This window comes from Neolewinella marina (assembly GCF_002631205.1).
In the GTDB taxonomy this organism is placed as follows: Bacteria; Bacteroidota; Bacteroidia; order Chitinophagales; family Saprospiraceae; genus Neolewinella; species Neolewinella marina.
Genome location: NZ_PDLO01000001.1, coordinates 115344 through 229328, shown reverse-complemented (window position 1 = coordinate 229328; position 113985 = coordinate 115344). Strand labels below are relative to the sequence as shown.

Genomic DNA, 113985 nt, shown 5'->3' with positions numbered 1-113985 from the left:
ACCGCCCTGCTCGGGCTGTTCCTCCTGCTTTTCCTGGGCACCTGCGGACCCGCCAACCCCAATGCAGACTCCGCGGCCACGCCGGATACGGCCGAAGCGGTGATCCAACGCGCCGTAGACGCCCACGGGGTGGCTCATTTCGACTCGGTCGAGGTAAACTTTGCTTTCCGCGATCGGCAGTATGGCATTGTCACCGACCATGGGCGGTACACCTATTCCCGCAGTTTCACCGACAGCCTCGGACGGCCCGTACGTGATGTGCTGACGAATGAAGGGCTGCAGCGGTTTCGCAACGACAGCCTGCTACAGCTGACCGCCAAGGACAGTGCGGCCTACGCGGCTTCCGTAAATTCCGTGCGCTACTTTTTCATGCTGCCCTACGGCCTTTCGGATCCCGCGGTGCAGGCCGAATTGCTCGATACGGTCAGCCTGGAGGGCAAGGTATACGACCGCGTACGCGTAACCTTTGCCGCAGAAGGCGGGGGGACCGACCACGACGATGTCTACCATTACTTCTTCAACCGGGAGACCGGCGAACTGGACTACCTCGCGTATACCTTTGAAGCAGACAAGGGGGGCATCCGTTTCCGCGAGGCCATCAACAAGCGGCGGATCGACGGGGTGCTCGTCCAGGACTACGTGAACTACGGCATCAACGGCGATGACCGGAACATCGACGACATCGCCCGGCGCTTTGCGGCCGGTGAGTTGCCGAAATTGTCGGTCATCGAAAATACCGCGGTGCAGTTCGCAGATCGGTTGGCAGGAGATCAGTAACGAAGGCGCGCTGCCGCCACCAGGGGTGGGGGAGGCTGATGCGCTCGTCTTCGTAGATCACGTCGTCGGCAAAGATGAGGTCGATATCCACGGTGCGCGGCCCCCAGTGCAGGTCGCGCTCCCGGCCCAGCTCCTCCTCAATCTGTTGGGTTTCTTTCAGCAGCCGGTGGAGTTCCGGCCGGATGGAGGTCCCCCGTAGGCGGGCGTTGGTCTCCACCACCAGGAGCTGGTTCAGAAAGGCGGGCTGGTCGGTCATCCCCCAGGGAGCGGTTTCCACCACGGGGCTTGCGTAGTGTATTAGTCCCAGGCGCCGGGACAGGGCTTCCCGGGCATTTTTGAGGTGTTCGTCGCGGTTGCCGAGGTTGGATCCGATGGATAGGGTTAGTTTTGCCACCCCTAAATGTAGTTATGTCTTTACATCCGTTCGTTGTCGTTGAGGGTAATATCGGTGCCGGGAAGACCACGCTGTCGCGCCGCCTGGCGGAGCAGTTCAACCACCGGCTGATCCTGGAAGAGTTCAGCGACAACCCCTTTCTGCCGCTGTTTTACCGGGAACCCGACCGCTATGCCTTTCCGGTGGAACTCTTTTTCATGGCCGAGCGCCACAAGCAATTGCACGGGGAGCTGTCGAGCAGCGAGCTCTTCACCGAGGGTACCGTAGCCGATTACCTCTTTATCAAGACCCTGCTCTTCGCCCGCAACAGCCTCAGCGAGCAGGAGTTCCGGCTCTTCAACCGGATTTACCGCGTGATGGATTCCGGCTTTCCTTCTCCGGACCTGATCGTCTACCTCCACCGGCCCGTAGCGGCCCTGCAGGCCAATATCCGGAAGCGGGGCCGTGATTTTGAAACGGAGATCCACGACGACTACCTCTTATCGGTACAGTCGACCTACCTGAACTACTTCCGTACCCTCCAGGATACGCCGGTGCTAATCCTGGACCTGGACGACCAGGATTTCACCCAGGATGAAGAGCTCTACCAGCGGATGGTGGCTGCCATCGTAGAAAAGTATCCCCCCGGCATTCACCGGATCGACCTTCATTCCTTGCGCTCGTCGCCGATCATTTCCTGAGGCCAACGGCGGATCTTGCTCTTGAGGCGGTAGGTGGACAGCCGGTTGTGGTAATAATGCAACAGCGAGAAGTTGTCGCTCACGATGCGACCTACCCGGTCGTAGTGCAGGGGCTTGTCGATGTGGTAATTGCCGATGCTTTCAATGCCGTGGCGGATGATGTTGCGGCCCGGCTCCCGCAGTTCCTGGCTTAGCTTGGCCCGGTCCTCCCGTTCCATGACCAGCAGCTGGTCGCGCAGTTGCTCAACCACCTGAATCAATGCCGCCTCGTTGAAGTAGAAGTCTTCCGCCGGAAGCCGCAGCAGGGCGTAAAGGTCGTCCTTGGGGAAGCTGCGCTCCAGCATCGCAAAGGCGGCATAGCTGACGAGGTGGCTGGCCAGAACGATGCCGTCGGCGTGGTAGCGCTCAACGATGCGGTTAGCCAGTAGCCGGGTGTATTCACTTTCCCGCTGTAGATCTTCGTTGATGCGGCCGTGCTGGTCGCGGAAGTACTCCCGGGTGGAGACGTGACGGCCGCTGAGGGCGTAGCTTTTTCCGGTTGCTTCCACCCGGTTGCCCAGTACGTCGAGGGGCTGGCCCAGACTGATGGTGATTTCGTTCCCCTTGCTGAAAACGCCCCAGACGAACTTCAGGATACTGCGCAGGGAGTGGAAGCTGTCCTTGGCCTTGATGTAGCGGTCCTGCCCCTCCCGCCGCAGGTGCTGTTCGATCAGGAACTGGGCTTCCAGCACAAATGGGTAGCTGAGGATGACCGGCACGATAAATACCTTGTCGTCCCTTCCCGCCTGGTAACGGGCGCGCTGGGCCTCCACGGCGGTCCCGAGCAAACCGAGTTTCAGCTTGGTTTCCAGCGCTCCGGAGCGGGAGCGGGTGCCACCGGGGAAGAACAGGGAGGGCACCCCCCGCTGGATGAGCAGCTTGCTCATCATCTTCAGGGTGGTCATGTACACCTGGTTCCGCTTGCGGCGGTCGACGCGGTAGGCGCCCAGGCGGTTCATGAAGTAGGCCGTGTAGCCGGTGTTGTAGAGGTTGAGCCCCGCCCCGAAGGACATGGCTTCCAGCCCGGCTACCTGGTCGAGGGCGTAGCCGATCAGGATGCTGTCGAGGTTGCTAAAGTGGGTGGGCACCAGCACCACGGTGCCCTTCTGGCTCAGTTCCCGTACCTGGTTGACGTATCCCCGTACCAGGAGCTTCTCTTCCAGCAGGATTTTCTTGGAAAAGAGGCTGGTGAAGGTGCGACCGCTGGCGGCGTTGAGCAGGCGGCCGAAAAAGAAGGTGAGGAACCGCCGGGCGAAGCGGAACGTGGGGATCTTGAAGGTGCCGACGATCTCTTCGGAGTAGCGGTGGACGATGCGGCGGAGGATCGACTGGGCGGCTTCCTCAGCGGTGGCGGGCTCGTCCTCGTCCAGGGAGTGGGTGGCCAGCAATTTTGCCAGCCGCTTCCAGTAGCCGCGTTCCTGGGGCGGATCCACCTTCCAGGGTTCGGTTTTGGTCCTTTCCTGCTCGCTGAAAATGGTCTTGCTCAGCAGGTCGGCCAGGTTGTCGCCGTGTTCCTGGATGATGCGTTCCTCGCTGGCCGCCTCCAGTAGCTTAATGAAGGCTTCCCGGTCCTCACTCAGCTTGTAGATCTCCCAGTCCTCAACCGAGGGAACCGTATGGGTGTACCGCTGTCCTTCCCACTCGAAGTGGGCGGGTATCGGGCGGGGGGTTTCCGGTGTCGCACTCATGGTTTCCTGTGTTGGCCAGTCCGTCTAGCGGGTGGCGGTATCAGCGTAGAACGGCCAATTTACCGTATTTAAGGCGCTTTCGACGTACGTCAGCACCTCATCGCGGCCGATTTCCTTTACGGCGCTGGTGAGGAAAGCCGGTGGCAGTTCCTCCCAGTATTCCTTGAGTCGTTCCTGGAAGGCCGCAACGTGTGCTCCGTCCTTGGCCTTGCGGCGGTCGGTTTTGGTGAAGGCGAGCACGAAGGGGATACCGTGTTCCCCCAGCCAGTTGACGAACTCCAGGTCAATCTCCTGGGGCGGAACATTGCTGTCGATGAGCACGAAGGCACTCACCAGGGTCTGCCGCTTGAGGAAGTAGTTCTCCATCCGCTTTTCCCACTTGGAACGGGTCTTCTTGCTCTGCTTGGCGTAGCCGTAGCCCGGGAGGTCCGTCAGGAACCAGCTGTCGTTGATCAGGTAGTAGTTCAGCAGCTGCGTCTTGCCGGGCTTGCCACTGGTGTGGGCCAGTTCCTTGCGCTGGGCCAACATGTTGATCAGGCTGCTCTTGCCGACGTTACTGCGCCCTATGAAGGCGAATTCCGGGCGACCGTCCTTGGGGGCCTGATCCACGCGGGCGTGGGAAGAATGGAAACTTGAGGTCTTGATCTGGGCCACTGCGGCAAGGGGTTTGCGGAGTCATAAAATAAAGGGCGTCCGCTCACCGAAGTAAGCGGACGCCCCTATGCATCGTCGATCACGATCAGTCGTTGGAATCGCTGTCGGAATCGGACTTGGATTTGGATTTCTTGGCAACCTTTTTCGGGCTGATGATGACGTTCATCCGGCGGCCTTCCATTTTCGGCATGGCCTCGGCGGCACCCAGGTCCTCGAGTTCCTTCATGAAGCGGAGCAGGAGAAGCTCGCCGCGATCCTTGAAGACGATGGAGCGGCCGCGGAAGTGTACGTAGGCCTTTACCTTGGCGCCGTCCTCCAGGAAGCCCCGTGCGTGGCGGACCTTGAATTCAAAGTCGTGGTCGTCCGTATTCGGGCCGAAGCGGACTTCCTTAATGACCGTCTTCACGGCCTTGTTGCGGATTTCTTTTTCTTTGCGCTTCTTCTCGTAGAGGAACTTCTTGTAGTCGGTCAGACGGACTACGGGAGGGGAAGCATTGGGGCTGATTTCCACCAGGTCGAGGCCCAGGTCACGTCCCCAGCCTTTTACCTGTCGGGTGTCGAAAACGGTGCCGCTTTCCAGCTTGGTTCCGATTTCACCGGAAATCTCCTCGAGGTTGTCGCCAACCAGGCGTACCTCGGGTACCCGGATCATGTCGTTGATCCGGAATTGGGGGGTAGTTTCTTCTCTACGCGTATAACGGTTGCGGCCGCCGCCTCTTCTCTTAGCCAATAGATGTTGGGTTATGTTATAAAATGTAAAAGTACGGAGGATGCTAAAGTTCATCCTAATCCCTACTGTCCCTCCAGAACATTAAATTATTTGGTACCGGAGGAAAATAAAACCGGCCGACGCGCCTGTGGGAGCCGCGCCGGCCGGTCGTAAGCTATTGCTCCTCGGAGGTGACTACTTCCTGTTGGGCGATGGTCAGGCCATCACCGCTTTCGTTCAGCTTGGCCACCAGGGCAGTGCCCCCTTCCGGGTTGTTGTTCAGAATATACTCCGCCAGCGGATCCTCGATGTACTTCTGGATCGCGCGGTGCAGCGGACGGGCCCCGAACTGGGGATCGAAGCCTTTCTCGGCGACGAACTTCTTGGCGTCCTCGGCAAGTTCCAGCTTGAACTCCATACCGCTCAGTCGCTTGTAGAGGTCCGACAGGGCAATGTCGATGATGCGGAAGATCTCGTCCTGGCCGAGGCTGTTGAAGATCACCACGTCGTCGATCCGGTTCAGGAACTCCGGCGAGAAGGTGCGCTTCAGGGCGTTGTTGATTACCGCCTTGCTGTTCGACTCGGCGTTCTCCGTCCGGGCCTTGGTAGCGAAACCTACGCCCTGGCCGAAGTCCTTCAACTGCCGTACCCCGATGTTGGAGGTCATGATGATCATGGTGTTCTTGAAGTCCACCTTGCGTCCCATACCGTCGGTGAGCTGTCCGTCATCGAGCACCTGCAGCAGGATGTTGTAGACGTCGGGGTGGGCCTTCTCGATCTCGTCGAGCAGAATCACGCTGTACGGCTTGCGGCGGACCTTCTCGGTCAGCTGACCGCCCTCTTCGTAACCGACGTAGCCGGGAGGCGCACCGATGAGACGGCTGACGCTGAACTTCTCCATGTACTCCGACATGTCGATGCGGATCAGGCTTTCCTCGCTGTCGAAGATGTACTTCGCCAGGGCCTTGGCCAGCTCGGTCTTGCCGACGCCGGTGGGGCCGAGGAAGATGAAGGTACCGATGGGCTTGCTGGGGTCCTTCAGGCCCACGCGGTTGCGCTGGATGGCCTTGGTTACCTTGGTGATGGCGTCATCCTGCCCGATGATGACGGACTGGAGGTCACCCTCCATGCCCACCAGCTTCTTGCTTTCGTTCTGGGCAACGCGGCGCACGGGGATGCCGGTCATCATGCTGACCACTTCGGCGATGTCTTCCTCGTTGACGGGGTAGCGCTTGGTCTTGGATTCCTCCTCCCACTGCTTCTTGGCGTCTTCGAGGTTGCGCTGCAGCTTGCTTTCCTGGTCGCGCAGGTCGGCGGCACGCTCGTACTGCTGGTTCTTGACCGCGGAATTTTTCTGCTCCTTTACCTCCTCGATCTTCTTCTCCACCTCCTCGATGTGCTTGGGCACGGTGATGTTCTTGAGGTGGGTGCGGGCGCCTACTTCGTCGAGTACGTCAATGGCCTTGTCCGGCAGGAAGCGGTCGGTGATGTAGCGGTCGCTCAGCTTGACACAGGCCTCGATGGCATCGTCGGAGTAGTTGACGTTGTGGAACTCCTCGTACTTCGGCTTGATGTTGTTGAGGATGTGCACGGCCTCTTCGGCGCTGGGAGGATTGACCAGTACTTTCTGGAAGCGGCGGTCCAGGGCACCGTCCTTTTCGATGTGCTGCCGGTACTCGTCCAGGGTGGAGGCACCAATGCACTGCAGTTCACCGCGGGCCAGGGCGGGCTTGAAGATGTTGCTGGCGTCCAGCGAGCCGGTGGCTCCACCGGCACCGACGATGGTGTGAATCTCGTCGATGAAGAGAATCACGTCGCGGCTCTTCTCCAGCTCCGTCATGATGGCCTTCATCCGTTCCTCGAACTGACCGCGGTACTTGGTACCGGCCACCAGGGCGGCCAGGTCCAGCATCACGATGCGCTTGTCGAAGAGGGTACGGCTCACCTTGCGGTCGCGGATGCGCAGGGCCAGACCTTCCACGATGGCGGTCTTGCCCACGCCGGGTTCGCCGATCAGGATGGGGTTGTTCTTCTTGCGGCGGCTCAGGATCTGGGACACCCGCTCGATCTCGGTTTCCCGGCCGATGATGGGGTCCAGGCGATCTTCTTCCGCCAGGGCGGTGATGTCGCGGCCGAAGTTGTCGAGCACGGGGGTGCGGGACTTGGAGTTACCCTGACCGCGTCCGCCGCGGCCCTGACCACCGCGTCCGGCGTCGTCGTCTTCGAAACTTTCGTCGCCGCTGCCGGGCGCCTGGCTCAGCGGCAGGGAGAGGTCTTCGGTAAAGTCCTTTTCGTCTTTCACGTAGTCGAGTTCAGCTTTGTAAATTTCGTATTCCACCTCGAACTGCCGCAGAATCTTGGTCGCGGGCAATTCCTTGTTGCGCAGAATAGACAGGATGAGGTGCTCGGGGCTCACCTGGGTGGTTTTCAGGGCCTTAGCTTCCAGGAAGGTAACCTTCAGGACGCGGTCGGCCTTGTCGTTCAGTGGCAGTTTCGACAGCGAGTGGCTGCTGGCCTGCCCACCGTTGCGCTGGATGTTCTCGCGCAGGGTGTCGGTGAGGGCTTCAATGTCTACGGCCAGGTTGCGCAGCACGCGGGTGGCCAGGGTGTTGCCCATGCTCAGGACACCCAGGAGCAGGTGTTCGGGGCCCACGTAGGTGTGGCCCATCTTCTCGGCCTCCTGCTTGCCGCGGGCCATGGCCTGCTTTATTTCGGGGTTAAATTCCCGCTGTGGAGGATTCATTCAATAAACTTTGGAGGGGTAATCAATAAATTAGGCGGCGGGGCGCCGGTGCCATAAAATAACGTAAAGCGTAAGGGCCCTGCCTTAAAGGTAAGGGCTAACTGAAAGAACTGTGCCATCACTCGGGTACTGACAAAAAATCCTGACAATTCGCCCGGGCTTGCCAACATAATTCGGCGGCCCCCTTGCGTTACAGTATCGAAACAAAGCTATTTGCCAATAGTTGGTTATCGGCCCCGCCGCAGGCAGGGGGACGGCGGTTTTGGGAGGCAGCCGACTTAAGAAAAGCCTAAGGAATAGGCCGGTGGGTCCGGCGTCCACTCTCTTCTGCTTACCTTTACCCACGCCCCGCCGGTGGCCCACAACCGGATCCTGTGCATTACTGCTACCATGAAGTTTTTCCCACCGAAGTTCCTGCTGAGTCTGATCTTTTGTGCCGGTTTTCTCCTGCAGAACCTGGGCGCTACCGGCGATAGCCTTTACTTCCTGTTGCCCACGGATACCGTAGTGCTGCGCTCCGATCCGGCCTCCGGCCACCTCCTCTTTGACCACTACCTGGCCCCGAAGCAGACCCTCTACGGCGCGGCCCGTTTCTACGGTTTCAGCCTCGACGACCTCTACCGCCTGAACCCCGCGTTAAGAAAAGGTTATACCCCCGGCACTAAGGTCACCGTAGCCATTCCCCGCACCGTCATCCGGCCAAGTTTCTCCCGCGACAGCGTGGCCTGGTTCGTGCCCGTGCGCTACCGCCTCTCCCCCGGGGAAACCCTTTTTGGGCTTACCCGGCGTACGCTGGGTCATCCCGACGACAGCCGAATCAAGGCCCTCAACCCCGGACTAACGGCTGAGAACCTTAAACCCGGTCAGGTAGTCAAGATCGGCTACTTGCGCATCGACGGCATCAACCCCGACGCCCAGGTCAGGGTAGAAGATCCCTACGTACTGCGCAACCGCCCCCTGCACGCCCGTTGGGATTCGCTGACGGCCAAAAAGACCCCGCTGTTCACCAACGGGAAGGCCGCCTGGACCACCCGGGGCGACCGCTCGAAATGGATGGTACTGCACCGCACCGCCCCCCTGGGCAGCCTGGTGGAGATCGAGGAGCCCCGCAGCCGCAAGACCATTTACGCCCAGGTCGTGGGGCGCATCCCCGAACAGGTCTACGACAGCCGCGTCATCCTCGTGGTGAGCCCGCTACTGGTACAGGCCTTCGGCGTGCGCGACAAGGAGTTTTACGTAAGGACGCGCCACTTTTAGTTTTGCTTATCCACTAAGGGAAAGCCAGGGCTGCGTAGTACCTTTGCGGGCCGAATGCGACTGAAGCAACTGGAGATAAAGGGATTCAAGAGTTTCGCCAGCCAGACGGTGGTGAACTTCGACGCCGACGTAATCGGCATCGTAGGCCCCAATGGTTCGGGCAAGAGCAACATCGTGGACGCCATCCGCTGGGTACTCGGCGAACAGAAAGGCTCCGAACTGCGCCTCGACAAGATGGCCTCCGTGATCTTCAACGGAACCCGCAAGAAGAAGCCCGGCAACCTGGCCTCCGTCAGCCTCACCTTCGAGAACGACAAGTCCCTGCTGGCCACCGACTACACCACGGTGACCGTCACCCGGATGCTCTACCGCAGCGGCGATTCCGAGTATCGCCTGAACGGGGTGCAGTGCCGACTCAAGGACATCCGCAACCTCTTCCTCGACACCGGTATCGGTTCCAACTCCTACGCCATCATCGCCCTGGGCATGGTGGACGACATCCTGGCCGACAAGGACAACAGCCGGCGGCGGATGTTCGAGCAGGCGGCCGGCATCAGCAAGTACAAGGACCGGAAGAAGGAGTCGCTGCGCAAACTCAAGAACACCGAGGATGACCTCGACCGTATTGAGGACGTCCTCCACGAGATCACCAATAACCTCAGCAGCCTCGAAAAGCAGGCCAAGCGCGCACGCAAGTACCGCGACCTGAAGCAACAGTACCGTGATTTCAGTCTGCTGCTGACCGGCATTCGGGTAGAGAAACTGCGGCTCGATCACGCCCGGCTCAAAGAGGAGACCGCCCAGGCGGAAGAAAGCTACAAGCATACCGAATCCCGCATCACCGAGCTGGAAACCCAGCTCGATCAGGAACGGCAGCGCCACGTCGACAAAGAGCGGCTGGTCGGAGAGCGGCAACGCAAACTGAACGCCCTGGTCGGGGAACTCCGCGGCCTTGAGAACGACCAGCGCTTGCTGCAGCAGCGCAAGACCTTCATCGACCAGCAGACCCGCAAGCTGGCCGAAGAGATCCGCGCCGCCAGCGGACAACTGGAAACCTACGCCACCGAGATCGGTCAAATGACCGAACAGCTGGGTGCCGAGCGCGAAAAGCTTACCCAGCGGGAGGCGGCCCGACAGGAAGCCGAGCAGGCCCTGCAACGGGTAAAAGAGGGCCACGCCGGCCTGAAGTCGCAACTCGATAGTGGACTACGCGAACAGCAGCAGGAGGAACGCAAGGTGTTTGAACTGGAGAAACGCCGGGCGATCAATTCCAACCAGGTCGACAACTACCGCTACCAGGTGGATCGCAACCTCGAGGAAATGGAGAACCGCACCAAGGAGCGGGCCACCCTCGAGTCGGAAATCCAGCAGCTGAACGCGGATGAATCGGCCGCCGCCGCCGCCCTGGCGGATCTCGAAACCCGGGAAGCCCAACGCCAGCAGGCCATCGAAACGGCGGTAGGAGAGTCCGAGCGGCTGCAGTCCGAACTCGGGCGCATCAACCGGGGACTAGACGCCCGCCGCAACGAATACAAGCTGACCAAGAGCATGATCGACAGCCTGGAAGGGTTTCCCGAGTCGATCCGCTACCTGAGCAAGAACCGCAGCTGGACCCCGGACCCCCAGCTGCTTTCCGACCTGCTGCTGGTAGAGCCCGATTACCGGGCGGCCATCGAGAACTTCCTCGAGCCCTACCTGAACCACTACGTCGTTTCCTCCCCCCAGGAGGCCCAGGCCGCCATCCAGTTGCTGGCCGACAAGCAGAAGGGCAAGGCACACTTTTTTATCCTGGAGGCCATCCCCGACGAAGCTACCGCCCCAACCGCTTCCCCCGCCGGAACCCGCCCCGCCGCGGAGGTGGTAACCGTGGACGCACCCTTCCGCAAGCTCACCGACCGTCTACTGCATGGCGTTTACGTGACCCCGGAGGAACAACTGCCGCCCCAGCCCGCGGATGGGGTGACCATCCTGTCGAGCGGCGGGCAGTACATCCGCCGTGCCTACTCGGTATCCGGTGGTTCCGTCGGACTGTTCGAGGGCAAGAAGATCGGCCGCAAGAAAAACCTCGAACTCCTCCACCGCGAAATCCGCGAGGCCGAGGAACGCTCCGCCGCCCTGAGCCGTGAACTGGAGCAGCAGCGCTCCACCCTGGCCGAATTGCGGGGACAGCGACTCGATCGCCAGATTCCGGAGAAGCAGCGTGAGCTGAACAAACTGCAGCAGCGGGCCGCCGGACTACAGGCCCGGGCCGAGGGCTTTCAGTCCTACTTCACCGACACCCAGGCGAAGAACGCCCAGTTGCAGGAGGAGGCCGACAAGCTGGTGCAGCTGAACCGCGAGATGGACGCCGAACTCATTGGCCTGAGGGACCGAATCAATCACCTGCGCCACAACGTAGCCGGTACCGACGAGGACTACCGCCGGCTGAGCGAGGAGCTCTCCTCGGCCAGTGCGGCCTACAACCAAGAGAACATCCTCTTCATCCAGCAGCAAAACCGGGTGGAAACCCTGGAACGGGAACTGGCCTTCCGGGGCAAACGCCGGGAAGAACTGCAGCGGCAGGAGGTGACCAACCGGGAACAGCTGAAGTCGCTGGAGCGCGAGGCCGGGCAGATCAGCCAGCAGGAAGGCACCCTGGAGCGCAACATCGGTCAGATGCGGCAGGAAAAGGAGGAATACCAGGCCACCCTGAGCTCGGCGGAAAAGGCCTACTACGACGCCCGCTCCCTGATCAACGCCCGCGAGGACGAACTTCGCCGGGAAAACCGCTTGCGGCAGGATGCCCAGGTGAAGGTGAACCAGCTGCGGGAGAAATTCACGGACGTACGCTTCAAGCTCAACGGCGTGGAGGAACGCCTCAAGATCGAGTTCAACCTCGACCTGGAGCAACTCGCAGCGGTGGAAGTGGAAGAATGGACCGGTACGGTTACCGACCTGGAAATCAAGGTGGACCGCCTCCGCAGCCGCATCGGAAATTACGGGGAGATCAATCCCATGGCCGTGGAAGCCTACGACGAGATGAAGGAGCGGCACGAAACCATCACCCAGCAGCGCGACGACATCATCGCGGCCAAGGGGACGCTGCTCAAGACCATCAAGGAAATCGAGGACACGGCTACGGTACAGTTCCTGGACGCCTTCGAGCGGGTCAGGGTATTCTTCATCGACGTGTTCCGCAGCCTGTTCACCGAAGACGACAATTGCGACCTCATCCTGCTGGATCCGGAGAATCCCCTGGAATCCGGCATTGAGATCGTGGCCAAACCCAAGGGCAAGCGACCCCAGACCATCAGCCAGCTTTCGGGGGGTGAAAAGACCCTCACGGCTACGGCCCTGCTGTTCGCCCTCTACCTGCTGAAGCCGGCCCCCTTCTGTATTTTCGATGAGGTGGACGCCCCCCTCGACGATGCCAACATTGCGAAGTTCAACCGCATCGTCAAGAAGTTCAGCCGCGACAGCCAGTTCATCATCGTCACCCACAACAAGTTGACCATGGAGGCCGTGGATTCCATCTACGGAGTGTACACCACCGAGCAGGGGGGCTCCGGCGTGGTTCCCGTGCAGTTCACCGAGCTGGAAGGAAGTACGACCTTTTCCGCCCGCTAGCCCGGACTTAACCCAGAATATTGGCGACGTTAAAGCCCAGCAGGATCAGCACGCCCACCAGGGCGAGCATGGTCGGCAGGGGGTAGCCCCCGACCTGGAGGGGCACCCGGAACCGCGGGGTGGGTGCATCGGGGTGCTGCCGGCGAAAATTGAGCAGGGCAGCGTTGACGGCCAGGAAGACCAGCATAATAAATATATTGCTGATGCTGGCCACCACCTTCAGGTTTCCGATGAGGCCAAAGGCCAGCGCGAGCAGGGTGATCAGGAGAATGGCCGGCAAGGGGGTGCCGGTTTTCCGGTTAACGCGGGTCAGCCGCTGCAACCAGGACATACCACCATCGCGGGCCACGTCGTAAAGCAGGCGGCTGGTGCCCAGGATGTTGGACAGGATCGTCTTGCTGGTCGCAAACAGGGCTACCACGACAATGGCCGTGGCCCAGCCGGCACCCGCGCTCCGCCGCAACACCGCCGCCAGTGGACCGGATTCCTGCGCCAGTTCCTCCGGTGGAAGAACGGACACCGCGCTCACCGCCACGAGCAGGTACACCAGCAGCACGACTACCCCCGAAATCAGGATGCCGCGCGGCATGGTCTTCCTGGGCTCCCGGGTTTCTTCGGCCATCTTTACCAGGTCCTCGTAGCCGATGAAGCTGAAGAAGATAAGCGCCCCGCCGGAGGCTATGGCGGTCCAGCCGACGCCCTCGGATTCCAGCAGGGGAACCGAGCCCCACTCCGGTATGGCGAAGTAAACGATGGCAGCCAGGCCGGCCAGGGTGACCACCGTGGCCAGTGTATTGAACCAGCTGGCCTGCTGTACGCCGACGGCGTTGATCAGCCCCATGACCACGATAACCCCGAGGGTAATAATCCACCGGGGAACCTCCCAGAGCCGCCCGAGGTACTCACTGAAACTGATGGCAATGGCCCCCGCTGCTACCACCCCGGTGAACAGCATCATGATGCTGAACCACAGGGCCGTGGTCTGCCCGAACCCCTGCTTGACGTATTCGAAGCTGCCACCCGCGTCGGGGAATCGGCTCACGAATTCGGCGTAGGTGGTGGCGGTCAGCAGCGCTACGGTGGCCGCCACCAGAAAGCTGGCCCACAGCAGGTTGCCGCTGATGCCGGCCGCTTCGCCGACGATGGCGTAGATACCGGCCCCGACGATGCCGCCGATGCCAAACATTAGTATGTCAAGAAGTCCTAGGTTGCGTTTCAGTTGCGCTTCTGCCAAGCCGAATGGTTTTGCTGGATGAACGGATCTACCCCGGCGTTTGCCCGCCGGTGGGGACCCGCTCCCGCAGTGCCTGCCGCAGGTCGTCGATGTCCCCGAGGTATTTTTCCACAAAAGGCAACAGGGCGGCAATCTGTTCAAGGCGTTCTGGATCAGTAGTCTCCCGGATCTGCTTCAGGAGGTAGTCACGGGCCCGGTCGCGGTAGGTAGCGGAGTGGCCAATGCGCCGCAGGGCGGTCAACACCACGAAGCGGTAGCGTGATCCAATGCTGATGCCCAGCACGGCATCCAGCATGGCCGTCCGGTCGGCCAGCGGCAGGGCACGGCGGCCGAGTACATTGAGTGCCTCCACGTACACTTTGTCGTAGCGGGAGGCCACCAGGGTGCGCAGGCGGGATTCAATGCGTTCGGGCAGTGGGTCCGCCGGTACCTCCCCGGACAGCAGCACCTTGAGTTGCAGGAGGGCGTTGCGCTGCAACCGGGGCTCCGGACGGTTCAGATATTCGCTGATGATGTCCAGCGCCTCCTTACGGGGCGTGAGCCGCACCAGCTCCGCCCACCCCGGTTCCAATTGCTGGGGCCAGTTCACCGGGGGGACGTCGGTAAAGGCGGGGGCATCCACCTTTTGGTTCATGTCAGCCAGGCTGACCGGCGCCTCGGACCCTTCCAGCCGCAGCAGCTCCCGCAACAGCCCATCGAGTACGGGGTAGTCCTGCTCCCTATCGAATCTGGTATGGATAATGCGGGATACTGAGCTTACCGACAGGTGATTGGACCGCAACACCTCAGTGATGGGCTCAACCTGCCGGGGATGGTCGTCCAACAGTTCTACCAGGTGCTCCTGCGCAAAGGGGCCGGAGAATGCCTTCAGTAGCCCGAGGTATGGGGGAAGATTCTCCTCACCGATTTTTCCCGTCCGGTACACTTCCACCAACCGCACCAGCGTAGCCGCTTCCGCATAGTTACTCAGCGCCTGCAGGATCTCCGCGGTATACGGATGCCGCCCTTCCGACTCGAGTAGTCCCAGCAGGACGTCCCGGGCCCGGCCGTGCCCCAGCGCGCCCAGCACCTTGAATAATAAACGGGTGGTGGAGTCCGTGGCCGTTGCCAGCAGGGCCTGCAGGTAGTCGATCAACGCTTCGGTATCCGTCGGGCAGTCGACTTCCGGTACAGAAAGGGTGATCCTCTCCAGCGCAGCGTTCACTTCCGCTTCGTCGAAAGCGTAGAGGGCCAGGGAACCCGTGGCGGCCGGAGTGGACAGTTGGGCTGCGTCGGGGAAGTTGTCGCGGAATGCTTCCACCAATCCCTGGAAGGGGGGCGGGGGAGAAGCCGTAGCCAGGGCTGCGGTGAGGCGGTAGGGCAGGGTGGCGGCAAGGTCCTGCAGGTAGGCGCGGACCCCTTCCCAGTTGGCACCGTAGGTGAGCTTGAGCACGCTTTCGGGCATGCCGGCCAGGGGCAAAGCCGTAATCCGGGCGGGACGGGTGTCGGAAAGTTCTATCGTGTAGGTGGCCGGACCGTAACGGGTCGGAACGGTCCATCGGTATTCAAGGATTGGCATAGGAGGATAACGCGTCAGGGACTCAGCGGATGTCCACGACCTGATCCGGTCGGAAAGGAGGCTGCGGTGGCCGTTGGGTATCCTCCGATCGCCCCACGATGGCGAAGAGGAGCGGCAAGGGGTAGGGCTGATCTGGATAGGCGGTCATGCCGTCGGTCACGACCAGCACGGTGTCGGGGCGGGGCTGCAGCTCCAGGGCGGCGCGCAAGCCCGCGCGCATATCGGTACCGCTTCCACCGGGCAGGTGGGACAGGCGGAAGGCCTCTTGCTCGGAAATGATCCGTACCGGCTCGTAGGCCTGCATGTCACAGGGGATGAGGGTCACCGGTGCATCCAGTTGGCGGACGACGGCGGCAACTTCCGCCAGGGCGTGTTGGAGGTCCACGGGTTGCATGGAGGCGGAGGTATCCACGACGATGGCCACGTTGGCGGTGCGGGCACCGGTCAGGGTAGGGGGGAGGAGGGGGTGGAATACGGATTGCCGGCGGCTGGGGCGGCCGAACTGGTAATCCGTACGCATGCCCCGGCCGCGCTGCAGGGCGATGCTGAGGCGGTGGCCCAGGCGCTGCCGCCAGTTTATCCGGCTGCCGAGTACCTCAGCGGCCCATTCCCGCCAGCTACCCGGAATGTCGCGGTCGGCCGCTTCCCGGGTGAGGCGGGCCACTTCCCGCCACAGGATGGCCTCGTCAAGCTCCGTCAGCTCCTGCCCCTCACCGGTTTCCCATGGCCGCGGCTGACCGTGGACGCCACTTCCTTCATCCGGGGGGAAGGTGGTCGGTGCGTCCGTCGTGAGTCGCTGATGGTAGGTTTCCGCCAGTTCTCCGTCGGCCCAGCCGTACGCTGCCGCCCGTTGTCCGGGGTAGGCCGCGGGCATATGCAGGCCCCGCCAGCGGGCGTCGTTGATCTCCAGGTCGCATGCCACGTTCCAGCGGCGGGTGGAAGCTTCGCTGTGTACCCCGGCCGCGGTGGCCCTTTCGCCGTGCTGCCGGAGCCGGTGACTGATCTCGTGAACCCACAGAAAGGCGAGTTCGCCGAGGGCCCGTTCCCGGTCTGTTTGGCCGTAGATCGCGTCGACGATCGCCGGGTTCCAGTACACATTGTAGTGGCGGTCCACGGCGGCAATGCCCACCTCAGTGGACAGGATGATGCGGCAGCGGAAGAGGGCGGGAGCGAACCAAGGCAGGTGTTCGGCGGCGTAAGCGCGCGCAAACCGGATCCGCTCCACCGTTCTGCTGCGCTCAGCCGAGGACATCGACGAATTCGTTGAAGGCATCGTCGCTGAAGATCGTACCCACCAGGGCCATTACCTCCTGCCATTCGGGCTGGGACGAGGCGCTGCCGGAACTCAGGTGGGGCAGCCAGCCGGCCCGGGCGAGTTCCTTGAGGTGGACGAATATGACGTCGCGGCGCCCATCCCGGAAAACGGCCGCGGCCAGCTCCAGGTACCGCCGGGAATAGGGTAGCAGCTGTTCGTCCCCAAGGTGGGGCAGCAGTCGTGCGTTCAGCCCGTAGAACAGGACGTACAGCTCCGCGTCGTCGAGTTCACCTACCTGGACATCGGCTTCACCTCGTAGAGCGGCCAGGGGGTCGGGCAGCCGAAGGTTACGCAGGTGTTCCACCAACTGGATGGCGGTAGCCTCGCCGAGGCATCCGGTGACGAGGTTCAGGACCACCGTATGCCCCCGGCCTTCCCGGTCGTCGATGCGGTAGCCCAGCAGGTCGCAGGAGGCGAGCAGGGCCGCGGTGAAGTCCCAGCTGCGGGGCGTGGCGAAGCCAAAGGCGTCCTCCTCGGGGTTGCCGTGGAGGGCGTCCGGCCGTAAGCGGAGAAAGCCTCCGATGCGGATGTTCCAGTCGGAGAGCCGTTCGCGGTGTTGTTCGGGATCGATGCGGGGCAGCCGGGCGGTATCCCAGCCCGCGGTGAGGGACCGGATGTAAAGGCTCTCGGGGATGTCCCACTGGAGGTGAACGAAGCGGTTGCGCAGGGGCGGAGACAATTCCCAGCCGCCCACCATCAGGTCGGGAGGATTGGCCGCTGCCACGATCCGTACGCCCGCCGGCAGGGCCGTGAAGCCCACCTTGCGCTCGAAGACTACCCGCAGCAGGGCCGCCTGCACCGAGGGCGGGGCCGTACTGAGTTCGTCAAGGAACAGGATGCCGTCGGTGGTGTCCCGGAAATCCTCCACCCATTCCGGAGTGGCGTACCGTACCCGGCCATTTTCCAGAAAGGGCAGTCCGCTGAAGTCGGTGGGGTCGTGGATGGAAGCAATCAGGGTAGTCACGCGCAGGTCCGAAGTGGCCAGTCCCTCGATGAAACTGGATTTACCCACTCCGGGGCGGCCCCACAGCAACACGGGTATCCCGGTCTCGCCCTGGGGGCTGGGGGTGGCCAGGGCCACGAGCAGGGCTTCGGCCCCGTGGGGAAGGTGAGCGGCGTGCGGGTCGGCCATAGAATTGCGGTGCGGTTGGCTTGCGTGGAGGATAAAGGGCTGGGGGCGGGAATTGTTTGGGGGAGGGCTTTATCAATGGTGCTGCGGAGGGGGAATCCCCTGGCCTCCAACTTGCCAAGTGAGCTTTGTCACGGGAAGGGTCTCTCCGGCTGATGGCCAACTGGGGGGCGCGGCCGCGGGTGCCGGGAAATCTGGAAAGCCCACCCCCGCCAGGAATCGTTTGGAGGGGAAAAACCGGTTCCCTGAACGGGCTATTTACTCCAATTCTGTTACCATTGCGTGAAATTGGCCGTTACGGTCAGCACTTTCCGGCCCGCGAACGTTGGCTAAACGTCTTACTTCCCGCGAGAACCCAAATTAACCAAATGATTACCCGATCCTTCCGCGTCCTACTGTTCCTCTGCACCTGCGTTCCCGCCTTCCTTGCGGCCCAGCCCGACCGCTGGCAACAACGGGCGGCCTACGATATGGACATCGAGGTGGACGCCGTTGCGAACCAGTATACCGGTACCCAGGTGCTGAAATACTTCAACAACTCGCCGGATACCCTGGACCGGGTGTTCTACCACCTCTACTTCAACGCCTTCCAGCCGGGCAGCCAGATGGACCTGCGCAACCTCAACCTGCCCGACGCCGACGAGCGGGTAGCCGACCGCATCAGCAACCTCCAGCCCGACGAGATAGGCTACATCAAGGTGAACAGCCTGCAGCAGGACGGCGCTGCCCTGACCCACGAAACCGTGGGGACCATCCTGGAAGTGACCCTGGCGGAGCCCATCCTGCCAGGCGACAGCACCACCTTCACCATGGAGTGGGACGCCCAGGTGCCCTTGCAGATTCGCCGCAGCGGCCGCGACAACGCCGAAGGCATCCGCCTGAGCATGGCCCAGTGGTACCCCAAACTCGCGGAATACGACTACCAGGGCTGGCACGCCAACCCCTACATCGGACGGGAATTCTACGGCGTCTGGGGCGACTTTGACGTCACCATCAACATCGACAAGGAGTATATCGTCGCCGGCACCGGTTACCTGCAGGGAAAGCCCGCCGCCGCCGGCAACGGCAAGGTGAGCTACCACTTCATCGCACCCAACGTCCATGACTTCGTCTGGGCGGCGGACCCCGACTACACCCACACCCAGCTGACCCGGAATGATGGCACCGACCTGAACTTCTACTACCAGCCCGGGGAGGCCACCACCGAAAACTGGGAAGCCCTGCCCGCCATCATGGACGAGGCCTTCGCCTTCATCAACGCGCACTATGGCCCTTACCCCTATGAGCAGTACAGCTTCATCCAGGGCGGCGACGGCGGCATGGAATACCCCATGGCTACCCTCATCACCGGAGAACGCTCGATGAGCAGCCTGGTGGGCGTGAGCGTCCACGAACTCATGCACACCTGGTACCAGATGCTCATGGGAACCAACGAGGCGCTCTACGCTTGGATGGACGAGGGCTTCACCAGCTGGGCTTCCAACGAAGTGATGAATCACCTGCGCGCCAAGGGCCTCATCAGCGGAGAAGTGGCCGATAACCCCCACGCCCGTACCTACGCCAGCCTGCGCGGATTCCGGCAGTCGGGACTGCAGGAACCCCTCACGGTGCACGCCGACCACTTCGCCACCAACTCCGCCTACAGCGTAGCCAGCTACGTCAACGGAGCGGTGTTCCTGGAGCAGCTCCGCTACATCATCGGCGAAGAAGCCTTCAACTGTACCCTCAAGCGCTACTACCACGACTGGCGGTTCAAGCACCCCAACCCGAATGACTTCGTACGGGTAGCCGAAAAGTGCTCGGGCTTGGAACTCGACTGGTACCGGGAATACTGGGTAAACGGAACCGACTACGCCGACTACGCTGTGACCGACGTGGAGGACCTGGATGCCACGGGTACTACCCGGGTGACCTTGCGCCGCGTGGGTCGCATGCCGATGCCCCAGGAAGTGACCGTCACCCTGCAGGACGGAACGGAAAAGTATTACTACATCGCCCCCGAGATTCTGCGCGGCGAGAAGCCGCAACCGGACTACGCCGCCGACTGGACGGTGCTGGCCGACTGGGGCTGGACCAACCCGGTCTACACCTTCGAGTTGGATTATGACAAGCAATTGATCCAGAAAGTGGAACTCAACGCCCGGGGCCGCATGTTTGAGGACGATACGGCCAACAACGCCTGGGAATAGACCGGACCCCGGACGGTTTATTTTTCCGGCGAGGCCACGAAACACCGGGGTGTGGGTATCCTCTCAGCAGAGAATACCCACACCTCAGCCCTATTCGGTATGAAACTACTTGTCTTAACCAAGAAATTTCCCTTCCCGCTCAAGGATGGCGAAAGTTTGGCCATTCACGGCCTGACCAAGAGCCTGAGCGAACTGGGGTGCGAGGTAAGCCTGCTGGCCATGAATACCACCAAGCACTTTTTCGCCGGGACTGACCTGCCGGCGGAAATGGGGCACTACCGCGAGGTGCGTACCGTGGCCGTGGACAATCAGATCAGCCCCCTGGATGCCGTTACCAATCTGGTACGGGGCACCTCCTACCACATCAGCCGTTTCCACCAGGCGAGCTACCACCAGGCGCTCGAAGCCTGGCTCACCGAGGAGCACTTCGACATCGTCCAGCTCGAAACCCTTTACCTGGCGCCCTACATCCGCACCATCCGCCTCCATTCCGAGGCCCAGGTGGTGATGCGGTCCCACAACGTGGAGCACGAAATCTGGGAGCGGTGCTGCCGCAACATCTCCTTCGCCCCGAAGCGGTGGTATTTGCGCCACATCACCCGCCAGTTGCGCGACTACGAACGCAGTCAGCTGAACCAGTACGACCTGCTGCTGCCCATCACCCAGCGGGACCAGCGCAACTTCGAACGACTCGGAAGCCGGGGCCGGACCTACGTGCTGCCCATCGGACTGGAGACCCAGTGTGGGCCGCCGCGCTACGACAGCTTTGCCGCGCCACCCAACCTCCACTTTATTGGTTCCCTGGATTGGCTTCCCAATCTGGAAGGCCTCCAGTGGTTCCTCCACCACGTCTGGCCCCTGATCCACCGCCGCTGCCCGGAGGTGGAGTTCCACATTGCCGGCCGGAACATGCCGCACAGCATCCGGCAGCTGGAAATGGCCAACGTGATCGTCCACGGCGAGGTGGAAAGCAGCTGCGAGTTCGTGGCGGCACACAGCATCAGCATCGTACCCCTGCTGAGCGGCGGGGGCATGCGGGCCAAGATCCTGGAGGCCATGTCGCTCGGCCGCGTGGTCGTGACCACCACCGTTGGGCTGGAAGGCATCACGGCCCGTAACCGCCGCGACCTGTTCATTGCGGATACGCCGGAGCAGTTCGCCCAGGTGATCGAGGAGTGCTGCCGTATGGGCCGCAAACTGGAAGGGATTGGCCGTAATGCCTACGCTTCCTTCAGCCGGCACTACGACCGCCGCGTCCTTGCCCGGGAGCTGATGGAAACCTACCACGAGATCCTGGATTCCGTAGCGGCGACCCCCTGAAAGCCATCGCCCCTGACCCGGGGCTAAATTGATATATTGCGGCACACACCAAGTGATCATGCCGAAGTATATCCTCGCCCTCGACCAGGGCACCACCTCCTCCCGGGCCATCCTCTTTTCCCGTGAGGGTACCATCGTAGCCACCGCCCAGAAGGAATTTACCCAGTACTACCCCCAGCCCGCCTGGGTGGAACACGACGCCGACGAGATCTGGACGGCCCAGGTTACGGTAGTGAGGGAACTGCTCGACCGCACGAAGGTGCCCGCCAGCGACCTGGCGGCCATCGGCATCACTAACCAGCGGGAAACCACCCTGATCTGGGACCGTACCACCGGTCGCCCCATCCACAATGCCATCGTCTGGCAGGACCGCCGCACGGCCGGCCTCTGTGACGCCCTGAAAGACCAGGGGCTGGAAGACCACGTCCGCTCGACCACGGGTCTCGTCATCGACGCCTACTTCAGTGGTACCAAAATCAAATGGCTGTTGGACAACGTGCCCGGCGCGCGACAGAAGGCCGAGGCGGGCCAACTGTGCTTTGGCACCATGGACAGCTGGCTGGTATACCAGCTCACCGGCGGGAAAGTCCACGTGACTGACGTGACAAACGCCGGCAGGACCATGCTGTTCGACATTCGCAAGCGCGACTGGGACGAAAAGCTGTTGCAGACGCTCGACGTGCCCCGCTCCCTGCTGCCTGAGGTAAAATCGAGCAGTGAGGTCTACGGTCACACCGAACTGTTCGGCGCGGCAGTGCCCATCGCGGGTATGGCCGGCGACCAGCACGCCGCCCTCTTCGGCCAGGCCTGCTTCGAGCCCGGCCAGGCCAAGAATACCTACGGCACCGGATGCTTCATGCTGCTCAACACCGGCGAAGAGGCCGTACCCAGCAAGCACGGATTATTGACCACCATCGCCTGGGAAATCGACGGCAAGACGGAGTACGCCCTGGAAGGCAGTGTCTTCATCGCCGGGGCCGCCATTCAGTGGCTTCGCGACGGGCTCAAGCTCATCGACGAGGCCCCGGACAGTGAATACTACGCTACCAAGGTCAAGGATACCGATGGCGTGTACGTGGTGCCCGCCTTCGCCGGCCTTGGCGCTCCCTACTGGGACATGTACGCCCGCGGCGCCATCTTCGGACTGACCCGCGGCACCTCAAAGGCCCACATCGTACGGGCTACGCTGCAGAGCCTGGCCTACCAGGTCAAGGACGTGCTGGAGGCCATGCAGAAGGATGCCCGCATGCCGCTGTCTACGCTGCGCGTCGATGGAGGCGCCAGCGCGAACAACTTCCTGATGCAGTTCCAGGCGGACATTCTGGGAGCCTCGGTGGAGCGACCCAGGATCGTGGAAACCACGGCCCTGGGCGCGGCCATGCTGGCCGGCCTGGCGGTGGGTTTCTGGAAGCGGGAGGACCTGGCGGCCACCTGGCAACTCGACGAAGCCTTCAAGCCGGGCATGAGCGATGAAGACCGCAATCAGCGGTATGCGGGCTGGCAGAAAGCCATCCAGCGGACCATGGCCTGGGAAGACCGCTAGGTCTCAGGAAGCAGGATCTCCGATGGCCTCGAGCAGCTCTTCCAGCTGCCAGGCATCCTCGACGCGGTACGGTCCAACGGCCGTACGCCGCAGGGCGATGAGGTGCCCCCCACTACCCACGGCTTCTCCGAGGTCGAAGGCGAGCGAGCGGATGTAGGTTCCCTTGCCGCAGGAAACGGTAAAGTCGACGGTCTCTCCGGTGAAATTGGAGAGCTCGAAGCGATCCACCCGCACGCTGCGGGGCTTCACGGCGATCTTTTCACCGCGGCGGGCCCGCTTGTAGAGGGGCTGGCCGTCCACCTTGATGGCCGAGTACACCGGGGGAAGCTGCTCGATTTCCCCCAGGAAGCCGGCGGCGGCGCGCTGGAGCAGGGCAAGGTCAAGGTGATCCGTGGGATAGGTCTCGTCGATTTCCGTTTCGGCGTCGTAGGAGGGGGTGGTGGCTCCCAGCCGGATGGTGCCGGTGTACTCCTTGTCGAGCCCCTCAAGTTCCTGTAGCCGTTTGGTCCACTTGCCCACGCAGAGGCTGAGCAGTCCCGTAGCCATGGGGTCGAGGGTGCCGGCGTGGCCGACCTTGTATTTCTTGATCCCCAGATGCTTGCGAATTTTCCAGCGCAGTTTATTGACCACGTCGAAGCTGGTCCAGCCCTGGGGCTTGTCGATCAGGAACAGGGCGCCCTCCACGAAAGGAAAGGGTGGGGTGGTGGCGGCGGGTAGCATAGGGGGTGATTAGGCGAAGAACCTGATCAGCAACACGACCAGGGCAACGGTGAAACAGTAATAGGCGAAGTACTTCAGCTTGGCGCGCTTGACGAGTTTGATCATCCACACACAAGCCAGAATGCCCGTAAAGAAGGCCGCCAGGAAGCCCGCGATCAGTTCCGGGGCGGAGGAGGTGGCGGTGAATTCCCCGTCCAAAAGGTCCTTAGCCATTTTGCCCAGGATGAGGGGTACCACCATCAGGAAGGAGAAGCGGGCCGATTTTTCGCGGTCGATCCCCAGCAGGACACTGGTGGAAATGGTAGCCCCCGAGCGGCTGATGCCGGGCAGGATGGCCACGGCCTGGGAAAGTCCGATCAGGATGGCATCCGACCAGCCGACGGCCTTATCGGTGCGGCGGGCGCGGTCGGCCAGGAAAAGCAACAGTCCGGTCACCACCAGCATCAGAGCAACCAGCACGATCTGCCGGTCGAACAGGGTGGTGAGCAAATCGTCATAGAGCACGCCCACGATGGCGGCGGGGACCATACTGACCACGATGAGGGCGGAGAACCTGGTGCCCCCGTTCCACTCGAAACGGAACAGGTCGCGGAGGATCTCCGCCACGTCCTTGCGGAAGACCACAAGGGTGGCCAGGGCGGTGGCCGCGTGCAGGGTGACGGTCATCAGCATGCTCTCGCCGGCGAGGCTTTCGTCGCCGAAGATCCACTTGGTCAGTTCGAGGTGTCCGCTGCTGCTGACGGGCAAAAATTCGGTGAGCCCCTGGACGATGCCCAGGACGATGGCGCGAAACAGTTCTAGCACTGGCTACTTTTTAAAGATCGCGTAGGTCACCACGCCGAGACCGGAAAGGATGATGATCGGGGCAAGGGTGATTTTGCGCCAGCTGTAGATGACGCTTTCGTCGAAGACGGTGGGGTCGTCGCCCCGGCCGCCGGTCATGAGCAGAAAGCCGATGACAATCAGGAGGAAGCCCCCTCCGAGCCACAGGTAGGTATCGCGTCCGAAGACGAGGGCGTTGTCAGGGCGGGCCGCACTGCGGGGTACCGCGTTGGTCTTGGGCTTGGCCACTACCCGAACGGATTCGGCCGCCGGCGCGGGGGCGCTGTCGGAGCGGCTTTTTTGCTTCTTCCGTTTACTCATGGTTCGCTCATTCATTAGGCCCCGCGAAGGTAATAGAATTCGGGGGCTCCTTGGTCGCGTACCGGCCATCAATAGTACATTAGCAGCCAACGGGTGGCGGAAGCGGCCCGGTTTAACCCCCTCGCAACTCCGACAACTCCCCCTATGACGCGCCTCCTGACCCTGCTCTTTCTGGTATTCCTCTGCACCCGCGGCCGCGCCCAGATGTCGGACGCCGAAGACCGGGGAGACCGCTTCGGGACCGGACCGTACGAGCAACTCATCATCCGGGGCGTCACCCTGATCAACGGCAACCTGGCTCCCCCCGCCGGGCCGGTAGACATCGTCATCGAAGGCAACCGGATCACTTCCGTCCAGACCGTGGGGTTTCCCGGAGTACCCATTGATTCAGCCGGTCGTCCGACCCTGAAACCGGGTGGGCGGGAGATCGACGCGGCGGGGATGTACGCCCTGCCCGGTTTCGTGGATATGCACGGCCACACCGGAGGGCGCGCCCAGGGTACGACGCCGGATTACGTCTACAAGCTGTGGCTCGGTCACGGCATCACCACCGTGCGGGAGCCGGGCAGCTTCAACGGACTGGAATGGACGCTTGACCACCGCCGCCGCTCCGCGGCCAACGAAATTGCCGCCCCCCGGATCCGGGCCTACACCGGCTTCGGCATGGGGCGCAGGGAACCCTTCACCACCACCGAGGAAGTCCGCACCTGGGTGAGGATGAACAAGGAGAAAGGCAGCGACGGCATCAAGTTCTTCGGGGCCCGCCCCGACCTGATGGAGGCCGCCCTGGACGAAAACCGCAAGCTGGGGCTGCGCAGCGCCATGCACCACGCCCAGATGGACGTGGGCCGCTGGAACGTCCTGCATTCCGCCCGGGCCGGACTGACGACCATGGAACACTGGTACGGACTGCCCGAGGCCCTGTTCGAGGACCGGCGGGTACAGGACTACCCCGTCGACTACAACTACCAGAACGAAGCCCACCGTTTCGGCGAGGCCGGCAACCTCTGGCAGCAGGCCGCCGCACCCTACAGCGACCACTGGAATGCGGTGATGGACGAACTGCTCGAGCTTGACTTCACCCTGAACCCCACCTTCAACATCTACGATGCCAACCGCGACGTGATGCGGGCCCGGAACGCCGACTGGCACGCCGAGTATACCCTGCCCAGCCTGATGCGCTTCTACGCTCCCAGCCGGGTAAGCCACGGCAGTTATTGGCACCACTGGGGCACCGAGCAGGAGGTGAACTGGAAGGAGAACTACCGCCTCTGGATGACCTTCGTCAACGAATACAAAAACCGGGGCGGGCGCGTCACCGCGGGCTCGGACTCCGGCTACATCTACCAACTGTACGGCTTCGGCTACATCCGCGAACTGGAGCTGCTGCGGGAAGCCGGCTTCCACCCCCTGGAAGTCATCCAGGCGGCTACCCTCAACGGGGCCGAGGGGCTTGGTATGGAAGACCAGATCGGTACGATCGAAGCCGGCAAACTGGCCGATATCGTGCTGGTCGCCGACAACCCGCTGGCGGACCTGAAGGTGCTCTACGGAACGGGGGCGACCCGGCTGACGGACGACAACGAGGTGACCACCACCGAAGGCATCCGTTACACCGTCAAGGACGGCATCGTCTACGACGCGATCAAACTGCGGGAAGCGGTTAAGGCCATGGTAAGGGAAGCCAAAGCCGAGTAGGCAATCCCCCTACTTGGCGGTCAGGGTCGCTTCGATCCCGGCGACGGTTTCCTGCAGGTGGTACTTCACGATGCCGTCGCGGTAGCGGGGGGCGGCGGTCCGCGCGAGGCGGGCGATGGCATTGAGTTCAGCACGCGCCAGGGCGGCTACGTCGGTGGAGCGGCCGCTGTCCTCACTCAGCAATTCCATCAGCCGGGCCACGTGGGCGCGTTGCAGATTGCGGCGGAAGACGTCGATCGGGCGACCGGCGGCGGCCTCGGACCACAGTCCGCGGCGCAGCTGGGCCAGCATCTCCGGGGCGGTGTAGGCCTCCTTGCCGTTCAGGGCTTCGTTCTCGATCATGCGCAGCAGCCGTCCCTCGTCCAGCAGAATATCGAGCTGACGGGACTGCAGCCGGCGCATACGTTCGACGATGGTCCCGGAGCCGATGTTGGCGATGATGCGGCGCGGCATCAGCCAGTCCAGGGTAGTGAATACCCGTTCGTTGAGGAAGGCTACCGCCTCCCGCTGTTGGTCCGTGGGCAGGTGGGTGTACACTACGCCGTTTTCACCGGCGGTGCGCGGTTGCTCGTAGATCCCACCCACGAGGGCGGTGACGTGGGCGGCGTAGCGCGACCACACGCCCAGCAATTCTCCGTAGAGTTCCTCGAGGTCGGTGTAGTCCTCCCCGGAGCGCGTTGTCCAGTCGGCGAGGTTTTCGGCCACGATGTTGAGGTTGTCCATGCCGTAGCTGCTGGCCTTCACGGGGTCATCGCCCACGGCCTCGGTCTGGGCGCTGGGGTCGGAGGAGCTGTAGCCCCCGAAGAGGTAGACGGGATCGTCCTGCTTGGCCGCGATCCAGGCGTTCAGGCTGTCCTTCTCCGCGGTGGGCGAATCCGCGTCCGCCAGGTAGCGATACCCCCAGTTGATGGCGTATTCGTCGTAGGGACCCAGCATTCGTACCCAACGGACGCCTTCGTCGCCCGGCTGGGCCACGTAGTTGTAGCGGGTGTAGTCCATGATGGTGGAGGCCAGGCCCCAGGTCTGGGTGAAGTTGGCAGACCGCAGGCTGTCGGTGGGGTAGGCGTAGCTGGCCTTCATGTTGTGGGGCAGACCGAGGGCGTGCCCGACCTCGTGGCTGATCACCCGCCGCATCATTTCGCCGATTTCCTCATCCGGAGTATCGAGGGTACGGGCCGAGGGGTTGGCCGCCCCGGTTTCCAGCAGGTAGCGGTTGCGGTAGCTGCGCAGGTGGTTGTGGTACCAGATGATGTCACTCTCGATGATCTGTCCCGACCGGGGGTCGACCACGCTGGGTCCGGTGGCGTTGCGGGTAGTGGAGGCCACGTAGCGGACCACCGAATAGCGGGCGTCCTCGGGACTCCAGTCCGGATCCTCGGCCGGGGTAGGCGCGTCGCGGGCTACGATGGCGTTCTTGAAGCCCGCGGTTTCGAAGGCCTGCTGCCAGTCTTCGATGCCCTGGCGGAAGTAGGGACGGAATTTTTCCGGAGTAGCGGGGTCCAAATAGTAAACGATGGGTTCCCGGGGTTCGACCAGCTCTCCCCGGGCGTAGGCTTCCAGATCCTTTGGAACCAGCTTCCAGCGCTTGATGTACCGCTTTTCGTCTGCCTTTAGGGCTTCGGACCCGTAGTCTACCTGTGCCACGGTGAACCAGCCCACCCGCTCGTCGTACAAGCGGGGCTGCATGGGCTGCTCGGGGAGGAGGTACATCGACTGGCTGAGCTGCATGCTGATGGTGCCGGTACGGGCGTTCGAGGGCGGGTCGTTGGCTACGTAGGTCATGTCGTGGCGCACCTCCACATTCTCCGGGTAGCTGGCCATGCGGCTGATAAAACTGCGGTCCTTGTCCAGGCTCCGCACCTCGTATTCCTTGCGCAACCGCTTGCTGAGGCCGGAAATGGCCTGTACGTCACTGACGAAGAGGTCGTTCACCTTGACGACGGCCGCGGTGGAGTCCGCATTGAAGGTGGAAATGTCGAACGACATCACCACCGGCGCGTAGTTGTTGTTCTGCACCGACAGGCTGATGGGCAGGGAAGTGTCGGCTACGCTGCTGTAGGAAACGGAGGTGAGGTGGACGTCGTCGCCGACGCGGTTCCAGCGGACGAGCTGTTCGTTGGTCTTGGAACCGGCGTTCAGGTAGCCGCCCCCGAGCTCGGCCGGAATCTTGGCGATGCGGGTCACGAGCAGCAGGTCGCGATTGAACAGCGCGAAGGGGATTTCGAAAAAGTAATCCTCCTCGACCCGGTGCACCGTGAAGAGCCCTTCGTCGCTTACCGCTTCCGGGGTGATAACCTCGGCGTAGGGTTTGAATTTGGCCTTTTTCTTCGGAGGGGTAGGCATGGTTGCTTCCGGGGCCGGAGCCTGGGTGGTTTCCGAAGCAGAGGGTGCGGTTGCCCGGGGAGAGAAACAGGCGGTCAGTCCCAGCAGAAGCAGGGGCGAAAGAAAGCGCATGGTCAGGATTTAGTCTTCGTAGTCAAACTCTTCGCTCAGCTCGCCTACCGTGATGCGGAAGGTGCCGGGCTCGGTAACGGGGCGGTTGTCGCGGCCGATAAAGGAGAGGTCTTCGGGGGTGAGGGTAAAAGTGATGTCGCGGTATTCGCCGGGCTCCAGGTGGAGCTTTGTGAACTTGCGCAGTCGGTTTACGCTGGGCGTCACGCTGGCCACGAGGTCGGAGGTGAACAGCAGTACGGCGTGTTTCCCCGCCCGGTCGCCTTCGTTGGTGACCCGCAGGCTCACCTCCAGGCTGTCGTCGGGGTTCATCACCCGGCTGCTCAGTTCGAGTTCGCTGTAGCGGAAGTCGGTATAGCTCAGGCCGGCGCCGAATTCAAAGAGGGGATTGAAGCCCCCGTTGCGGGCCTCGGTGGCCTTGTGGTCGTAGCTCAGCAGGGCGTTGGGGTGGCGGGGGTAGGTGAGGGGCAGGCGGCCACTGGGGTTGACCCGCCCGGAGAGGATGCCGGCAATGGCGTCGCCCCCGCGGGGGCCGGGGTAGGGGGCAAAAAGGACGGCCCGCGACCGGTTGGCCATTCCGCTCATCAGGCGGGGACGGCCCGCGGCCATGACCAGCACGATGGGCTTGCCAGTGGCGTGCAGCTGTTGGAAGAGGTTGCGCTGGGCTTCCGGCAGGATCAGGCTGTTGAGGTTGCCGGGGTCTTCGGTGTAGGACAGCTCTCCGAGGCAGACGACCAGGATGTCCACCTCCTCGGCCGCGGTCACGGCGGCGTCCACGTTCTTCAGGGTATCAAAGCTGGCCCCTTCCAGGTAGGTGACCCGGTCCGGAAATTCAATTTCGAGGGCTTCCCGGATGGTGTGGTAGTCCGCCAGGTAATCGTCCGCTTTCTCACCTTGCCAGCTGTAGGTCCAACCGCCATTGAGGCTCCGCATGTTGTCGGCCGTGGGGCCAACTACGAGGATGCGCTTTTCGGGGGAAATCGGCAGGGGCAGGCCGTCATTCTTCAGCAATACGATGGCTTCCTCGGCCGACTGCAGGGCCTTGCGGCCAAACTTCTCGCTGCCGAAATCCGGAAACTCCGCGGGGTCCCAGAGGTGCTTTTCGTAAAGTCCCAGCGCCACCTTTACCGCCAGGATGCGGGCTACGGAGGTGTCGATGCGGCTCTCACTGAGATCGCCTTCCTGCACCAGTTCCACCACCATCTCCGGAAAATCGGTCGTTACGGCGGTCATACTCATGTCGAGTCCGGCGTCGATGGCCATCTTCACGGCCTCCTTCAGGTTGGTTGCCACCTTGTGGCGCTCGTAGAGATAGCGCACGTCCTGCCAGTCGGAAACGAGCAGTCCCTCGAAACCGAGCTCGCCGCGGAGGATGTCCGTGAGCAGCTCCTTGCTGGTGTGCACCGGTACTCCGTTGATCTCTCCGGAATTGACCATGACGGTCAGGGCGCCGGAATCGATCGCGGTGCGAAATTGCGGGAGGTAGTACTCCCGCAACTGACGTTCGGGCAGGTAGGCGGGGGTACGGTCGTGACCCGATCGGGGGGCGCCGTACCCCGTGAAGTGTTTCAGGCAGGCCACCACGCTGTGGCGGTCGGCGACGTCGTTCTGCTGGTAGCCCTGCAGCATCGCCAGGCCGAATTGCTGGTTCAGGTAGGGGTCTTCGCCGAAGCTCTCCCAGGTGCGGGGCCAGGCGGGGTGGCGCCCCACGTCCATGGCCGGACTGAAGTTCCAGGGGATGCTGGCGGCCTTCAGTTCGTAGGCGGTGATGCGGGCCAGCTCGCGGGCCAGTTCCGTATTGAAGGAAGCCGCCACGCCGAGGGGTTGGGCGAAGAGGGTGGAGCCCCGTACGTAGTTGGCCCCGTGGACGGCGTCCTGACCGTAAAGGATGGGGATGCCGGTGGTTTCCATCGCCTTGGCTTGCAGGCGGCCGATGTAATCGTGGTATTCCTCCGGGGTAGGGATGGACCGGCTGGGTACGTTGAGCAGCGAGCCGATTTCGAGTTCCCCCACGATCCGGTTCAGCCGCTCTTCACTGAACACCGGTGGTACGGTCAGCACGTAGGTTGGTCCCTCAAACACCAGGTCCACGGCCACTTGGGTCATCTGCCCGGCCTTCTGCCGCAGCGTGAGCCGCTGAAGTTCCGACCGCACGAAGGCGTTTTCTTCGTCGGTGAGGAAGGAAAAGTCGGGCTGGGCGCGGACGCAGGTGCAAAGGATCAGGGCAAGAAGCAGGGTCAACTGGGTGCGCATAGGAGGCGGATGGTTCGCCGCTAAGCTAAACAATCACCCGTAATGCCCCGGGCTACGTGCCCAGTCGATCCGCGATCTTGCGGTCGTTCGATAGCCGGGGGACCTTGTTCTGCCCCCCCAGCTTGCCGCTCTCTTTCATACACCGACGGAAGGCCCCGGCGGGGAGGGACGTTAGCACCAGCGGGCGCAGGATCTTGCCCTCGATCAGGTCGCGGTAGTAGAGGTTCTGCTCCACCATGGCGCGGTCCAGGTCCGCGGCGAAGCGCTCGGCGTCCTCCGGTGGGCGGCCGAATTCCACCAGCCATTCGTGGTAGGGCAGCCCGGTGGGGGGCGCCACCTGGGGGGCAACGGTAAACTCAGTCACTTCCACCCGGTGGCGGTCGGCCACGGCCCGCAGGGCGGCTTCCACCTCCTTACCGATGACATGCTCTCCGAAGGCGGATATGAAGTGTTTGGTGCGCCCGGTGACCCGGATGCGGTAGGGAGACAGGCTGACGAACTCGACGGTGTCGCCAATATCGTAAGCCCATAGCCCCGCCGTCGACGACAGAATGAGGGCGTAGTTCACGCCAGTTTCCACTTCCCCCAGCGTTAGGCGGCGGGGGCGGTCGCTCCCCATGTCCTCCGTGGGAACGAACTCAAAGAAGATGCCGCTGGCCGTATTCAGCAACAGGCCGGGTTCGGTCTGGCTGTCCTGGAAGGCAATGAAGCCTTCGCTGGCCGGATAGGTTTCCACGCTGGGAATGCGTGCCCCGACCAGCCTTTCGAGGCTTTCGCGGTAGGGCTCGAAGTTGACCCCGCCGTAGACGAACATCTCCAGGTTAGGGAACAACTCCTTGATGGTGGACTTGCCGCTGCGGGCCAGTAGCCGTTCGTAGTACATCTGCACCCAGGGCGGTATCCCGCTGATGAGTCGCATGTCCGCATGGAGGGTTTCATCGACGATGGCCTCTAGTTTGGTTTCCCAGTCCTCGATGCAGTTGGTCGCATAACTCGGCAGCTGGTTGGTCCTCAGCCAGGCCGGAACCTCGTGGTTTACGATGCCGGAGAGCCGCCCGGTCGGGATACCGTTCGTGTTATCCATTTCGGGGCTGCCGCTCAGGAAGATCATCTTGCCGTTGAGCCAGCGGGCGTGCCCCGTTTCGGCTACGTAGTTAAACAGGGCATTGCGGGCCGAACCGAAGTGGTTGGGCAGGCTCTCCCGGGTCAGGGGTATGTACTTCACCCCACTGGTGGTGCCGCTGGTTTTGGCCAGGTAGCGGGGCCGTCCGGGCCAGCTCACGTCGGCATCGCCGGCCTTGATGCGGTCGGCGTAGGGCCGGAAGGCCTCGTAGTCCCCGATGGGGATCCGCTCGGCGAAATCCTGGTGGGAACGGATGGCCCCGAAATCGTGGTCCTGCCCGAAGCGGGTGTCGCGGGCGGTACGCACCAGGTCCTGGCGGATTTCCTCCTGGAACTCGATGGCCAGGGCTGCGCGGTGGCGCAGGCGGCGGCGGACGATGGTGGCGTAGGGGCGGAGCAGGACGGATTTCATGGCGGCTGGGTTGGGGCTTTAGCTGTTGGGGATGCGCAGGGTGTAGGACTGGCCGGGTTTTACCGTCAGGCTTCCGGAAATGAGCCACGGATTGTACAGCTTCAGCATCCGGTAGGTAGTGCCCTGTTCCCGGGCGAAATCACCCAGGTTGCTTTGGGTAGTATTCACGGTAACGGTGCGGTAGTTGTCCAGGGCGGGGTAGTGGTCAGTCGCCGGAACGTGGTAGCCGAATTTTTCGGGTTCCTGCATGATGTACTTCAGCGCCACGATGCGGAAGACGTACTGCATGGTCTCGTTGTTGATGTCGAGGTCGAAGATCTCCTCGGCCCGCTGCCGTTCCAGCCACTTCTTCAGGTTGGGGCCCCCCATGTTGTAGGCCGCGGCTACTTTGCTCCAGCGGCCAAACTGCTGGTGGTAGTCCTTCAGGTAGGCCGCCGCCGCGCGGGTGGCCTTGTCCAGGTGGTAGCGCTCGTCGACCTCATCGTTCACCTCCAGTCCGTAGGCGCGGGCGGTGGGTGCCATCATCTGCCAGACGCCCCGGGCGCCGGCCGGACTGACCACTTCGTCGAGGGTACTCTCGGCCGCGGCCAGGTACTTTAGATCCTCCGGCACCCCTTCTTCCCGCAGGATACGCTCCAGGGTGGGGAAGTAGCGCCCCTGCCGCTTGAGCAGCAGTAGGGTGTTGCGGTGGAAGTAGGCGTTGCGCATCAGCTCCAGATCAAGGCGCTCGCGCACGTCGAAGTTGTCCAGCGGCAGTTCTTCCCCGGCAAAGGAAAAGGGGCCCGTAAGGTCCATAGGATGCACCTGTTGCGGCAACCCACCGGCCGTCAGGCTGTCGACGCTGCGGGGGGCAACCAGCCGGCTCCCGGAGCCGTCCGTACTGAGCAGGATCAACCAGCCTACGAGGAAAACTATTCCCACTCCGATTCCGCTGAATAACGCTTTCATATTTTGATTACTTTGTGGGCGTTAAGGACCGCCACGTCCGATGCCCAAAGGTATTAACGTGTCGGCTGCCCTACCTAACTGGTTACCCAACAAGATTAATTGCCACGGGGGCCGGATGTTTTTTCATCCGCACGGCACCTGCGCTTGGCCGCCCAAATTACTATGCCTTAATGTCCGCCACGGCTGGAAACGACAGACAGGACGTTCTGCTGGAGCTCTTGCGCAAGCGCGACGAGGCCGGCATGCGCTATCTGTTTGACCACTACGGCGGGGCGCTCAACAACATAATCGGGCAGATCATCCCCGAAAGGCAGGTGGCGGAGGAAGTGCTTCAGGACGTACTGATGCGCATCTGGGGCAACATCCACCAGTACGAGGAGGGGAAAAGCCGGCTGTTCACCTGGATGGCCCGCATCGCCCGCAACGCGGCTATCGACCGGGTCAGGTCCAAGGCCTATCGCAAGTCGGGGAAAACCGATGAGCTCGATGTTGTCGTAATTAATCGTAGCAACAGCGAGACGATGTCCGTGGAGCACATCGGCCTGAGCAAGCTGATCACCAAACTGGACGAGAACTACCGGTCCATCATCGACCTGCTTTACTTCAAGGATTACACCCAGGCCGAAGCCGCGGAGGCCCTTGACCTGCCCCTGGGCACGGTGAAGACCCGCTCACGGCGTGCCCTGCAGAAACTGCGGGAGATCCTGAAAAGCGAATTGATCACCCTGTTAATCTGTCTCTTTAATTTTTTACGCTAAATATCGCCTTACCGAACTGTGGACCTTACAGCATACATAAACTCCGGCGTTCTGGAACTCTACGTTCTCGACCGTCTTTCCCCCGACGAACGTCGGCGGGTGGAGGCGTATGCCGAACAGTTCCCCGAGGTGCGGCGGGAGATCGAGCAGATTGAACTGGACCTGGAGCAGTACGCCCTCCTGCACGGGCAGGCCACCCCGCCGTCGCCGGAGGTGCTCACCTCGGTGATGGACCGCATCCGCGCCGGAAATTCCGCCGGGAGTACGGGGGCTACCCCCGTGCCCCCTGCCACCGCGGGCAACTGGGCTACCTGGCTACTGGTGGCCTTACTGGCCGTCGCGGTTGCGGGGCTTTCCTATTTCTACCTGGATTCTCAGCAGCGCCGGGAGGATTTGCTTGCCACCCAATCCGAGCTTTCGACCTTACAGGCGGATTGTGCCCAAATCGCCAGCGATTACTCGGCCGACCGCGAGCAACTGGCGTTGCTGACCGACGTGGACACCCGCGGCATTGTGCTGACCGGCTCGGAGAACGCCCCCGAGAGTCGCGCCCTGGTCTTTTATAATCCCACCGAGGCGGCCGTCCTCTTCACCGCCGCCAACCTGCCCGCCCCCCCGGCCGGCAAGCAGTACCAGCTCTGGGCCATTGACGCCGGCGGACCCCGGGACCTGGGAGTACTGGATCGCGACCTTGGTAGCGATGAACTGCTTTCGGTTCCCTTCATCCCCGATGCGGCGGCATTTGCCATCACCCTGGAAGACGAGGGAGGGAAGCCCTCACCCGACCTTACCCAACTACAAGTGATCGGAGAGGTGGGCTCATAAAAAAAACTGCCCCGAATAACCGAAAGGCTACCGGGACAGTCCACACACTATGAGAACACCCATTAATTCTTGCGGCTTTGAGCGGGCCGCTCCGCGGTGGTTCTGTATATAAGACAACCAAAAACCGAAAAAGTATGCATCTACTAAGGTCGGATTCGGTTAAAATGTTCTTAAACGTGTTGTAAACCAGGGTATTAGGCTGGTCGTAATGCCATTTACTGACAAATGGCCGACGAATTAAAATTGTACCTTTACGGCATGATTACGGAGGAGAGCGTACGGGAAGTTATCGACACCGCGCGGGTGGAAGACGTGGTCGGAGACTTCGTCAACCTGCGCCGTCGCGGCAACAATTTCACCGGTCTTTGCCCCTTCCACAATGAGAAAACGCCGTCGTTCAACGTCAATCCCGCCCGCAACATCTACAAGTGTTTCGGGTGTGGGGTAGGGGGCGACCCGGTAAAGTTCCTGATGGAACTGGAACAACTTTCCTTTCCGGATGCCATCCGCTGGATTGCGCAAAAGTACAACATTAAGCTGGAGGAAACCGAAGTCAGTGAGGAAGTTCGTGCCGAATTGCAGGAGAAGGACAGCCTCATCATCACCAACGACTTCGCCCGGCAGTACTACGAAGACCAGCTCCACCAGACCGACGAAGGCAAGAGTGTTGGACTGAGCTACTTCCGCAGCCGGGGCTTCCGCAAGGAAACCCTGCAGACCTTCGGCCTCGGCTACGCTCCGGCCGCTTCCGACGGGCTGCTGCAGGCGGCCAGGGCCGCGGGCTACAAGGAGGAGCAACTCGAAAAGCTGGGGCTCGTCAGGAACGGGCGGGATTTTTTCCGCGACCGGGTGATGTTTACCATCCACAACCTGGGGGGGAAGCCCATCGCCTTCGCGGGCCGCATCCTGCGCAAGGACGCCAGGGCGCCCAAGTACATCAACAGTCCGGAGACGGAAATCTACCACAAGTCGGACGTCCTCTACGGGATGTACCAGGCACGGCAGGCGATCCGCAAGCTGGACAACATCTACCTCGTGGAGGGGTACACCGACGTCATCAGCCTCCACCAGAACGGCATCCGCAACGTCGCGGCTACCTCCGGGACCAGCCTGACTACCGGCCAGGCGAACCTGGTGAAGCGGTTTACCGAAAACGTGACGCTGCTGTACGATGGCGACAAGGCCGGCGTGAAGGCGGCCCTCAGGGGAGTGGACGTGCTGCTGATGGCCGACCTGAACGTGAAGGTGGTGGTGCTGCCCGACGGAGAGGATCCTGACGGCTACATGCAGAAAGTGGGCGCCACCGCCTTCGAAAAATACCTGGAGGAGACCCGCAAGGACTTCCTTTTCTTCAAGGCCGATATCCTCCTGGAAGAAGCAGGCTCCGACGTTGCCGCCCGCACCACCGCCATCCGCGACATCGGCGCCACCCTGGCGCTGGTGACCGACCCCCTGAAGCGGGCCGGCTATCTTCAGCAATTCAGCGGCAAGCTGGGGCTGGACGAATCCCTTCTCGTGCAGCTGGTCAACAAGGCCATCGCCGACCGGCGGACGGAGTCGCGCAAGACCCAGGAACGGGAAGAGCGGCGGCGACAACGGGAACGACGTTCCCCGGACCGGGCCACGCCTACTGCTCCGCCCACGGACGACCCCGACGAGTGGGGAGGCATGGATGAGCCCGCCTGGCTGGCCGGAGCCGAGGACGAGGATTTGCCGCCGGAGGGACCCGTAGGAATGCCCACCGCCCCCGCGGCACCTACCACCCCGGCGGAAGTCCCCCTGGAGATCGGACACGGTTTTCAGGAGAAATACTTCGTGCAACTGCTGATCCGGGACGGACACAAGCCGTACGATGAAGCCTCCAACACCAGCGTTGCCCAATTCCTGACCGCCAACGTCGCCGACGTGCTGGGCGACTTTGACGTGGAGCGCTACCGCAAGATCGTAGAGCTCGTCATGCACTACCTACAAAGCAACGGTGCCCCGCCTCCGGTCGACTGGTATTCCCGCCACACCGAGGAAGGGGTGCGGAAGCTGGCCGTGGAGGCCCTGAACTCACCCTATACCTACAGCCCGAACTGGAAGGACAAATACGGTCTGCGCCTCAGCCAAAAGATGCCGGAGGAGAATCACCGCCTGACCGCGGAGATTTTTCTGCGCATTTTCCGCATGGAAAAGATTGAGCGAAAGGGCCGGGAAAACTCACGTCTCGTGGCTCAGTACGAGCGGGAGGGCAATTATGACAAGCTGCGAACCCACCTGAAAGTGCAGATGAAGCTGGATGAGATGCGTCTTGCGCTGGCAAAGGAATTGGGTACCGTAGTTTTGAGCCGGTAAACCCTAACCCGCATCCGTGTGACTTCACAAGCAATCCAGGACCTTCCCGACCCGACAACGGTTCCCACCGCCGGCTTTCTGCCCCGGCTGGCGGCGGCCATCGTCGACTTTTTCGTGCTCTCGCCCCTGCTCTACGGCATCTACTACTTCATGGTGGAGCGCCCCCTGCTGCTGGGCATGGTCGGACTGTGGGCCCTGCAGTTCATCTACAAACCCCTGACGGAAGCCTACTTTGGCTGTACCGTAGGCAAGGCGCTGCTGCGGCTGCGCGTAGTCAACCAGGGGACGAACCGGAACATCTCGCTGAACCAGAGCCTGATGCGCTATTTGCCCTGGGCCGTGTCGGGATTTGTCACCCTCTTCGTTTACATCCGCGTGTTTCAGTCGCCGGGGTTCTCCGACGTGGAGGACGTGTGGCAGTACAGTGACTTTCTCAACGACTTCCCCCTCACGGAGAATTTCCTGGTGAGCCTCGGTAACAACCTGCCGACCTTCTCCGCCGTGTGGATGTTCATGGACCCCTGGAATCGCGCCCTCCACGATCGGTGGGCCCAGACTTTCGTCATCGTGGCGGTACCTCCCAAGGAAGAGTAGGGCTCAGTCCTGAACGGGGGAGAAGTCCTGCTGCACGGAGTTGTAACCCGCGAACACCCCCAGTCCACTGTTCACATTGTTGTAGTAGATCACCGGTTCCTCGAGTCCGGTGCCGGACAGTTCGCCGGGCTGCACCAGGCTGCGCTGGTAGAAATAGTACTCGGGACTTACCGTCCGCAGTTCGGCGACTATGCGGTCGAAGAGCTCAGTCCGGGGGTGGATCATACTCTGAAGGTGCACCTCCAGCACTGAATCTTCCGCTTTGTCCTGGAGGAGGATGCTTACCGATTCACCGTCCGCGGCTAACCGGCGGGGGGTAGTTACCGCTTTGGGCACCGGATCCATACGCAGGGTATCTCCAGCGGCGGTGACCTTGAAGGGGATGACCAGCTGGCTGATCCGCAGGTCGTAGTAGTTGGTTTCGGACGTGGGATCGGCGTAATCGATCTGGAGGAAATAATCATATACCACCTGATCGCCTTCCACCATCCGGGTGAGGTTGGTGACCGCGAGGGAATTGATGGCTACCGGTTCCGGGATGGAGGAAATGGCGGTCACCGGATCAAAACCGGGGACGGAAACGTGGATGGTATACTGCTGCCCCTCAACGGGCGTAAAATCCAGGGTGCGGTAGTAGCCGGGCATGGTGTGTTCCAGGCCGGGGGAATAGGTCAGAACCTCCCTGGCTCATCGTGGGTGCCGCCATCTTCACGGTGTATATGGGGTTCATCAACATTACGGCCTTCAAGCATGCCCTGGACGTGGTCCGCGGCAAGTTTGACGATCCGGACGATGAAGGTGAGGTTTCCCACTTCCAGGCGCTGACGGCCGCCCTTTCCGGTACGGTTGGCGTGGGCAACATCGCCGGCGTCGCCTTCGCCGTAGCCCTGGGTGGCCCCGGCGCAACCTTCTGGATGATCATCGCCGGCTTGCTGGGCATGACCTCCAAGTTTGTCGAATGTACCCTGGGTCTGATGTACCGCGACGTACACGCCGACGGCTCCGTTTCGGGTGGTCCGATGTATTACCTGGACAAGGGACTGAAAGAAAAGGGGCCGGGCTGGGCGGTGCTCGGCAAGGTGCTCGCCGTCATGTTCTCTATCGCCTGCATTGGCGGCAGCTTTGGTGGTGGAAACATGGTTCAGATCAATCAGGCTACCCAGCAGCTCACCGAGGTGACTGGCGGGGTAGACAGCTTCTTCTACGGCCGCGGCTGGATCTTCGGCGTGGCCATGGCCATCACGGTGGGCCTGATCATCATCGGCGGCATCAAGAGTATCGCCAAGGTGACCGACAAGGTCGTTCCATTCATGGTAGGGGTATACGTACTGGGCGCCCTCATCGTCCTCGGCTACCACATCACGGATATTCCCGCGGCGTTTGCCACCATCTTTAATGGTGCGTTCAACGCGGATGCCCTCTACGGCGGCATCGTCGGGGTACTTATCCAGGGTTTCCGCCGCGCGGCCTTCAGCAACGAGGCCGGCGTAGGCTCGGCCTCCATCGCACACTCCGCGGCCAAGACCGACGAGCCCGTCAGTGAGGGCGTAGTGGCCCTGCTGGAACCCTTCATCGATACCGTGGTCATCTGTACCATGACCGCCCTGGTAATAATTATTACCAACTACGGCGGTTACGGCGCCGAAGCCGCCTTCAACAATAAGGTAGCGGGTACGGTAGGCGACATCACCCTGACCTCCGCCGCCTTCGAGACCGTCATCAGCTGGTTCCCGGTAGTGCTCAGCATCGCCGTAATCCTCTTTGCCCTGTCCACCATGATCAGCTGGTCGTACTACGGACTGAAGTGCTGGACCTACCTGTTCGGGGAATCCAAGACCAACGAAGCGATCTACAAGATCATCTTCTGCATCTTCGTCGTTATCGGTTCGGCCATCTCGGCCTCCGCGGTATTCGACTTCGGCGACGCGATGATCTTCGCCATGGCCTTCCCGAACGTCATGGGCCTCTACATCCTGATGCCCAACGTACGTCGTGCCCTGCGCAGCTACCGCGCCCGGGTAGCCAGCGGAGAGATCACCCGCTACGACTAGGATCCCCGGTTGCATCTTCTAAAACGAAAGAAGCCCCGGTCGCTCACGCGCGGCCGGGGCTTCTTCATTGGTGGAAGTGCTGCGGGTTACCGGTTGGCTTCCTCCATCGGGTCGGCCTCCAGGGTGAAGGTGCGGCGCACGGGATTCAGCGGGGTATCCACGGTCTCGCCGTTGCGCATCAGGGTCAGGGTGACGGTGTTTTCACCCATGGGCAGGTTCTTCAGGTAGTAGGGCTTCCACTCGTCGATGGTGAATTCCTTGCCGTTCACGTTGGCCAGTACGGTGTACTCCGAACCCAAAGTAACGTTGACGGGGTAGAAGTCGAGCATCACGTTCTCGGTTTGCTCACGGCCCACGTAGGTGCCCTTGGGGCGGCTGTAGAACAGCATGGGCTCGGTGATTTCCTCGGAGCTGGTGAATCCACCGTTCGCCACGTTGGCCTTCACCGCGCGGTGGGCTGCGGGGGTCTTGATGGACTCATGGTAGCTGCGGCTGAGGAAGGTCAGAATATAGTGCTCACCGTCGGCGATGGGGTGGTCGAAGGTAGGCTCGTACTTGGCGATGTAGGGCTCATTGTCAATGATGAGGTGGGCGTGCTGCCCTTCGGCGGAGTTGGCACACATCAGCTGGTCGGCGTCCTCGGTGATCTTGCCGAAGGTGTAGCCGCTGACCGTGTAGTTAAAGGTGCCGTTCTCGTACTTCCAGTCGTCGATGCTGGCGTCCGGAAAGCCCTCGGTGGGTGGCATGTCCGTCAGTTCGATGTTTTCATTGCCGGGGTTGCCGTCACCGATCATATCGGTGCCCTCTTCGGTCACTCCCCCCTGGTCCATATTATTTTCCTGGGTGTCTCCGCCGCAGGCGAAGGTGAAGAGCAGGCTGAGTAGCAGAATGGTGTTTAAGCGTTTCATAAGCTGTGGTTTGGTTAACAGTTTCGCCCGCTTGGGCGTTATCCTAAGAAGTTTATTATCAACATTTAGTTCGTGACGAAACGATCAGACATTATCGAATTGCGGGTGGAAGGTATGGACTGCAACAATTGCGCCATGTCCATACAGCGATTTCTCGAGCGCAAGGGACTGGAGGACGTAATGGTCAATTTCCAGACCCGGGAGGTGCGCTACCGTCGTGACGATGCGGCGCTGGACGCGGGTGCCGTGAAGGCTGGAATCGAAAAGCTGGGCTATACAGTAGTCGACGATACCGCCGAAACCAGGGCTGATGCCGCCCGGGGATTTACCCCGCAGCAGCGACTGCTCATCTGTGCCGCACTCACCCTTCCGCTCCTGCTGAACCACTTCCTCATGATGGCCGGGGTACATACCCCCCTGGACAACGGCTGGGTACAGCTGGCACTCGCCGGGCCGGTCTACTGGATCGGCGGCCTCCACTTCGGACGCTCCGCCCTGTCCGGTTTGCGCGCCCGGATGCTCAATATGGACGTGCTGATCTTCCTGGGCGCTACCGCAGCCTTCGTGTACAGCCTCATCGGCCTGTACTGGCAGGATCCCCACTACTATTTCTTTGAAACCGCTGCCACCATCATCACCCTGGTGCTGGTGGGCAACTGGCTCGAAGCCCGCGCCGTAGAGCGGACCACCACCGCCATCGGCGCCCTGACCGCCCTTAAGGAAGAGCGTGCCCGGGTAGTCATGCCCAGTGGTACCCTGGTCAGCTTGCCGGTAGAGGAGGTATCGCCCGGCAGCCTGGTGCGGGTGAACACCGGCGACAAGGTACCTCTGGACGGTATCGTCCGCCAGGGAGACTTGACGGTCAACGAAGCCATGCTGACGGGCGAGAGCCTGCCGGTGAACAAGGGGGAAGGCGACCGGGTGCTGGGGGGCAGTATCGTCGTCTCTGGCCAAACGACCGTAGAAGTCACCGAGGCCTACCAGGATGGCACCCTGGCCCGGATCATTGAGCTGGTAAAGACGGCCCAGAGCGACAAGCCCCGGCTCCAGCGCCTCGCCGACCGCATCAGCGCCATCTTCGTGCCGGTGGTGATCGTGATCAGCTTGCTCACCTTCCTGATCGGCTGGGGAACTGGTTATGCTACCTCCACCCAGGCCTTCATGAACGCGGTGGCCGTTCTGCTGATCTCCTGCCCCTGCGCCATGGGATTGGCCACGCCGACGGCCGTCATGGTCGGGGTAGGGCGGCTGGCACGGACCGGCCTACTCATCCGCGGCGGCAGCACCGTTGAGTCCTTCGCGGGCATCAAGCAGATGGTTTTCGACAAGACCGGTACCCTCACCACCGGCGACCTGGAAGTGGGTGAATTCAACATCCTTCCCGGTCACGACCCGGCCTTTGTCCACCGCCTCGTCTATGAGCTGGAGGGCTACAGCAGCCACCCGATCGCCCAGGCCGTGAGGGATCACCTCAGCCGCCAGCCGATGGCGGAGGTCGACGACCCGGCGTACACCGCCTGGGCCGGATCATTCGACGTTGAGGAGACCCCTGGCCTCGGCCTTACCGCGGGACCATTTTACCTGGGAGCCGCCAAGGATGAGACGGTGGATGCCGACGTGGTCCTGCGCCGCGACGGAGCGGTAGTGGCCACCCTTACCCTGGTAGATTCCGTTCGCCCCGGGGCTGCCGAAATGGTCCAGCGGTTGCACGACCGGGGGGTAAGGACCGTATTGCTCACGGGCGACCGGGAGGCCAAGGCACGACAGGTAGCCGCCCAGGTCGGTATCGACGAAGTACACGCCGGACAGCTGCCGGCCCAAAAACTGGAAATGATCAGCCGGCTCAGCGACGGCCTGCCCACCGCCATGGTAGGCGATGGCATCAACGACGCGGCCGCCCTCAGCCGGGCCGACCTGGGCGTCAGCCTGGGTGGAGCCAGCGCCGTTGCCCTAGACGCGGCCCAGGTGGTACTGATGCGCGACGACCTTTCCATTCTCGTGGAAGGTAAACGGATCGCGGACCTGACGGTAAAAACCATCCGGGAGAGTCTCTTCTGGGCCTTCAGCTACAACATCGTGGCCATACCAATGGCAGCCCTGGGGTACCTGAATCCCATGTGGGCGGCCCTGTTCATGGCCTTCTCCGACGTGGTGGTCATCGGCAACGCCATCCGCCTCAAACGCCGCTAGGGTGGGAGAGGAGAGAGACCCCACCCCCCGGGCCGGACGCGGGGCCCAGATCAATCCGGACAACCCCTACCACCGGTTGAGCTACGACGAACTGCCCGACCCGGAGGACGCCCTCGCCACCGAGTTCATCCCCACCCACCCGAAGACTATCCTCAACAAGATCACCAGTCCCGACCTCGGGGAAGGTTACGGACTGAATGCCTACCAGGGCTGCGAGCACGGATGCGTATACTGCTTCGCCCGCACCACCCACACCTACTGGGGGTACAGCGCCGGCCTGGATTTCGAGACGAAGGTGCTCTATAAGGCCGAGGCGCCGGCCCTCCTCCGCCGCGCCCTGCTGAAGCCCTCCTACGTCCCGATGCCCATCATGATGTCGGGCAATACCGATAGTTACCAGCCGGCGGAGCGCAGGTTCCGGCTGACCCGCCAGTGCCTGGAAGTCCTGAACGACCTGCGCCATCCGGTGGGCCTCATCACCAAGAACAGCCTGATTGAACGCGACCTGGACATGCTGCGGGAACTGGCCGCCGACGACCTGGTGCACGTCTGCTTCAGCATCACCACCCTGGATGAGGACGTCCGGCGGGTACTCGAGCCCCGGACCGCCACCATTGCCCAGCGCTTCCGGGCCCTGGCTACCCTGAGTGAGGCTGGAATTCCCACCATGGTCAACATCGCCCCCGTGATCCCGGGGCTCACCGATCACGAAATACTGGCCATTGCCCGACGGTCGGCCGAGGCCGGCGCCCGCCGCATCGGGTACAGCCTCGTACGACTGAACGATCAGGTAGCGGACATCTTTACCGACTGGGTGACCAAGACGTTCCCTGACCGCGCCGAGCGGGTGCTGAACCGCATCCGGGATACCCGGGACGGCGCCCTGGGAGAAAAGCGCTTCGGCATCCGCCACCGGGGCGCCGGCCCCCTGGCCGATCTGGTGGAACAGCAGTACCGCCTGGCGCGCAGAAAGTACTTCAGCGACGCCCCACCGGTACCCGCCTACAATTTTGCACCCTTCGAACTGCGCCGCCGGCCGCCGCAGTTGACGCTGTGGTAGCGCGGGTACAATAAGCGGACGGGTTTCGCATTCTTATACCAGCCGAAATTATTCCGGAACCGTATGCTGATTTCCCGCCTTGGGCTGGCACTGCTGGCCTCCCTGACATTGCTTCCCGTATCCTCCGAAGCCCAGCGCCGTAGCAAAACGGAAACCGAATCCTGGCCGCCGCAACGGGCCTACAGCCGCCTGTTCCTCGGCGGCGCCCTGCAACAGGTCTTCGAGCGGCACTATGATTTCTGCGGATTTGCCCGGGCGGAAGGGCGGCGCGATTACACACCCCCGACCCTGGAACGCTTCCTGGGCAAGCGTACCCTCCGGACCAGGGTGGAAAAGGCCGACATCAACGGGGGTAATTTGCTGAGTTACGTGTTTTCCGGTGCCGAAATATCTGCCGGACTGGACGACATCCGCTACAGTCCGGACCGGCTGCTGTTTACCCAGGCGGAGGGGGTCAACCTGCTACCCCAGCCCCGGGACGGATTCGATTCCTTCGTGCTGACCAAAAACTGCGGTGGCTACCTGAAGGCCGCCCTCGACGCCGGCTGGAAACCGCCTTACGCCGCCTTTGCCGCCGCCCTGGACACCGACGCCCGGCGCAGCAGCAGCGTACTGGCCATGGCGGGCAGCTTCGAGAGCCCGCTCTCCGAAGTCCTCGGCGCCAACGACGAACGGACTACCGAGCTGATGGCCTACCTCTGGCAGTTCTATCAATTTCATCCCGAGTACCGGGGAGAGGCCTATTACCTGCGGCAGTTTGACGGCATCGTCATCAAGCACCTGACCGACAGCAAGGAGGTCACCGCGGCCGAGCAGTCGGTGGGGCTGAACGTAGCCCTTCCCTTTTCCGCCAAGCTGAACAGCGAGTTGTCCCACCGCCGCGAAAACGAGAACACCTTCAGCGGCAGCGACTGGGAAACCATCGTCTACACGGACTTCGACGGTCCATATACCCGCGAGAGCATGTACCACCGGCTGCCCGACCCCGAGGAGATCGCGGATTACTTCGCCACCCTAGGAACGGTAGCTGGAAGCGCGTCCCCCCTGCGCGAAGGTGCCGCCCACCGGCATACGGTAGCCGTTCCCGGTTTGCCCGCCAGCCTGGCCGGCGCGCCCTGGGAGATTCACTATCTCGCGGAAGGCATCTACAACGGCATGCCGGGGCTGGCCGTCGCCCCCACCGATTCCGGACTGTCCTTCAGTCTGACGGGGCAGGCCGCCCCCGGTCTGTTTCAACCCCAACCCCGGGAGGGGGTGGCGATCCACAGTACGCCCTCGTCCTGCCGGGACGTAACGGGGTTCCTGCCTTGCGCATTCCCGTCCACCAGGGGCTGCGCACCTCGGCCCACCCGATCCTGGACCTGGCCGGTACCCGCTTTGAATTGCGCCGCCGCAATAACGGAGAATACGCCTTTCAGTGGCACCTTACCCTGAACGTCGAGGACGGGGAAAACCCCCTGGATGCCGGAGGGCGATTCCTGGTAAAAAAGCTTGCGACTGATGATCCCGCCGCGGATACGCTGAGTGTACGGGTCGTGGAAGCGAACTACAACGCCCGCCGCGCGGCGGTCAACGTGGTGTTGGAAAGCGAGCGCAGCTGGCCACTGAACCTCATCGACGACCGCACGATGCGCACCTTCCCGGTGAGGGCCGAGATCAACCTGCCGGTGAAGGATGGATACAGCGCCTGTCGCCGCCCCCTATCGGCACGGCTGGCGGTGCCGCGGATACTGTCACCCGCGCCACCGCCGGAGCCCGTTAGCCCGCCGTTCCCGGATCCCGGGCAAGGTTAAAGAATTCGTCGAGGTTGGGGGTGATCACGATTTCCGTACGACGGTTGCGCGCCCGGCCGCTGGGAGTGGCGTTGTCGCCCCGCGGATCATTGTCGGCCCGTCCGGCCGCGGTCAGGCGGAAGGGGTCTACGCCGAAATCCTGAACCAGCTTCCGCACCACGGCGGCGGCCCGCATGGTGCTCAGTTCCCAGTTGTCCTTGATGGTACTGCTGCGGATGGGCACGTTGTCGGTGTGGCCCTCCACGATGATGTTCAGGTCGTTGTGGTCGTTCAGCACCTGACTCACCTTGTCGAGCACCCGCTCGGAGGCCGGGTTCAGGCGCGAGGAACCACTGGCGAAGAGCAGGTTGTCGCTGATGCTCACGTGTACCTTGCCGCCCCTTACTTCCACCTTCACGTCATCGTCGTTGATGTTGTCCAGGCTGCGCTTCAGGTTCATGACCAGGGCCAGGTTCAGGCTGTCCTTGCGCTGGATGCTGCGGTTCAGCTCATTGATGCGCGAGGTTTGTCCGCTGATCGACTGCAGGCTTTCCCGGATACTGGTAGCCCCTTCCTTGCTGATGACCGAGAGGTCTTCCATGCGGTTGAGCAGGTCGCCGTTGGTGCGTTGCACGGTTTCCAGCTGCCCCTTCAGGAGGGCATTTTCACTCTGGACGCTGGAGAGCTTGGTTTCCAGTTCGGTAATCTTGGACTTGTTGCAGCCCAGCAGCAGGACGAGCAGGAGGGCTGAAGTCAGGTATTTCATTTGGTATACGTTTTGGAGTTGCAATAACGGGAGTATTTGCCGTAGCGTATCCGTGATCATCCGGCCTCGAAGACTACTTCCGTGGCCCCGTAGCCGTATTTCGGGTGGTAGTCGTTGGAAAACTTTTGCACGAAGGGCACATGCTGCAGCTTGGTGTGGATCTCAGTTTTGAGGATTCCGTTGCCGAGGCCGTGCACGATGTATACCCGCTCGATGTCCAGCCGCAGGGCCTGGTCGATGAAGTGGTCGAAGTGCTCCATCTGGGTAGACAACACCTTGTCTTTTGGCACGGCGGCCGGGTCTTCCACCAAGGCTTCGAGGTGGAGGTCCAGGACGGGGTTGAAATCGCTGCGCGCCTGTAGCGGGCTGGCCGGCGGGCGGGCGGGGGCTTTCTTTTCGGGTTGCTTTTTCAGCTGGGCGCGGGTGAGTTCCCGCAGGGTGGGGCCGGAACTGCTTTTCTCGGCTACCGAGGTGGCGGCGAGGCGCGGGAACACCGTGAAGAGGTGGGCGCCCCGGCTGAGTTCGGGTACTTCCCGGAAGCTGCCGAAGAATTGCTTGGGCCGGATACGCAGTTGGTGGTAGTGCCGCGGGCCCGTACCGCCCTCCACCTTGGCGCGCACGTCGAGGTCGACGCCGAGGCGCTCGTTCAGCCAGCCATAGGGGATCACGTCGAGGCGCTTCTTGCCGTAGGCTTCCAGGGGGCCAAACTTGGAGCTGCGTTGGTGATCTCCGGTTTTGACCTTGATTTCGTAGAGGATCTGGCTACCGGTCCCATTGATGAGGTAGAGCTGATAACTTTCCGGTTCACCCTCCCCGCCGTACAGCGGGTCGAATGCGAGCTGAATGCCCGTATCGTGCTGGTCTTTCTGGCTGGGTTCTGGGCGGCGGTCGCTCGGTGGGTCGGGCGCGGGCTGGGCGGCCGATCCCGCGGCTCCGGCGGGGGCAATGGCGTGGCTGGGCGCGGGCAGGTGGCCCAGTCCGCCATCCAGTCTAACCTGGTACATATCGCCCTTGAGGAGGGCGGAGATGGTCCCGGTCTTGCCGGTGCGGAGCATGGTGACGCGGTCGCCGATTTTGAAGGTCATAACTATAAATTTGGGTTGCTGATAGAAAGGATTGCCAGCCCGCGAAGTTGTACCCGTTGGTGGAATTGGCCCGCCACTGCCTACCTTTCGGCCATGGCAGGCGTGAATTCCCTTCGGTGGCGGGTGGCCCAGTTTCTCGAACTGCGTTGGTGGCGGCGCTATCTCCGTCAACAATCCCCCCAGGAATACCTGGCCGCCAAGCGGGCTTACTGGCAACGGGTCCTCAACCGCCTGGAGTGGACGGTTGACGCCGACGCGCGGGCGCTGGACGCCGGCTGCGGACCGGCGGGCATCTTCACGCTACTCTACGACCGACAGCGTATCACGGCCGTCGACCCCCTGCTGCGCCGCTACGAATCCCTGCCGGTCTTCTCCCGCGCCCATTACCCCTGGGTCCGCTTCATTCCCCAGCCCCTGGAAGAGCTTACCCCCCTGGAGCCCTTCGATTGCATCTACTGCTTCAACGCCATCAACCACGTCAGCGACTGGTCGCGAAGCCTCGATCAACTCACGGCCATGGCCCGCCCGGGCACCCGGATGATCCTGAGCAGCGACGTCCACCGCCACGACTGGTTGCTGCCCGTCTTCCGGGCACTGCCCGGGGATGCCCTCCACCCCCAGCAGCACGGGGCAGCGGAGTACCGGGCGGCCCTGCGGCAGCGCGGCTGGCAAATCGTGCGGGAGGAGCGGCTGCGGAGAACGGCAATCTTCGACTACCGGGCCTGGGTCTGTGAGCTGGATTCCGCCGAATGATTCGAGGTATAGCGGCGGAACCGCTCTCCGAAGCGGGGACTCTCTGTTCCCATCCATTTATCCCAAAAGGTGAAGTAAAGTCCGAAATTGTAGCGGGCCTGCTTGTGGTGGACGTCGTGGTGGGTAGCGCCGATCAGCCCCCGCAGCAACGGCAGCCGGCCCCAGCGCGCCGGGAAAACCTCGATGCCCGCGTGGTTGATGGTGGCCGACAGGGTCATCAGGGCCAGCAACGTCAGGAAGGCCAGCACGTGCATCGGAATCAATAATACGCTCAGGGGAAGGAAGGCCGCCTGCAGGATGGCCTCCAGAGGGTGGAAGCTGAAGGCTGTCCAGGCGGTGGTTTCTATGCTTTCGTGGTGCCAGCGGTGTACCCGCTCGTAGATGCCGGGCCGGTGCATCCACCGGTGAATCCAGTAGTAGTAGGTTTCCTGGGCCAGCAGAAATACCACTGGCCCGACCAGCAACCAGAACCTGTCGGCCGGCGCGGACAGGGAGGTGTAGAGGCGGGTGGAATCATTTTGCCACAGGTAGAGGACCAGTATTCCGAAGGCGGCGAAGATCAGGGACACGACGGCAGACCGGCGGATTTCTCTCGGCACCTGCGCCCCCGCCCCGATCTCGTAATGAAAGATGCGGTGGCGCAGCCGATCGCGCAGCCGCAACCGCAGCAGGTAGTGGTACAATCCGCTGAAGGCCAGGTAGCGCAAAAAGATGATCACGAACAGGGCCCCGATCCAGAAAAGCCAGTGGGTGAGCATGGGTAGCAAGTTAGGGTCGAGAACAGAATGCTGGGATGCCTACCTTGTTCAACCCGAAAGTTCTCGTGCGTGAAGGCAGGTGAGCGCCCTGGCCGGCCACGGGGTGCTATCTTTCCTTCTCCGGGTGAACCGACATCGCCGCGGACCGTAGTAACCCATAAGCCCTCCCCGTGCCCAAACGCGCCTATTTTATCATCCTTTTCCTGCCGCTGCTGGCGGCCTGTGGTACTTCACGCATGACGCAAAACGATTCACCCGCCTTCGACTGGCAGGGCCACCGGGGCGCCCGGGGGTTGCTGCCCGAAAACTCAATCCCCGCTTTCCTGCGGGCCCTCAGCTATCCGGAAGTGACCACCCTTGAACTGGACGTGGTGATTTCCGCGGACGACCGGGTAATTGTCAGCCACGACCCCTTCATGGAGCCCGAAATCTGTCAGTTGCCGGGTGGCGGCGCGATTACCGACACAATCAGCCTGCGGAAACTGACCGCCCGGGAGATCGACGCCTACGATTGTGGGCAGCTGCCACACCCCCGCTTCCCGGAACAGGCCCAGCGCCCGGTGCATAAACCGACTCTGGCGGCGGTATTCGCCGCGGTCGACCGCTACTGCGTGCAGCAGGAACGGCCCTTGCCCCGCTACAACATCGAACTGAAGTATCAGCCGGAATGGGAGCCGGAACTGGTGCCGGCCCGCGCCACCTTCGTCCGGTTGGTACTGGAAGACATTGCCGCCTGGGGCCACCCGGAGCTGGTCAACCTGCAGTGCTTTGACCCACCCACCCTGAGCGAGATCCACCGCCAGAATCCACGCATCTCCCTGGCCTACCTGGATGAATCGCCGGGACAGGTAGCGGAAAAGGTGGCCGCCCTGGGTTTCAAACCGGAAATCTACAGTCCGTGGGAGCGCAAGCTGACGGCGGAAATCATTGCGGAGGCCCATGATCTTGGCCTGAGGGTAATCCCCTGGACCGTAAACGAGGTAATCCGGATGCGCGAACTCATCGGACTGGGCGTGGACGGCATCATCACGGATTATCCCAATCGCATTGCCGAAGTCCAACAACCATGAGAACCTGGCTGCTGCTTTTCCTGCCCGTTATGGGAGCCCTGGTGCTCGCCGGCTGTACCCACAGTTCCGGCGCGTCCGCCCAGCCGCTGCCCCGCCATCTGGACCCGGAATTCCTGCGGGGCATGACTTTCGCTCACGAAGGGTACCGGGGAAACAATGGCTACGGGGGAGCCACTACGGGGCCTTCCCTGGACAGCTTAAAGGGGTTGAACGTCAATGCCGTAGCCATTGTGCCCTATACTTTCATGCGGGAGATGCGGCCGCTGGATTCACTGCCCATTCCGGACCGCGTGGGCTCGGAGACGGACGAAGCCGTGATCCACTGTATCCGGCAGGCGCGGGAGCAGGGCTTCACGGTCATGCTGAAACCCCAGATCTGGGTGAGGGGGTCGTGGCCGGGAGAAATCAGATTCGAGGATGAGGAGGGGTGGAACCGATTCTTTGCCGCTTACCGGAACTGGATGCTGCACTACGGCAAAATGGCTGCGGCCGAAGGGGTTGAGGCGCTGTGCATCGGTACGGAAATGGTGCAGGCTACCCTGGGGTATCCCGAGCAGTGGCGGAGCCTGATCGCCTCCCTCCGGGAAGTTTACCCTGGCAAGTTGACCTACGCCGCGAACTGGGGGGAGGAGTTCGAGAACATCACCTTCTGGTCGGATCTCGACGCCATAGGCCTGAACAGTTATTACCCCCTGTCTATGGAGGAGCAGCCCACCGACGCCCAGCTGCGGGCGGGTGCCCTGCGGTGGATGCGGCTGGCGGACAGCATCAGCGTAGCCTACGACCGCCCCCTGTGGCTGACGGAAGTGGGTTACCGCTCAGTAGCTTCAGCCTGGCAGAACCCCCACGCTGAGGCGGGAGACCGGCCGGTCAGCCTGGAAGCCCAGGAACGCTGCTACGCCGCCCTGGCTGAAGCGGTTCGCAGTTCTAGCCGTCTGGAAGGGATGTTTATCTGGAAGTGGCCCTCCTATCTGGGGCACCGGGAAGGCCGGGACGACCGGAATACGGGATTCGTCCCCGGCGGCAAACCGGCGGGGGAGGTCCTCACGCGCCTGTACGCCCCTGCTCCCCGGGCAGCCTCCGTTACTCCATCGTTGTAACCACGAGGTTGTCCATAAGAATGGGCGGCTGATCCGGACCACCGTTCCACAACAGCACGGATGCGGCCTCGGCGCCACCTTCCGGAGCCCGCGCTTCGATGTACACGCTGCGGTCGAAATTATAGTTGAGTACCCGGTGCAACCTGATCACCCGTTCCTTCACGCGTTCGCCGTTGCGGTAAAAGCGCAGCACCAGCTGAGCGTAGGTGTGCACGCTTCCGGTTCGTAGTTGGGGGATACGGAAATCCGCCGTAGCCCGCAGCCACTGGCCGGCGGAGAAGGGGCCGTGTAGCCAGTACTCCTCGGTATTCTGCTTTTCCCCTGCGAGACAGTAGGATCCCTGCCCGTCGATGGGGGGCATTCCGCAGGCGTCATTAGGCTGGTCCTCAAAATCATTGGTATAGAGGGTATCTGTCCCCCGGGGCGGGTGCCTTAGGAACTCAGGATTGTCCAGCAACAGTTTATCGTCTTCGTTGACCTCGAAGGTGAACAGGGTTCGCCAGTAGTAGGAGCGATTCATCCATTCCGACACCAGCAGCCCGCCCCGGTGGGCCTGGTGGGTGAACCAGAGGTTGTGTGCGGTGAGGAGCAGGCAAAGCCCTGCGAAGGCCCAGCGGATTCCTTGTGGGCGTCGCGAGATGAAGGTTAGGGCTGCCGCCAGGGGAAAGGCCAGCACCGCGTAGGCCTGCACCATGGTCCGCTGTCCAAGGCTGCCCCCGTACCACCAGACGCTCCAGGAGAAGGCTACGTAAACGAAGATGATGAAGTGGCTGAGGGTAGCCGCCAGCAGATGGCGGTGGTAGCGGAAAAGGGCCACGAAGCCCAGAATGGCAATCCACATAGCCGGCGTGTAGGTCAGCCAACCAGCCTTGTAGCTGAACAATCCATTGACCAGATGCGGCTCAAACCAGTCGAAGCCCTGGTCCTGGTAACTATACTCAATCCATTGGCCAGTAACGTACTTCCAGTAGATGAGCTGCAAACTTCCTACGGACAGGCACACTGCGGCAGCGGCGGCGATGGGCCGGGCATGACGGCGAATAAAAGCCAGGCGGTCGCGCCACCCCGCCCGGGTCAGGGGCATGTCCCACAGCAGTGGGATCAATACCGCGATGATTTCGGTGGGGCGGGTCAGGGCCATCAGACCGATGATTCCCCCGATACCGAGACATTGCAGGGTAGTGGGGCCGCCGGGTCGCCGGTACAGCCGATCGGTGATGTGCAGGAGCAGGGCGTAGAGGGTGAACTCGTAATTGTGGGTCAGGGCTCCGTCGATGGCCGCGTAGTTCAGGTAGTTCGTGGCGGCAACGATGAGGAGCAGGGTAGCGGCGGTGACCCCTTCGGAGAAATAGGCGCGCAGGACCTGCATCAGTACGAAGAGACCGAGAAAAGCCACCAGCAAGCTCCAGAGGGAAATGGCTAACTGATACGGGAAGGAGAAGCCATCGGCGGGAAAGGCGTCGCTGGCCAGGGCGTACGCATGCGCCACGGCAAAGGCCGGAGAATACAGCAGGGCCAGGCCCAGGCTGTACTTCAAAACGAAATTTCCGCTGGAGTGAGGGTAGGCCTGGTAAGGCGTATCCGTGGGGCGGTACTCCTCGATGATTTCCGGCAGAAAGGCCACCTCCCGCAGGTCGTTGTATATAAAGACGGCGGGCAAGTAGAGATAGTAGCCGGATACGTCGTAGCTGAGCGTGGCTTCGGAACCCGGCTGCTGCCACTTGGGGTAGTACAGATGGGTGGCTACTAGAACAAGGTAGCAAACGAACAGGGCAACCGGCGCGGATAGCTTCACGGTAACGAAGGTAAGCAAGCGGCCGGCGTATTACTTTAGCCCACCCGTAACCAAACGCCCAACGCATGCGCTCACCCCTCCTGTTTCTGTTGTTGATCCTTTCCTTCACCGCCGTGGCCCAGTCGGCCATGCCGGTGATCCTTACCCTCAAGCAACAGGGGGAATTACAGGACCGCTGGCTGAAGGAGCGCTTCGAAACCGTAGTCCCCCAGATCATGCGGGAGGAGGGGATCGACATGTGGGTCATGATCACCCGGGAGTACAACGAGGATGCCGTGGTGAAGACCATGCTGCCCAGTACCTGGATGGGTGCCCGCCGCACGACCATGCTGGTAGTATACGATCCAGGAGCGGGCAAACCCCTTGAAACGCTGGCCTGTGCCCGCTACGACGTAGGTGAGGTATTCAAGAAAGCCTGGGACCCCGAACAGCAGCCGGACCAGTGGCAGCGGCTGGCGGAAATCATTCGGGAGCGATCGCCCCGCAAGATTGCCGTGAACCGCAGTGAGGAATTCGGTCTGGCCGATGGCATCAGCAGCTACCACTACGACCGCCTGTTGGAAGTGTTGCCCGCGAACCTGACCAGCCGGGTAGTCAGCGGTGAGCGGCTGGCGATTCGCTGGCTGGAAACCCGTACGCCTTCGGAAATGGTGGTGTACCGCCAGATCATGCAAGTGGCTCACCAGATTATTCGCGAAGCCTTCAGTGAGCAGGTCATCCAACCCGGGGTGACCACCACCGAGGAGGTGGTATGGTACCTGCGGGAGCGCGTCCGGGAACTGGGGCTCGACAGCTGGTTCCATCCGACGGTCGACGTGCAGCGGGCTGATAACCAGGAGCTGTACGGCTTCAGCGGCCGGCCGGGTGCAGACGTCATCCAGCCGGGTGACCTGCTGCACTGCGATTTCGGCATCACTTACTGCGGACTAAATACCGACACCCAGGAAAACGCCTACGTCCTGAAACCCGGGGAGACCGAAGCCCCTGCCTATCTCGTGGCCGCCCACCGGCGGGGACTGCGCCTGATGGATATCCTGACGGGCGAATACGCCACGGGCAAAACGGGCAACGAATTGTTGTTAAATACCATCCGCACGGCGGAGGCGGAAGGACTGCGCCCCAGCATCTACAGCCACCCGATTGGGTACCACGGCCACGGCGCGGGACCCACGATTGGTCTGTGGGATCAGCAGGAGGGCGTTCCGATCCGGGGGGATTACCCAGTCTTTCCCCATACGGCCTACAGTATTGAACTGAACAACAAGGTGTTCCTGCCGGAATGGAACAAGGACGTAAGAATCATGCTGGAGGAAGACGGCTACTGGGACGGAGAGTCGTTCCGCTACCTCAACGGTCGGCAGGAAGAGCTGTACCTGGTACCCCGGCAAGCGGGGAAGTAAAGGAGCAATCAGGGCTTGGCAGCCATACCGCCGCCGGATAACTTGTCCAGGCTCGCCTGCCGGTCAGAGGCGAAGCGGATCAGGCTGTGGGTAGAGCTGTTGCCGGACAGGCGCTGTAACATGTGAGCCGTCGTGAAACTGGGTGTCGTGCGCTGCATAATGGATGGTTTGTACCGTAAATATACAAACTGTTTGTTGTTTAGCGAACTTAAAAACAAAAAAGTTAATCCTTTTTGTTTGGCCTTGATTTCCACTTCATTTCCGGGCGATGGGTACATTTACCCCAAACTATAAGGTATGCTCCAGCGATTCATGGCACTTGTCTTTCTTTTCCTTGGCACCTGCTGGGGGAGCCCCCTCCTCGGTCAGGGTGAAAAAGGAAAATGGACGGTTGACGACGTCATCCATACTGAATACATGTCCAACGTTGAGTTTTCTCCCGATGGCACTATGGTGCTGTGGAGCAAGAGTCGAGCCGCGGAGGACAAAAAGAAGGACAAATTTGTACGCGACCTATACCTCACTCGGCTGCGGGACCGCACCAAGGACGGTTTCCGTACGGTGCGCCTGACCACCGGTGACGACAGTGACCATACCGCCCTGTTCTCCCGCGATAGTGAAGACATTTACTTCCTCAGCGGCCGAGACGGGGGCAAGAAACTGTGGAAGATGAGCGTGTTCGGGGGGGAACCCCAGGAGGTGCACGAATTCAAGAACGGCATCAGTAACCTGGAGTGGCTGAATGATTCCACCCTGGTGTACGTAAGCAATGAAGGCAAGACCCTGCAGGAGCAGGAGCTGGAAGAGAAGAAGGACGACGTAGTGGTTGTAGAGGATACCAGCAGCTGGAAGGCCGACCGCCTCTACGCCTTCAACGTAAAGGAGAAGCACATACGCCGACTCACCGACAACGAAAAACCCGTCCAGGGCTACGCCGTGAGCCGCGACGGGAAATACCTGGCCTACGTGGAAGCCGGAAGTCCCCACCAGCCCTCCGACGCCCAACCCAAGAGCAAGTACTACCTGAAAAACCTGGAAACTGGATCGGTTAAGCAAATCCTCCAGGGACTGCAGACGCCCCGCGAACTGGCCTTTACCCAGGACGGCAAGGGAATGTACTTCACCGCCCAGCTGAGCAGTGATCCGGAATGGGACGGAGCGGGGATCGGACAGTTGTACTACCTCCCGGTGGATGGGGAGCCGCGCAAGGTCGAACTGAACTGGGAGAACGGGGTCGGTGGCATCACCGTGGTGGGCAACGACGTGGTGGCCGACCTGGCCAACCGCGCCACCATGCGGGAAGCCTTCTACCCGCGGGGTGGACGCGGAAAGGAGATCGCCCTCGACAGCCTGAAGGACCACGTCAGCTTCCTTGCTTTTTCCGAAGATGGCAAGCAAACCGTGCTGCGGTACTCTACCGCCAGTAAACTGCCCCGCTACTACCTGGCCGACTTCTCGGGGACGGCGGTGACCAACCTGCGGGAAATCGTCACCCTCAATGAAAAACTTCGTAAAAAGGACATCGCGCGCAGCGAGGTGATCGAGTGGAAAGGCTACCAGGGAGAAATGGTATCGGGAATTCTGTACTACCCGGCCGACTACACCCCCGGGCGCCGCTACCCACTGATGCTGAGCATCCACGGGGGACCATCGAGTATGGACCTCGACCAGTGGAGCGAACGCTGGAGTACCTATCCCCAGATCCTGAGCCAGCGGGGTGCCTTCGTGCTGAAACCGAACTACCACGGGTCGGCCAACCACGGGCTCGCTTACGTGGAAAGCATCAAGCGCAACTACTACGAGCCGGAAATGGAAGACATAACGGCGGGCATCGACCGGCTGATCGCTGAGGGCAAGGTGCACCCCGACAGCATCGGCAGTATGGGCTGGAGCAATGGTGCCATTCTGACGACCATGCTGACCGTCCGCTACCCCGAACGCTTTAAAGTGGCCTGTCCGGGAGCCGGCGACGTGAACTGGACGAGCGATTTCGGCACCTGCAGCTTCGGCGTCAGCTTCGACCAAAGCTACTTCGGCGGTGCACCCTGGGACGACACCAACGGTAAGAACTACAACGAGGCCTACCTCGTCAAGTCCCCCCTCTTCGACCTGGAAAAGGTCCGGACCCCGACCATCATCTTCCACGGCAGCGAGGACCGGGCCGTGCCCCGCGATCAGGGTTGGGAATACTACCGCGCGCTGCAGCAGATTGCCCAGGCCCCGGTACGCTTCCTGTGGTTTCCGGGCCAGCCCCACGGCCTCCAGAAGATCACCCACCAGAAGCGGAAGATGGAAGAGGAACTGGCCTGGATCGACACCTACCTTTTTGGGAAAGAACGCAAGGACAACCCCGCCTTCAAGGAGGATAGTCCGCTGGCCCAACTACTCACCAAGGATACGGTGGCCCGTCATGGCTCCCTGTTTGGCGTAATGACCGACGGGGTGCTGCTGCCCGAGATGGTGAGCCTCGGAAAGGATACCATCTCCATTGCTCGCTTTGAATTGACGAACGCCCAATACGCCGCGTACAAACCGAATCACTCCGTACCGGAAGGATCAGAAAACGATCCGGTAGACCTCAGCCGGGAGGAGGCCCGTACCTACCTGGACTGGCTCACCGATCGGCTCTCGCGGCCGGCCCGCTTCCCCAGCACGAAGGAAGCCGACGCCCTGCAAAAGAAGGCGCACGACAGTGGCGCCAAGGAGAATACCCTGAATTACTGGGCGGGCTACGCCATCACCCGCGATGAAGTGGCGGACCTGCGCAAAAAGGTGGATGAGTTGACGACCACGCTTGTCAAGCCCGTGGGCAGCTTTGCCCCGGTTAAGGTTAACGGCCGCATGATCTACGACCTGGGCGGTAACCTGGCCGAGTACGCAGAACAGGGACACTACGGTTACAGCGCCTACGATTTCGTGGATCCGGCTACTACGGAAGCCCCCGCCGAGACCGAGCACCTCGGCCTGCGCGTGGTCGTAGAAGCCGTGAAGTAGTGGTTACCGCTTGATGGCCTTGACGGACTGCAGTAATTGTCCCCCCGATGAAGTGATGCGGACAACGTAAAGCCCCGGCGCCCATCCCTGCCCAAACTGCAGGCTTCCCTGTTGGTGATTCAGCCGCTGCCGGTGTACCAGTTGTCCGGTGGTCGAGAATACATCCACCTGACCCCCGCCGTAGCCCTGCAGGTTGTAGGCTAACTGGAATGCGCCAGCGGTGGGGTTAGGAAACAGTTGGGCCACGTTCCTTTGGGCAGCCACCGGACGGGTGGGGGAGAGCATAAGGGAGTCCAGGACCCGGAAGTTGTCAAAGGCGGCTTCCACCAGGTTGTCGCTGCCCCTTTCGTCACTCGTAGTCACGATCAGCTGCATGGTGGCGGTGAAAGGCAGCAACCCGTCCAGGACTACCGTATCCCGCTGCCATTCGGTGACCGCGCCACGGTAAACGGCCAGCGTATGGGTGGTGTCGCCGTTGGACAAGGCTACCGTGAGGCTGTCGTTTGGTGGAGCATTGCCGGAAAGGTTACTGAACCAGTAGTCGTAGGTCAGCAGCACGCCGCTGCCATAATCCGTCAGGTCAAAAAGGGGCGACCGCAATTGCGTTTCACCCTGGTCAACGTCCCGGGAGTTGGAATTGCCACCTACGGGATCAGTGAAGTATCCCTGGTTTCCGAAGTCCCAGGGGGAATCTTCCCCGGGCTGCCCCGGTCCTTCAATATTATAGGTGGCCTCGGGAACGCCGCGTTCCCATACGCCGCGGGTAGCATTGCCGCTGACCGTCCAGCCAAGGTCGCTGACAAAGGTGTCCTCGTAGCCCCGATCCAGAAAGATCGTGTCGTTGGCGGCTTCAATTGGGTGAACGTCTTCGAGGATGGTCAGCTGATACCCCCAGGCTGTCGCCACCAGGGTGTAGCGGTAGTCGTAGACCTCGTCGTAAGCGACCAGACCGGCGCTGTCAGACAACCCGCTGTAGTTTGCGTCCGGGTGGAGTAGGTCCACTATGGCCCCGGGAACCGCCTGTCCGGTCTGCCGGTCGGCTACAATAAGGTTCAGGGAAGCCGTTTGCCGGCTGGAGAGGGTAAAGTCCTGGCTTACTTCCTCGCCGTTCACCAGGGTGAGGGTCACGGTGTCGGGGTAAAAACCTTCGGCGGAGGCCACCACCCGATAAGTTCCGGCGGTAGCAATACCCGTGGCATAGTTCCCGGTGGCGTCGGCCGTGGTCAGGTTGGCCTGCTCGGCCAGGATTTCCACCCGGGCCCCGTTCAGGGCACCGCCGGTATTGCCGTTGGTGACCGTTCCGCGCAGGCGGGCGGCCCGCTGATAGTCAACTTCTACCACGAAAAGTCCACTCTGGCGGTCGGAGACAAGGGTGAGACCGCTCGGCAGGTAGGGGTAGGCCCCCCAGGCACCGTTGAACCCGCCATCGGGCCCGTCGTAGGTGTCGTAATTGGCCACCTCCACCAGGTTGGTCGGCTCGCTGGCGTCCACCACCCGCAGCCCGTCGCTGTAGTAGCTGATCGATAGGTAGTCGTCGATGAAGTGGACGTTGTGGGGGATGGTCCGGGTATTCAGGCTGGTAAGGGGGCGGTACTCATCCAGCAGCTTGATGTCATTGTAGTCGGACAGGTCGAAGGCGGCTACGCTGGCGTTGGCCACCTCATCAGTGGTGTACACCACGGTGCCGTCCTGGTTGCTCCAGGCGTTGTGGGCAAACCGGTAGGGCGTCTGGGTAGCTCCCAACTTACGGATGTTGCCCAGATCGCTGATGTCGTAGACCGCCATTTCCCCCTTGTAGATTTCGGAGGTGTACATGAGGTTGTCCTGCACGTAGACGTCGTGGGCGTAAACGGCAGGGCCCTGGGCGATGAGGCGGGGAACGCCGGGGTCCTCCTTCAGATCAAAGATGAGGACGCCGCCGTCGTTAATGCTGCGGTCACCTCCGGCGGTGAAGAGTAGCCCCTGAAGGGTATCGATGTAGAGGTTGTGGGCGCGGGCGAAGGTGCCGGTGTAACCGGGCACCTCGTAGGTAAAGGGCTGGTAGGATATCCGTTCGGGCAGTTCCCGCAGGTCGATCACCGTGAGGCCGTAGGAGCCCTGGTCGGCGGTGGCGTAGGCGAATTCACGGTAGCTTTTCACGTCCCGCCAGATGCTGGTGGGTTGGCTGGTCACGTCGACGACGGTGGCGGCGTCGGGGTCGGCCAGGGAGATGACGGCGATGCCGGTATCCAACCCCATCAGGGCGTATTCCGTACCGTCGGGGGCGGCGTACCCCCAGATGTCGTTAACGGCCACTCCAAAGTCGACGTTTGAGCGTAGGGTGGCATTCAATTGTGCGGGCAGGCGGCCCAGGCAGAGGAATAAAAGGAAAAAGAGTAAGGCTTGCTTCATGAGTAAATGGCTGTCCACGGAATACCGCGGCAGTTGAGATATTGGTGCGCTGGCTTACTCCGCCCGCCGATACACGACGGTTTCGGTACTGATGCCAAGCAACTGGAGTTCCAGCAGGTCTTCGGTGAGGCGGACGATGCCGTAACAATCGGTCTGCGCCGGCCCGCTGATGGTAAAGCAGGGTTTACCCGTAGGCGTCCCGCCGCTGCAGGCGGCCGGGCACTTGCCGTGAAAGGTCATGTCCTCCTCCACCAGAAGCTCGTTCTGGTAATAGGTCTTGTAGTGGGTCGGCGTGAACTGCACGGTCTCCTGTTCGTCGGCCAGGTTGGTCCAACGGCCGGTGAGGAGGCGCTGGGCGGCGAGCGCGGGTACAGTAGAATTCGACGGATCGGCCACACCCTTGGCGCCGCTGCCCCCGGTAGGTTCAATGACCATACCGTACGGAGTGGGGGCCGATTCCGGGCCGGTTGCCGGGGGGTGGGTATCGGGTCGGGTCTCCTGGGTGGCCGGACGGGTGTAGGTCGAATCTACCAGGGTGTCTTCGACGGGCATATCGGCGGCACAGTCGACCACCAACAATCCGGAAAGCAAGGCAATAAGGAGGCGCATAGGAGGAACTTGGGTTCCGTCTTAACGCCGGGCAGTCAATTTTGGTGCGGCACCGCTACGGAAGATTCGGTCCAGACCCAATACCTGGGGCAGGATGAGGTGACGCCCGTCGTTGATAATCACGTGGTCAGCGGCGGCCCTTTTCCGGTCGTCGGACCACTGCTGAGCGGCACGGGCGGCAAAGGCTTCCGGTGAAATACCGTCGCGGGCCACCACGCGCGCCAACCGGACGGGGTAGGGGCAATCGACGACAACCATGGCCTCATACTTCTGCTGCGCCCCGATCTCGAGCAGAATGGCGGCCTCGTGGAGGGTGTAGGGCCCCCTCTGCTCGGCGTGCCACCGGGTAGCGTCCCGGGCTACGGCCGGGTGCACCAGGGCATTCAGCTCCGCCAGGGCCGCGGGGTCTCCGAAGACCCGCTGGGCGAGGTAGGGGCGATTGACCGTACCGTCGACCCGGTAACTTTCTGCGCCAAAGCGCTCTAGGATGGCCCCCCGGAGTTCTTGGTCGGTGACCATGAGTTGCTTGGCGCGCTCGTCGGCGTAGTACACCGGCACGCCCAGCCGCTCGAATTCACCGCAAACCGTGGTCTTGCCCGCTCCGATGTTGCCCGTTATGCCGATCCGCTTGGCCATGATATGCTGGTTTGCGGCAAGGTACGGTTGCTCAGGCCGACTGGTCGACGGCCACCTTGTAGGTAGGGTCATCCACCACGTTCACCTCAATGATGGCCCCGGCCTTGTTCAGCAGCCGGCGGCAGTCGGGGCTCAGGTGCTTGAGGTGTACGGTTTTACCGACCTTGTTGTAGCGTTCCGTGAGCTTGTTCAGGGCCTCGATGGCGGACATATCCACCACCCGGCTCTCCGCGAAATCAATCACGATCTCCTGAGGGTCTCCAAGGACATCAAATTTCTCGTTGAATACGGCCACCGAACCAAAGAACAGCGGGCCGTAGATCTCGTAGTGCTTCACGCCGTGCTCATCGATGTGCTTGCGGGCCCGGATCCGCTTGGCACTCTCCCAGGCAAAACGCAGGGCGGCGATGATCACGCCGACGATGACGGCCAGGGCCAGGTTGTGCAGGAAGATGGTAACCAGGGTCACGAGAACCATGACCAGCAGGTCCGACTTGGGCATCTTGCCGAAAGTGCGCAGGCTGGCCCACTCAAAAGTGCCTACCGCCACCATGATCATCAGTCCCGTTAGGGCGGCCATCGGGACGAGCTCGATGAGGCTGCTGCCAAACATGATGAAGACCAGCAGCATCACCGCCGCAACGATGCCCGACAACCGCGCGCGGGCACCGGCGCTGATGTTGATCAGGCTCTGGCCCAGCATGGCGCAGCCGCCCATCCCGGAGAAAAAGCCCGAGAGGATGTTGGCCGTACCCTGAGCTACGGCTTCCTTGTTGCCGCGCCCGCGGGTTTCTGTGATCTCGTCGATGATGTTCAGGGTAAGCAGGCTCTCGATCAGTCCCACGCCGGCTACGATGAGGGCGTAGGGGAAGATGATCTGGAGGGTCTCGAAGGAAACCGGGATCTGGGGGATGTGGAAGGGCGGGAACCCACCCGAGATGCTGGCCAGGTCGCCCACCGTCTTGGTGTCAATGCCGAAGGCGGCCACGATACCGAAGACGGTCAGGATAGCCACCAGAGAAGCCGGAACGGCCTTGGTGAGTTTGGGCAGGCCCCAAATGATGAGCATCGTAAGCAATACTAAACCGCCGAAGAGGTAAAGCGGGGTACCGGAAAGCCAGGCGCCGGTTTCTCCGTTGCGGAACTGGTCGAGTTGCGACATGAAGATGATGATCGCCAGGCCGTTTACGAAGCCGAAAATGGCGGGGTGGGGAACCAGCCGCATGAGCTTGCCCAACCGCAATACGCCGGCGGCTACCTGAATCAGTCCCGCCAGGATCACCGTGGCAAAAATGTACTCGATGCCGTGGCTCTGGGCCAGGGACACGATCACCACCGCCACGGCACCCGTCGCGCCACTGATCATTCCCGGGCGGCCACCGAGGATGGCCGTCACAATGCCCATCACGAAGGCGGCGTAGAGGCCGGTCAGCGGAGGCAGCCCCGCAAGGAAAGCGAAGGCTACGGCTTCCGGCACGAGTGCCAGGGCAACCGTAAGGCCCGACAGGATCTCGATCCGGTAGTTTACCTTCTGGTTGAAGTCAAAGAGGTTGATGATCTTTTCCATGAGGAGAATGGTGGCTTGTCCCACGACCCGCGGTCATGAGGTAGTGGAATTTTCATGTTTGATCGACAGCCCCCCGGCTAAGAAGCCGCAAAGATAACGGAAAATCGCTGCCGGAGGGCCGGTTTCGCTACGGCTGTTGCTTTTTCGGACCGTCCCCCCCGGGCGTTCTTATCTTCGCGCCGCAAAAGCGTACCCCATGCCCGACAACGGAAACATCATCATCACCGTCATCGACCGCCACGGCGAAGCCCACGAACTGGAGGCTCCGACGGATATGAACATGAACGTGATGGAAGTCTGCAAAGCCTACGAACTGCCGGTCAAAGGCACCTGCGGCGGCATGGCCCTGTGCAGCACCTGCCACTGTTACATCCTTTCGGATACGGAGCTCCCGGAAATGAAGGACGACGAAGAGGATATGCTCGACCAGGCCTTCTTCGTGGAAGACAACTCCCGACTGGGATGTCAGCTGCGCATCACCGAGGAAATCGACGGCCTGCGCATCCAGCTGGCCCCCGAAGCGGAAGAATAATTTGAAAAACTTTCAGCGAACTTTTGTGTTTTCAAAAGTGCTTGTATATTTGCAGCCCGTTACGATGGTAACGTGGTAAAAATTAACATCGCGGGGTGGAGCAGTTGGTAGCTCGTCGGGCTCATAACCCGAAGGTCGCAAGTTCGAGTCTTGCCCCCGCTACAAGGTGAAAGCCGTTACGAACCCCGGTTCGTGACGGCTTTTTTTATGCCCCAAACCCAGTGGTCACTGCCGCCGGGACGGCTGCGTGGGCGGTCCCAACCGCCCACGCAGCCGCTGCCCTCCTCGCAGTAGGGGAGCCACCGATCATCCGCGGGTTATTGGCCCCCGCCCCCAGATTTCTTGCGCTTGAAGGGATTGAACTTCTCCAGCTCCTTTTTCACTTCGTCCACGGCATCCTTGCCCACGTTTGGCAGCTTGAGGCTGTCGGCGGCCGTCGCCGTGGAATCCCGTTTGATGCCCAGTGCGCCTTTGAGTCGTTCGGCGGCCTGGGCCTCCAGTTGCCGGGCCTGGGTATTGGCCTGGGCCGCCAGGCTGTCGCGGAAGGTCTGGGCGCGGGTCTCGGCCATGCCCCGCAGGGAATCGGTCCGGGAGCTAAGTTCCTCGTTGAGGCGGTCGCGGACGGCGTTCACCGCGGTTTCGCCAAGGGTGGGCTGTCCAGATCCCCCCGCTGTGCCGAGCAGGTCGATGCCGGCGCGGGGATTGGACATGGTGCCGGTCAGGGCGATGTTCAGGTTCAGGGTGTCGGAGGGCGACAGGTTAAGGCCCAATTTGCTCGCCTGCCCGGCCAGTTTGTCCAGGGCGCCCAGAGCGGTGCCCGCCACCAGGTTGCCTGCGATCAGGGCGCGGGGGACGGCCGCCCGCAGCCGGTAATCCATGTCAGAGTCCAGCCCGTGGGTTCCACCCAGGGTCATATTGATGCCCGCCAACTGGAAGGAGAACGGATCTACCGTCACTTTGCCGTCATTGACGGAGAAGGCGGCGATGATGTCCTTCAGGGTGGCGTTGTTCTTCAGTTCATTTACGTTCAGGGCGGTGCCGATAACCTGCAGGGGCTTGAAGGACGCAATGCGGGCCTGGGCGGTGCGCAGCAATCCCTTGGCGTCGATGGTGGATAGCTGTGGCAGGAGGTCATCCCCCAGTCGCCCTTCCATGACCAGCTCTGAGCTGAAGTTGCCCGAAATGAATTTGCCCACCGGAGCCAGGATCGAAAAGGTGTTCAGGGCGCTGAAGGCCTGGCTGAAGTCAAGGTTCTTCAGGTCGTAGGCGAAGCGGAAAATGGGTTGATCCCCCTCCGCGGTATCGTAGGCGCCATTGAAGCCCATGGCGCCGCCCAGGAGGTTGGCGCGGCCGTCCTGGAACACGATGGCCCCGTCGCGGACGACCAGTTTGCCGGCCACGTCGTTCATGGTCAGGTCGGTGTACTGCACCCGGTCGGCGGCGACGTTCACCGCCAGGTTGATGTTGCGGGGGACGGGGATCGCCGCGGAAGCTTCGGAGCTGGCCTGGGCGGTTGCCGTGGATGCATCCTCGCTCATGAAGTCGTTTACGTTGAAGAAGCCGGACCGCAGGTCGAGGTTGCCGGTCAGGACGCCCTCCCCAAAGGTGTAGTCGAAGAGGTTGTTGATCGTACCCGAGGCGGTGAAGGAACTCTCGTCCAGGGTGGCGGCCGCGGTACGAATGTCGAGGCGGTTGGGTTTTACGTTGCCCACGACGCGCAGGTCGGTAGGGCGGTAGGTGCCGTAGTCGAGGGCTGCGATCTCGGCATCGATGTCGAAGTCAAAGCGATCGAAGACCTCGGCCTGCCGGGTGGTGTCCTGGCCAGCGTGTAGCTCCGCGGGACTGGTGGCCGTGGTTTCAGCGGTGGCCGGGGTCCATTCTTCGGCGTCAAAGTAGTTGGAGCGGACCGTGAGCGTGCCACGCATGGTTTGCTCCGGGCTGAAATAGGCCAGGATATTGTCGATCCGCCCGGAAGCCGAAAAGTCGCTGCGACCAAAAGTGGCGGTAAACTGCTGGAGGTCTACGAATTGGGGACTGAATTCCGCCCGCGCCTGGGCAATCCGCACGGGCGGCGAATCTTCGGCGTCGTAAACCAGGTTGCTGATGAGGAGGTTGCCGGCCAGTTTTACCTCCGCGTAGCGTCCGGCGTCCAGGGCGCTCTGCCGCACGCCGTCGGCGGTAATGTCGGCTACGATGCGCCCGGCGAGTTCGCTCACGCCTTCCAGGGGGATGGCCGACGCCCACTTGTCCAGGTCCAGGGTGCCCTGCAGCCGGGCATCCACGTTGGGGTCGGAGAGGGGAGTAGCCAGGCGGAAGCTGCCGCGGAAGGGGTCGCCGCCCAGGGTGAAGTTGAACCGCGGCAGGGCCACCACCAGCCGGTCGAGGTCGGCGGCGGGACTGTTTACCTCCAGGGCGGCGTCGATGCCGGTGATGCCCACGGGGCGACCCGGGTACTGGACGCTGCCGTTGGATACTTCGCTGTTGACGGTGAAGGCGGGGTAGGTTTCCGTTTCGCCGTTGTAGGCACCATTCACCGTGCCCTGAAGGGTAAAGGTTCCGGAAGTTTGGACGCGTTCGTAGCCCTCAGTGTAGGCGCTGGGGATGAGGCTCCACAGTTGGCGGAAGTCGTTGGCCGGGGCGCGGTAGGCGAGGTCGAAGAGTATGTCATCGTTATCCTCCAGGTCGATGCTGCCCTCCATGACCAGCGCCAGTTCGTTCAGGGTAACGTTGGCGTCGGTGAAGGTGTAGCGGAAATTATCGGCGTCAACGTTGACCGTACCGCCGGCGGTCATTTTGACTTCATCCAGGTAAGTCATGCCCCCCTGCTGCAGGGTAAAGGCATCGGCCCGGGCCTGGGTGATCACGTCAAACACGGAGGCGGTAAAGTCCCCCTCTCCGGTGGCGTTGAGGCCGGTTAGCTTTACGTAAGTTTCCGTGGTACGATCGTCGTAGACCAGCCTACCGTCGTTTATCTCGAAGTAATCCAGGGTAATCAGCGCCTGGCTTTCCTCCCCGGTTTCGGCACCCGCGGTTTCCGCCTCCGGAACGATAAGGTAATTGGCCAGCTCGGGCGTAAGCACCAGCAGGTTGACGTCGGGGCGGTCAAGCTGAACGGCGTCGATGTTGTAGTTGCCGTCGCCGGCGATGACCGACCAGAAACCCAGATCGATCCGCGCCTGCTCACCGCTGACGAGGGGGAGGCCCGCAAAGGTGTCGATGCCCACAATGTGGTACTGGTCGACGGTCAGGGCGATATCGGGGAAGCTGCGCAAGAAACTCACGTTCGCGTCCGCGAAATCTACTTCCGCCTCGAGGGACTCGTTCAGGGCCGACTTCACGTTGGCCACGATTTCATCTTTAAAAATGACGGGAGCCAGGAAGAGCACGCCTATCACAACTACGAGAAAGATGGCTAGGCCGATGAGGATACGCTTGGCGAGGGTCATAATGCTGGGTTTAAACGAAAACGCTTCAGGACCGGGCCGGTTGGCCCGCTGTTGTGGTAATGCCTTACCTTACGCCACCATTTTTGTTCAGAAAACACCAGATCACGCCCATGACCGTTGCCGGTATCGACTACACCCTCATTGATTCCCAGGATGGCCTGGATTCTTTCTTCGAACAGTGCGCAGGCATCCAGTGGATGGGCTTCGACACCGAATTCATCGGCGAAAAGCGCTACCAGACCCTGCTGTGCCTGATCCAGATCAGTACCCGCGACGGATACTTCCTCCTGGATCCGATCAAGGTCACCGACCTGACGCCCTTCCTGCGACTGCTCGAGAACCCCGACATCGTCAAGATCACCCACGCGGGCGACAACGACTACCGGCTGCTGTACCGGGCCTACGGCACGATTCCGGCCAATGTCTTCGATACCCAGGTCGCGGCCGCCTTCTGTGGCCACCGGTACCCAACGAGCTTCGCCAAGCTGGTGGAGGCCGAAGTAGGGGAGAAGGTGGGCAAGGGCTACGCCGTCACCGACTGGGCCAAGCGGCCGATGAGCGAAAAGCAGATCAAGTACGCCCTGACCGACGTCCTTTACCTGCGGGAACTCTACGATACCATCACCGGCAAATTGAAGGCCAACGGACGCCTGGACTGGGCCCTGGAGGAATGCGCCCTCATGACCGAAGAAGACTACTACTACCGCGACCCGAACCACGAGCTGCTCAACAGCAACATCGCCCGCTCCAGCCGTACCCAGGAACGGGTATTCCTGCTCCGGTTATTTGAGTGGCGGCGCGCCCAGGCCGAAAAGAAGAATTACAGCAAGGAGATGATCCTCTCCAGCAAGATCATCGGACAGCTCGTCCGCGGCGTCAAGGGCGGCAAGCAGAGCATGCAGGAGAATCGCCGCCTGCCCGGCAAGACGGTGAGCCGCTACGGCGACCTCTTCGTGGAGATGTACGAAAAGCCCGCCACCCCCGAGGAGCTCAAAATCGTGAAGGGCATCCAGCGCAGTACCCAGGACGACGAGGAGGACGACATGATCGTCGAACTGCTCTACCTGCTGATGAAGTATCGCGCCAACGAGGCTGACATCAGCCATGCCCTGGTGATGCCCCGCAACGCCATCCGACGGATGAAGCAGGACGAATCCGTCCGCAAGTCCATCCTCGGTTCCGGCTGGCGGCGGGAATTGCTGGGTGAAGACTTCGTCGACTGGCTCAAGAACTTCGATAACCTACAGCTCCGGATCGAGGGCGGCAAGATCAGCCTGACGCACTAGCCGCGCTCCTCCAGGGCCGCGTAAATCGCCAGGAGACGGGCTTCTTCCCGTTCCCAGCACAGTTCCCGGGCGGCCGCACGGCAGTTCTCCCGCAGTTGGTCATAGGCTGCAGGAGCATCCCATAGTTGGCGTATTCGGGCGGCGAGCGCGGGTGCCGTGAGTTCCTCCAGCAGCACAAAGCAGTGGTACCGTTCGTGCAGCGCCCGGTATTCCGGGTAGTCCATTTGCACACTTGGCAAACCAGCCTGTAGGTAATCCAGGCTCTTGTTCGCCAGACTGTAATAATAACTGGGACTGCTGCCCTCCAACAGGTTGAGGCCCAGCCAGGACTGCTTTGTCAATTCGGGCAACTCCTCCGGGGGGCGGAAACCTGCAAACCAGACTCGATCGGCCACGCCCTCGCGCTCAGCGAGGGCTTCCAGCCGCCCCCGCTCGGGCCCCGAACCCACGATCCACAACCGGCAGTCGGGCAGCAGGGGAAGGGCACCGATGGCCTGTTCCAGTCCCCGTCCGGGATTCAGCATGCCTTGGTAAAGGATTACTCCTCCAGTATTTTCCGAAAACGAATCCGCTTGCTTTTGTGGCAGGTTCCGGATCACCTCGAAGGGCCGCCCGTAGTCTTTTTCCAGGGCTTCCGCCAGTTTGGGCCCGACGGTGTAGCGGGCGTCGGTGAATGGGACCAGGGCCCGCCCCAGACCGCGCCAGAATCCGCGTACCAGGGGGCGGTGGTATACTTCCGGGGTCTCGCTGAACCACTCGTGGGCATCATAGACCAGCTTGCGGCTGATGCCCGCCAGGATTACGCCGGCCGGGAGGGTGTCCAGGTCCGCTGCGCAGATGACGTCGAAGTCCCACCGGCGCAGCTGCCCCCACAGGCGGAGGTTGTATTCGACATAGAATCGTTTGCCGCGCAGGGTGCGACAACTGATCCGGTGCTGTTGGTAGGGACGGGGGGTGAGGGGGGGGCTGTTGGGCAGTACCCGTCCGACCAGGGTAACGGTATGCCCGGCGGCCTGCAGACTGCCGCAGATGCGGTGCATCCGCTGGTCGTGGGAGAGGTCGTTGGTGACGGTGCAGATGATCCTCAAGGCAGGCGTAGGCTATCGGCCTGCTTGACGAGCAGTCCTTCATTGATGAGATCCTGCAGGATGCCGGAGATTTCCGGCTGGGCCAGGGTGGGGAAGGCCTTCAGCAGTTCGGGAACGGACAAGTTGCCCCGGGCGGTCAGCAGTTCGGTGACCCTGGAGAGGACCTGCCGGCAGTCCGGCGGCGGAATTTTGCGGCGGCGGCACACGTCGCACAGTCCGCATTCGGGGGCTTCGGATTCCCCGAAGTAGTGCAGCAGCCGCTGCGACCGACACTGGTCGTCCCTTTCGCAGTAGCCGATCATGGTGTCGATGCGGTGGCGGGCGCGGTCCCTCAGAAAGCGGTACTGCCGCTCGTCGATGCGGAGGTTGTCGGGGTCGATGCGCTCCTCGACGAATACGAGCTGGGGCCCGGAGCGCTCGGGGGTGTAGTCAATGATGCCTTCCCCCTTCATCTTCAGGAAGGTACGCCGCAGTTCCTCCAGGCTTATTTTAAGGAAGTTCGCCAGGGCGCCCTCCCGCAGCTGGACGGGATTTAGAAAGGCGCCCTGGGTGGTCCGCAGGATGGACTTGACCAGTTTGTTGGTCTGGGGGTGCTTGATCTGGTAGTCGTAGAGTCTTTCCTTGCCGATGAGGAACTGCAACTGCGCCGGCTGCTCAATATCGTCGGTGAGCATTACGTAGCCCGCCTGTTCCAGGGCCTTCAGTCCGCTGTAGGCCTGGCGGACGTCGAAGCCGAAGCGCTTGCCGAAGCTGCCGAGATCGAAATCGTACACCTCTCCCTTGCCACCGCCAACGGCCAGCTGGAGGTAACTGCCCAGGGCCCGGTACAGGCGTTTGATCTCAGGAATAGGTGGGTAGCTCGCCTCCCAGTGCTGGATCAGCCGCTCCCCGTCGGAGGAGTGGTAGAGCATGACGCCGTAGGCTGGCTTACCATCGCGGCCGCCGCGGCCGGCCTCCTGGAAGTAGGCTTCCGGACTGTCCGGCGGGCCGTAGTGGATGACCGTCCGGACGTCGGGCTTGTCGATCCCCATCCCGAAGGCGTTGGTGGCCACCATGACCCTCAGCCGCCCCTCTAGCCAGGCCTCCTGTCGCTTGTCCTTCTCCTCTCCTTCAAGGCCCGCGTGGTAGGCCGCCGCCGGAATGCCCCGGCGGGTGAGCTTGTGGGCGATTTCCTTGGTGAGGCCACGACTGCGTACGTAGACGATGGCCGTCCCCTTTACACCGTTCAGCACCTCCAGGAGTTGCTGCTCCTTGCTGGCGGGCCGGCGGACCACGTAGGCGAGGTTCTCCCGGGAAAAGCTCTGCTGGAACAGGTCGCGTCGGGCCCGGAACTCGAGCTTTTCCTGGATGTCCTCCACCACGGTGGGGGTGGCCGTAGCCGTGACGGCAATGAAGGGGACGGTGGGGTGGAGTTCCCTCAGCTCGGCGATGCGCAGGTAGGGGGGGCGGAAGTCGTAGCCCCACTGGCTGATGCAGTGCGCCTCATCCACGGCTACCAGGGCCAGCGGCATCCGCCGGATCCGTTCGCGGGCCAGGTCGGTGAGCAACCGCTCGGGGCTAAGGTACAGGAACTTCGTGTTGCCGTACACCGCATTGTCGAGGACGCGATCGATGTCGGCGTTGCGCATGCCGCTGTAGACGGCGTCCGCCACAATGCCCCGCTTCCGCAACTGCCGCACCTGGTCCTTCATCAGGGCAATGAGGGGAGAAACGACCAGGGTAACTCCTTCCAGCATCAATCCCGGCACCTGGAAACAGATGCTTTTCCCCCCGCCGGTGGGCAGGAGCGCCAGGGTGTCCTGCCCCTGGAGCACACTGTCGATGATGTCCGCCTGCAGGGGGCGGAAGGCGGGGTAGCCCCAGTATTGTTGCAGAATGTCGGTGGGCGTGGGCATGGCGGGTGTTCCTCCGCCGGAAGCGGGGACTGTGGTGGTAAAAATAGGAAACCGCGGGGCGGCAGGGCCGGCGGCCTTCCGCTACCTTGTGTCCATGAAAATTCTGCTCCCCCTCCTGGCCCTGGCCTCCTGCCTCTTCGGTTGTGGCCCCGTGCCCTCTGAGTCGTCGGTCCCCCAGGCCCATGGTTACGTAACGACCGCCGACAGCGCGCGGCTGCTGTCCTTCGAGCCACTGTCATCGACCGAGTCGGGAAGTGACGAAGGGCACCGGATCGTCCTGGAGCCCGACCGCAGCTTCCAGGCGATGCAGGGCTTCGGCTTTACCCTTACCGGGGGCAGCGCCGAACTCATCCACGCCCTACCCACCGACCAACGCCGGGAGTTGCTGCAGGAATTGTTCGGCCGTACCGGAGCGGCCATCGGCATCAGCTACCTCCGCCTCAGCCTGGGCGCTTCCGACCTGGACGCGGAGGTTTTCTCTTACAATGACCTTCCCGCCGGACAGACGGATCCGGAGATGGTACATTTTTCGCTGGACCCCGATCGCCGCCACCTCATTCCTGTACTTAAAGAGATTCTGGAGGTCAATCCAGCTATCCGGTTGATGGCCTCACCCTGGTCGCCGCCGGTGTGGATGAAGGATAACGGCAGCTCGAAGGGCGGGAGCTTGTTGCCCCGGCATTATCCGGCTTACGCCCGCTACTTCGTGCGCTACGTTCGGGAGATGGCGGCGGAGGGAATAACCATCGACGCCGTCACCGTGCAGAATGAACCCCTTCATCCCGGCAACAACCCAAGCCTGCTGATGGAGGCCGAAGCCCAGGCGACCTTCGTCGGGGAACACCTGGGACCCGCCTTCGCCGCCGCCGGTCTCGACACCCGTATCGTGATCTACGACCACAACGCCGACCGGCCGGATTATCCCCTGACGGTGCTGGCCGACGATCGGGCCCGCCCCTACGTGGACGGATCCGCCTTCCACCTCTAAGGCGGGGAGATCGGGAACCTGACCCAGGTGCACGAGGCCTATCCCGACAAACACCTGTACTTTACCGAGCAGTGGATCGGTGCCCCCGGCGACTTCGCGGGCGACCTGAAATGGCACGTACGAGAACTCCTCATCGGTGCCCCCCGCAACTGGTGCGAAACGGTACTGGAATGGAACCTCGCCGCCGACGCCAACCAGGATCCCCACACCGAGGGCGGCTGCACCCGCTGCCTGGGTGCCCTGACCATCGACGGGCAGCGCGTCCACCGGAATACGGCCTACTACGTCATTGCCCACGCCAGCCGCTTCGTGCCGCCGGCATCGGTACGGATCGCCTCCTCGGAACCGGAAATCCTGCCCAACGTAGCCTACCGTACCCCGTCGGGGGAGGTGGTGGTGATCGTCCTGAACAACGGGGAAGGGGAGGAGGAATTCACCCTGGATCTCGGCGACCGGCAGCTGGCCACCCGGTTGCCGGCCGGCGCAGTAGCTACCTACGTATTACCCGGAACTGGCGGCTGATCCGGCACCCGCGCTCCGCCGCCGGACCTACCATTTGCGGCGCTCCAGACTGATGACGGTCAGCAGGATGAAGAAGGCGGTAAGGCTGAGAAAATAGATGACGTCGCGGCTGTCGATGAGCCCACGGCCCAGGCTGCGGAAGTGCTCCTGCATACCGAGGCTGGCGATGAAGACGTCACCGTTGCCGTAAAAAACCGGGAGGGAAGCCAGATAGTCAAACCCGAAGTAGAACCAGAAGGTCAGGGCCAGCGCCAGTAGAAATCCCACGATCTGGTTGCGGGTGAGCGAACTGGCCAGGAGCCCGATCGCCACGAAAGCCATGCTGAGGAACAGCAGTCCCAGGTAGCTGCCGATGGTGCCCCCGGCGTCGATGTTTCCCGCCGGTGCGCCGAGTTGGTAGATGGTATAGTAGTACAGCGCGGTGGGCAACAGGGCGATAACCACCAGGGTGAGGCAGGCCAGGAACTTGCCCATGACGATCTCGACGTCGCGCAGGGGGCGGGTGACCAGCAACTCGATGGCCCCGGTCTGCCGCTCCTCGGCGAAGGCGCGCATACAAATGGCCGGAATGAGGAAGAGGAGGATGTTGGGGGCCAGGGTGAAGAAGGGACCCAGAGTGGCGTAGCCGTAGTTGAGCAGGCTCGTGTCCGGGAAAACGAACAGAAACAGCCCGGTGACGACCAGGAAGACCGCAATGACGACGTAGCCGATCAGGCTGGAAAAAAAGGCGTTGATCTCCTTGCGGAAAATGGCGGTCATGCTAGCGGTTGGCTTGGGGTGGGGGGAGCAATAACGGATGTCGCTTGTTATAAATTTCCAGGGCCCGCCGCAGTTTGGCGTCCGAGTCGTCGGCCAGTTGTTCCAGGGCACTTTCCAGGTCGGATTCCCCGGTCACCAGTCGCTGCACGGTAGCCCGGTCCAGGGGAAGCCGTTCGCCGGTGGTCATGTCGACCACCCGGTGGACGGTCCGCCGCTGGTCGCGCTCCACCCAGCCTTCGCGGAAGGGTGTCCCCGTGGCCGGGTTGTAGGCTTTCATCAAGCGGCGCAGGTGGACGGTGGTGTCGTAGGTAACGGTACTGAAGCGGCCCACGACCTGCAGGCCGGCAAATTCGTGAAACCCCCGGCGGGCATCGTGCTCCACGAAGAGGTAGGCTTCCCCTTCAAGGGCTACGGCGTAGGGAGTTTCGGATGGTTTATCGGCGCCGGCTGAGCGCAGGTGGAAGCCGTCGATCTGCAGCCGGTGGTCCTCGGGGAGCTGTACCATTTCACCCCCGACGTCGGCCCAGCCGATTTCCGGTGCGTTGGCCAGCAGGGTGGCGTGCGACAGGTAGACGCCATCCGCAAACCGGAAGGCGGCGTCGAGCGGTCTTTCAGACTGACCGGCCAGGAAACAGGGGAGCAGCAGCAGTATCCACCTCATGGGGCAAAGGTAAGATTATCCCGCGGCGGTCAGGGCGCGGAACACTTCCTCCACACTCAGCGCCTCCACGTTGAGCCCCAGCAGCACGAGGTTATTGTCCACCGCAAAGTGGAATACCTCCGGGCGGGGATCGCTGCCGGCGCTCAGCAGCAGGCGGTAGCTGTGGAGTTCCTTGGTGGGAACTACCTGGTCCACTCCCTTGATGCGCAGCAGCTTGTCGGCTTCCACCTGACGGTCGAACTGAACCAGCAGCGACCGGCTGCCGCTCAATCGGCGCTGGAGCCGGTCGATGGGGTCGTCGGCCACCACCTTGCCCCGATCGATAATGATTACCCGGTCGCAGATGGCCTGGACCTCCTGCATGATGTGGGTGCTGAAGACCACGGTCTTTTCCTTGCCCAGTTCCTGGATCAGCCGCCGGATCTCGGCGAGCTGGTTGGGGTCCAGTCCGCTGGTGGGCTCGTCGAGGATCAGCACCTGGGGGTCGTGGAGCAGGGCCTGGGCCAGGCCTACCCGCTGGCGGTAGCCCTTGGAGAGGGCGCTAATCTGCTTGTTGGCTTCCCGCCCCAGACCGGTAAGCTCGATGAGCTCCGCAATGCGTTCCCGGGGTCGGGAAATCCGGTGGGTGGCCGCCGCGAAGGCGAGGTATTCCCTGACGTACATGTCCGGGTAGAGGGGATTGTGTTCCGGCAGGTAACCCACCCGCTTGCGTACCTCCAGGCTGTCGGTCTCGACGTTGTACCCGCAGACTTCCGCCGTGCCGCTCGACTGACTCAGGTAGCAGGTCAGGATCTTCATCGTCGTGGTCTTGCCCGCGCCGTTGGGGCCCAGGAAGCCCAACACCTCCCCGGGCCGGGCCGTGAAGCTGAGGTCGTCTACCGCCCGCTGTTCACCGTATAGCTTGGTCAGGTTGGAAACGGTTATGGACATGGGTAGGAAGATTTGAATTGGGGAGCGCTTAACGTCCGTCGGAGGTAGCGAAGCGGGGCAAAATAACGAAAGTTGGTCGGCACGCCCGGGCTGTCGCTCAGTATCCGATGTGAAACAGGGCGTCGCCCTGGCTCACCACCGCGGAGTTGGTATGGCCGATGATGAACCCGGTGCGGGGGGAAAGGATCCGCTTGTTGGGGCGCACGCCGTGGGGGTCGTGGATGACGCCGATGGGCTCTCCCTTGCGCACGGGGTAGCCGCTGCGCTTGCTCCACTGGAAAAGCCCGGCGCGGCCAGCGCGGACCCAGCTGCTGGCGGACAGCCCGATGGGCTCCCGGTCGGTGAGGCTGTTCACCGGCCGCTTCAGCATATCGCGGGCGTACAGCAACCGCTTGATTCCGGCCAAGCCCTCCTGGATGCTGGGGCCGTCGTAGCGCAGGTTTTCTCCGCCTTCGTAGGTCAGTACGCTCAGCCCCAGGGTTTTGAAGGCGGATCTCCGCAGTGATTTCGAGGGGGCCTTGGCCGACAGGATCACCGGTGGGTTGAACTGGCGGGCGGCGGCCTCCGCGGTGGGATCGTCGGGGGAGTAGCGAATCTGGGGGTAGTTGAAGAGGCCCCGCCCCCCGGTGTGGAAGTCCACCGCCAGGTCGCAGTGGGCCAGCAGGTTCTTGCTCAATCCGGCGGCGATGCGGCTGGCCAGTGATCCGGTGTTACTGCCCGGGAAACTCCGGTTGACGTCCTTTCCGTCGGGGACGTCGCGGCTGAAGTTGTTGAAGCCGTAGACGTTCAGCAGGGGGACCACCACCACCGTGCCCGCGATCAGGTGTTCAAACAGCTTGACGCGGAGGCCGCGGCGCAGGATCTCCACCCCGTTGATCTCGTCGCCGTGGACCCCCGCCAGAAAGAGGATGGTGGGGCCGGGCCGGAAGCTCCGGAATACGTGGGCCCTGATGGAGACGGGGTTACCGCTGGGCAACTGGCCCGCTACCAGTTCAACGGTGCCCGATTGACCGGGATAGAATTCGCCGTTGGCCAGCGAGAGGGGAGAGATCGTACTCATACTTTTTGTTCTGCATACCGGATGATGGCCGCGGCAATATCCACCTTGGTGGCCCCCTCGATGCCTTCCAGACCGGGGCTGGCGTTAACCTCCATGACCAGGGGGCCCCGGTGACTGCGGATGAGGTCCACCCCGGCTACTTCCACGCCGATGGTACGGGCAGTAAGTAGCACAAGCTCCCTTTCGGACTCGCTGAGGTCAATCCGCTCCGCGGAGGCGCCCCGGTGAATATTGGCCCGGAACTCCCCCGGTGCCGCCCGCCGCTCCATGGCCGCCACGATGGTATCGCCCACCACGAAGGCCCGCTGGTCGGCCCCCTTGCTTTCGCGGATGTACTCCTGCAGCACGACACGGTCCTGCAGTTGCAGGAAGCCCTCCACCAGCCGGTCGAGTTGGTGGAGGTTGTGGGCCAGGGCCACGCCTACGCCGTGGGTACTCTCGAGCAGCTTGACGACAATGGGGAAGGGCCCCATTTTAGGAGCAATCCGCCGGGCTTCCCAGGTGGAGAAACACAGCACCGTGCGGGGCACGTCGATACCCGCCCCGGCCAGCCGCTGCAGGCAGCTCATCTTGTCGCGGGCGAGCAGGAGGCCGTCCGCCGAAAGGATGTGGGGAACGCCGAGGGCGTCCAGTTGGCGGATCAGGGATACCCCCCGGGAAGTGATGTTGGCCCCAATGCGGGGAATGGCCACTTCCGGCAGCCGGAGCGGGCTGCCATTGTGCAGGATGCTGGTTTTCTTGCCCGCCAGGATGGGGCTGCAGAGGGCGTGATCCACTACCTCCATATCGTGACCGAGGCCCTCGCCGGCCTCCATCAGTCGTCGGGTGCTGTACAGGCCGGGGCCGCGAGAGAATACCGTCATCCGCATGCGGCAAAGGTAATCGGTTGTTTGGGCTTTGCTTTTCTATCCAATAATGAGCCAGGGTGTGCCCGGGCCAGGCGCTCAAGGCAGATCGTTACCCTGCAATAAAGCCCAAGCCGTTTTAGGGAACGAAGCACTGGAAAACAGCGCCAATTGCGGGTCACACGGGTAAGTGCTAATCAGCGCTAAGTTCCCTTTTTTTCTATCTTTCGGTCTATCCGACCTTTCTCCCTCACATGACCTTTCAGGTAATTTCTCCCCGCCGCTTCCGCAACCTCGGGGCGTCGGGCGCGGGTGCCCGGGGGCGCAGGAAGGCCGAATAGCATGACCAATCAACCCTTGATGCAGACCCTGACCGCGGAAACTTTCTTTGCCGGTGAAGCCGACCGCGTTCTGCTCGATGTCCGCAGTCCCGGCGAATACGCCAGGGGGCACGCCCCGGGGGCCGTCAACCTTCCCCTGTTCTCCGACGCGGAGCGGGCCGAGGTGGGCACCCTGTACAAGCAGGAAAGCCCCGATGCGGCCCTGCTGCGCGGCCTGGAGATCGCCGGTGGGAAGATGCGGCAACTGGTAGAATCGGCCCGCGCCGCAGCTCCCCAGGGGCGGGTGGTGGTGCAGTGCTGGCGCGGCGGACAGCGGAGCGGCAGCGTAGCCTGGCTGCTCGAAAAGGCCGGCATGGACGTACGCCAACTGGCCGGCGGGTACAAGGCCTACCGCGCCTTTGTCCGCTCGTGGCTCGCCACCGAACGCCACCCCCTCCGGGTAATCAGCGGACCCACCGGGTCGGGCAAGACACGGGTCCTCCACGCCCTGGCGGCGGCTGGCGAATCCATCATCGACCTGGAAGGGCTGGCCAATCACAAGGGGTCTTCCTTCGGGGCGCTCGGAGAAGCTCCCCAACCAACTACTGAATCCTTCGAAAATCTCCTCTTCGCGGCCCTGCGGCGCATCCCCCCGGGGCGCACCGTGTGGGTGGAGGATGAGAGTCGGATGATCGGTATCGTTTGCCAGCCCGACGCCTTCTACGACCGGCTGGTGGCCGCGCCGGTCATTGAATTGGAACAACCCGAGGAATGGCGGGTAGCCAACCTGGTCCGCGACTACGCGGGCTACCAACCCGAGGACCTGGCCGCCGCCTTCACCCGGCTGCGCAAAAGATTGGGTGGCCAACACCTGCAAGCCGCCCTGAAGGCCCTGGAGCAACAGGACTTTCCTACCGCCGCCCGCATCGCCCTGGTGTACTACGACAAGACCTACGCCCACTACGCCGCCCGCAAGGGCGCCGGGGAAGTAACCCGCCTCACCCTCCAGGATCCCGATCCCGCAGTGACGGCCCGCCAAATCCTCAACCTCGCATGAAGCAGCTCGTCCGCGGCATCGACGCCCTGGTGGCCGGCATCGGGCGGGCGGCCTCCCTGCTGAACATCCTGCTCATCATTCTGGTGGTGGTGGACGTCCTCCTGCGGTGGTTCTTTTCCCTCACCGCCGCCTGGGTAATCGAACTGGAGTGGCACCTCTTCTCCCTCATTTTCCTGCTCGGCATACCCTATGCCCTGCAGCAGGATCGCCACGTGCGGGTGGACCTCTTCTACGAGAAGTTCAGTCCCGCCGACAAGCGGCTGGTCAACCTGGTGGGCGGACTGATCTTTCTCCTGCCGTGGGCCGTGGTTCTGCTGTATTTCAGTACACAGTACGCCTACGAATCCTGGCTGTCGGCCGAGGGCAGCCCCAACCCCAACGGCATTCCCCGCTACTTTCCCATCAAGGCGGTGGTTCCCTTTTCCGCGGCCCTGCTTATTCTGCAGGGACTGGCCGAATGCTACCGGGCGGCCACGGACACCACCCCCCAACCCGAGGAATCGTGAGCCTGGCGGTACTGGCACTCATCCTCTTCGTCAGCATTTTCCTGCTGGTGCTCTACGGTTACCCGGTGGCCTTTACCCTCGGGGGACTGAGCCTGCTCTATGCCCTCTGTTTCCTCGACTTTAACGTGCTGAGCCTGCTGCCGAACCGGATCATGGGGGTGATGGATAACTCCGTCCTGCTGGCGGTGCCCCTCTTCGTCTTCATGGGCATCATGCTGGAAAAGAGCGGACTGGCGGAGCGGATGCTCAACAGCATGGCCAGCCTGTTCGGACGGGTCAGGGGCGGCATGGCCGTTTCCGTGGTCATCGTAGGCGCGCTGCTTGCGGCCTCAACGGGGATCGTCGGGGCCACCGTCATCACCATGGGGCTCATCAGCCTGCCGCCAATGCTCCGGAAGGGCTATCCACCCACGGTGGCTACCGGGGTCATCGCGGCCTCGGGGACCCTCGGACAGATCATTCCTCCCTCGGTGGTGCTGGTATTGCTGGGCAGCGTCCTCCAGGTGAGCGTCGGGGGGCTTTTCCGCGCCGCCCTCTATCCCAGTCTGCTGCTGGTGGCGGCCTACATCGTGTATTTGCTTGGCCTGGGCGTGTTGCGTCCCCGCTCTTTCCCGCGCACCGAATCCGGCCCCGCCTGGGACCGCGCGCTGGTCATCAAGGTGCTGCAGAGCCTGTTCCTGCCCCTGCTGCTCATCGTGGCCGTGCTGGGGAGCATTTTGGTGGGGCTGGCCAGTCCGACCGAAGCGGCGGGGGTCGGGGCCGCGGGTGCCGTACTGCTGACGTGGAGCCAGGGTCGGCTGGACTGGCCCGTTACCCGCGCCGTGTGCCGCGATACTTCCCACCTGACCAGCATGGTGTTCATGATCCTGTTGGGGGCGACCACCTTTTCGCTGGTGTTCCGAGAATTGGGGGGCGACCGTTTCCTGGTCAGCCTGATCGAACGCAGCGACCTGCCGGAGTATCAGTTCCTGGCCCTGGTCATGGTGGTGGTTTTCGTGGCGGGTTTCTTCATCGATTTCATTGAGATCGTCTTCATCATCGTACCCGTGGTCACTCCGGTATTCGTGGCCTACGGCACAGACCTCATCTGGCTGGGTATCCTCCTGGGCATCAACCTGCAGACGAGCTTCCTGTCGCCGCCTTTCGGCTTTGCCCTGTTTTACCTGAAGGGGGTAGCGCCCCCGGAGGTGACCACCGGCCACCTGTACCGGGGCATTGTGCCCTTTCTAATCATTCAGATTATTCTGCTGGCGGTAGTAGTCTTTTTCCCGGAGTGGCTGGGGGTACGGTAGCCGATCAGGTGATGGGCTCGATGGGGTTCTTGGGCAGGGCGAAGTCCACGTCTACCTCGTTGTCGTCCACGATGAGGCACAGCATTCCGGAAAGGGCAAAGGACACGGCTCCGATGAGCAGGGCGTAGATGGCCACGTTGCCGAAGAAGGTGCTCAGAATGAAGCCCAGCAGGCCGGCCGCCACGATCTGGGGAATCACGATGAAGAAGTTGAAGACCCCCATGTAGTAGCCCATCTTGTCGGCGGGCAGGATGCTGCTGATGATGGCGTAGGGCATGCTCAGGATACTGGCCCAGGCAATACCGACCCCCACCATGGAAAGCAGCAGCATATTCGGATCCTCCATAAAGTAGACGCTGGCCAGGCCGAGCGCCCCGCAGAAAAGCGCCAGCAGGTGGGTGAGCCGCCGGTTGAGCAGCCGGGCGATCACGGGAAGGAGAAAGGCCGCCAGGGCTGCGACGCCGTTGTATACGGCAAAACAGATGCCCACCCAGTCGGCACCGGCGTTGTAGGCCTCCGAATTGGTGTCCGTGGTGCCGTAAATGTGACTGGTGACGGCCGAGGTCATATAAATCCACATGGCAAACAGGGCGAACCAGGAAAAAAACTGGACGGCCGAGAGCTGCACCATGGTTTTCGGCATACGGAAGATGCCCAGGAAAGATTCCTTGATGCCGTCGTATATCCCTTTCGCGGCGTTCTCCCGCCGCAGCTCCTCCAGGTCGTCGGGCGGGTACTCCCTGCTCTTGAAGACCGTCCACATTACGGCCGTGAAATAGGCGATTCCGCCCAGGTAGAAAGACCAGCGCACGGAATCCGGAATGGCCCCTTCGGGGGCCGTATTGGTCAGTCCGAACCAGTTCGTGAAGATGTAGGGCAGGGCGGAGGCGATGACCGCGCCGGTGCCAATGAAGAAGCTTTGCATGGCGAAACCCCGGGTGCGCTGCTCGTTAGGGAGCATATCGCCCACGAAGGCTCGGAAGGGCTCCATGCTGATGTTGATGGAGGCGTCGAGCACCCACAGCATCAGGACGGCCATCCACAGGGCGGTGGAGTTGGGCATCAGGAACAGGGCTACGGTAGCCAGGATGGCCCCTACGGCAAAGAAGGGGCGGCGACGGCCCCAGCGCTCACTCCAGGTGCGGTCGCTGTAGTAGCCGACGATGGGTTGGACCAGTAGTCCGGTCACCGGGGCGGCCAGCCACAGGATCGGCAGCTCGTCGGGGGAGGCCCCCAGGGTTTCGAAGATGCGGCTGACGTTGGCGTTCTGCAGGGCGAAGCCGAACTGGATCCCGAGGAAGCCGAAACTCATGTTCCAGATTTCCCAGAAACTTAATCGGGGCTTGAAGGAACCGATGGAGATGGTTGACATGATCGAAGGGGTAAATGCGGAGGGCTGAAAAAAGTAGGTCGCCCAGGCCGGGCAAGGCCCGAAGATAGGGTTGGGTATTCCACTATGCGGTAAATTTGGTAGCCGCGTCCCCGGATATTCTGCCGCCACCCCCGTCGCCGGCCCTTATCTTCGCGTTCCCAAAAAACAGTTTCCGACCATGGCTTCAACTACTGCTACTTCTCCGCTTTCCGACCGCGTGCTGACGATGGAAGAATCCGCCACCCTGCGTATGGCCCAGCTCGGCCGCGAGGTTATGGCCCAGGGACACGACGTCATCAGCCTGAGCCTCGGTGAACCGGATTTCGACACCCCGGACCACATCAAGGAGGCCGCCAAGCGCGCCCTCGACGCCGGACATACGAAGTACACCCCCGTACCCGGCACCGCCGAGCTGCGCAAGGCCATTTCGGACAAGTTCAAGCGGGAAAACAACCTGGACTACGCTCCCTCCCAGATCGTGGTGAGCACCGGTGCCAAGCAGAGCATTGCCAACGTCTGCTTCGCCATGTTGAACGAGGGCGACGAGGTGGTCATTCTGGCCCCCTTCTGGGTAAGCTACTCGGCCATGGTCGAAGTGGCGGGCGGCAAGGCGGTGATCGTAGGTGCCGGCATTGAGGAGGACTACAAGGTGACCCCCGAAGCCATCGCCGAGGCCATCACCGATCGCACGAAGTTCATCCTGTTCTCCTCCCCGTGTAACCCCACCGGCTCGGTGTACACCGCCGACGAGCTGGCCGCCATCAGCAAGATGCTGGCGGACTACCCGAACGTCTACGTGGTCTCCGACGAAATCTACGAGCACATCAACTTTACCGGGGAGCACGCCAGCATCGGCACCTTTCCCGAAGTGAAAGACCGGACCATTACGGTCAACGGATTCAGCAAGGGGTTTGCCATGACCGGCTGGCGCCTGGGCTACCTCGGTGCCCCCCAGGTCATCGCCGACGCCTGCAACAAGCTGCAGGGACAGAACACCAGCGGGGCCAACAGCATCGCCCAGCACGCCGGCGCCCACGCCCTGAACAGCGACCTGGGGCCCACCATTGCCATGAAGGAGGCCTTCGCCCGCCGCCGCGAACTCATCATCGACGGACTGGAAAAGATCGACGGCATGAAGGTGAACCGCCCCCAGGGTGCGTTCTACATTTTTCCCGACGTAAGCGCCTTCTTCGGCATGAGCGACGGGGAAACCACCATCAACGACGCCGATGACCTGGCCGCCTATCTGCTGGTGAAGGCCCACGTGGCTACCGTAACCGGAGGAGCCTTCGGTGCCCCCGACTGCCTCCGCATCAGCTACGCCGCCAGCGAGGAGCAGCTCCGCCAGGCCGTGGACCGCATCGCCGCGGCCCTGAAGGAACTGAACTAGTAACCCGCTACATCATCGTCCGGATTCCGGGGGTCGGCGGCCGCCTGCAGGCGACCGTCGGGTAGGGACTGTATCGCCTTGATGACCGCCATGCTGTTGACTTCCCGGAAGCGGTAGCCCAGTGCCTCGAGGCTGTCCTTTACCCCGCCAGACAGGGCCTCGGACTCGTACAGGATTTCGTCCGGGAGCCACTGGTGGTGGAAGCGGGGGGCCGCCACGGCCTCCGGGAGGTCCATGCCGTACGCCACCACGTTGAGGAAAGTCTGTAGGACGGCCGTAATGATGGTCGATCCGCCGGGCGCACCGAGGACCATAAACAGCTGGCCGTCCTTTTCCACGATGGTGGGGGTCATGCTGGAGAGCATCCGCTTGCCGGGCTGAATGGCGTTGGCCTCCTTGCCGACCAGCCCGAACATATTGGGCACCCCGGGCTTGGCGCTGAAGTCGTCCATTTCGTTGTTGAGGAAGAAACCTCCGCCGTCGACCATCACCTTGCTGCCGAAGTTGCCGTTCAGGGTAGTAGTGATGGAAACGGCATTGCCCAGGCTGTCGACGATGCTGATGTGGGTGGTCTCGAAGGTTTCCTTCATCGGCAGGTCGCCCGCCAGGATGGCGGTGCTGGTGCCCGCGGTATCGAAGGTAAAATCAGCCATCCGCTCCCGCAGGTAGCCGTCATTCAGCAGGGAATCCACCGGTACGGGATAAAAATCGGCATCCCCGAGGTATTCGGCCCGGTCGGCGTAGGCCCGCCGCATGGCCTCGGCGATGACCTGGACCGATGATACACTCTGGAAGCCGTATTCTGCCAGGGGGTAAGGCTCCACCATTTTCGCCATCTGCCCCAGGGCGATGCCGCCGCTGCTGCTGGGGGGCATGGAGATGAGGCGGTAACCCTGGTATTCCTGGGTGATCGGGGCCTTCCACTTGGGCTGGTAGTCGCTCAGGTCCTGGTTGGTGATCAGCCCGCCACCGCTCTCCATCTCGGCTACGATGAGGTCGGCCGTCTCGCCGCGGTAGAAGCCGTCGCGTCCCTCCGCCTGGATCCGGGTCAGGGTGGCGGCCAGGTCCGGCTGCTGCACCCGCGTCCCCGCCACCAGCGAACTGTCGCTAAAGGGGGTGGCGTCGTTGAATTCGGCGAAGTCGTCGTGGTAGCGCTTCAACCGCCCGATCTCCGCTTCGCTGAGCCGGTAGCCGTCCGCCGCCAGGTCAATGGCCGGCTGCACCAGTTCCGCCCAGGGCAGGCTGCCGAACCGCTCGTGCATGGCCGCAATGCCCGCTACCGTTCCCGGTACGCCTACGGCCAGATGGCCGCGGGTGCTGAGGCCGTCCGTTACTTCCCCATTCCCGTCCAGGTACATGTCGCGGTGAGCGGCGGCCGGCGCCACCTCGCGGTAATCCAAAGTGATGGCCTCCCCGTCGGCCGCCCGGTAGACCAGGAAGCCGCCCCCGCCGATGTTGCCGGCCCGGGGATAGACCACGGCCATGGCCAGTTGCATGGTCACCGCCGCATCAATGGCGTTGCCGCCGCGCCGCAGGATTTCCAGCCCCGCCTGGGTGGCCAGGGGGTGAGGCCCGGCAATGGCGGCGGTGGTATAAGTGGCCGCTTTTTCAGCCTGATAATCTACCCGGGGCGTTTCCCGGCAGCCCAGAACAAGTAACAGAAGGAAGGGCAGGTACTTCATGCAGGGGGTTTTCCCACAATGTACATAATGCCGGCCCACCCCATTTCCGGATTGACGGAATTCGTCGCACCTTCACAGGGCCTAACCAAGTCCTTCATGCAAACCACCAACCACCTGTTGCTCGTTCGGCCGGCCAACTTCGCCCGCGCCAGCGAGACGGTCGCCGACAATTCCTTCCAGGAAGCCGTATCCGACGAAACCTACTCCGCCGTGGCGGCCCGGGCCGTGGAGGAGTTCGACAACTTCGCCGACTTGCTCCGCCGCGCCGGAGTCACCGTCCACGTGATCGAAGACACCCCCGCTCCGGTCAAGCCCGATGCCGTGTTCCCCAACAACTGGTTTTCCACCCACGAGGGGGGCACCCTGGTGACCTATCCCACCTTCTGGCCGCAGCGGCGGCAGGAGCGGCGGGCCGACATCATCGATTACATCAGCGAGCAATTTGCGGTACAGCAGCACCTGGACCTGTCCCCCTGGGAAGACCGCGAGTGGTATCTGGAAAGCACGGGCTGCCTGCTGCTCGACCGCAAGGCCCGCATTGCCTACGCCTGCCTCTCCCAGCGCTGCAGCCTGGCGGCCGTGCACGAATGGTGTGAACTGATGGGCTACCAGCCGATCACCTTTCACGGCTACGACGCCCGTGGCGAGGTGATCTACCACACCAACGTGATGATGGCCATCGGAACCCGCGACGTGCTGGTGTGTCTGGATGCGGTACGGGATCCAGCCGAAAAATCAAAGCTGACGGAAAGCATCGCCCTGTCCGGCAAGCGCATCATCGGACTGTCGCTGGAGCAGATCGACCAGTTCGCCGGCAACGCCCTCGAAGCCGTTACCCCCGACGGGCCGGTATGGATCATGTCGTCCGCCGCCTTCCATTCCCTGTCCGAGGAACAGCGCGACGCCCTGTTGGAGCCGGAGGGAATGCGCATCCTCCACGCCGACCTGGAAACCATCGAGCAGTACGGAGGCGGTAGTGCCCGCTGTATGCTGGCCGAGATTTTCCTTAACAAACCTTAAGGCGGATTAACCAATCCGTAGAGATTCCGGTGGGGTAGGGGGAATAGCTTTGTCGTAAACGAAACGACATGAAAGCCCCGCTTCCCTACCTCTGGCTGCTGCTGGGCGCGCTGGTCCTGGCAGCCCCCGCCTGTACCTCGGTGCAGTCGCTCGTCGAGGCGGGCGACTACGAGGCCACCATCGAACTGGCCCAGCGCCGGCTGACGGGCAAGCAAAAGAAGAACCCCCGCCTGGTGGCGGCTCTGGAAACGGCCGTCAACCGCGCCAACGAGGAAGACGTCAACCGGGCGGCCTTTCTGCGGCAGGCCAGCCAGCCCGACTGGGTACGCATCCACGCCATCTACGATAACCTGAAGCGGCGGCAGGATGCCCTCCGCCCGCTGCTTCCCCTTTACGACAAGGACGGCCGTAAGGCTACCTTCCGCTTCGTCCACGTCGAGGACCTCGTGGTGGAAAGCCAGGAGCGGGCCGCCGCTCAGTTGTACGATCAGGCCCTGGCCGAACTCGCCGCCGGGCGCCGGGGCGACAAGTCCGCCGCCCGCGACGCCTACCATACCCTGGAACGAATCGACCGCTACGCACCCAACTACCGCGACACGCGGCGGCTGGTGAGCGAAGCGGAAACCCTCGGACGGGTCTACATTACCGTGGAGGTAGCCAACGAAAGCCGCGCCTTCCTCCCGGCCGGCTTCGAGGAGGAACTGCTGCGACTGCGTACCGCGGAGATGGACGACCGCTGGCGCAGCTACGACCTCGGCACCCCCCGCCGGAACGTGAGCTACGACTACCGGGCGCGCATCGCGATCCGCGACCTCCAGGTCAGCCCGGAGCGCATCAGTGAGCGCAGTTACCTGGACGAACGCAAGGTCGTCGACGGGGAAGAATACGTCCTCGACGGCAACGGCAACGTGGCCAAGGATTCCCTGGGCAATGACCTGACCCGCCCCCGGGAAATCATCGTGCAGGCCGAGGTGCTGGAGGTTCTGCAGCAAAAGACCGCCCTGGTGACGGGCAGCGTTGAACTTTACGACCTCCGCGACGGACGGCTGATCGATGCCGAGGACCTGACCGCCGAGGCCCACTTCGAAAATTACGCCAGCACCTACCGCGGCGACCCCCGGGCCCTCAGCCCCGAATCCCGCCGCCGCATCGGCAACCAGCCCCGGCGCTTCCCCTCCGACGCCGACCTCATCCTGGATGCGGTGGCCGTCCTGAAACCCCAATTACAGCACCGGCTCGTGGAGAGTAACCGGCTGATATAATCCCAAAAAACCTTTTTGTCGTTTCCCGTATGTGTGGGCCCCGCCCCGGTAAACAGTACCGGCGGCGGGGCCATCTTTTGCCTAAAGCAGTCCGGGCCGGTCGAGGATCCAGGCGTAGTCCCGCGCCACCTCCCGGATCTGTTCGAAGCGACCGGAGGCCCCACCGTGGCCGGCTTCCATGTTCACGTGGAAGAGGATTTCGTTGTCGTCGGTCTTGAGCTCCCGCAGCCTGGCCACCCACTTGGCGGGCTCCCAGTACTGCACCTGGCTGTCGTGGAGGCCGGTGGTGACCAGCATCGGCGGATAATCCTGGGCCTTCACCTGGTCCAGGGGGCTGTAGCTCTTGATGTAGTGGTAGTACTCCGGGTCGTTGGGGTTGCCCCACTCGTCGTACTCCCCGGTGGTGAGCGGGATGGAATCGTCGAGCATGGTCGTGACCACGTCCACGAAGGGGACCTGGGAGACCATACCGGCGAACAGGTCGGGCCGCAGGTTGGCCACCGCGCCCATCAGCAGGCCGCCCGCGCTGCCGCCCATGGCGTAGAGGCGGTCGGGACTGGTGTATTGCTGCTTCACCAGCCACTCCGCGGCGTCAATAAAGTCGTAGAAGGTGTTCTTCTTCTTCAGCAACTTCCCGTCCTCGTACCAGTGACGGCCCATCTCTTCGCCACCGCGGATGTGGGCGATGACGAAGATCATGCCCCGGTTCAGCAGGCTGAGACGGGTGATGCTGAAGCTGGGGTCGAGGCTGTGGCCGTAGCTGCCGTAGGCGTAGAGCAGCAGGGGGGCTTTCCCGTCTTTTTTGGTGCCCTTCCGGTAGACGATGCTCAGGGGCACGCGGGTACCGTCGCGGGATTCGGAAAATACCCGCTCGCTTTCGTAATCGTCCGGAGAGAAGTCGCCCAGGACGGGCTGCTGCTTCAGCAACACCTGTTCGCGGGTACGCATGTCGTAGTCGTAGGTGCTGGGGGGCGTGGTCATGCTCTGGTAGCCGTAGCGTAGCACGTCGGTCTCGATTTCCGGGTTGGCCGTGGTGTAGGCCATATAGGCCGCGTCCTGGAACTCGATGTAGTGCTCCTCCCCGTCAAAGGGGCGTACCCGCAGCTTGGTCAGTCCGTTCTGTCGCTCGCTCAATACCAGGAAGTTGCGGAAGATATCGAGTCCCTCCAGCAGCACGTCGTCACGGTGGGGGATAACCGTACTCCAGTGCTCCTTCTCCGTCTTCTCCTCGGGGGTCACCATCAGCTGGAAGTTCCGCGCCTGGTAGTTGGTCAGCACGTAGAAACGGTCGTCAATGTGCTCGATGGCGTACTCCAGGTTCCGTTCCCGGGCCTGAAACAGCCGGGGCATACCCGTGGGATCATCGGCCGGCAGCAGGCGGTATTCCGTACTGACGGTCTGGGCGGAGCCGATGACGATGTATTTCCGCGACTTGCTGCGGAAGACGTAGGCGCGGAAGGTTTCGTCCTTCTCTTCAAAAACCACGACGTCGTCCTGGGGGGCGGTGCCCAGTTCGTGGCGCATGATCTTGTAGGGCCGCAGGGCCTCGTCCTTGACGGAGTAGAACAGGTATTTACCATCGGCGCTCCAGACGCTGCCGCCGGTGGTGTTCGGGATCTGGTCCGGCAGGTGCTGTCCCGTGAGCAGGTCCTTGATGTGGATGGTGTAGATGCGCCGGCTGATGGTATCCTCTCCGTAGCTCACGTAGCGGTTGTCGTCGCTCACCGCCATCCCTCCGACGTGGTAGTAGTCGAAGGGTTTGGCCATCTCATTAACGTCAAACATCAGCGTCTCGTCGGCCTGCTCGTGCAGGGGGCGCCGGAAGTAGCGGGGGTACTGGTCGCCGGTTTCGTAGCGGGTCTGGTACACGTATCCCCTCAGGGCGTAGGGCACGCTGCTGTCGTCCTCCTTGATCCGGCTTTTGATTTCCTGGAAGAGGGCTTCCCGCGCCTCCTGCTGGTGAGCGGTCCTGGCCTCGAAGTAGGCGTTTTCGGCTTCCAGGTGGGCGATCACTTCGGGGTCTTCCCGCTGGTTCATCCAGTAGTAGTCGTCGCGGCGGGTATCGCCGTGGAGGGTGAGTTCGTGGGGTACTTTCTTGGGCTTCGGGGGGAGCATAGGGCTTATTTAAATCGGAAGGTTGCGGCGGCGGAGCGCGGGTGCAAGGTAATAGGGAAGGACCGCAAAGTGGAATGGTTCAGCGCAGGGCGAGTGCCCGAGGGGGTGGTGTTCCGTTGGTGGGCGGTTCAGCCGGATACGGCACCCGCGGCCGCGCCCTGATGAACGTCAGCCGAATACCGCGAAGATGCCGTACTCCAGGAAAAACAGCAGCCAGACCCCCTGGTAGAAGCGGGCGATGGAGGCCTGTTCCCTGAGGTCGAGCCGCCGGCTGAGCCACTCGAAGCCCGCCAGGAGCAGGAGCTGACCGACGACCAGTCCGGGGTAACCGATGCGGTAGGCAACCGCCGCCACGCCCAGCAGGGTGAGCCGGAAAACCCAGGCCCCGACGCGGAAGACCCAGTCGCGGTTCTTCACCAGCGAGAGGGTGCGGATGCCGTGGGCCGCGTCGCCTTCGGTATCCGGCAGGTCCTTGAACCAGGCGATGACGATGCCGAAGGTGAAGACGGCCGCCGTGAGCAGCCACACCGTGTCGGGGATGACCGGATTCTCGCCCAGCCACCAGCGGAAGTGGAGGTAGAGCAGCAGGTTGACGATGAGCCCCCGGACCACGATGATACAGATGGCGGCCCAGAAGTGAAACCGCTTCAGCCGTACGGGCGGCACGCTGTAGGCAGTTCCGAGGAGCATGCTGGCGATCACGGTGGCCGGCAGAAAGGGGGGATAAACGAAGCAGGTGATCAGGGCCAGCAGGCCGGACAGTCCCACGATGAGGTAGCCCGTGGTGAGGGAATACGCCCCGCTGGCCAGGGGGAGGTAGGGCTTATTGATGCGGTCGATCTCCACGTCGGTCAGCTGGTTGAGTCCCGTGATGTAGACATTGGCCGCCAGGCAGCTCAGCAGGCTGACGGCGAACATCCCCCAGTCGGAGGTGTGCAGGTGGCGGCTGGCCATCAGGTAGAGGGCCAGCAGGGAGGCGGTGGTCCCGACGATGGTGTGGGCGCGGGCGAAGCGGAGAAGGGTGAGCATGGCGGGGGGATTACTCGACCACCGCGATACAGCTGATCTCTACGTTGACGTACTTGGGCAGGTTGGCTACCTGTACCAGGGCGCGGGCCGGGGCGGTGTCCTCGTTGAAGTAGCGGGCGTAGACGGTATTGATGCGGCCGAAATTCTCCATGTCGCTGACGAAAACCTCGCACTTCAGGATCTGCTCCATGCTGCTGCCGGCGGCTTCCACGATGGCCTTCAGGTTCTCCATCACCTGTTCGGTTTCCGCTTCAATGTCGGTGGTGATCAGATCGCCGCTTTCGGGGTGGAGGGCGATTTGTCCGCTGACGTAAAGCACCCCGTTGGCGAGGGTGGCCTGGTTGTAGGCGCCGACGGGGGCGGGGGCCTGGTCGGTAGAGACAATCTGCTTGGGCATATACTCGGGTTTTGCCCGCAAGATAGCCGCATTTATAAAACACGAATAGCCCGCCGGCGGGGCCGGCGGGCTAGTAAAGGTGGATAAACCAGGGGGCGGGGCCGCCTAGTTGTCCTCCTCGGTATCTTCGGTGGTGTCGGCTACGATTACCTCCGGCGCCTTCACGATCAGGTTGCCGTTGTAGAAGAGGTTGCCTTCACTGTCCTTGTAGGCACGGTGCGGCTGGTGCAGCTCGCCGGTGGTCTGGCAGGTCGTGAGGGTAGGAGCTGTTGCCTTATAGTGGGTCCGACGCTTGCGCTTGCGCTGCTTCGAAATCCGGGACTTGGGATGTGCCATGGCGTAAAACTATTTTAAGCTAATTTTTATTCAGGTCTTTAAGTACGTCCCAGGGACTCGACTTGTTTCCGTCGCCCGCCTGGGGGGTAGGTGCCTCCGACGGACTGTCGTAGGAAGCATCGATCCGCTCAAGCATGTCTTCGTCGCAGGGGTAGGGCGGCTCGCCGGTCTGACAATCGTAGGTACGGATCATCGGTACGGAAAGCACCACCATCTCATAGACGAAGGGGGCCAGGTTGAAGTCGTTGGTGTCCGGGTGCAAATACACGATGTCGCCTTCGTCTTGCTGGGCGTCGGCCTCCACGGAGAACTTGACGATCAGCTGCCGGCGATCCTGGATGGGCAGGTCGATGTCGGCCAGACAACGATCGCAAGCCGTGGCGATCGTTCCGCCAAAGTCGAAATCAACCACCATCTCGCGGCTCTGCTTGTCGACGATCAGGTGCAGACCAACGGAGGCGCGCCGGATCGGCGATTCGGGAAAGGCAGCGAAAAAAGCATCGTCCACCTCAAGGTCGTACTCGTAAAACCCCTTTCCGAGCCCCTTAAGGGGTAAGATAAAAGCAGATGGAGTAGACATAAGGCAGAGATTTGAACCGGAACGGTACCCATTGGCACCCTAGGGACGTTTCAAAGTGGGCGCAAAGGTACGGCGATGGTGTGGATAAAACAAAACGTTTGTCCCGCTAAAAATAGTAGAACGGAAGGGAGGCCACCCGGGGTTCACCCGTTTCTTCGTGGGGATAGCCCGTCGTTACCCGCAGCAGGTTCTTCCCCGCCTCCAGGGGCGGGTCGGGCAGGAAGGCACGCATTCCGTATTGGTCCCCCGCCGCATTGCTGCGGTACTGACGCTCCAGGCTGAAATTCAGTTGGGGCTGGCCGTTCAGTTCGATGCTCATGTACTGCCGTCCACAGTTCACCGTCCGCTGACGCGTCAGGTGGCGGCGTTCTTCTCTGGGCAGGCTTTCCTCCACTTCCGGAAGGGAGCAGTCGCCCAGGAGGTAAGCCATTTCCCGCTCGGGCAGCGGAATCCAGACCATCATACCCTCCGTAGACAGCCCCTGCTCCCGGTCGAGAACCGGGCGGTAGTAGATGCCTTCAAATGAGGCTTCGGCGGCGTAATCCGTTGCCAACATCAGGGAGTCGGCGGCAATGCGGTGGTACACCCGGTCCACAAACAGCCGCGTATTATCGTTGAATAAGACACTGCTGAGTGCCATAACCGTGAGGCCCACCATACCTACCAGGTAGTACCAGATAAATGATTTGCGATCCGCGTAGTAGGAGGTGACCAGGTTGGTAGCGGTGACGATGAAGCGGCGGCCCAGGGGATAGGTGGCCCGGGAAATAATTTTGGTAATCGGCCACTGGAAGCGCCGTACGATGTCCGTGTCGCGCCAACGTTCCACGTGGCTGAGCATCGAAAGCAGGGAAAGCAGCAGCAGCGGGGCCAGGCAGACTCCGATGATCAGCAGCACCCGGTCGGCGGGTAAGCCCTGGCCCATCAGCCAGGAGTGAAGCACGATGAACACCAGCCCGATGAGGCCAAAATTGAGAAATACTCCCGATACGGCGAACGCTACGCCGAAGATGCCGCTGCCCAGGCGGTCGAGGCGGGCGATGAGTCCATCCACGTTGCCGTATTCCTCCCGCAATTTGTCCTGGTAGTGAGCGCTGAACCGTTGGTTTACCCGGAAGCCGCCGGGATATACCGAGTTGAGCCCCGCCAGTCCGATCCAGAGCGCCCGCACGATGAAGTGGAAGATAAAAGTGAGGATGAGGCCGTTGGCCAGGATACGCCAGTAGATGCTGGCGATGTAGCAGATGAAGAGGGTGTCGCGGTCGTAATGGAGCAGGAAGTAGTGCTCCATCTGGGTGATGAGGTCCGGCAGCTGCAGGCTGCCGAAGATGGCGGCCCCGGAAATGATCAGTTCCGGCTGCCAGCTTTCCCGCTCCAGTTTACGGAGCCACTTCGGCTTTTCCTTGGTTGTCGTCGCTATTCCCGGCTGCTCCATCCCTTACCGTACAAGGCTCACCTGTCCTTCCTCCTGCAGTTCCACGCCGTCCTGGCGGAACTTCGCGAGGTAGAGGTAAACATCGGCGGGTTGGGGGGTGCCGTTTTTGGTGCCGTCCCAGCCCTCCAGGGGGTCATCGCTGGAAAAGACCTTCTGCCCCCAGCGGTCGTACACCAGCATGGTGTAGTCGGTGATGGTGCCGTTAAAGAAGAGGCGGAAGCGGTCGTTGCGGCCGTCGGCGTTGGGGCTGAAAAAGTCGGGAATCTCCACCCGCGACTGCTGCACTTCGAGGAAGATGGTAGCGTCAAACGTACACTGTGCGTCCTGGCTGGTTACGGTAACCGTGTAGACCAGCGGCTGGGGGTTGCCGTTCGGAGTGCGGGGCACGGTGACCGAGATCGTCTGCCCGGTTTCGGTACCGGCGCTGTAGCTGCCCACCCAGGAGTAGGTGAAGCTCTGGCCGCCGGGCAGATTAGTAGCGCTCAGCTGGAGCTCATTGCCGGCGAAGAAGACGTCGCCGCTGCCCAGGGTGGTCCCGTCGGGCAGGGTAGCGATGATGATGGGGTTGATGTCTTCGCCAAGGATTTCCACGGTGATGTCGTCCGTAGCGGTGCTACAGCCGGCCTCATCCCGGAAAGTGACGGTGTAGGTGCCGCTGACGGGGTCGGTGATGGAGATGTCCTGACCGGTACGGGTGGTGCCATTCGGCAGCCGCCAGGTGTAGATGCCGGGGAGGGGGGGGGAGCTCGCGGCGCTGAGCTGGAGCGGTTCGCCGGCGCAGGCGGTCGAGGGTCCGCTGGCTTCCACGGTGTAGCCGTCCGCCACCACCAGGGTGATGGTCTGGGTGGTGGTGCCGCAGTCGCCCGTGGTTTCTATAGTATAGGTGGTGGTTTCCGTGGGCGACACCTGTACGTTGGGGTTGGTCGAATTGACCCCGCCCCCGGTGATGCGGTAGGAATAGCCAGGTACTAGGTTGCCTACGATCAGCTGGCGGGTATCGCCGGGGCAAAGCAGGGTAGCGGTGGTCAACGAGGGTTCCACATTGGGTATGACCTGGATGGTGTAGGTAAGGTCGGTGGTACACTCGTCACCTTCCGTCACCAGTTCCACGGTGTACTCCGTGGTTGACCCAACGGTGGCCACCGGGTCCAGGCAGTCCGTACAACTCAGGGTGCCGGTCGGGTCGATCCACTTCAGGGTGCCGGCACCGGTCTGGAAGGTCGCGTTGATTTGCAGGGGTTCATCCGGGCAGACGATCGGGTTCGGCGGGTCGAAGGTGACGATGGGGGGCTCTACCACGTTCACCTCGATGCTGCTCGTATCAGCGCAGCCACCGTTGCGGGTAATGCGCTGGAGCACGGCGGTGTCTTGCCCTACGAATACAGCGTTGTAGAGGTCTCGAGGACTCTGGAGTCCGGGAGCGGCTATCCAGTCGTGTTCAATGAGGGGGAAGTCGCCGGCGTCGTACACTGGCGAGCGGACGTAGAAGGTGTCGCCCTGGCAATAAGGATCCTTTTCCGGTTCCAGGCTCAGGCTCAGGTCATCGGGGAGGCTGTCCAGGCGCACGGCCACCGAGTCGATATAGTAGCAACCGTTGATGGTCGCTTCGGCGTAGTAGGTAATGTCGGCTACCGGCCGGACGGTATAGGTCCTGCCGCGGGGCGGGCTCAGGTTGAAGCGGGCCGGGGACCACACGATTTCCCGATTGGCCGCGAAGGGGGTGTCAACTACGGTCAGGACAATGGAGTCGAGGACGCCCAGGCAGGCGAAGACCGTATCCTGGGGAATGTCGAGGTAGCCATCGATGACCCTTACGCGTACGCGCTGCCGTTCCTCACAGGCTCCGTTCTCCGAGCGGGAGACGAGGGTGAAGGTGGTTTCCGCCTCTACCTTCACGGTGAAATCATTGCCGGGGGTCGCGGTTTCCACCGTGGCGTTGCCGGCCAGGACGACGTAGGTGGTATTGCCAGTATCGTCGACCGGCTGCTGGATCAGGGATAGTTCCGACCCCTGGCACACCGTAGTGTCGCGGATGATGTCGGGAACCACCAGCACGTCCACGTCAATGTAGATGCTGTCGCTGACGGTACAACCTCTTGCGTCGGTAGCCGTCACGCGGACGTAGCCGCTGACCTGGGGGCGGATGCGGGGCGTGGGGTCGGTGATGGGGTCGAGCAGGCCTCCGACCGGCGACCAGCGGAAGATGGCGCCCGTCAGGGTGTTGGTTTGCCGGAGCTCGATCTGGTCGCCGAGGCAGACGCTGATGGAATCCGGGTTGGAGATGGTGATCGTACCGCAGGGGTTGGTCTGGGCGTGGGCGGAGGCCACCGCCAGGAACAAAGCCAGCAGGGTAATCAGTAAACGTGGAATCATAGCGCGGCGGCAGGTGATGGAAGGGGGTGGCAAAGTACAAATTTTGCCAATGTCACCGCCGTGGCCTTCGTCCGTTACCCGCTATTCCCGGGCCAGCCACTCCCGCGCCTCGTTCACCGTGATGGTGCCATAGTCGTTGCCCCAGGCCTGGTTGACGTAGTTGACGATGTTGACGATCTGGAATTCCGTCAGATCGATGTTCCCCGGCATCGGATGGTTGTACACCTCGCCGTTTACTTCCATGGGGCCTTCCATGCCATAGCGGATCCCACGGACCACGCCCGCCGGATCATCGCGGAGGTAGTCCGCACCGGCCAAGGGGGGGATGAGCTGCCGCAGGCCCTGTCCTTCGTCCAGGTGGCAATTGCTGCAGTGCTCCAGGTAGAGGTTGCGGCCTTGCAGGTGTTCGGTTTGCCCGCAGGCCGTGACCAGCAGCAGCAAGGTGGAGGATAGAAACAGTAGGGCAAGCAGGGGCCGGAGCATTCGATCAGGTTTGCCTAGCAAACGGCGGCCTTACCACTTGGTTGAGGTGGCGTTTCCCTGGCCGGCCCGGATTTTACGCTCGAGTTCCTCCAGGGCCTTCTTGATGTCGTCGTTGGTTTCCATCAGGTCGCGGACCGTGCGGATGGAGTAGATCACTGTGGCGTGGTCCCGCCCCCCGAACATGCGGCCGATGGCCTTCAGGCTCTGGTCGGTGAACTGCTTGACCAGGAACATGCTGATCTGCCGCGCCAGTACCACGTGGCGGCGGCGGGTGGCGCTGGCCAGTTTCTCCACGTCGAGGTTGTAGTATTCGGCAACCGTACGCTGGATCACCTCGGGCGTCACCTCGCGGTTGATCTCGGTAACGAAGTTCTTCAGTACCTGCCGGGCCAGTTCCAGGTCGATCTCCCGCCCCTGGTTGACGCCGCGGTGGAGTACGAGGTTGTTCAGTACGCCCTCCAGCTGGCGGATGTTGTTCTGGATGTGGTAGCAGATGAACTCCATCACCTGGGGCGGAATGCTCACCTCGTTGGCGCTCGCCTTGGCCGCCAGGATCGCCATGCGGGTTTCCAGGGCGGGGGCGCTCAGGTCGGCGGTAAGTCCCCACTGGAAGCGGCTGCGGAGCCGCTCCTCGATGTCTAGTTCGATGATCGGCCGGTCACAGGTCATGACGATGGCCTTGTTGTTCTGCCGCAGGACGTTGAAGAGGTTGAAGAAGACGTCCTGGGTCTTCTTGCGGTTGATGAGCTGCTGGATGTCGTCGACCAGCAGTACGTCCACATTTTGGTACCAGTTGACCAGGTCGTTGGTCGTGTTGTTGCCGATGCTGGAGACCAGCTGGTTGGTGAAGGTGTCGGTGGTGACGTAGAGTACCGACTTGTTCGGAAATTTTTCGGCGATGCGGTTGCCCACGGCCTTCAGCAGGTGGGTCTTGCCCAGGCCCACGGGGCCGTGGATGACCAGGGGGTTGAAGGCGGTATTGGCCGGATTGTCGGCTACGGCCTTGGCGGCGTTGCGGGCCAGGCTGTTGCAGTCGCCCTCGATGAAGTTGTCGAAGGTATACTTGCCGTTCAGGTTGCTCTCGATCCGCGGGCGCGTCATGCCGGGGATCACGAAGGGGTTGGATGGGGTGGGGGCGGGCTTGCCCGCGGTGGCCTTCGGTGCGTGGGGGAAGCCGGCGGGTTCCGGCTGCCGCGAGGGCTTGATGCGGTACTGCAACCGGCCGGCGGTGCCGAGGGCCTGGTTCAGGCTCAGCTTCAGCACGTCGATGTAGTGCTCCTCGAGGAACTCGTAGAACAGCCGGTGGGGTACCTGGATGGTCAGCTCGTTGCTGTTGAGCGCCACCGGGCGAATGGGCACAAACCAGGTCTGATAACTCTGCGGGTCAACGCTGTGGCGGATGGTTTGCAGACAGTTATCCCAGACGACGGTGTGATCCATTTGTGTTGCCAGTTGCACAGTATACGTTCTGCCCGGCGGTGGGTATGTGCGCCGCGGGTTGGTTAGGTAAGCGTGTTGAATATCAGTAAGCTATGGTAAAACGGGTGCTACGATGACTAGGCCACGGAGTGTCCTGCTCGTTCTGGGCGGCCCGGAAAGGGCCATTTTCAGGCGGTAGCGAGTTGCCCGGGACCATCCGGGCGGAAGGCAAAGATGAGGTACGGACGGGCAGTTGGACAAAAGATTGGGAGACTTTTCTCGCAAAATCTTCTTTGGCGTGGATTATCTCCGCGACCGGCAATTTTGTCATAAGCAGCCTGCGTGTACCCCGCCGTTTATACCCGCAAATTGCTACAAGAGACGCATCCCCGTCCGCCTTTGGCCCCGAACTGGATGTCGAGCCGCCCGAGGCGCAGTCCTGCGAAACCAGCCTGGTTGATGATGACGGGGTCGCCGTCCACATTGGCCACTTCCGTTGGTTGGTCCAGGAAGGTGTGGGTGTGGCCGCCCAGGATCAGGTCGATGTCGCGGGAAGCGGCCGCGAGCTTCACGTCGTCCACCTTCGCGTCGCGGTAGCGGTAGCCGAGGTGACTGAGGCAGACCACCAGGTCGCACTTCAGGCGGGAGCGCAGGTGCCGGGCCGTCTCGTTGCCCCGCTCCACGGGATCCTGGTAGGTCGTCTTCCCGTACAGGTCCGGCGGCACCAGCCCGTCCAGCTCGATGCCCAGTCCGAAGACGCCCACCCGGATGCCTCCCTTCTCGAAGACCCGGTAGGGCGCCACGAGTTCCGCCAGCGGGGTGCCGGTGACGTCGTAGTTCGCGCTCAGCATCGGGAAGCTGGCGTGGCTGAGCTGGGTAGCCAGGTTCTCAATGCCCCCGTCGAAATCGTGGTTGCCGATGGTGGCCGCGTCGTAGCCCATTTGCGACATAAGCTTCATCTCCGGTTCCCCGAGGAAGAAGTTGAAGTAGGGGGTGCCCTGGAAAATATCCCCGCTGTCCAGCAGCAGCACGTTGGGTTCCGCCCGGCGGATCCGTTCGATCAGCGTGGCCCGGCGCAGCACCCCGCCCTGGTTGGCGTTGCGGCCCCCGTTGTCCGGGAAAGGGTCGATCTGGCTGTGCCAGTCGTTGGTGTGCAATATGGTCAGCCGGCGGCCCGGTCGGGCGGTAGCGGCAGCCGTGGCCCAGGTGGGCAGAAGCATCAGCCCCCCTCCGAGGGCGGCCTGGCGGATGAAGAACCTGCGATTCATCGGTCGTTAATTTGGATGCGGCTGCCGTCGGGCACCACGTGGATGGGCAATTGGTCCTTTCCGGCGTAATCAATGAGCAGGTCCCGGACCAGCCGCCCACTAGGGTACTGCCGTTTGCCCACGAGCATGGCCGAGTCGCTGCCGCCGTTGGCTACGTAATCGGGGGCGGCGATGTAGTACCGTCCGGCGGGGTCCAGGGGGCTGCCCTTGATCCGGACAGTCACCGTGCCATTCTGCCGTACGGCCGAAAGTCCCCGGGAAACCGGCCACCCGCCGTCGGCGAGGGTATGGGCGACGAACTCCTCCAGTTCCGCGCCGGTCACCTCGACCAGCACCAGTTCGTTGTCGAAGGGCATGAGTTCGTAAAGTTCGGAAACCAGCAGGGGGCCGGTACCGATTTCGGAGACCCGCAAACCACCGTAGTTCTGCACGGCGAAGGCAATGTCGTAATCGGGAAAGAGGTCTTCGGCGGCCTCCAGCATCAGGTCCGCGGTCCAGTTGCCCAGGCTGCTTTCCGGCTGCTGCTTGGTGAGGGGCTCGGCGACTTCGGCCAGCACCCGGTTCATCACCTGTTCCAGTTGGGCAGAGTAGGGTGCGATGGTGGCCGCCATTTCCCGGATGGTCCGGCTGCTGTCAACGGGGGTAAACGGGGTGATCTCGTAGACCTGCGGCTGGGCCAGCGGGTCTACGAGCGGGCGACCGCAGCCCACCAGGGTCAGGGCACCGGCGAGCAACAGGGCGGAGAGGGTTCGACCAATCACGGATCAGGATTTTTGGGGAGACAATAATAAGGCTATCCATCCTCCGATCAGGAGCAGGCCACCCAGGGGCGTAATCGGCCCCAGGAACGCCACCGGCCAGCCGTGGACTTCCCGCAGACTGAGGGCGTAGAGCGATCCCGAGAACAGCAACAGCCCGACCGCCCAGAGCAATACGGCGAGGGTTATCCGGCCGGGACGTACGCCGGCCTTGCCCCTCAGCAGGGCCGCCAGGCCAATGGCGAAGGAGTGGTAAAACTGGTAGCGGACGCCGGTTTCGTAGACCGCCAACTGGTCGGGACCCACGAGCTGCCGCAGGCCGTGGGCGCCGAAGGCCCCCAGTACCACGGCCGAGGCCCCGAGCAGGGCCGTAAGCCGGATCAACTGTGTCTGATTCATGCGGCAAAGCTATCGCCCCCGGTGAGGTGGGCGCCTACATTTTGGCCTTTCTGACCGGATTATGGCAGTTTGTGCAGTAGATTGGCGCCTCGACTGACAAAACCCGAAAATCACCACCACATGACCGCCTACGTTTTTCCCGGACAAGGAGCCCAGTTCACCGGTATGGGCAAGGATTCCTTCGACCTGAGTGAGCTGGCCAAATCCCTCTACAAGCAAGCCGATGACGTGCTGGGATACTCCCTCTCCCGCGTCATGTTCGAGGGAAGCGAGGAAGAACTGCGGCAGACCAAGATCACCCAGCCGGCCATTTTCGTCCACTCCACCATCGCCTACCTTACCGCCGAGGAGGAGCCCCAGCCGGACGCCGTGGCAGGGCACAGCCTGGGGGAATTTTCCGCCCTCGTGGCCGCCGGTGCCATGGCCTTCCCCGACGCCCTGCGGCTGGTCAGCAAACGAGCCGAGGCCATGCAGGAGGCCGCCGACGGACAGGCCGGAACGATGGCCGCCGTCCTCGGTTTGTCCGACGACGTTATCGAGGATGTATGCGCTGAGTTGAAGGAGGTAGTCGTGCCCGCCAACTACAACAGTCCCGGACAATTGGTCATTTCCGGTACCGAGGAAGGAGTAGCCAAGGCTTCAAAGATCCTCACTGACCTAGGTGCCCGGCGGGTAGTCCCCCTGGTGGTCGGCGGGGCCTTCCATAGCCCCCTCATGGAACCCGCGCGCGAAGCCCTGCGCGAAGCCATCGAACAGACCCACATCCGCCCTCCCGGTTGCGAGGTGTACCAGAACGTCGACGGCCGCCCCAGCTTGGCTCCCGAAGAGATCAAGCGCAAGCTGATCGATCAGCTCACCGCTCCCGTCCGGTGGACGCAGACCATCCAGGCCATGCAGGCCGCCGGCATTCAGCAGTTTGTCGAAGTAGGGGGTAAGGGCAAGGTATTGGCCGGCCTCATCAAGAAGGTGGACCGCAGCCTGCAGGTGGACCAGCTGGGCTAGCTGGCCTTGCGCTGCTTTATTTCGTCGCGGATCTGGGCGGCACGCTCGTAGTTCTCCTCGCTGAGGACGTCTTCCAGCATGGTGTTGAGCTCACCCACGGTGTAGCTCGAAAGGTTGTCGCCGCGACTGCCGCCGGGACCTTCTGAGATGTCCTGCATCTGCAGGTCTTCTTCCTCTCCTTCCCCTTCCAGCACGATACCTGCGTTCTGGAGAATGAGCTCGTAGGTGTAAATGGGGCAGTCGAAGCGGGTGGCCAGGGCCAGGGCGTCGCTGGTGCGGCTGTCCACCTCGATGATCTCACCGTCGCGGTCCAGCACCAGGCGGGCAAAGAAGATGCCTTCCTTGATGTCGCTGATGATCACTTCCCGCAGGTCGGTCCGCAGGGTTTCCAGCGTATTCTTGAACAGGTCGTGGGTCATGGGGCGGGGACCACTCATGCCCTCAATGGCGATGGCAATGGCCTGGGCCTCGGTACTGCCGATGATGACGGGCAGCCGGCGGGGGCCGTTCAGCTCCCCGAGCACAACGGCGTAGTTGAGCGACTGGGTGACGCTGCGGCTGATGGCCATGACTCTTAGCTCGATCTTATCCATTCTGACTACGGTAAATCCTTCAAATAATTCCTAACGAATGAGGGCCCGCCAAGGTTTATGTCCGGGCGTCCCGTCTAAGGGGGGGCGAAGATAATCAAACCACCCGGACGGCTCAGTGGCCATCCTCGCCGGGCAGGGATTTGGCCTCCTGCCACCGCTGTTCCATCTCCGCCAGCGGCATACCGGCGAGCCCACTCTCTCCGGCGCTGGCTTCCACGTGCTCGAAGCGGCGGCGGAATTTCTTGTTCGTCCGTTCCAGGGCCGTCTCCGGGTCGATGCCCCGCCAGCGGGCGTAGTTGATGAGACTGAACAGCAGGTCCCCGAACTCCGCCTCGGCGTCGGCGGGGTTGTCGGCTTCGCGGAATTCCTCCATCTCCTCCCGCACCTTGTCCCAGACCTGGTCCACGTTGTCCCAGTCGAAACCGAACTGGGCGGTCTTTTCCTGCATGCGCATCGCCTTCACCATGGCGGGCAGGGCGGTGGGTACTCCGGACAAGACGGTCTTTTTGCCGCCGCCGCGGGCCAGTTTGATCTGCTCCCAGTTGCGCTTCACGGCTTCCTCGTCCTCCGCCACCACGTCACCATAGATGTGGGGGTGGCGCTCGATCAGCTTGTCGCAGACCGAATTGAGGGCGTCGGCAATGTCCCAGGCCCCCTGCTCCGAAGCGATACGGGCGTAGAAGACCATGTGCAGCAGCAGATCGCCTACCTCTTCCTTGATGCCGTCAAGGTTCTCGGACAGCAGCTCGTCGGCCAGCTCGTAGGTTTCCTCGATGGTGAGTTTGCGCAGGCTCAGGAAAGTCTGCTTGCGGTCCCAGGGGCAACGCTCGCGCAGCTCGTCCATTATGGTCAGCAAACGTTGAAAGGCGGAAAGTTGGGGCGTCATGCCGCAAAGGTACTTTATGGCCCCGGGCGTCCGGTGGTGAGGGGGAAGACTTTTGCCGAGATTGCTGTATATTAGGAAAAACTTACGCTTTTGCGCCTGATTTTGCTGCCGTTGCTATTGCTTCCGGCCCTGCTCACCGCCCAATCGATCCTCCTTGCCCCCCGGGACGCCCGCAGTCAGGCCGCGGCCGGGACTGGAGTTGCCAATCGCGGCGTGGCGGCGGTGGGCGTTAACCCGGCCGGCGCAGGATATGGGCTGGAGGCGGCGGCCGGATACGAGCGTCGGTATGGGCTCGGGGAAATGGGCATTGCCTCCGCGGCAGTGGCTTACCGTGGCGGGGCACTGCTCCTGGCCAGCCTGAACGTAGACGGTTACGCCGAGACGCTCGTAGCGCTATCCTACAGACGGGATTTGTCCACACGGCTACGATTGGGCGGACGGTTTGGGTTTCTCCAGCGGACCACCCGGGGCTACGGTAGCCAACTGGATATGGCTACTGGGCTCGGGCTGCAGTACGATCTGTCCACCCACCTTACGGTCGGGCTCTCCGCGCTGGCGATCTCCACTGGGCCGCCGCGGCTGGACCGCTTGCAATTGGGGCTTAGCTACCAACTGAATGAAGGCGTGACCTTCTCCGCCGAGGGTAGTCATGCTGCCGGTGAGGGTTACCTGACGCGGCTGGGGGTGACCTATCAGCCGGTCCGTCCCCTGACCCTGTACCTGGGGGTGATCACCGGTCTTCCGGAGCTGAGCTTCGGGGTAGGGTGGGGGCTGTCCGAAGAAATCCAGGCAACAATAGCGGCTGGTGTACACCAATATCTGGGCGTAAGTCCTTTCTTTGGCTTGGCTTACACGCCCCGGGCCCACCCGGAAGGCGCAAAACCCGGACGGCTAACCAACCGTTTGATGTATACCCCTGCAGCCCTGCAGTAAAACCTAACCAAAATGAAGAATACCGGAGGTCCGGTTAAGGAGTTCCCCGTTGCGGAAAAAGCGCTGCAGGACTTCAATGAGCTCACGGCATCACCACTGCCTGACTTTTCCAATACGGCCCTGACGTTCAGTCACCTCTCCGACCAGCGCCTGCTGGGCACCCGCCGCCTGTTCCGCCTGATGGGCAACCGCTACCTGACCCGGCTGATGGGCTCACTGGGCGTGAAAGCCGTCGGCTGGTCCCTGCCCGGCGCGGAATGGATGGTACGCAATACCGTGTACAAGCAATTCGTCGGCGGTACCCACCTGGAGGACGCCTACAATACCATTGCCCAGCTCGCAGAGCGGGGGGTGTACAGCATCCTCGACTTTGGCGCGGAGGGTAAAGCCACCGAAGAAGGAATGGACGAATCCCTGGCGGAGGCCATGCGGGGTACGGCCTTCGCCAGCAACACCGAAGCCGTCATCGGTTCGGTGGTAAAGCTGACGAGTCTGTTCCCCTTCGCCCTGCTGGAGGAGTACAACGACCGAAAAATTGACTTCAACAACCTGCCGGAGGGTGCCTTCAAGCGGGGGGTAGACCGGCTGGACCGCATCTGCCGTCTGGGGCGGGAACGCGGGTGCGAGATCTACCTGGATGCCGAGGAAAGCTGGATCCAGTCGGCCATCGACCAACTGGCTGAGGAGATGATGGACCGTTACAACCGCGAGAACGCCATCATCTTCACCACCTGTCAGTTTTACCGTCACGACCGCCTGGCTTACATGAAAGCCCTGCACCAGCGTGCCCGCCAGAAGGGGTTCAAGCTGGCCCTGAAACTGGTCCGCGGCGCCTACATGGTCAAGGAGCGCAAGCGGGCGGAAAAGACCGGCAAACCCTCGCCCATCCAGCCCGATATTGAAGCTACCCACCGCGACTTCAACGCCGGTGCGGCGTACTGTCTCGAGCACCGCGACGAGATCGCCCACTGCATTGCCAGCCACAACGAAGCGAGCACGGTGCGCCACATTACCGAAATGAAGCGGCTGGGCGTACCCCGCAACCACCCCAATATTCGCTTTTCCCAGCTACTGGGCATGAGCGACAACCTCACCTTCAACCTGGCCGAAGGGGGGTACAACGTGAGCAAGTATATGGTGTACGGTCCGGTGAAGGAGGTGTTGCCCTACCTGGTGCGCCGCGCCCAGGAGAATACCTCCGTGACCGGCGAGGCCGGCCGGGAACTGCGGATGCTGGACGAGGAGGTGCAGCGCCGCGGACTTTAGCAACGAGTCAGTTAGCGGACACGGCCACCGTAGTCGCGGCCCATCATTTCCCAGACGGTGATGAAGAGGGCCGCCACGGTAGGCCCGATGACGAAGCCGCTGAGCCCGAACATGGCGATGCCACCGAGGGTGGAGATCAGTACGACATAGTCAGGCATCTGGGTGTCCCGCCCCACAAGCAGGGGCCGCAGCAGGTTGTCGACCAGTCCGATGATGAGGGTGCCGACCACGACTATGATGATGCCGCTGGCTACGTGGCCCTGGATGAACATGATGATGGCCGCCGGAACCCAGACGATGGCGCTGCCCCCCACGGGCAGCAGGGCCAGGAGCATCATAGCTACGGCCCAGAGCAGGGCAGCCGGAATGCCGAGCACCGCGAACAGCACTCCACCAATAGCACCCTGGACGAAAGCAACGATCAAAGTGCCCTTCAGGGTGGCCCGGGCCACCTGGGCAAAGCGGCGGAAGAGCACTCGCTCCCGGATGTCGCCCATCGGGATGGTATTGACCAGGGCGCGTTCGATCTTCCAGCCGTCGACCAGGAAGAAGTAGAGCAGGTAAATGACCAGGGTAAATTGGATAAAGGTGTTCAATAAGCTCCCCCCGAAGCCGATGGCCCAGTTGGCGGCATACTGCCCCGCTTCGGTGACGGCTGTGTTCAGGCTTTCCCGGAGCTCTGTCAAACTAATACCGACATCGCTCAGCCAAACAACCAGCCTTGGATGATTGCTGTCGATGTAATCGAAAATCATGTTGGGACTTATGGTTCCTGCTTCGATGCTACCGTAAAAAGTAATGATCTGGTTAACCAGAGCAATCCCGAGTAGACCGATCGGTACGATTACAAATAGCACGACAATTAGCGTTGTAATTGCCGCAGCCAATGAGTCGTTTCCCCGCAATTGGATGCGGTACCGGCGATAGACGTTGAAAAAAATGATCGCCAATACCGCTGCCCAAAAGCAGGTCAATAAGAATGGCGCAATGAGTTTGAAGAACGCAAGCGTGGTCAGTGCAACGACAATAAAGAACAGGTTGCTGTTAACCTGGCTGATTATACTACGGTCCCTTTCCATTCGCTGAAATTACGTGCCAAGGAGAAGAAACTACACTGCCCTGCTCCCAGCCATAGTACCTGTTCGCGGCTGTAGTGTTCGGTCGGCGACCCTTGGCGTATAGATTACCTATCATTGCCATGAAATTAGCCCAGAGAAAGACGGAGCCACGGGTTTTTTCGTTACTTCCCTGTTTAGCTTCCCTCGCCTATGTCCCACTGTCTACTCCGCTGCGCAGCCCTATTGCTTTTTCTAACGACTAGTATGGCACTCGGAGCCCAGAAGTACAGCAATGAGTTCCTGACCATCGGGGTCAGCGCCCGGGCCCACGGCATGGGCACGGCCGTGGTGGCCAGTCAGCAGGACGTTTACGCCGCCGCCTGGAACCCCGCCGGACTCGCCGGACTGGCACCGGAAGCGGGCCTGGAGGTTGGGGCCATGCACGCCGAGTGGTTCGGTGGCGTGGGCAACTACGACTACCTGGGCGTCACCCTGCCGCTGTCGAGCAAGAACCAGCGGCTGGGCCTGAGCCTCATCCGCTTCGGCATCGACCAGATCCCCAATACCCTGTCGCTCTACGAAGCCGACGGTACCATCAACTTCGACAACGTCACGGAATTCTCCGCGGCCGACTACGCCTTCCTCGGCTCCTACGCCCGCGCCTATATCCGGAGCAACGGCGTACTGCGGGTGGGCGGCAACGTGAAGGTCATCCACCGCAATATTGGCTCCTTCGCCAGCAGCTGGGGATTCGGGCTCGACCTGGGCGCTCAACTGATGCGCAACGATTGGACCTTCGCCCTCCTGGCCCGCGACGTAACCACCACCTTTAACGCCTGGTCGTTCTCCTTCACCGAGGCCGAACGCGAACAACTGGAACTTACCGATAACCTGGTGCCCATCAACAGCGTGGAGACCACGAATCCCACCGTCGTACTGGGCGTGGCCCGGGCCCTGCAGCTTACGCCACAGATCGGACTGACCGCGGAGTTCGACCTGATCGCCACCACCGACGGTAAACGCAATACCCTGGTGAGCGCCGACCCCGTCAGCCTGGATCCCGCCTTCGGCCTGGAAGCCGACTACGGAGACTTCGTATTCCTGCGGGCGGGGGTGAGTCAGTTGCAGCGTATCCGGGACTTTGGCGATTCTGAAGCCATCAATTCCCGGCCGGCCCTGGGCCTCGGCCTGAAAGTCGGACAGCTCTTCGTCGATTACGCCTACACCGACTTGGGAGACAATTCCGGGCGCTCTACCTACAGCCACATCGTGAGCCTGCGCCTCGGCATTAAACCGCGCTTAGTGCAGTAGGGAAGATGAATGAGGGTAGTACTGTTTAATCCGAGAGGGGGTGGCAGGTGTTACTCAGGGTGAAAATTGAAAGTATGATAGGCAAGGAAGTAATCTGCATCGACGCAAGTAACATCAGCCCGGAAATCCCCAACCACCCGGCGGAGGGCAAACTCTACACCGTCCGTAAGACCTTCAAGAACGAGAACGGCAAATGGGGCATCTACCTCCAGGAGGTGATCAACCCCCCGATCCGCTGTGCCGCCGTATGGGGTAAGTACAAGTTCGAGCCCAATTTTGCCGAGCGGCGGTTCACCGACCTGCTCGGCCAACCCCTTAACATCGAGGCCAAATTGCGTGAACTGGTGACCGCGGATCAAACGCCCTCCGTGACCAACAACTAGGAAAAGTCAGAGCGCACTTTAGTGGCCGCAATGATAAAAAAAGCCGCCCTTCAATCCGGAAGATCGAAGGGCGGCTTTTGTATGGGTGGAAGACCGGGTTCGAACCGGCGACCTCTGGAATCACAATCCAGCGCTCTAACCAACTGAGCTACAACCACCAGGTGGGACGGCTTTTTATCAAAGCGACGCAAAGGTAAAGCGTGCAAATTTATTGGAAAAGTCCCGGGGCATATTTATTCAGCAGCCGACCCATTTCTTCCTGCAGTTCCCGGGCGGCGCTTCCCGGGTCGTCGGCGTAGATGATGCCGCGGCTGCTGTTGACCAGCAGTCCTGCCTCATCGGTCATACCATGGCGGCAAACACCTTCCAGGTCGCCTCCCTGGGCACCGATGCCGGGAACCAGGAAGAAATGCTGGGGGGCGTGGCGCCGGAGTTCCGTAAACCGTTCGGCCTGGGTGGCGCCACAGACGAACATGAGCTGATCGGGGGTGCCCCATTCGGCTGCGCGGCGCATCACCTTGGCGAAGAGGGGGGGGCCGTCTTCCTGGGGGGTGTGCTGAAAGTCATGGCTGCCCGGATTGCTGGTCAGGGCCAGCAGAATGGTCCACTTGCCGGTATATTCCAGGAAGGGTTGAACAGAATCGGCGCCCATGTACGGGGCCACCGTGATGGCGTCGGCACCGAGGGTTTCAAAGGCAAAACGGGCGTAGTAGCGGCTGGTGTTGCCGATGTCGCCGCGCTTGGCGTCGGCGATGACCAGGTGTTGATCCCCGATGTAGGCAATGGTGTCGCGGAGGAGGTTGATCCCCTCCAGGCCCAGCGCTTCGTAAAAGGCCGTATTGGGCTTGTAGGCCACGCAGCTGTCCCGGGTAGCATCGATGATGTCCTGATTGAAGCGGAGAAGGTCTCCGCCGTAACTGGCCGGGATGCGGGCGGGGTCGGGGTCGAGGCCGACGCACAGAAAACTCTCTTTTTCCCGTATGTGGTGGACCAGCTGCTGTCTTGTCATTTTCGTGGTTTATCGGGCCACGAAGCTAAGTAATCTACTTGACGAACGAATAGTGGAGCGGTCGGAAGGCAGGTTCCACCCTGCGAAACGGATGGTGGGCCTGGATCTTGAACCGGATGCAGACATCCGGATAGGCCGATTTGAGCAATTCCTCCCAGAGGGAAGGCGTCACGTTGCGGTAGGCAATGGTGGTTGGGCCACTGTGGTAGGTCAGGTAAAGTACGTGTTTATCCCGGTCGTATCCTGCGTGGGACACCATCTCGCTGGTGTTCCCGAATGTGTGTTGTTGCATGATCTGAAAGTTAGGCGTGAAAGTATAACACAAGACTTGGAAGGCGCGTTCGCTCAGAAGATACAAAAAACAAAATAAAATATCGAAAAAGAGTATAATTACGCATAATATAATGTTTCGACATATATCCTTAACGGATGTCCGTAGGAATTTAACAGATGCGGGAATACGCTTCTCAATACAACCTGGCTAGGTTGGAATAAAACCGCGGGACAACAGTAAAATCAAGTAGTTCGGGACCCCGGGTAGTAGTAGCGGCCGACCTGGAAATAGGGCGGGCGCATGACCCGTTCGTTCCAGCGGGCATGCGGCGCGGGTCTTCTATCTTTAGGCCAAAATAAAATCTGAATGCAAGTATTAGACGGCAAGGCACTGGCCCAGACGATCAAGGAAGAACTTAAAGCAGAGGTAGATGCCATCCGCCAGGCCGGTGGAAAGATCCCGCATCTCGCGGCGGTGCTGGTGGGCGACGATCCGGCCAGCCAGGTGTACGTCCGCAACAAGGTGCGCAGCTGCGAAGAAGTTGGCTTCCGCAGCACCCTGATCCGCCGCCCCGCCACCATTACGCAGGAGGAATTATTATCCGTAGTGGAGGAGTTGAATGCGGACCCCGACGTGGACGGGTTTATCGTCCAGCTGCCCCTGCCGGGCCACCTGGATGAGGAGGCCATCAATCTGGCCATTCACCCCCGCAAGGACGTGGACGGGTTCACCCCCGTGAACGTGGGTCGGATGACCCTCGGATTGGAAGCCTACCTGCCGGCTACTCCGAATGGCATCATGGTATTGCTGGAGCGCTACGGGATTGAAACCAGTGGCAAGGAGGTCGTCGTGCTGGGGCGCTCCAACATCGTTGGCACCCCGATGACGATCCTGCTGAGCCGGAAAAGCAATCCTGGCAATGCCACGGTCACCCTCTGCCACAGCCGTACGAAAGACCTCGCTGAGCATTGCCGGCGGGCGGATATACTGGTAGCGGCCATCGGTATTCCGGAAATGGTCACCGCCGATATGGTCAAGGAAGGAGCGGTAATCGTGGACGTCGGAATCAACCGGGTGGAAGACGCCAGCCGCAAGCGCGGCTACCGCCTGGCGGGCGACGTCAACTACGACGACGTCAAGGGGAAGGTAAGCGCGATTACCCCCGTACCCGGTGGGGTAGGCCCCATGACGATCGTCAGTCTGATGATGAATACCCTGAAGGCGAGTAAGGTTAAATAATGCCTTTCTCGCCCAGGTAGCGTTCGGCGTCGAGGGCGGCCATACAGCCGGTCCCGGCCGCCGTGATGGCCTGGCGGTACACGTGGTCGGCGGCGTCACCGCTGACGAATACCCCTTCCACGTTGGTGTGGGTAGAATCCGGGCGGTGCCGCAGGTAGCCGGTATCGTCCATGTCCAGTACGCCCTTGAAGAGCTGGGTGTTGGGGATGTGGCCGATGGCGACGAAAAATCCCGCGATGGGAATTTCCGAGATCTCTCCGGTGACGTTGTTACGAACCCGCACGCCGGTCACTTCATCGGTACCCAGGATTTCTTCCGTTTCAGTGTTCCAGTAGACCTTGATGTTCTTTTGCTTCATCACCCGGTCCTGCATGATCTTGGAGGCACGCATTTCATCGCGGCGCACGAGCATGTGGACGGTAGGGCAGAGGTTGCTGAGGTAGAGCGCCTCTTCGCAGGCCGAGTCGCCGGCCCCCACGATGGCTACTTCCTTACCGCGGTAGAAGAATCCGTCACATACCGCACAGGCGCTCACGCCTTTGTTGGCCAGGCGCTGCTCGCTTTCCAGGCCGAGCCAGCGGGCACTGGCCCCGGTGGAAATGATGACGGAGTGGGCGGCAATCTCTTCGCCGCTTTCGGTATAGATCTTTTTGACGTCGCCGAGCAGGTCAACCCGTTGGATGAGCTCATACTTGATGGTGGTTCCAAACCGCTCGGCCTGTTTCTTCAGGTCTTCCATCATCTGGGGGCCCATGATGCCGTCGGGGTAGCCGGGAAAGTTCTCGACATCCGTAGTGATCATAAGCTGACCACCGGGTTCCTTGCCCGTGTACAATACGGGGCTGAGGTTGGCCCGTGCGGCGTAAATAGCCGCGGTATAGCCGGCCGGTCCGGAGCCAATGATGACGGTCTTCAGGGGTTCAGTTCCCATTATGTAACGGTTTTTTGGGGGGCAAAAGTAAAGGATTAAGCTAACACCCGTATCCCGCCGAGGTTGCATGCCTTTCTTCCTGGAACATGGCCGACCGGGCTAGGCGGGGTCCAGGAAAGATCCCATTTCGCGATACTGGCCCACGGGCAGGTCGCCGAGCTCGATGTGCATGATCCGTATGCGCTTCAGGGTAAGGACCCGGTACCCCAGCAACTCACACATCCGGCGAATTTGCCGGTTCAGGCCCTGGGTGAGCACGATGCGAAAGGCGCGCGGCCCGATGCGTTCCACCTCACAGGGGTTGGTCCGCGTGCCGAGGATGGGCAGCCCGCCGGCCATCTTGCGGACGAAGCGGTCCGTCACTGGCTGGTCGACCGTGACAATGTACTCCTTCTCGTGGTTGTTCTCCACCCTCAGTACCTCATTGACGATGTCCCCGTCATTGGTCAGCAGCAGCAGGCCGGTAGAGGCCTTGTCGAGCCGGCCGACCGGGAAGATGCGCTCCGGGTAATTGATGAAGTCGATGAGGTTATCCGGATCCTTCGGATCAGTGGTGCTCGTCACGCCGGCGGGCTTGTGAAAAGCCAGGTACACCGGGGGCGGGCGCCGACCAATGGGTTGGCCGTCCAGCGTTACCCGGTCACCTTCCTCCACCCGGTTGCCCTTCACGGCGATGGTGCCGTTGATGGCCAGCCGGCCCGCTTCAATCCAGCGATCGGCTTCCCGGCGCGAGCAGATTCCCGTTTCGGCTACGTACTTGTTGAGTGAAATAGAGTCCGGCATAGCCGCGAAATTACTCTCTGTCGTGAATACCTCCCGAATAGGTAGCGCAGTGTTCGCCGGGCGCTATCTTTGCGGCCGTAAAACCAGTACCCGTATGTCTTCCCACCTCGATTCCCTCGCGCCAGAAAGCCGCATCTGGATATACGGTGCCGAACGTGCCCTTACCAAAGCCGAAACCGACCGCGTAAGGACCCGCGCCCAGGAATTTGTCGCCCAGTGGGTAAGCCACAACCGCTCCCTTGCCGCCGCCGCCGATGTCCTCCACAACCGCTTCCTGGTATTGGCCGTCGACGAGTCCCAGGCCGAAGCCAGTGGTTGCAGCATCGACGGCAGCGTGCACTTCGTCAAGGAGCTCGGCGCGGAAATTGGCGTCGATTTCTTTAACCGCATGCGCTTTAGCTACCGCGACGAAGCCGGCAAGATCCATACCGTAGGGCGGGAGGAATTCAAGCTGCTTTACTCCCAGGGTCAGTTGTCCAACGATACCATTGTGTTTGACCCGCTGGTCAAGGAACTCGGGGAACTGCGGCAGATCTTCGAGCGGCCCCTGGAAGACAGCTGGCACAGCCGGATGGTATAGCGACGCAGCAGGGCGACGGGGATCAACAAGCGTCTGTAACCGTATATAATCGATTATATACGGATAATTGACGAGTAAACGATTCGGAGGCGCGCAACTTGGCAGGGTCAACAAAAACAGACCCATGCACGCTTTTCACAACCACGTACAACTCGTCGGCCGCTGCGGCCACGAGCCCGAACTTAAGGTTCTCACCGACGGTACCCACCTCCTTCAGTTACGCCTTTACCAGGATTCCCGCAACGAGGGCTACCCGCCAAACTCCTTTCGCCTCAAGGCCTGGAAGGGGGTAGCCCGCGCCATGCACCGACAAATTGGCCGGGGTGACCGACTGCTTGTCCAGGGCAAGTTGGTCAACCGTAGCTGGGAACAGCTGGGGCAGACGGTGTCCCGAACCGAAATCCACGTCAGCTACTTCTCGGTACTGGCCAACCGGGGACCACACAACGAAGGGCGGGAGCTACCTTTTTCTGACCTGATAACCGGCTGAGATGAATACCGTAACCCTGGTAGGCCGGGTGCCCACCGATCCGGTCTACCACTGCACCGAAAGGGGCATGGACCTTACCCGGATCCAGCTGCTGACCCGCGATAGGCGTGGACAAGCCCACTGCCACCACTGTCTGGCTTACGGTCCGGCGGCCCTGGCCCTCCACGAACACCTCGACGCCGGCAACCACTTGCTGATCCGGGGAGAACTGCTTTACAGGCCCCACCGAATCGGAGAGCGCACCGTCAGCCGACCCTACATCCTGGTACGGGGCTACAGCTTTCTCGACGTTGCCGTGAGGCACTCAATCAGTCGCGGGCGGCCAACCGCCGCGAGCGGAGGCGGGTAACCATGCTGATGAGCAGGCCGATCATCATGGACGTAGTGCCGAACCAGAACAGGGAAATTCCGGGGAACTCGATCGCCTGGAGGGTGATGTAGTCGGTGCGGTAGCTGCGGGGTGCCACCGCCACGGGAATGGTCGGAGCGGATTTCGGTTGGGCGTTCGCTACCCGCAGCGTGGCTTCATTGGTTTCCGGATTGAGGCTGACGAGGTGGGCGTACAGCCCCAGTTCGGTGATCTCATCCCGGACGCCGCTGGGCTGGTTGCCCCGGATCAGAAAGACCGGCTGCATGGTGAGCCCGGCGGACTCCAGCAGGGCACTGACGTAAATATCGCCGTCCTGGGGCTGGAAATGATTCACCTCAGGCTGGGAAATGAAGCGTTGGAAGGTCACTTCCCGGTCGCCTACGCGGAACCGTGAGCCGGGCTCGACGACGAATTCCCGGTACTCCAGGTCAGCGTCCTTGACCAGCAACTGATCGAAGATGCTTTCGTCGATCTTGACCCGCAGGGACATATCGTTGAGCTGGGCGGGGTAGTGGTACAGCAGGCCTTCGCGCAGGACAATGGCTACGTCCGCAATGGTATCGTGGTTGGCAATTCCGCCGGTCCGTACGGCCCGCACCTTGGCTCCCATGCCGATGTCACCGGGTTCGGGGGTATACTCCGGATGGGAGGGGTGGCGGCTGAAGTCCTCCAGCCCGATGGTGTAGGTATAGATGATGGAACGGTCGCGCTGGGGAATGTCGACGGTGTCCTGGAACTGGGATTGTTGTCCCCGTACCAGGGGCAAAACGCGGTACTGGAGGCTGTCCTCAGTCTGCTGGCGCACGGTGACGCTCTGCTCTTCTGGGGGCAGTCCCATGATGACGGTGAAGACGTCCCGGTTCCAGTAGTGCTTGGTGCTGGGATTGGTGATCGCGATCTTTTCGAATCCCTTGTCGTAGAGCACGTTGGGCTCCAGTTGGAATTCTTCCACCACCTCGCCGGCCTCGTTCATGCGCTGGTAGTCCATGAAGTAGCGGCGATTCATTCCCTCGATCGTATCTCCGGTGAATGTAACGATGTAGTCCTCCATCCCCAGGGGAATCCCTTCGTAGAGGCGGACCGTACTGCGGGCGAGCTGTTCGTCCTCCGTCAGTCCTTCCATCAGAAACTGGTTCTGGCTGATGATGCGCTTGTTGCCGGAGCTGGCCATGATGCCGATCAGCATGATGCCGAAACCCAGGTGGCTGACGACGCTGCCGGCAATCTTCGGGTCCTTGCGAACGAAGAAGAAGAGGTAGTCGATGTTTGCCCAGACGGCGAACCAGCCGGCGAACAACATCGCCTTGTAGGGCAGGGTGGGGGCCTCGATCCACAGCAAGGTGAGGTAAGTGAGCAGTCCGGCGCCGACCA

General features: G+C 62.0%; 97 protein-coding genes, 2 tRNA genes and 1 pseudogene (2 of these 100 running past the window's edge). 42 read left to right on the top strand and 58 right to left on the bottom strand.

What is annotated here, in order from left to right:
- Positions 1–777, top strand: partial view of a DUF6503 family protein gene (locus CGL56_RS00890; protein WP_099104615.1) — the 3' portion only. 60 nt of this gene lie to the left of the window's left edge; 777 of the gene's 837 nt are visible here — the last part of the coding sequence; its start codon lies beyond the left edge, outside the window; it ends in the stop codon at positions 775–777.
- Here CGL56_RS00890 and folK read toward each other — a convergent pair.
- Positions 725–1171, bottom strand: a complete 447-nt coding sequence (gene folK, locus CGL56_RS00885) for a 2-amino-4-hydroxy-6-hydroxymethyldihydropteridine diphosphokinase (protein WP_099104614.1) — start codon at positions 1169–1171, stop codon at positions 725–727. The genes CGL56_RS00890 and folK overlap by 53 nt on opposite strands.
- A 14-nt stretch (positions 1172–1185) precedes the next feature.
- Between folK and CGL56_RS00880 the strand changes: the two genes are divergently transcribed.
- Positions 1186–1851, top strand: coding sequence for a deoxynucleoside kinase (locus CGL56_RS00880; RefSeq protein ID WP_099104613.1), 666 nt, complete (start codon positions 1186–1188; stop codon positions 1849–1851).
- On the opposite strand, the gene CGL56_RS00875 is transcribed toward CGL56_RS00880, so the two are convergent.
- The 4 genes from CGL56_RS00875 to CGL56_RS00860 all read right to left on the bottom strand — a co-directional run bounded on the left by CGL56_RS00875 (position 1818) and on the right by CGL56_RS00860 (position 7684).
- Entirely contained in the window at positions 1818–3578 is a 1761-nt protein-coding gene (locus tag CGL56_RS00875; protein ID WP_099104612.1) for a 1-acyl-sn-glycerol-3-phosphate acyltransferase, read from the bottom strand. The genes CGL56_RS00880 and CGL56_RS00875 overlap by 34 nt on opposite strands.
- Before the next feature lie 24 nt (positions 3579–3602).
- On the bottom strand, positions 3603–4232 hold the full coding sequence (yihA, locus tag CGL56_RS00870; RefSeq protein WP_187305559.1) for a ribosome biogenesis GTP-binding protein YihA/YsxC: 630 nt from the start codon (positions 4230–4232) through the stop codon (positions 3603–3605).
- A gap of 85 nt (positions 4233–4317) precedes the next feature.
- On the bottom strand, positions 4318–4962 hold the full coding sequence (infC, locus tag CGL56_RS00865) for a translation initiation factor IF-3 (RefSeq protein ID WP_209280266.1): 645 nt from the start codon (positions 4960–4962) through the stop codon (positions 4318–4320).
- Between the two features lie 154 nt (positions 4963–5116).
- Entirely contained in the window at positions 5117–7684 is a 2568-nt protein-coding gene (locus tag CGL56_RS00860; RefSeq protein WP_099104610.1) for an ATP-dependent Clp protease ATP-binding subunit, read from the bottom strand.
- 390 nt (positions 7685–8074) lie between these two features.
- Between CGL56_RS00860 and CGL56_RS00855 the strand changes: the two genes are divergently transcribed.
- Both CGL56_RS00855 and smc read left to right on the top strand, forming a co-directional pair.
- Positions 8075–8941, top strand: coding sequence for a LysM peptidoglycan-binding domain-containing protein (locus tag CGL56_RS00855; RefSeq protein ID WP_143470565.1), 867 nt, complete (start codon positions 8075–8077; stop codon positions 8939–8941).
- A 54-nt stretch (positions 8942–8995) separates the two neighbouring features.
- Positions 8996–12547, top strand: coding sequence for a chromosome segregation protein SMC (gene smc / locus CGL56_RS00850; RefSeq protein WP_099104608.1), 3552 nt, complete (start codon positions 8996–8998; stop codon positions 12545–12547).
- Between the two features lie 7 nt (positions 12548–12554).
- Here the strand turns inward: smc and CGL56_RS00845 are convergent, their stop codons facing one another.
- Genes CGL56_RS00845 through CGL56_RS00830 form a run of 4 tightly spaced genes read right to left on the bottom strand, consistent with a single transcriptional unit; the run spans position 12555 to position 17786 of the window.
- Positions 12555–13781, bottom strand: coding sequence for an APC family permease (locus CGL56_RS00845; protein WP_143470564.1), 1227 nt, complete (start codon positions 13779–13781; stop codon positions 12555–12557).
- A gap of 28 nt (positions 13782–13809) precedes the next feature.
- Positions 13810–15339 carry a hypothetical protein gene (locus CGL56_RS00840; RefSeq protein WP_099104606.1) on the bottom strand — a complete coding sequence of 510 codons (1530 nt, stop codon included), beginning with the start codon at positions 15337–15339 and terminating at the stop codon, positions 13810–13812.
- 22 nt (positions 15340–15361) lie between these two features.
- Positions 15362–16612, bottom strand: coding sequence for a vWA domain-containing protein (locus tag CGL56_RS00835; protein WP_099104605.1), 1251 nt, complete (start codon positions 16610–16612; stop codon positions 15362–15364).
- The gene (locus tag CGL56_RS00830; protein WP_099104604.1) at positions 16578–17786 is read right to left on the bottom strand and encodes an AAA family ATPase; all 1209 of its coding nucleotides are present in this window, start codon (positions 17784–17786) and stop codon (positions 16578–16580) included. The genes CGL56_RS00835 and CGL56_RS00830 overlap by 35 nt, the downstream gene beginning before the upstream one ends.
- 365 nt (positions 17787–18151) lie before the next feature.
- Here CGL56_RS00830 and CGL56_RS00825 point away from each other — a divergent pair, with 365 nt between their 5' ends.
- From CGL56_RS00825 to glpK, 3 genes are all read left to right on the top strand, one after another.
- Complete coding sequence (locus CGL56_RS00825) at positions 18152–19972, top strand: M1 family metallopeptidase (protein ID WP_099104603.1); 1821 nt, start codon at positions 18152–18154, stop codon at positions 19970–19972.
- 99 nt (positions 19973–20071) lie between these two features.
- Positions 20072–21292, top strand: coding sequence for a glycosyltransferase family 4 protein (locus tag CGL56_RS00820; RefSeq protein ID WP_099104602.1), 1221 nt, complete (start codon positions 20072–20074; stop codon positions 21290–21292).
- Positions 21293–21347: 55 nt separating this feature from the next.
- A complete protein-coding gene (gene glpK / locus CGL56_RS00815) occupies positions 21348–22835 on the top strand; it encodes a glycerol kinase GlpK (RefSeq protein ID WP_099105487.1) in 1488 nt (495 codons plus the stop codon).
- A 3-nt stretch (positions 22836–22838) separates the two neighbouring features.
- On the opposite strand, the gene truB is transcribed toward glpK, so the two are convergent.
- The 3 genes from truB to CGL56_RS00800 are packed head-to-tail and all read right to left on the bottom strand — an operon-like array spanning position 22839 to position 24698.
- Complete coding sequence (gene truB / locus CGL56_RS00810; RefSeq protein WP_099104601.1) at positions 22839–23555, bottom strand: tRNA pseudouridine(55) synthase TruB; 717 nt, start codon at positions 23553–23555, stop codon at positions 22839–22841.
- Positions 23556–23564: 9 nt separating this feature from the next.
- Entirely contained in the window at positions 23565–24359 is a 795-nt protein-coding gene (locus CGL56_RS00805) for an undecaprenyl-diphosphate phosphatase (RefSeq protein WP_099104600.1), read from the bottom strand.
- Positions 24360–24362: 3 nt separating this feature from the next.
- Positions 24363–24698 carry a DUF3098 domain-containing protein gene (locus CGL56_RS00800; RefSeq protein WP_099104599.1) on the bottom strand — a complete coding sequence of 112 codons (336 nt, stop codon included), beginning with the start codon at positions 24696–24698 and terminating at the stop codon, positions 24363–24365.
- Positions 24699–24842: 144 nt separating this feature from the next.
- Here CGL56_RS00800 and CGL56_RS00795 point away from each other — a divergent pair, with 144 nt between their 5' ends.
- Complete coding sequence (locus tag CGL56_RS00795) at positions 24843–26396, top strand: amidohydrolase family protein (RefSeq protein WP_099104598.1); 1554 nt, start codon at positions 24843–24845, stop codon at positions 26394–26396.
- A gap of 9 nt (positions 26397–26405) precedes the next feature.
- On the opposite strand, the gene CGL56_RS00790 is transcribed toward CGL56_RS00795, so the two are convergent.
- From CGL56_RS00790 to CGL56_RS00775, 4 genes are read right to left on the bottom strand one after another with little or no spacing between them, the layout of a single operon-like run.
- On the bottom strand, positions 26406–28850 hold the full coding sequence (locus CGL56_RS00790; protein WP_167641530.1) for a zinc-dependent metalloprotease: 2445 nt from the start codon (positions 28848–28850) through the stop codon (positions 26406–26408).
- A 9-nt stretch (positions 28851–28859) separates the two neighbouring features.
- Positions 28860–31100, bottom strand: coding sequence for a glycoside hydrolase family 3 N-terminal domain-containing protein (locus CGL56_RS00785; protein ID WP_099104597.1), 2241 nt, complete (start codon positions 31098–31100; stop codon positions 28860–28862).
- A 52-nt stretch (positions 31101–31152) separates the two neighbouring features.
- Positions 31153–32634 carry a GH3 auxin-responsive promoter family protein gene (locus CGL56_RS00780; RefSeq protein WP_099104596.1) on the bottom strand — a complete coding sequence of 494 codons (1482 nt, stop codon included), beginning with the start codon at positions 32632–32634 and terminating at the stop codon, positions 31153–31155.
- Between the two features lie 18 nt (positions 32635–32652).
- Positions 32653–33582, bottom strand: a complete 930-nt coding sequence (locus CGL56_RS00775) for a lytic transglycosylase domain-containing protein (protein ID WP_099104595.1) — start codon at positions 33580–33582, stop codon at positions 32653–32655.
- 170 nt (positions 33583–33752) lie between these two features.
- Between CGL56_RS00775 and CGL56_RS00770 the strand changes: the two genes are divergently transcribed.
- The 4 genes from CGL56_RS00770 (at position 33753) to CGL56_RS00755 (ending at position 38096) form a co-directional block, all read left to right on the top strand.
- The gene (locus tag CGL56_RS00770; RefSeq protein WP_099104594.1) at positions 33753–34340 is read left to right on the top strand and encodes an RNA polymerase sigma factor; all 588 of its coding nucleotides are present in this window, start codon (positions 33753–33755) and stop codon (positions 34338–34340) included.
- Between the two features lie 18 nt (positions 34341–34358).
- Positions 34359–35165, top strand: a complete 807-nt coding sequence (locus CGL56_RS00765) for an anti-sigma factor (protein WP_099104593.1) — start codon at positions 34359–34361, stop codon at positions 35163–35165.
- A gap of 225 nt (positions 35166–35390) precedes the next feature.
- Positions 35391–37502, top strand: coding sequence for a DNA primase (dnaG, locus tag CGL56_RS00760; RefSeq protein ID WP_245851893.1), 2112 nt, complete (start codon positions 35391–35393; stop codon positions 37500–37502).
- An 18-nt stretch (positions 37503–37520) separates the two neighbouring features.
- Positions 37521–38096, top strand: coding sequence for an RDD family protein (locus CGL56_RS00755; protein ID WP_167641531.1), 576 nt, complete (start codon positions 37521–37523; stop codon positions 38094–38096).
- 3 nt (positions 38097–38099) lie between these two features.
- Here the strand turns inward: CGL56_RS00755 and CGL56_RS00750 are convergent, their stop codons facing one another.
- On the bottom strand, positions 38100–38741 hold the full coding sequence (locus CGL56_RS00750) for a DUF4249 family protein (RefSeq protein WP_099104590.1): 642 nt from the start codon (positions 38739–38741) through the stop codon (positions 38100–38102).
- Between the two features lie 38 nt (positions 38742–38779).
- On the opposite strand from CGL56_RS00750, the pseudogene CGL56_RS00745 reads away from it, so the two are divergent.
- Positions 38780–40147: pseudogene (locus tag CGL56_RS00745) on the top strand (alanine/glycine:cation symporter family protein); the annotation flags it as partial.
- Positions 40148–40233: 86 nt separating this feature from the next.
- Here CGL56_RS00745 and CGL56_RS00740 read toward each other — a convergent pair.
- Positions 40234–41055 carry a phosphopeptide-binding protein gene (locus CGL56_RS00740; protein ID WP_099104589.1) on the bottom strand — a complete coding sequence of 274 codons (822 nt, stop codon included), beginning with the start codon at positions 41053–41055 and terminating at the stop codon, positions 40234–40236.
- A gap of 72 nt (positions 41056–41127) precedes the next feature.
- On the opposite strand from CGL56_RS00740, the gene CGL56_RS00735 reads away from it, so the two are divergent.
- The 4 genes from CGL56_RS00735 to CGL56_RS18170 all read left to right on the top strand — a co-directional run bounded on the left by CGL56_RS00735 (position 41128) and on the right by CGL56_RS18170 (position 46098).
- Positions 41128–43245 carry a heavy metal translocating P-type ATPase gene (locus CGL56_RS00735; protein WP_099104588.1) on the top strand — a complete coding sequence of 706 codons (2118 nt, stop codon included), beginning with the start codon at positions 41128–41130 and terminating at the stop codon, positions 43243–43245.
- Position 43246: 1 nt separating this feature from the next.
- On the top strand, positions 43247–44305 hold the full coding sequence (locus CGL56_RS00730; protein ID WP_099104587.1) for a PA0069 family radical SAM protein: 1059 nt from the start codon (positions 43247–43249) through the stop codon (positions 44303–44305).
- 63 nt (positions 44306–44368) lie between these two features.
- Entirely contained in the window at positions 44369–45739 is a 1371-nt protein-coding gene (locus CGL56_RS00725; protein WP_099104586.1) for a hypothetical protein, read from the top strand.
- On the top strand, positions 45688–46098 hold the full coding sequence (locus CGL56_RS18170) for a hypothetical protein (protein WP_167641537.1): 411 nt from the start codon (positions 45688–45690) through the stop codon (positions 46096–46098). The genes CGL56_RS00725 and CGL56_RS18170 overlap by 52 nt, the downstream gene beginning before the upstream one ends.
- On the opposite strand, the gene CGL56_RS00720 is transcribed toward CGL56_RS18170, so the two are convergent.
- Positions 46064–46843 (bottom strand): OmpA/MotB family protein, encoded by a 780-nt coding sequence (locus CGL56_RS00720; RefSeq protein WP_099104585.1) that lies wholly within the window; start codon positions 46841–46843, stop codon positions 46064–46066. The two genes, CGL56_RS18170 and CGL56_RS00720, sit on opposite strands and share 35 nt — an antisense overlap.
- A gap of 56 nt (positions 46844–46899) precedes the next feature.
- Complete coding sequence (locus CGL56_RS00715; protein ID WP_099104584.1) at positions 46900–47928, bottom strand: Smr/MutS family protein; 1029 nt, start codon at positions 47926–47928, stop codon at positions 46900–46902.
- Positions 47929–48021: 93 nt separating this feature from the next.
- Between CGL56_RS00715 and CGL56_RS00710 the strand changes: the two genes are divergently transcribed.
- Positions 48022–48681: a class I SAM-dependent methyltransferase gene (locus CGL56_RS00710; protein ID WP_099104583.1), complete on the top strand. Its 660-nt coding sequence runs from the start codon at positions 48022–48024 to the stop codon at positions 48679–48681.
- On the opposite strand, the gene CGL56_RS00705 is transcribed toward CGL56_RS00710, so the two are convergent.
- Positions 48642–49439, bottom strand: a complete 798-nt coding sequence (locus CGL56_RS00705; RefSeq protein WP_099104582.1) for a sterol desaturase family protein — start codon at positions 49437–49439, stop codon at positions 48642–48644. The genes CGL56_RS00710 and CGL56_RS00705 overlap by 40 nt on opposite strands.
- A gap of 170 nt (positions 49440–49609) precedes the next feature.
- On the opposite strand from CGL56_RS00705, the gene CGL56_RS00700 reads away from it, so the two are divergent.
- Positions 49610–50509, top strand: a complete 900-nt coding sequence (locus tag CGL56_RS00700; RefSeq protein WP_099104581.1) for a glycerophosphodiester phosphodiesterase family protein — start codon at positions 49610–49612, stop codon at positions 50507–50509.
- Complete coding sequence (locus tag CGL56_RS00695; RefSeq protein ID WP_099104580.1) at positions 50506–51609, top strand: glycoside hydrolase family 113; 1104 nt, start codon at positions 50506–50508, stop codon at positions 51607–51609. The genes CGL56_RS00700 and CGL56_RS00695 overlap by 4 nt, the downstream gene beginning before the upstream one ends.
- On the opposite strand, the gene CGL56_RS00690 is transcribed toward CGL56_RS00695, so the two are convergent.
- A complete protein-coding gene (locus CGL56_RS00690) occupies positions 51593–53404 on the bottom strand; it encodes a hypothetical protein (RefSeq protein WP_099104579.1) in 1812 nt (603 codons plus the stop codon). The genes CGL56_RS00695 and CGL56_RS00690 overlap by 17 nt on opposite strands.
- Positions 53405–53469: 65 nt before the next feature.
- On the opposite strand from CGL56_RS00690, the gene CGL56_RS00685 reads away from it, so the two are divergent.
- Positions 53470–54804, top strand: a complete 1335-nt coding sequence (locus tag CGL56_RS00685; RefSeq protein ID WP_099104578.1) for a M24 family metallopeptidase — start codon at positions 53470–53472, stop codon at positions 54802–54804.
- Positions 54805–54812: 8 nt separating this feature from the next.
- Here CGL56_RS00685 and CGL56_RS17995 read toward each other — a convergent pair whose 3' ends face one another.
- On the bottom strand, positions 54813–55082 hold the full coding sequence (locus CGL56_RS17995; protein ID WP_143470563.1) for a hypothetical protein: 270 nt from the start codon (positions 55080–55082) through the stop codon (positions 54813–54815).
- Between the two features lie 19 nt (positions 55083–55101).
- Between CGL56_RS17995 and CGL56_RS00680 the strand changes: the two genes are divergently transcribed.
- The gene (locus CGL56_RS00680) at positions 55102–57798 is read left to right on the top strand and encodes an alpha/beta hydrolase family protein (protein WP_209280268.1); all 2697 of its coding nucleotides are present in this window, start codon (positions 55102–55104) and stop codon (positions 57796–57798) included.
- Positions 57799–57801: 3 nt separating this feature from the next.
- Here CGL56_RS00680 and CGL56_RS00675 read toward each other — a convergent pair whose 3' ends face one another.
- The 4 genes from CGL56_RS00675 to CGL56_RS00660 are packed head-to-tail and all read right to left on the bottom strand — an operon-like array spanning position 57802 to position 63001.
- Positions 57802–60189, bottom strand: coding sequence for a choice-of-anchor B family protein (locus CGL56_RS00675; protein ID WP_099104577.1), 2388 nt, complete (start codon positions 60187–60189; stop codon positions 57802–57804).
- Positions 60190–60243: 54 nt separating this feature from the next.
- On the bottom strand, positions 60244–60798 hold the full coding sequence (locus CGL56_RS00670) for a hypothetical protein (protein ID WP_143470562.1): 555 nt from the start codon (positions 60796–60798) through the stop codon (positions 60244–60246).
- Between the two features lie 21 nt (positions 60799–60819).
- Positions 60820–61434 carry a dephospho-CoA kinase gene (gene coaE, locus CGL56_RS00665; RefSeq protein ID WP_099104575.1) on the bottom strand — a complete coding sequence of 205 codons (615 nt, stop codon included), beginning with the start codon at positions 61432–61434 and terminating at the stop codon, positions 60820–60822.
- A gap of 31 nt (positions 61435–61465) precedes the next feature.
- Entirely contained in the window at positions 61466–63001 is a 1536-nt protein-coding gene (locus tag CGL56_RS00660) for a SulP family inorganic anion transporter (protein ID WP_099105483.1), read from the bottom strand.
- Positions 63002–63197: 196 nt separating this feature from the next.
- Here CGL56_RS00660 and CGL56_RS00655 point away from each other — a divergent pair, with 196 nt between their 5' ends.
- Complete coding sequence (locus CGL56_RS00655) at positions 63198–63533, top strand: 2Fe-2S iron-sulfur cluster-binding protein (RefSeq protein ID WP_099104574.1); 336 nt, start codon at positions 63198–63200, stop codon at positions 63531–63533.
- 89 nt (positions 63534–63622) lie between these two features.
- Positions 63623–63695: transfer RNA gene (locus CGL56_RS00650), tRNA-Met, on the top strand.
- 155 nt (positions 63696–63850) lie between these two features.
- Here the strand turns inward: CGL56_RS00650 and CGL56_RS00645 are convergent.
- Entirely contained in the window at positions 63851–66979 is a 3129-nt protein-coding gene (locus CGL56_RS00645; protein WP_099104573.1) for an AsmA family protein, read from the bottom strand.
- Positions 66980–67062: 83 nt separating this feature from the next.
- Here CGL56_RS00645 and CGL56_RS00640 point away from each other — a divergent pair, with 83 nt between their 5' ends.
- Positions 67063–68265 (top strand): ribonuclease D, encoded by a 1203-nt coding sequence (locus tag CGL56_RS00640; RefSeq protein WP_245183950.1) that lies wholly within the window; start codon positions 67063–67065, stop codon positions 68263–68265.
- On the opposite strand, the gene CGL56_RS00635 is transcribed toward CGL56_RS00640, so the two are convergent.
- Together CGL56_RS00635 and CGL56_RS00630 are read right to left on the bottom strand one after the other, a co-directional pair.
- Positions 68262–69353 carry a glycosyltransferase family 4 protein gene (locus CGL56_RS00635; protein WP_099104572.1) on the bottom strand — a complete coding sequence of 364 codons (1092 nt, stop codon included), beginning with the start codon at positions 69351–69353 and terminating at the stop codon, positions 68262–68264. The genes CGL56_RS00640 and CGL56_RS00635 overlap by 4 nt on opposite strands.
- On the bottom strand, positions 69350–71248 hold the full coding sequence (locus CGL56_RS00630; protein ID WP_099104571.1) for a RecQ family ATP-dependent DNA helicase: 1899 nt from the start codon (positions 71246–71248) through the stop codon (positions 69350–69352). Before CGL56_RS00630 ends, CGL56_RS00635 begins: the two co-directional genes overlap by 4 nt.
- A 94-nt stretch (positions 71249–71342) precedes the next feature.
- Between CGL56_RS00630 and CGL56_RS18320 the strand changes: the two genes are divergently transcribed.
- Positions 71343–72236 (top strand): glycoside hydrolase family 30 protein, encoded by an 894-nt coding sequence (locus CGL56_RS18320; protein ID WP_209280269.1) that lies wholly within the window; start codon positions 71343–71345, stop codon positions 72234–72236.
- A 27-nt stretch (positions 72237–72263) separates the two neighbouring features.
- Positions 72264–72758, top strand: a complete 495-nt coding sequence (locus CGL56_RS18315; protein WP_209280270.1) for a glycoside hydrolase family 30 beta sandwich domain-containing protein — start codon at positions 72264–72266, stop codon at positions 72756–72758.
- A 27-nt stretch (positions 72759–72785) separates the two neighbouring features.
- On the opposite strand, the gene gldF is transcribed toward CGL56_RS18315, so the two are convergent.
- From gldF to CGL56_RS00600, 5 genes are all read right to left on the bottom strand, one after another.
- Positions 72786–73517, bottom strand: a complete 732-nt coding sequence (gene gldF / locus CGL56_RS00620) for a gliding motility-associated ABC transporter permease subunit GldF (protein ID WP_099104570.1) — start codon at positions 73515–73517, stop codon at positions 72786–72788.
- 1 nt (position 73518) lies between these two features.
- Positions 73519–74178, bottom strand: a complete 660-nt coding sequence (locus CGL56_RS00615) for a hypothetical protein (protein WP_099104569.1) — start codon at positions 74176–74178, stop codon at positions 73519–73521.
- 15 nt (positions 74179–74193) lie between these two features.
- Positions 74194–75108, bottom strand: coding sequence for a gliding motility-associated ABC transporter ATP-binding subunit GldA (gene gldA, locus CGL56_RS00610; RefSeq protein ID WP_099104568.1), 915 nt, complete (start codon positions 75106–75108; stop codon positions 74194–74196).
- A 97-nt stretch (positions 75109–75205) separates the two neighbouring features.
- Positions 75206–76168: a succinylglutamate desuccinylase/aspartoacylase family protein gene (locus tag CGL56_RS00605; protein WP_099104567.1), complete on the bottom strand. Its 963-nt coding sequence runs from the start codon at positions 76166–76168 to the stop codon at positions 75206–75208.
- Positions 76165–77031, bottom strand: a complete 867-nt coding sequence (locus CGL56_RS00600) for an ATP-grasp domain-containing protein (protein ID WP_167641538.1) — start codon at positions 77029–77031, stop codon at positions 76165–76167. The genes CGL56_RS00605 and CGL56_RS00600 overlap by 4 nt, the downstream gene beginning before the upstream one ends.
- Positions 77032–77373: 342 nt before the next feature.
- On the opposite strand from CGL56_RS00600, the gene mnmH reads away from it, so the two are divergent.
- From mnmH to CGL56_RS00585, 3 genes are read left to right on the top strand one after another with little or no spacing between them, the layout of a single operon-like run.
- Entirely contained in the window at positions 77374–78390 is a 1017-nt protein-coding gene (gene mnmH / locus CGL56_RS00595) for a tRNA 2-selenouridine(34) synthase MnmH (RefSeq protein ID WP_099104565.1), read from the top strand.
- The gene (locus CGL56_RS00590; protein WP_245183951.1) at positions 78387–78896 is read left to right on the top strand and encodes a TRAP transporter small permease subunit; all 510 of its coding nucleotides are present in this window, start codon (positions 78387–78389) and stop codon (positions 78894–78896) included. The genes mnmH and CGL56_RS00590 overlap by 4 nt, the downstream gene beginning before the upstream one ends.
- Positions 78893–80188, top strand: a complete 1296-nt coding sequence (locus CGL56_RS00585) for a TRAP transporter large permease (RefSeq protein ID WP_099104564.1) — start codon at positions 78893–78895, stop codon at positions 80186–80188. The genes CGL56_RS00590 and CGL56_RS00585 overlap by 4 nt, the downstream gene beginning before the upstream one ends.
- A 4-nt stretch (positions 80189–80192) precedes the next feature.
- On the opposite strand, the gene CGL56_RS00580 is transcribed toward CGL56_RS00585, so the two are convergent.
- Positions 80193–81560, bottom strand: a complete 1368-nt coding sequence (locus CGL56_RS00580; RefSeq protein ID WP_209280271.1) for an MFS transporter — start codon at positions 81558–81560, stop codon at positions 80193–80195.
- Positions 81561–81738: 178 nt separating this feature from the next.
- Here CGL56_RS00580 and CGL56_RS00575 point away from each other — a divergent pair, with 178 nt between their 5' ends.
- Positions 81739–82950: a pyridoxal phosphate-dependent aminotransferase gene (locus CGL56_RS00575; RefSeq protein WP_099104563.1), complete on the top strand. Its 1212-nt coding sequence runs from the start codon at positions 81739–81741 to the stop codon at positions 82948–82950.
- On the opposite strand, the gene ggt is transcribed toward CGL56_RS00575, so the two are convergent.
- On the bottom strand, positions 82947–84632 hold the full coding sequence (gene ggt, locus CGL56_RS00570) for a gamma-glutamyltransferase (protein ID WP_099104562.1): 1686 nt from the start codon (positions 84630–84632) through the stop codon (positions 82947–82949). The genes CGL56_RS00575 and ggt overlap by 4 nt on opposite strands.
- 96 nt (positions 84633–84728) lie before the next feature.
- On the opposite strand from ggt, the gene ctlX reads away from it, so the two are divergent.
- Both ctlX and CGL56_RS00560 read left to right on the top strand, forming a co-directional pair.
- Positions 84729–85652, top strand: coding sequence for a citrulline utilization hydrolase CtlX (gene ctlX, locus CGL56_RS00565; RefSeq protein WP_167641540.1), 924 nt, complete (start codon positions 84729–84731; stop codon positions 85650–85652).
- 68 nt (positions 85653–85720) lie between these two features.
- A complete protein-coding gene (locus CGL56_RS00560) occupies positions 85721–86914 on the top strand; it encodes a hypothetical protein (protein WP_099104560.1) in 1194 nt (397 codons plus the stop codon).
- A gap of 81 nt (positions 86915–86995) precedes the next feature.
- On the opposite strand, the gene CGL56_RS00555 is transcribed toward CGL56_RS00560, so the two are convergent.
- The 12 genes from CGL56_RS00555 to CGL56_RS00500 form a co-directional block, all read right to left on the bottom strand.
- Positions 86996–89029: a S9 family peptidase gene (locus CGL56_RS00555; protein ID WP_099104559.1), complete on the bottom strand. Its 2034-nt coding sequence runs from the start codon at positions 89027–89029 to the stop codon at positions 86996–86998.
- A 168-nt stretch (positions 89030–89197) separates the two neighbouring features.
- A complete protein-coding gene (locus CGL56_RS00550) occupies positions 89198–90058 on the bottom strand; it encodes a homogentisate phytyltransferase (protein WP_099104558.1) in 861 nt (286 codons plus the stop codon).
- A 10-nt stretch (positions 90059–90068) separates the two neighbouring features.
- Positions 90069–90455, bottom strand: a complete 387-nt coding sequence (locus CGL56_RS00545) for a Rid family detoxifying hydrolase (RefSeq protein ID WP_099104557.1) — start codon at positions 90453–90455, stop codon at positions 90069–90071.
- 105 nt (positions 90456–90560) lie between these two features.
- The gene (gene rpmF / locus CGL56_RS00540) at positions 90561–90791 is read right to left on the bottom strand and encodes a 50S ribosomal protein L32 (RefSeq protein WP_099104556.1); all 231 of its coding nucleotides are present in this window, start codon (positions 90789–90791) and stop codon (positions 90561–90563) included.
- 19 nt (positions 90792–90810) lie between these two features.
- Positions 90811–91371, bottom strand: coding sequence for a YceD family protein (locus CGL56_RS00535; protein ID WP_099104555.1), 561 nt, complete (start codon positions 91369–91371; stop codon positions 90811–90813).
- Between the two features lie 106 nt (positions 91372–91477).
- Complete coding sequence (locus CGL56_RS00530; protein ID WP_099104554.1) at positions 91478–92806, bottom strand: hypothetical protein; 1329 nt, start codon at positions 92804–92806, stop codon at positions 91478–91480.
- Positions 92807–92809: 3 nt separating this feature from the next.
- Positions 92810–95179 (bottom strand): T9SS type B sorting domain-containing protein, encoded by a 2370-nt coding sequence (locus tag CGL56_RS00525; RefSeq protein ID WP_099104553.1) that lies wholly within the window; start codon positions 95177–95179, stop codon positions 92810–92812.
- Positions 95180–95260: 81 nt separating this feature from the next.
- On the bottom strand, positions 95261–95662 hold the full coding sequence (locus CGL56_RS00520) for a c-type cytochrome (RefSeq protein WP_099104552.1): 402 nt from the start codon (positions 95660–95662) through the stop codon (positions 95261–95263).
- A 30-nt stretch (positions 95663–95692) separates the two neighbouring features.
- Positions 95693–97102 (bottom strand): chromosomal replication initiator protein DnaA, encoded by a 1410-nt coding sequence (gene dnaA / locus CGL56_RS00515; protein ID WP_099104551.1) that lies wholly within the window; start codon positions 97100–97102, stop codon positions 95693–95695.
- 335 nt (positions 97103–97437) lie between these two features.
- Positions 97438–98349 (bottom strand): bifunctional metallophosphatase/5'-nucleotidase, encoded by a 912-nt coding sequence (locus tag CGL56_RS00510; RefSeq protein ID WP_099104550.1) that lies wholly within the window; start codon positions 98347–98349, stop codon positions 97438–97440.
- Positions 98346–99110 carry a 5'-nucleotidase C-terminal domain-containing protein gene (locus CGL56_RS00505; RefSeq protein WP_143470561.1) on the bottom strand — a complete coding sequence of 255 codons (765 nt, stop codon included), beginning with the start codon at positions 99108–99110 and terminating at the stop codon, positions 98346–98348. Before CGL56_RS00505 ends, CGL56_RS00510 begins: the two co-directional genes overlap by 4 nt.
- 3 nt (positions 99111–99113) lie before the next feature.
- A complete protein-coding gene (locus CGL56_RS00500) occupies positions 99114–99506 on the bottom strand; it encodes a DUF423 domain-containing protein (protein WP_099104548.1) in 393 nt (130 codons plus the stop codon).
- A 120-nt stretch (positions 99507–99626) separates the two neighbouring features.
- On the opposite strand from CGL56_RS00500, the gene fabD reads away from it, so the two are divergent.
- Positions 99627–100508: an ACP S-malonyltransferase gene (gene fabD / locus CGL56_RS00495; RefSeq protein ID WP_099104547.1), complete on the top strand. Its 882-nt coding sequence runs from the start codon at positions 99627–99629 to the stop codon at positions 100506–100508.
- Here fabD and CGL56_RS00490 read toward each other — a convergent pair.
- Together CGL56_RS00490 and mazG are read right to left on the bottom strand one after the other, a co-directional pair.
- A complete protein-coding gene (locus tag CGL56_RS00490; RefSeq protein ID WP_099104546.1) occupies positions 100505–101101 on the bottom strand; it encodes a bifunctional nuclease family protein in 597 nt (198 codons plus the stop codon). The genes fabD and CGL56_RS00490 overlap by 4 nt on opposite strands.
- Positions 101102–101213: 112 nt before the next feature.
- Positions 101214–101987 (bottom strand): nucleoside triphosphate pyrophosphohydrolase, encoded by a 774-nt coding sequence (gene mazG / locus CGL56_RS00485; protein ID WP_099104545.1) that lies wholly within the window; start codon positions 101985–101987, stop codon positions 101214–101216.
- Between the two features lie 90 nt (positions 101988–102077).
- On the opposite strand from mazG, the gene CGL56_RS00480 reads away from it, so the two are divergent.
- Entirely contained in the window at positions 102078–102920 is an 843-nt protein-coding gene (locus CGL56_RS00480; protein WP_099104544.1) for a hypothetical protein, read from the top strand.
- A 12-nt stretch (positions 102921–102932) separates the two neighbouring features.
- On the top strand, positions 102933–104186 hold the full coding sequence (locus CGL56_RS00475; RefSeq protein ID WP_099104543.1) for a proline dehydrogenase family protein: 1254 nt from the start codon (positions 102933–102935) through the stop codon (positions 104184–104186).
- An 11-nt stretch (positions 104187–104197) separates the two neighbouring features.
- Here CGL56_RS00475 and CGL56_RS00470 read toward each other — a convergent pair whose 3' ends face one another.
- Complete coding sequence (locus CGL56_RS00470; protein ID WP_099104542.1) at positions 104198–105265, bottom strand: AI-2E family transporter; 1068 nt, start codon at positions 105263–105265, stop codon at positions 104198–104200.
- Between the two features lie 189 nt (positions 105266–105454).
- Between CGL56_RS00470 and CGL56_RS00465 the strand changes: the two genes are divergently transcribed.
- The gene (locus tag CGL56_RS00465) at positions 105455–106555 is read left to right on the top strand and encodes a putative type IX sorting system protein PorV2 (RefSeq protein ID WP_187305558.1); all 1101 of its coding nucleotides are present in this window, start codon (positions 105455–105457) and stop codon (positions 106553–106555) included.
- Positions 106556–106629: 74 nt separating this feature from the next.
- Positions 106630–106938 (top strand): hypothetical protein, encoded by a 309-nt coding sequence (locus CGL56_RS00460; protein ID WP_099104540.1) that lies wholly within the window; start codon positions 106630–106632, stop codon positions 106936–106938.
- Between the two features lie 83 nt (positions 106939–107021).
- Here CGL56_RS00460 and CGL56_RS00455 read toward each other — a convergent pair.
- The 3 genes from CGL56_RS00455 to CGL56_RS00445 all read right to left on the bottom strand — a co-directional run bounded on the left by CGL56_RS00455 (position 107022) and on the right by CGL56_RS00445 (position 108239).
- A tRNA-His gene (locus CGL56_RS00455) sits at positions 107022–107097 on the bottom strand.
- 49 nt (positions 107098–107146) lie between these two features.
- Positions 107147–107947, bottom strand: coding sequence for an orotidine-5'-phosphate decarboxylase (gene pyrF, locus CGL56_RS00450; RefSeq protein WP_099104539.1), 801 nt, complete (start codon positions 107945–107947; stop codon positions 107147–107149).
- Positions 107948–107981: 34 nt separating this feature from the next.
- Positions 107982–108239 carry a KTSC domain-containing protein gene (locus CGL56_RS00445; RefSeq protein WP_143470560.1) on the bottom strand — a complete coding sequence of 86 codons (258 nt, stop codon included), beginning with the start codon at positions 108237–108239 and terminating at the stop codon, positions 107982–107984.
- A 348-nt stretch (positions 108240–108587) separates the two neighbouring features.
- Between CGL56_RS00445 and folD the strand changes: the two genes are divergently transcribed.
- Complete coding sequence (gene folD, locus CGL56_RS00440) at positions 108588–109460, top strand: bifunctional methylenetetrahydrofolate dehydrogenase/methenyltetrahydrofolate cyclohydrolase FolD (protein WP_099104537.1); 873 nt, start codon at positions 108588–108590, stop codon at positions 109458–109460.
- On the opposite strand, the gene trxB is transcribed toward folD, so the two are convergent.
- Together trxB and CGL56_RS00430 are read right to left on the bottom strand one after the other, a co-directional pair.
- Positions 109453–110391 carry a thioredoxin-disulfide reductase gene (gene trxB, locus CGL56_RS00435; RefSeq protein WP_099104536.1) on the bottom strand — a complete coding sequence of 313 codons (939 nt, stop codon included), beginning with the start codon at positions 110389–110391 and terminating at the stop codon, positions 109453–109455. The two genes, folD and trxB, sit on opposite strands and share 8 nt — an antisense overlap.
- Before the next feature lie 99 nt (positions 110392–110490).
- Complete coding sequence (locus CGL56_RS00430; RefSeq protein ID WP_099104535.1) at positions 110491–111174, bottom strand: pseudouridine synthase; 684 nt, start codon at positions 111172–111174, stop codon at positions 110491–110493.
- A 94-nt stretch (positions 111175–111268) separates the two neighbouring features.
- Here CGL56_RS00430 and CGL56_RS00425 point away from each other — a divergent pair, with 94 nt between their 5' ends.
- From CGL56_RS00425 to CGL56_RS00415, 3 genes are all read left to right on the top strand, one after another.
- On the top strand, positions 111269–111754 hold the full coding sequence (locus CGL56_RS00425; RefSeq protein ID WP_099104534.1) for a hypothetical protein: 486 nt from the start codon (positions 111269–111271) through the stop codon (positions 111752–111754).
- 124 nt (positions 111755–111878) lie between these two features.
- Positions 111879–112244, top strand: coding sequence for a single-stranded DNA-binding protein (locus CGL56_RS00420; protein ID WP_099104533.1), 366 nt, complete (start codon positions 111879–111881; stop codon positions 112242–112244).
- A gap of 1 nt (position 112245) precedes the next feature.
- Positions 112246–112593 (top strand): single-stranded DNA-binding protein, encoded by a 348-nt coding sequence (locus CGL56_RS00415; protein WP_099104532.1) that lies wholly within the window; start codon positions 112246–112248, stop codon positions 112591–112593.
- Here CGL56_RS00415 and ccsA read toward each other — a convergent pair.
- Positions 112553–113985, bottom strand: the 3' portion of a protein-coding gene (gene ccsA, locus CGL56_RS00410; RefSeq protein ID WP_099104531.1) for a cytochrome c biogenesis protein CcsA. 1432 nt of this gene lie beyond the right edge of the window; 1433 of the gene's 2865 nt are visible here — the last part of the coding sequence; its start codon lies beyond the right edge, outside the window; the stop codon is at positions 112553–112555. The two genes, CGL56_RS00415 and ccsA, sit on opposite strands and share 41 nt — an antisense overlap.

What these genes read in the sequence shown, in the direction of transcription:
- CGL56_RS00475 (WP_099104543.1), top strand. Translation starts at nt 102,933, where the DNA reads ATGAAGAATACCGGAGGTCCGGTTAAGGAGTTCCCCGTTGCGGAAAAA.
- truB (WP_099104601.1), bottom strand. Translation starts at nt 23,555, where the DNA reads ATGCTACCCGCCGCCACCACCCCACCCTTTCCTTTCGTGGAGGGCGCC.
- CGL56_RS00535 (WP_099104555.1), bottom strand. Translation starts at nt 91,371, where the DNA reads ATGTCTACTCCATCTGCTTTTATCTTACCCCTTAAGGGGCTCGGAAAG.
- CGL56_RS00820 (WP_099104602.1), top strand. Translation starts at nt 20,072, where the DNA reads ATGAAACTACTTGTCTTAACCAAGAAATTTCCCTTCCCGCTCAAGGAT.
- CGL56_RS00415 (WP_099104532.1), top strand. Translation starts at nt 112,246, where the DNA reads ATGAATACCGTAACCCTGGTAGGCCGGGTGCCCACCGATCCGGTCTAC.
- fabD (WP_099104547.1), top strand. Translation starts at nt 99,627, where the DNA reads ATGACCGCCTACGTTTTTCCCGGACAAGGAGCCCAGTTCACCGGTATG.
- CGL56_RS00465 (WP_187305558.1), top strand. Translation starts at nt 105,455, where the DNA reads ATGTCCCACTGTCTACTCCGCTGCGCAGCCCTATTGCTTTTTCTAACG.
- coaE (WP_099104575.1), bottom strand. Translation starts at nt 61,434, where the DNA reads ATGGCCAAGCGGATCGGCATAACGGGCAACATCGGAGCGGGCAAGACC.
- CGL56_RS00880 (WP_099104613.1), top strand. Translation starts at nt 1,186, where the DNA reads ATGTCTTTACATCCGTTCGTTGTCGTTGAGGGTAATATCGGTGCCGGG.
- CGL56_RS00550 (WP_099104558.1), bottom strand. Translation starts at nt 90,058, where the DNA reads ATGCTCACCCTTCTCCGCTTCGCCCGCGCCCACACCATCGTCGGGACC.
- CGL56_RS00430 (WP_099104535.1), bottom strand. Translation starts at nt 111,174, where the DNA reads ATGCCGGACTCTATTTCACTCAACAAGTACGTAGCCGAAACGGGAATC.
- mazG (WP_099104545.1), bottom strand. Translation starts at nt 101,987, where the DNA reads ATGACGCCCCAACTTTCCGCCTTTCAACGTTTGCTGACCATAATGGAC.
- CGL56_RS18320 (WP_209280269.1), top strand. Translation starts at nt 71,343, where the DNA reads ATGAAAATTCTGCTCCCCCTCCTGGCCCTGGCCTCCTGCCTCTTCGGT.
- smc (WP_099104608.1), top strand. Translation starts at nt 8,996, where the DNA reads ATGCGACTGAAGCAACTGGAGATAAAGGGATTCAAGAGTTTCGCCAGC.
- CGL56_RS00605 (WP_099104567.1), bottom strand. Translation starts at nt 76,168, where the DNA reads ATGAGTACGATCTCTCCCCTCTCGCTGGCCAACGGCGAATTCTATCCC.
- CGL56_RS00510 (WP_099104550.1), bottom strand. Translation starts at nt 98,349, where the DNA reads ATGAATCGCAGGTTCTTCATCCGCCAGGCCGCCCTCGGAGGGGGGCTG.
- CGL56_RS00705 (WP_099104582.1), bottom strand. Translation starts at nt 49,439, where the DNA reads ATGCTCACCCACTGGCTTTTCTGGATCGGGGCCCTGTTCGTGATCATC.
- CGL56_RS00780 (WP_099104596.1), bottom strand. Translation starts at nt 32,634, where the DNA reads ATGAAATCCGTCCTGCTCCGCCCCTACGCCACCATCGTCCGCCGCCGC.
- dnaA (WP_099104551.1), bottom strand. Translation starts at nt 97,102, where the DNA reads ATGGATCACACCGTCGTCTGGGATAACTGTCTGCAAACCATCCGCCAC.
- CGL56_RS00555 (WP_099104559.1), bottom strand. Translation starts at nt 89,029, where the DNA reads ATGCTCCCCCCGAAGCCCAAGAAAGTACCCCACGAACTCACCCTCCAC.
- CGL56_RS00660 (WP_099105483.1), bottom strand. Translation starts at nt 63,001, where the DNA reads ATGGAAAAGATCATCAACCTCTTTGACTTCAACCAGAAGGTAAACTAC.
- pyrF (WP_099104539.1), bottom strand. Translation starts at nt 107,947, where the DNA reads ATGACAAGACAGCAGCTGGTCCACCACATACGGGAAAAAGAGAGTTTT.
- CGL56_RS00500 (WP_099104548.1), bottom strand. Translation starts at nt 99,506, where the DNA reads ATGAATCAGACACAGTTGATCCGGCTTACGGCCCTGCTCGGGGCCTCG.
- CGL56_RS00470 (WP_099104542.1), bottom strand. Translation starts at nt 105,265, where the DNA reads ATGGAAAGGGACCGTAGTATAATCAGCCAGGTTAACAGCAACCTGTTC.
- CGL56_RS00545 (WP_099104557.1), bottom strand. Translation starts at nt 90,455, where the DNA reads ATGCCCAAGCAGATTGTCTCTACCGACCAGGCCCCCGCCCCCGTCGGC.
- CGL56_RS00530 (WP_099104554.1), bottom strand. Translation starts at nt 92,806, where the DNA reads ATGGAGCAGCCGGGAATAGCGACGACAACCAAGGAAAAGCCGAAGTGG.
- trxB (WP_099104536.1), bottom strand. Translation starts at nt 110,391, where the DNA reads ATGGGAACTGAACCCCTGAAGACCGTCATCATTGGCTCCGGACCGGCC.
- CGL56_RS00725 (WP_099104586.1), top strand. Translation starts at nt 44,369, where the DNA reads ATGCTGATTTCCCGCCTTGGGCTGGCACTGCTGGCCTCCCTGACATTG.
- CGL56_RS00460 (WP_099104540.1), top strand. Translation starts at nt 106,630, where the DNA reads ATGATAGGCAAGGAAGTAATCTGCATCGACGCAAGTAACATCAGCCCG.
- CGL56_RS00695 (WP_099104580.1), top strand. Translation starts at nt 50,506, where the DNA reads ATGAGAACCTGGCTGCTGCTTTTCCTGCCCGTTATGGGAGCCCTGGTG.
- CGL56_RS00800 (WP_099104599.1), bottom strand. Translation starts at nt 24,698, where the DNA reads ATGAGTAAACGGAAGAAGCAAAAAAGCCGCTCCGACAGCGCCCCCGCG.
- CGL56_RS00675 (WP_099104577.1), bottom strand. Translation starts at nt 60,189, where the DNA reads ATGAAGCAAGCCTTACTCTTTTTCCTTTTATTCCTCTGCCTGGGCCGC.
- CGL56_RS00560 (WP_099104560.1), top strand. Translation starts at nt 85,721, where the DNA reads ATGAAAGCCCCGCTTCCCTACCTCTGGCTGCTGCTGGGCGCGCTGGTC.
- CGL56_RS00720 (WP_099104585.1), bottom strand. Translation starts at nt 46,843, where the DNA reads ATGAAATACCTGACTTCAGCCCTCCTGCTCGTCCTGCTGCTGGGCTGC.
- rpmF (WP_099104556.1), bottom strand. Translation starts at nt 90,791, where the DNA reads ATGGCACATCCCAAGTCCCGGATTTCGAAGCAGCGCAAGCGCAAGCGT.
- CGL56_RS00795 (WP_099104598.1), top strand. Translation starts at nt 24,843, where the DNA reads ATGACGCGCCTCCTGACCCTGCTCTTTCTGGTATTCCTCTGCACCCGC.
- CGL56_RS00490 (WP_099104546.1), bottom strand. Translation starts at nt 101,101, where the DNA reads ATGGATAAGATCGAGCTAAGAGTCATGGCCATCAGCCGCAGCGTCACC.
- gldA (WP_099104568.1), bottom strand. Translation starts at nt 75,108, where the DNA reads ATGTCCATAACCGTTTCCAACCTGACCAAGCTATACGGTGAACAGCGG.
- CGL56_RS00590 (WP_245183951.1), top strand. Translation starts at nt 78,387, where the DNA reads ATGAAGCAGCTCGTCCGCGGCATCGACGCCCTGGTGGCCGGCATCGGG.
- CGL56_RS00875 (WP_099104612.1), bottom strand. Translation starts at nt 3,578, where the DNA reads ATGAGTGCGACACCGGAAACCCCCCGCCCGATACCCGCCCACTTCGAG.
- CGL56_RS00740 (WP_099104589.1), bottom strand. Translation starts at nt 41,055, where the DNA reads ATGAAACGCTTAAACACCATTCTGCTACTCAGCCTGCTCTTCACCTTC.
- CGL56_RS00840 (WP_099104606.1), bottom strand. Translation starts at nt 15,339, where the DNA reads ATGCCAATCCTTGAATACCGATGGACCGTTCCGACCCGTTACGGTCCG.
- gldF (WP_099104570.1), bottom strand. Translation starts at nt 73,517, where the DNA reads ATGACCGCCATTTTCCGCAAGGAGATCAACGCCTTTTTTTCCAGCCTG.
- mnmH (WP_099104565.1), top strand. Translation starts at nt 77,374, where the DNA reads ATGCAGACCCTGACCGCGGAAACTTTCTTTGCCGGTGAAGCCGACCGC.
- CGL56_RS00825 (WP_099104603.1), top strand. Translation starts at nt 18,152, where the DNA reads ATGATTACCCGATCCTTCCGCGTCCTACTGTTCCTCTGCACCTGCGTT.
- CGL56_RS00750 (WP_099104590.1), bottom strand. Translation starts at nt 38,741, where the DNA reads ATGCCCGGCTACTACCGCACCCTGGATTTTACGCCCGTTGAGGGGCAG.
- CGL56_RS00790 (WP_167641530.1), bottom strand. Translation starts at nt 28,850, where the DNA reads ATGCGCTTTCTTTCGCCCCTGCTTCTGCTGGGACTGACCGCCTGTTTC.
- CGL56_RS00715 (WP_099104584.1), bottom strand. Translation starts at nt 47,928, where the DNA reads ATGACCTTCAAAATCGGCGACCGCGTCACCATGCTCCGCACCGGCAAG.
- CGL56_RS00580 (WP_209280271.1), bottom strand. Translation starts at nt 81,560, where the DNA reads ATGTCAACCATCTCCATCGGTTCCTTCAAGCCCCGATTAAGTTTCTGG.
- CGL56_RS00855 (WP_143470565.1), top strand. Translation starts at nt 8,075, where the DNA reads ATGAAGTTTTTCCCACCGAAGTTCCTGCTGAGTCTGATCTTTTGTGCC.
- CGL56_RS00835 (WP_099104605.1), bottom strand. Translation starts at nt 16,612, where the DNA reads ATGCCTTCAACGAATTCGTCGATGTCCTCGGCTGAGCGCAGCAGAACG.
- CGL56_RS00420 (WP_099104533.1), top strand. Translation starts at nt 111,879, where the DNA reads ATGCACGCTTTTCACAACCACGTACAACTCGTCGGCCGCTGCGGCCAC.
- ctlX (WP_167641540.1), top strand. Translation starts at nt 84,729, where the DNA reads ATGCAAACCACCAACCACCTGTTGCTCGTTCGGCCGGCCAACTTCGCC.
- CGL56_RS00785 (WP_099104597.1), bottom strand. Translation starts at nt 31,100, where the DNA reads ATGCGCACCCAGTTGACCCTGCTTCTTGCCCTGATCCTTTGCACCTGC.
- CGL56_RS00630 (WP_099104571.1), bottom strand. Translation starts at nt 71,248, where the DNA reads ATGCCCACGCCCACCGACATTCTGCAACAATACTGGGGCTACCCCGCC.
- CGL56_RS00615 (WP_099104569.1), bottom strand. Translation starts at nt 74,178, where the DNA reads ATGAGGTGGATACTGCTGCTGCTCCCCTGTTTCCTGGCCGGTCAGTCT.
- CGL56_RS00575 (WP_099104563.1), top strand. Translation starts at nt 81,739, where the DNA reads ATGGCTTCAACTACTGCTACTTCTCCGCTTTCCGACCGCGTGCTGACG.
- CGL56_RS17995 (WP_143470563.1), bottom strand. Translation starts at nt 55,082, where the DNA reads ATGTACCCATCGCCCGGAAATGAAGTGGAAATCAAGGCCAAACAAAAA.
- CGL56_RS00685 (WP_099104578.1), top strand. Translation starts at nt 53,470, where the DNA reads ATGCGCTCACCCCTCCTGTTTCTGTTGTTGATCCTTTCCTTCACCGCC.
- CGL56_RS00525 (WP_099104553.1), bottom strand. Translation starts at nt 95,179, where the DNA reads ATGATTCCACGTTTACTGATTACCCTGCTGGCTTTGTTCCTGGCGGTG.
- CGL56_RS00775 (WP_099104595.1), bottom strand. Translation starts at nt 33,582, where the DNA reads ATGAAAGCGTTATTCAGCGGAATCGGAGTGGGAATAGTTTTCCTCGTA.
- ggt (WP_099104562.1), bottom strand. Translation starts at nt 84,632, where the DNA reads ATGAAGTACCTGCCCTTCCTTCTGTTACTTGTTCTGGGCTGCCGGGAA.
- CGL56_RS00770 (WP_099104594.1), top strand. Translation starts at nt 33,753, where the DNA reads ATGTCCGCCACGGCTGGAAACGACAGACAGGACGTTCTGCTGGAGCTC.
- CGL56_RS00655 (WP_099104574.1), top strand. Translation starts at nt 63,198, where the DNA reads ATGCCCGACAACGGAAACATCATCATCACCGTCATCGACCGCCACGGC.
- CGL56_RS00520 (WP_099104552.1), bottom strand. Translation starts at nt 95,662, where the DNA reads ATGCTCCGGCCCCTGCTTGCCCTACTGTTTCTATCCTCCACCTTGCTG.
- CGL56_RS00710 (WP_099104583.1), top strand. Translation starts at nt 48,022, where the DNA reads ATGGCAGGCGTGAATTCCCTTCGGTGGCGGGTGGCCCAGTTTCTCGAA.
- CGL56_RS00425 (WP_099104534.1), top strand. Translation starts at nt 111,269, where the DNA reads ATGTCTTCCCACCTCGATTCCCTCGCGCCAGAAAGCCGCATCTGGATA.
- CGL56_RS00445 (WP_143470560.1), bottom strand. Translation starts at nt 108,239, where the DNA reads ATGCAACAACACACATTCGGGAACACCAGCGAGATGGTGTCCCACGCA.
- CGL56_RS00600 (WP_167641538.1), bottom strand. Translation starts at nt 77,031, where the DNA reads ATGACGGTATTCTCTCGCGGCCCCGGCCTGTACAGCACCCGACGACTG.
- folD (WP_099104537.1), top strand. Translation starts at nt 108,588, where the DNA reads ATGCAAGTATTAGACGGCAAGGCACTGGCCCAGACGATCAAGGAAGAA.
- CGL56_RS00860 (WP_099104610.1), bottom strand. Translation starts at nt 7,684, where the DNA reads ATGAATCCTCCACAGCGGGAATTTAACCCCGAAATAAAGCAGGCCATG.
- CGL56_RS00830 (WP_099104604.1), bottom strand. Translation starts at nt 17,786, where the DNA reads ATGGCCGACCCGCACGCCGCTCACCTTCCCCACGGGGCCGAAGCCCTG.
- CGL56_RS00680 (WP_209280268.1), top strand. Translation starts at nt 55,102, where the DNA reads ATGCTCCAGCGATTCATGGCACTTGTCTTTCTTTTCCTTGGCACCTGC.
- CGL56_RS00645 (WP_099104573.1), bottom strand. Translation starts at nt 66,979, where the DNA reads ATGACCCTCGCCAAGCGTATCCTCATCGGCCTAGCCATCTTTCTCGTA.
- dnaG (WP_245851893.1), top strand. Translation starts at nt 35,391, where the DNA reads ATGGCCGACGAATTAAAATTGTACCTTTACGGCATGATTACGGAGGAG.
- CGL56_RS00670 (WP_143470562.1), bottom strand. Translation starts at nt 60,798, where the DNA reads ATGCGCCTCCTTATTGCCTTGCTTTCCGGATTGTTGGTGGTCGACTGT.